The 105,345-nt window shown below is 73.7% G+C and carries 100 protein-coding genes, 1 pseudogene and 1 riboswitch (1 of these 102 running past the window's edge); of the genes and pseudogenes, 48 read left to right on the top strand and 53 right to left on the bottom strand.

What is annotated here, in order from left to right:
• Positions 1-280 precede the first annotated feature (280 nt).
• Positions 281-943: a DNA-3-methyladenine glycosylase gene (locus ACIP5O_RS17595; protein WP_401294158.1), complete on the bottom strand. Its 663-nt coding sequence runs from the start codon at positions 941-943 to the stop codon at positions 281-283.
• An 86-nt stretch (positions 944-1,029) separates the two neighbouring features.
• On the opposite strand from ACIP5O_RS17595, the gene ACIP5O_RS17590 reads away from it, so the two are divergent.
• From ACIP5O_RS17590 to ACIP5O_RS17580, 3 genes are all read left to right on the top strand, one after another.
• Positions 1,030-1,812, top strand: a complete 783-nt coding sequence (locus ACIP5O_RS17590; protein WP_401294155.1) for a sporulation protein — start codon at positions 1,030-1,032, stop codon at positions 1,810-1,812.
• Between the two features lie 67 nt (positions 1,813-1,879).
• On the top strand, positions 1,880-2,419 hold the full coding sequence (locus ACIP5O_RS17585) for a YbhB/YbcL family Raf kinase inhibitor-like protein (RefSeq protein WP_401294152.1): 540 nt from the start codon (positions 1,880-1,882) through the stop codon (positions 2,417-2,419).
• 154 nt (positions 2,420-2,573) lie between these two features.
• Positions 2,574-3,080: an HNH endonuclease gene (locus ACIP5O_RS17580; protein ID WP_125667855.1), complete on the top strand. Its 507-nt coding sequence runs from the start codon at positions 2,574-2,576 to the stop codon at positions 3,078-3,080.
• A gap of 77 nt (positions 3,081-3,157) precedes the next feature.
• Here ACIP5O_RS17580 and ACIP5O_RS17575 read toward each other — a convergent pair whose 3' ends face one another.
• The 4 genes from ACIP5O_RS17575 to ACIP5O_RS17560 all read right to left on the bottom strand — a co-directional run bounded on the left by ACIP5O_RS17575 (position 3,158) and on the right by ACIP5O_RS17560 (position 6,356).
• Positions 3,158-3,931 (bottom strand): sulfite exporter TauE/SafE family protein, encoded by a 774-nt coding sequence (locus ACIP5O_RS17575; protein WP_401294149.1) that lies wholly within the window; start codon positions 3,929-3,931, stop codon positions 3,158-3,160.
• A gap of 92 nt (positions 3,932-4,023) precedes the next feature.
• Positions 4,024-4,962 carry an SPFH domain-containing protein gene (locus ACIP5O_RS17570; RefSeq protein ID WP_053642153.1) on the bottom strand — a complete coding sequence of 313 codons (939 nt, stop codon included), beginning with the start codon at positions 4,960-4,962 and terminating at the stop codon, positions 4,024-4,026.
• 93 nt (positions 4,963-5,055) lie between these two features.
• The gene (locus ACIP5O_RS17565) at positions 5,056-5,487 is read right to left on the bottom strand and encodes an NfeD family protein (protein WP_401294145.1); all 432 of its coding nucleotides are present in this window, start codon (positions 5,485-5,487) and stop codon (positions 5,056-5,058) included.
• A gap of 71 nt (positions 5,488-5,558) precedes the next feature.
• Positions 5,559-6,356 (bottom strand): ABC transporter ATP-binding protein, encoded by a 798-nt coding sequence (locus ACIP5O_RS17560; RefSeq protein WP_401294143.1) that lies wholly within the window; start codon positions 6,354-6,356, stop codon positions 5,559-5,561.
• 136 nt (positions 6,357-6,492) lie between these two features.
• On the opposite strand from ACIP5O_RS17560, the gene ACIP5O_RS17555 reads away from it, so the two are divergent.
• Together ACIP5O_RS17555 and ACIP5O_RS17550 are read left to right on the top strand one after the other, a co-directional pair.
• Positions 6,493-7,284 carry a hypothetical protein gene (locus ACIP5O_RS17555; RefSeq protein WP_356546540.1) on the top strand — a complete coding sequence of 264 codons (792 nt, stop codon included), beginning with the start codon at positions 6,493-6,495 and terminating at the stop codon, positions 7,282-7,284.
• Positions 7,285-7,342: 58 nt separating this feature from the next.
• Positions 7,343-7,495, top strand: a complete 153-nt coding sequence (locus ACIP5O_RS17550; RefSeq protein WP_401294140.1) for a hypothetical protein — start codon at positions 7,343-7,345, stop codon at positions 7,493-7,495.
• An 83-nt stretch (positions 7,496-7,578) separates the two neighbouring features.
• Here the strand turns inward: ACIP5O_RS17550 and ACIP5O_RS17545 are convergent, their stop codons facing one another.
• From ACIP5O_RS17545 to ACIP5O_RS17535, 3 genes are all read right to left on the bottom strand, one after another.
• On the bottom strand, positions 7,579-7,818 hold the full coding sequence (locus ACIP5O_RS17545) for a chaplin (protein WP_125658124.1): 240 nt from the start codon (positions 7,816-7,818) through the stop codon (positions 7,579-7,581).
• Positions 7,819-7,971: 153 nt separating this feature from the next.
• Positions 7,972-8,616, bottom strand: a complete 645-nt coding sequence (locus tag ACIP5O_RS17540) for a response regulator (RefSeq protein ID WP_401294136.1) — start codon at positions 8,614-8,616, stop codon at positions 7,972-7,974.
• Positions 8,609-9,754: a GAF domain-containing sensor histidine kinase gene (locus ACIP5O_RS17535; protein ID WP_401294133.1), complete on the bottom strand. Its 1,146-nt coding sequence runs from the start codon at positions 9,752-9,754 to the stop codon at positions 8,609-8,611. Before ACIP5O_RS17535 ends, ACIP5O_RS17540 begins: the two co-directional genes overlap by 8 nt.
• 498 nt (positions 9,755-10,252) lie before the next feature.
• Between ACIP5O_RS17535 and ACIP5O_RS17530 the strand changes: the two genes are divergently transcribed.
• Positions 10,253-11,026 (top strand): transglycosylase SLT domain-containing protein, encoded by a 774-nt coding sequence (locus ACIP5O_RS17530; RefSeq protein WP_356546535.1) that lies wholly within the window; start codon positions 10,253-10,255, stop codon positions 11,024-11,026.
• 69 nt (positions 11,027-11,095) lie between these two features.
• On the opposite strand, the gene ACIP5O_RS17525 is transcribed toward ACIP5O_RS17530, so the two are convergent.
• The gene (locus ACIP5O_RS17525) at positions 11,096-13,687 is read right to left on the bottom strand and encodes an FHA domain-containing protein (RefSeq protein WP_401294130.1); all 2,592 of its coding nucleotides are present in this window, start codon (positions 13,685-13,687) and stop codon (positions 11,096-11,098) included.
• 208 nt (positions 13,688-13,895) lie between these two features.
• On the opposite strand from ACIP5O_RS17525, the gene serB reads away from it, so the two are divergent.
• Positions 13,896-15,125, top strand: coding sequence for a phosphoserine phosphatase SerB (gene serB / locus ACIP5O_RS17520; protein ID WP_125658140.1), 1,230 nt, complete (start codon positions 13,896-13,898; stop codon positions 15,123-15,125).
• Between the two features lie 87 nt (positions 15,126-15,212).
• Here the strand turns inward: serB and ACIP5O_RS17515 are convergent, their stop codons facing one another.
• From ACIP5O_RS17515 to ACIP5O_RS17500, 4 genes are all read right to left on the bottom strand, one after another.
• Positions 15,213-15,731 carry a histidine phosphatase family protein gene (locus ACIP5O_RS17515; RefSeq protein ID WP_356546530.1) on the bottom strand — a complete coding sequence of 173 codons (519 nt, stop codon included), beginning with the start codon at positions 15,729-15,731 and terminating at the stop codon, positions 15,213-15,215.
• Between the two features lie 35 nt (positions 15,732-15,766).
• Positions 15,767-15,970, bottom strand: a complete 204-nt coding sequence (locus tag ACIP5O_RS17510; protein WP_401294125.1) for a hypothetical protein — start codon at positions 15,968-15,970, stop codon at positions 15,767-15,769.
• A 164-nt stretch (positions 15,971-16,134) separates the two neighbouring features.
• On the bottom strand, positions 16,135-16,251 hold the full coding sequence (locus ACIP5O_RS17505) for an SGM_5486 family transporter-associated protein (RefSeq protein ID WP_260606496.1): 117 nt from the start codon (positions 16,249-16,251) through the stop codon (positions 16,135-16,137).
• 17 nt (positions 16,252-16,268) lie between these two features.
• Positions 16,269-17,645 (bottom strand): CynX/NimT family MFS transporter, encoded by a 1,377-nt coding sequence (locus ACIP5O_RS17500; RefSeq protein WP_401294123.1) that lies wholly within the window; start codon positions 17,643-17,645, stop codon positions 16,269-16,271.
• Positions 17,646-17,709: 64 nt separating this feature from the next.
• Here ACIP5O_RS17500 and ACIP5O_RS17495 point away from each other — a divergent pair, with 64 nt between their 5' ends.
• Positions 17,710-18,399 (top strand): FadR/GntR family transcriptional regulator, encoded by a 690-nt coding sequence (locus ACIP5O_RS17495; protein ID WP_401294121.1) that lies wholly within the window; start codon positions 17,710-17,712, stop codon positions 18,397-18,399.
• Here the strand turns inward: ACIP5O_RS17495 and ACIP5O_RS17490 are convergent.
• The 3 genes from ACIP5O_RS17490 to fabG form a co-directional block, all read right to left on the bottom strand.
• Positions 18,388-18,795: a hypothetical protein gene (locus ACIP5O_RS17490; protein WP_401294118.1), complete on the bottom strand. Its 408-nt coding sequence runs from the start codon at positions 18,793-18,795 to the stop codon at positions 18,388-18,390. The genes ACIP5O_RS17495 and ACIP5O_RS17490 overlap by 12 nt on opposite strands.
• Before the next feature lie 199 nt (positions 18,796-18,994).
• Positions 18,995-19,771, bottom strand: coding sequence for an enoyl-ACP reductase FabI (gene fabI, locus ACIP5O_RS17485; protein ID WP_125658155.1), 777 nt, complete (start codon positions 19,769-19,771; stop codon positions 18,995-18,997).
• Positions 19,772-19,776: 5 nt separating this feature from the next.
• Complete coding sequence (fabG, locus tag ACIP5O_RS17480; protein WP_401294114.1) at positions 19,777-20,496, bottom strand: 3-oxoacyl-[acyl-carrier-protein] reductase; 720 nt, start codon at positions 20,494-20,496, stop codon at positions 19,777-19,779.
• A 445-nt stretch (positions 20,497-20,941) separates the two neighbouring features.
• Here fabG and ACIP5O_RS17475 point away from each other — a divergent pair, with 445 nt between their 5' ends.
• Genes ACIP5O_RS17475 through tyrS form a run of 3 tightly spaced genes read left to right on the top strand, consistent with a single transcriptional unit; the run spans position 20,942 to position 25,176 of the window.
• Entirely contained in the window at positions 20,942-22,465 is a 1,524-nt protein-coding gene (locus tag ACIP5O_RS17475; protein WP_401294111.1) for a TldD/PmbA family protein, read from the top strand.
• Positions 22,462-23,853, top strand: a complete 1,392-nt coding sequence (locus tag ACIP5O_RS17470) for a metallopeptidase TldD-related protein (protein ID WP_401294108.1) — start codon at positions 22,462-22,464, stop codon at positions 23,851-23,853. Before ACIP5O_RS17475 ends, ACIP5O_RS17470 begins: the two co-directional genes overlap by 4 nt.
• 54 nt (positions 23,854-23,907) lie before the next feature.
• Complete coding sequence (tyrS, locus tag ACIP5O_RS17465) at positions 23,908-25,176, top strand: tyrosine--tRNA ligase (RefSeq protein ID WP_401294105.1); 1,269 nt, start codon at positions 23,908-23,910, stop codon at positions 25,174-25,176.
• 118 nt (positions 25,177-25,294) lie between these two features.
• On the opposite strand, the gene ACIP5O_RS17460 is transcribed toward tyrS, so the two are convergent.
• Positions 25,295-25,570, bottom strand: a complete 276-nt coding sequence (locus ACIP5O_RS17460; RefSeq protein ID WP_383442768.1) for a GlsB/YeaQ/YmgE family stress response membrane protein — start codon at positions 25,568-25,570, stop codon at positions 25,295-25,297.
• 169 nt (positions 25,571-25,739) lie between these two features.
• On the opposite strand from ACIP5O_RS17460, the gene ACIP5O_RS17455 reads away from it, so the two are divergent.
• Entirely contained in the window at positions 25,740-26,117 is a 378-nt protein-coding gene (locus tag ACIP5O_RS17455) for a DUF3099 domain-containing protein (RefSeq protein WP_401294102.1), read from the top strand.
• Positions 26,118-26,305: 188 nt separating this feature from the next.
• Complete coding sequence (locus tag ACIP5O_RS17450; protein WP_401294099.1) at positions 26,306-26,530, top strand: hypothetical protein; 225 nt, start codon at positions 26,306-26,308, stop codon at positions 26,528-26,530.
• 9 nt (positions 26,531-26,539) lie between these two features.
• Here ACIP5O_RS17450 and moaA read toward each other — a convergent pair whose 3' ends face one another.
• The 3 genes from moaA to ACIP5O_RS17435 form a co-directional block, all read right to left on the bottom strand.
• Positions 26,540-27,529 (bottom strand): GTP 3',8-cyclase MoaA, encoded by a 990-nt coding sequence (gene moaA / locus ACIP5O_RS17445; RefSeq protein ID WP_356546505.1) that lies wholly within the window; start codon positions 27,527-27,529, stop codon positions 26,540-26,542.
• Positions 27,530-27,691: 162 nt separating this feature from the next.
• On the bottom strand, positions 27,692-29,317 hold the full coding sequence (locus ACIP5O_RS17440; RefSeq protein ID WP_401294095.1) for a cation acetate symporter: 1,626 nt from the start codon (positions 29,315-29,317) through the stop codon (positions 27,692-27,694).
• Positions 29,314-29,688, bottom strand: a complete 375-nt coding sequence (locus tag ACIP5O_RS17435; protein ID WP_401294092.1) for a DUF485 domain-containing protein — start codon at positions 29,686-29,688, stop codon at positions 29,314-29,316. The genes ACIP5O_RS17440 and ACIP5O_RS17435 overlap by 4 nt, the downstream gene beginning before the upstream one ends.
• Before the next feature lie 273 nt (positions 29,689-29,961).
• On the opposite strand from ACIP5O_RS17435, the gene ACIP5O_RS17430 reads away from it, so the two are divergent.
• Both ACIP5O_RS17430 and ACIP5O_RS17425 read left to right on the top strand, forming a co-directional pair.
• Positions 29,962-31,497: a S8 family peptidase gene (locus ACIP5O_RS17430; protein ID WP_401294089.1), complete on the top strand. Its 1,536-nt coding sequence runs from the start codon at positions 29,962-29,964 to the stop codon at positions 31,495-31,497.
• Between the two features lie 87 nt (positions 31,498-31,584).
• Positions 31,585-32,901 carry a CoA transferase gene (locus tag ACIP5O_RS17425; RefSeq protein ID WP_401294086.1) on the top strand — a complete coding sequence of 439 codons (1,317 nt, stop codon included), beginning with the start codon at positions 31,585-31,587 and terminating at the stop codon, positions 32,899-32,901.
• 21 nt (positions 32,902-32,922) lie between these two features.
• Here the strand turns inward: ACIP5O_RS17425 and ACIP5O_RS17420 are convergent, their stop codons facing one another.
• The 4 genes from ACIP5O_RS17420 to ACIP5O_RS17405 form a co-directional block, all read right to left on the bottom strand.
• Positions 32,923-33,966, bottom strand: coding sequence for a zinc-dependent alcohol dehydrogenase family protein (locus ACIP5O_RS17420; protein ID WP_401294083.1), 1,044 nt, complete (start codon positions 33,964-33,966; stop codon positions 32,923-32,925).
• An 18-nt stretch (positions 33,967-33,984) separates the two neighbouring features.
• Positions 33,985-34,650 carry a lysoplasmalogenase gene (locus tag ACIP5O_RS17415; RefSeq protein ID WP_401294080.1) on the bottom strand — a complete coding sequence of 222 codons (666 nt, stop codon included), beginning with the start codon at positions 34,648-34,650 and terminating at the stop codon, positions 33,985-33,987.
• Positions 34,647-35,540 carry a sterol desaturase family protein gene (locus tag ACIP5O_RS17410; RefSeq protein ID WP_401294077.1) on the bottom strand — a complete coding sequence of 298 codons (894 nt, stop codon included), beginning with the start codon at positions 35,538-35,540 and terminating at the stop codon, positions 34,647-34,649. The genes ACIP5O_RS17415 and ACIP5O_RS17410 overlap by 4 nt, the downstream gene beginning before the upstream one ends.
• 111 nt (positions 35,541-35,651) lie before the next feature.
• Positions 35,652-36,392 carry a VIT family protein gene (locus tag ACIP5O_RS17405; RefSeq protein WP_401294074.1) on the bottom strand — a complete coding sequence of 247 codons (741 nt, stop codon included), beginning with the start codon at positions 36,390-36,392 and terminating at the stop codon, positions 35,652-35,654.
• A 242-nt stretch (positions 36,393-36,634) separates the two neighbouring features.
• Between ACIP5O_RS17405 and ACIP5O_RS17400 the strand changes: the two genes are divergently transcribed.
• The 5 genes from ACIP5O_RS17400 to ACIP5O_RS17380 all read left to right on the top strand — a co-directional run bounded on the left by ACIP5O_RS17400 (position 36,635) and on the right by ACIP5O_RS17380 (position 41,404).
• A complete protein-coding gene (locus tag ACIP5O_RS17400) occupies positions 36,635-37,612 on the top strand; it encodes a DEDDh family exonuclease (protein WP_401294071.1) in 978 nt (325 codons plus the stop codon).
• 64 nt (positions 37,613-37,676) lie between these two features.
• Positions 37,677-37,910 (top strand): hypothetical protein, encoded by a 234-nt coding sequence (locus ACIP5O_RS17395; protein WP_078968305.1) that lies wholly within the window; start codon positions 37,677-37,679, stop codon positions 37,908-37,910.
• Positions 37,911-38,004: 94 nt separating this feature from the next.
• A complete protein-coding gene (locus ACIP5O_RS17390) occupies positions 38,005-38,820 on the top strand; it encodes an SURF1 family protein (RefSeq protein WP_401294067.1) in 816 nt (271 codons plus the stop codon).
• Between the two features lie 33 nt (positions 38,821-38,853).
• Entirely contained in the window at positions 38,854-40,644 is a 1,791-nt protein-coding gene (locus ACIP5O_RS17385; protein ID WP_401294064.1) for a glycoside hydrolase family 15 protein, read from the top strand.
• Positions 40,645-40,648: 4 nt separating this feature from the next.
• Positions 40,649-41,404: an SDR family oxidoreductase gene (locus ACIP5O_RS17380; protein WP_401294061.1), complete on the top strand. Its 756-nt coding sequence runs from the start codon at positions 40,649-40,651 to the stop codon at positions 41,402-41,404.
• 59 nt (positions 41,405-41,463) lie between these two features.
• Here ACIP5O_RS17380 and amaP read toward each other — a convergent pair whose 3' ends face one another.
• The 5 genes from amaP to ACIP5O_RS17355 all read right to left on the bottom strand — a co-directional run bounded on the left by amaP (position 41,464) and on the right by ACIP5O_RS17355 (position 43,853).
• Positions 41,464-42,051, bottom strand: coding sequence for an alkaline shock response membrane anchor protein AmaP (amaP, locus tag ACIP5O_RS17375; RefSeq protein WP_401294058.1), 588 nt, complete (start codon positions 42,049-42,051; stop codon positions 41,464-41,466).
• A 73-nt stretch (positions 42,052-42,124) separates the two neighbouring features.
• Positions 42,125-42,742, bottom strand: a complete 618-nt coding sequence (locus tag ACIP5O_RS17370; protein ID WP_401294055.1) for a DUF6286 domain-containing protein — start codon at positions 42,740-42,742, stop codon at positions 42,125-42,127.
• The gene (locus tag ACIP5O_RS17365; RefSeq protein WP_401294052.1) at positions 42,739-43,119 is read right to left on the bottom strand and encodes an Asp23/Gls24 family envelope stress response protein; all 381 of its coding nucleotides are present in this window, start codon (positions 43,117-43,119) and stop codon (positions 42,739-42,741) included. Before ACIP5O_RS17365 ends, ACIP5O_RS17370 begins: the two co-directional genes overlap by 4 nt.
• 6 nt (positions 43,120-43,125) lie before the next feature.
• A complete protein-coding gene (locus ACIP5O_RS17360) occupies positions 43,126-43,317 on the bottom strand; it encodes a hypothetical protein (protein WP_365550133.1) in 192 nt (63 codons plus the stop codon).
• A 53-nt stretch (positions 43,318-43,370) separates the two neighbouring features.
• Positions 43,371-43,853, bottom strand: coding sequence for an Asp23/Gls24 family envelope stress response protein (locus tag ACIP5O_RS17355; RefSeq protein ID WP_365550130.1), 483 nt, complete (start codon positions 43,851-43,853; stop codon positions 43,371-43,373).
• 92 nt (positions 43,854-43,945) lie between these two features.
• Between ACIP5O_RS17355 and ACIP5O_RS17350 the strand changes: the two genes are divergently transcribed.
• Positions 43,946-44,617: a hypothetical protein gene (locus ACIP5O_RS17350; RefSeq protein ID WP_401294047.1), complete on the top strand. Its 672-nt coding sequence runs from the start codon at positions 43,946-43,948 to the stop codon at positions 44,615-44,617.
• A 35-nt stretch (positions 44,618-44,652) separates the two neighbouring features.
• Here ACIP5O_RS17350 and ACIP5O_RS17345 read toward each other — a convergent pair whose 3' ends face one another.
• The 3 genes from ACIP5O_RS17345 to ACIP5O_RS17335 form a co-directional block, all read right to left on the bottom strand.
• A complete protein-coding gene (locus ACIP5O_RS17345) occupies positions 44,653-45,453 on the bottom strand; it encodes an enoyl-CoA hydratase/isomerase family protein (RefSeq protein ID WP_356546477.1) in 801 nt (266 codons plus the stop codon).
• A gap of 127 nt (positions 45,454-45,580) precedes the next feature.
• Positions 45,581-45,802: a helix-turn-helix domain-containing protein gene (locus ACIP5O_RS17340; RefSeq protein WP_006123601.1), complete on the bottom strand. Its 222-nt coding sequence runs from the start codon at positions 45,800-45,802 to the stop codon at positions 45,581-45,583.
• A 355-nt stretch (positions 45,803-46,157) separates the two neighbouring features.
• Positions 46,158-47,756 carry an ABC-F family ATP-binding cassette domain-containing protein gene (locus ACIP5O_RS17335; RefSeq protein WP_401294043.1) on the bottom strand — a complete coding sequence of 533 codons (1,599 nt, stop codon included), beginning with the start codon at positions 47,754-47,756 and terminating at the stop codon, positions 46,158-46,160.
• A 281-nt stretch (positions 47,757-48,037) separates the two neighbouring features.
• Here ACIP5O_RS17335 and ACIP5O_RS17330 point away from each other — a divergent pair, with 281 nt between their 5' ends.
• Positions 48,038-48,928, top strand: coding sequence for a neutral zinc metallopeptidase (locus tag ACIP5O_RS17330; RefSeq protein ID WP_401294040.1), 891 nt, complete (start codon positions 48,038-48,040; stop codon positions 48,926-48,928).
• A 66-nt stretch (positions 48,929-48,994) separates the two neighbouring features.
• On the opposite strand, the gene ACIP5O_RS17325 is transcribed toward ACIP5O_RS17330, so the two are convergent.
• Both ACIP5O_RS17325 and ACIP5O_RS17320 read right to left on the bottom strand, forming a co-directional pair.
• On the bottom strand, positions 48,995-50,437 hold the full coding sequence (locus tag ACIP5O_RS17325; RefSeq protein ID WP_401294037.1) for a hypothetical protein: 1,443 nt from the start codon (positions 50,435-50,437) through the stop codon (positions 48,995-48,997).
• 287 nt (positions 50,438-50,724) lie between these two features.
• Positions 50,725-51,852, bottom strand: coding sequence for an alpha/beta hydrolase (locus tag ACIP5O_RS17320; RefSeq protein ID WP_401294034.1), 1,128 nt, complete (start codon positions 51,850-51,852; stop codon positions 50,725-50,727).
• A 409-nt stretch (positions 51,853-52,261) separates the two neighbouring features.
• Here ACIP5O_RS17320 and ACIP5O_RS17315 point away from each other — a divergent pair, with 409 nt between their 5' ends.
• The 7 genes from ACIP5O_RS17315 (at position 52,262) to ACIP5O_RS17285 (ending at position 60,918) form a co-directional block, all read left to right on the top strand.
• Positions 52,262-53,536 carry an anion permease gene (locus ACIP5O_RS17315; protein ID WP_401294031.1) on the top strand — a complete coding sequence of 425 codons (1,275 nt, stop codon included), beginning with the start codon at positions 52,262-52,264 and terminating at the stop codon, positions 53,534-53,536.
• Positions 53,537-53,548: 12 nt separating this feature from the next.
• Positions 53,549-53,770 (top strand): hypothetical protein, encoded by a 222-nt coding sequence (locus ACIP5O_RS17310; RefSeq protein ID WP_125667372.1) that lies wholly within the window; start codon positions 53,549-53,551, stop codon positions 53,768-53,770.
• Positions 53,771-53,889: 119 nt separating this feature from the next.
• Positions 53,890-54,021, top strand: a riboswitch (cobalamin riboswitch).
• Positions 54,022-54,053: 32 nt separating this feature from the next.
• Entirely contained in the window at positions 54,054-55,025 is a 972-nt protein-coding gene (locus ACIP5O_RS17305; protein ID WP_401294028.1) for a cobalamin biosynthesis protein, read from the top strand.
• On the top strand, positions 55,022-56,539 hold the full coding sequence (locus ACIP5O_RS17300) for a cobyric acid synthase (protein ID WP_401294027.1): 1,518 nt from the start codon (positions 55,022-55,024) through the stop codon (positions 56,537-56,539). The genes ACIP5O_RS17305 and ACIP5O_RS17300 overlap by 4 nt, the downstream gene beginning before the upstream one ends.
• A 265-nt stretch (positions 56,540-56,804) precedes the next feature.
• Positions 56,805-58,895: a putative cobaltochelatase gene (locus ACIP5O_RS17295; RefSeq protein WP_401294025.1), complete on the top strand. Its 2,091-nt coding sequence runs from the start codon at positions 56,805-56,807 to the stop codon at positions 58,893-58,895.
• Positions 58,895-59,503, top strand: a complete 609-nt coding sequence (gene cobO, locus ACIP5O_RS17290) for a cob(I)yrinic acid a,c-diamide adenosyltransferase (RefSeq protein ID WP_125667376.1) — start codon at positions 58,895-58,897, stop codon at positions 59,501-59,503. Before ACIP5O_RS17295 ends, cobO begins: the two co-directional genes overlap by 1 nt.
• Positions 59,497-60,918 (top strand): cobyrinate a,c-diamide synthase, encoded by a 1,422-nt coding sequence (locus ACIP5O_RS17285; protein ID WP_401294022.1) that lies wholly within the window; start codon positions 59,497-59,499, stop codon positions 60,916-60,918. Before cobO ends, ACIP5O_RS17285 begins: the two co-directional genes overlap by 7 nt.
• A gap of 2 nt (positions 60,919-60,920) precedes the next feature.
• On the opposite strand, the gene ACIP5O_RS17280 is transcribed toward ACIP5O_RS17285, so the two are convergent.
• A complete protein-coding gene (locus ACIP5O_RS17280) occupies positions 60,921-61,649 on the bottom strand; it encodes a ZIP family metal transporter (RefSeq protein WP_401294019.1) in 729 nt (242 codons plus the stop codon).
• 6 nt (positions 61,650-61,655) lie between these two features.
• Here ACIP5O_RS17280 and cobC point away from each other — a divergent pair, with 6 nt between their 5' ends.
• Positions 61,656-63,341, top strand: a complete 1,686-nt coding sequence (gene cobC, locus ACIP5O_RS17275; RefSeq protein WP_401294017.1) for an Rv2231c family pyridoxal phosphate-dependent protein CobC — start codon at positions 61,656-61,658, stop codon at positions 63,339-63,341.
• 197 nt (positions 63,342-63,538) lie between these two features.
• On the opposite strand, the gene ACIP5O_RS17270 is transcribed toward cobC, so the two are convergent.
• The 3 genes from ACIP5O_RS17270 to ACIP5O_RS17260 form a co-directional block, all read right to left on the bottom strand.
• A complete protein-coding gene (locus ACIP5O_RS17270) occupies positions 63,539-64,525 on the bottom strand; it encodes an SCO1860 family LAETG-anchored protein (RefSeq protein ID WP_401294014.1) in 987 nt (328 codons plus the stop codon).
• 319 nt (positions 64,526-64,844) lie between these two features.
• The gene (locus ACIP5O_RS17265; protein ID WP_401294012.1) at positions 64,845-65,564 is read right to left on the bottom strand and encodes a siderophore-interacting protein; all 720 of its coding nucleotides are present in this window, start codon (positions 65,562-65,564) and stop codon (positions 64,845-64,847) included.
• Between the two features lie 99 nt (positions 65,565-65,663).
• Entirely contained in the window at positions 65,664-66,749 is a 1,086-nt protein-coding gene (locus ACIP5O_RS17260) for an amidohydrolase family protein (protein ID WP_401294009.1), read from the bottom strand.
• An 86-nt stretch (positions 66,750-66,835) separates the two neighbouring features.
• Between ACIP5O_RS17260 and ACIP5O_RS17255 the strand changes: the two genes are divergently transcribed.
• Positions 66,836-67,936: a pyridoxal-phosphate-dependent aminotransferase family protein gene (locus ACIP5O_RS17255; RefSeq protein WP_401294198.1), complete on the top strand. Its 1,101-nt coding sequence runs from the start codon at positions 66,836-66,838 to the stop codon at positions 67,934-67,936.
• A gap of 78 nt (positions 67,937-68,014) precedes the next feature.
• On the opposite strand, the gene ACIP5O_RS17250 is transcribed toward ACIP5O_RS17255, so the two are convergent.
• Positions 68,015-69,082, bottom strand: a complete 1,068-nt coding sequence (locus ACIP5O_RS17250; RefSeq protein WP_401294006.1) for an alkene reductase — start codon at positions 69,080-69,082, stop codon at positions 68,015-68,017.
• Between the two features lie 141 nt (positions 69,083-69,223).
• Between ACIP5O_RS17250 and ACIP5O_RS17245 the strand changes: the two genes are divergently transcribed.
• The gene (locus ACIP5O_RS17245; protein WP_401294003.1) at positions 69,224-69,733 is read left to right on the top strand and encodes a MarR family winged helix-turn-helix transcriptional regulator; all 510 of its coding nucleotides are present in this window, start codon (positions 69,224-69,226) and stop codon (positions 69,731-69,733) included.
• Between the two features lie 82 nt (positions 69,734-69,815).
• Here ACIP5O_RS17245 and ACIP5O_RS17240 read toward each other — a convergent pair whose 3' ends face one another.
• The 3 genes from ACIP5O_RS17240 to ACIP5O_RS17230 all read right to left on the bottom strand — a co-directional run bounded on the left by ACIP5O_RS17240 (position 69,816) and on the right by ACIP5O_RS17230 (position 72,989).
• On the bottom strand, positions 69,816-70,874 hold the full coding sequence (locus ACIP5O_RS17240; protein WP_401294000.1) for an aminotransferase class V-fold PLP-dependent enzyme: 1,059 nt from the start codon (positions 70,872-70,874) through the stop codon (positions 69,816-69,818).
• Positions 70,875-71,009: 135 nt separating this feature from the next.
• Positions 71,010-71,726, bottom strand: a complete 717-nt coding sequence (locus tag ACIP5O_RS17235) for a DsbA family oxidoreductase (RefSeq protein ID WP_401293997.1) — start codon at positions 71,724-71,726, stop codon at positions 71,010-71,012.
• Positions 71,727-71,912: 186 nt separating this feature from the next.
• The gene (locus ACIP5O_RS17230) at positions 71,913-72,989 is read right to left on the bottom strand and encodes a tetratricopeptide repeat protein (protein WP_401293994.1); all 1,077 of its coding nucleotides are present in this window, start codon (positions 72,987-72,989) and stop codon (positions 71,913-71,915) included.
• A gap of 280 nt (positions 72,990-73,269) precedes the next feature.
• On the opposite strand from ACIP5O_RS17230, the gene ACIP5O_RS17225 reads away from it, so the two are divergent.
• The 3 genes from ACIP5O_RS17225 (at position 73,270) to ACIP5O_RS17215 (ending at position 75,677) form a co-directional block, all read left to right on the top strand.
• A complete protein-coding gene (locus tag ACIP5O_RS17225) occupies positions 73,270-74,127 on the top strand; it encodes a phosphotransferase (protein WP_401294195.1) in 858 nt (285 codons plus the stop codon).
• 322 nt (positions 74,128-74,449) lie between these two features.
• Positions 74,450-74,650, top strand: coding sequence for a hypothetical protein (locus ACIP5O_RS17220; RefSeq protein WP_389485142.1), 201 nt, complete (start codon positions 74,450-74,452; stop codon positions 74,648-74,650).
• 199 nt (positions 74,651-74,849) lie between these two features.
• Complete coding sequence (locus ACIP5O_RS17215) at positions 74,850-75,677, top strand: NAD-dependent epimerase/dehydratase family protein (protein ID WP_401293991.1); 828 nt, start codon at positions 74,850-74,852, stop codon at positions 75,675-75,677.
• On the opposite strand, the gene ACIP5O_RS17210 is transcribed toward ACIP5O_RS17215, so the two are convergent.
• Positions 75,652-76,707, bottom strand: a complete 1,056-nt coding sequence (locus tag ACIP5O_RS17210; protein WP_401293989.1) for a GlxA family transcriptional regulator — start codon at positions 76,705-76,707, stop codon at positions 75,652-75,654. The genes ACIP5O_RS17215 and ACIP5O_RS17210 overlap by 26 nt on opposite strands.
• A 70-nt stretch (positions 76,708-76,777) precedes the next feature.
• On the opposite strand from ACIP5O_RS17210, the gene ACIP5O_RS17205 reads away from it, so the two are divergent.
• Positions 76,778-78,190, top strand: coding sequence for an MFS transporter (locus tag ACIP5O_RS17205; RefSeq protein ID WP_401293986.1), 1,413 nt, complete (start codon positions 76,778-76,780; stop codon positions 78,188-78,190).
• A 151-nt stretch (positions 78,191-78,341) separates the two neighbouring features.
• Positions 78,342-80,576 carry an RNA polymerase recycling motor ATPase HelR gene (helR, locus tag ACIP5O_RS17200; RefSeq protein WP_401293983.1) on the top strand — a complete coding sequence of 745 codons (2,235 nt, stop codon included), beginning with the start codon at positions 78,342-78,344 and terminating at the stop codon, positions 80,574-80,576.
• A gap of 32 nt (positions 80,577-80,608) precedes the next feature.
• Here helR and ACIP5O_RS17195 read toward each other — a convergent pair whose 3' ends face one another.
• Positions 80,609-81,523: an AraC family transcriptional regulator gene (locus ACIP5O_RS17195; protein ID WP_401293980.1), complete on the bottom strand. Its 915-nt coding sequence runs from the start codon at positions 81,521-81,523 to the stop codon at positions 80,609-80,611.
• Positions 81,524-81,714: 191 nt separating this feature from the next.
• Here ACIP5O_RS17195 and ACIP5O_RS17190 point away from each other — a divergent pair, with 191 nt between their 5' ends.
• Positions 81,715-82,737, top strand: coding sequence for a zinc-dependent alcohol dehydrogenase family protein (locus tag ACIP5O_RS17190; RefSeq protein ID WP_401294192.1), 1,023 nt, complete (start codon positions 81,715-81,717; stop codon positions 82,735-82,737).
• 15 nt (positions 82,738-82,752) lie between these two features.
• Here ACIP5O_RS17190 and ACIP5O_RS17185 read toward each other — a convergent pair whose 3' ends face one another.
• The gene (locus ACIP5O_RS17185) at positions 82,753-84,252 is read right to left on the bottom strand and encodes an aldehyde dehydrogenase (NADP(+)) (protein WP_401293977.1); all 1,500 of its coding nucleotides are present in this window, start codon (positions 84,250-84,252) and stop codon (positions 82,753-82,755) included.
• 155 nt (positions 84,253-84,407) lie between these two features.
• Here ACIP5O_RS17185 and ACIP5O_RS17180 point away from each other — a divergent pair, with 155 nt between their 5' ends.
• Both ACIP5O_RS17180 and ACIP5O_RS17175 read left to right on the top strand, forming a co-directional pair.
• A complete protein-coding gene (locus ACIP5O_RS17180) occupies positions 84,408-85,178 on the top strand; it encodes an IclR family transcriptional regulator (protein WP_401293973.1) in 771 nt (256 codons plus the stop codon).
• Positions 85,179-85,239: 61 nt separating this feature from the next.
• Positions 85,240-85,440, top strand: a pseudogene (locus ACIP5O_RS17175) (response regulator transcription factor); the annotation flags it as partial.
• A gap of 28 nt (positions 85,441-85,468) precedes the next feature.
• On the opposite strand, the gene ACIP5O_RS17170 reads toward ACIP5O_RS17175, so the two are convergent.
• On the bottom strand, positions 85,469-86,527 hold the full coding sequence (locus ACIP5O_RS17170) for a hypothetical protein (protein ID WP_401294189.1): 1,059 nt from the start codon (positions 86,525-86,527) through the stop codon (positions 85,469-85,471).
• A 184-nt stretch (positions 86,528-86,711) separates the two neighbouring features.
• Here ACIP5O_RS17170 and ACIP5O_RS17165 point away from each other — a divergent pair, with 184 nt between their 5' ends.
• The 4 genes from ACIP5O_RS17165 (at position 86,712) to ACIP5O_RS17150 (ending at position 93,899) form a co-directional block, all read left to right on the top strand.
• Positions 86,712-88,160: a peptidoglycan D,D-transpeptidase FtsI family protein gene (locus ACIP5O_RS17165; protein WP_401293970.1), complete on the top strand. Its 1,449-nt coding sequence runs from the start codon at positions 86,712-86,714 to the stop codon at positions 88,158-88,160.
• Positions 88,161-88,361: 201 nt separating this feature from the next.
• Positions 88,362-88,748: a hypothetical protein gene (locus tag ACIP5O_RS17160; protein WP_401294186.1), complete on the top strand. Its 387-nt coding sequence runs from the start codon at positions 88,362-88,364 to the stop codon at positions 88,746-88,748.
• 262 nt (positions 88,749-89,010) lie between these two features.
• Positions 89,011-91,080 carry a SpoIIE family protein phosphatase gene (locus ACIP5O_RS17155; protein ID WP_401293968.1) on the top strand — a complete coding sequence of 690 codons (2,070 nt, stop codon included), beginning with the start codon at positions 89,011-89,013 and terminating at the stop codon, positions 91,078-91,080.
• Complete coding sequence (locus tag ACIP5O_RS17150) at positions 91,077-93,899, top strand: SpoIIE family protein phosphatase (protein ID WP_401293966.1); 2,823 nt, start codon at positions 91,077-91,079, stop codon at positions 93,897-93,899. Before ACIP5O_RS17155 ends, ACIP5O_RS17150 begins: the two co-directional genes overlap by 4 nt.
• Positions 93,900-94,339: 440 nt before the next feature.
• Here ACIP5O_RS17150 and ACIP5O_RS17145 read toward each other — a convergent pair whose 3' ends face one another.
• Positions 94,340-95,308 carry an AraC family transcriptional regulator gene (locus ACIP5O_RS17145; RefSeq protein ID WP_401293963.1) on the bottom strand — a complete coding sequence of 323 codons (969 nt, stop codon included), beginning with the start codon at positions 95,306-95,308 and terminating at the stop codon, positions 94,340-94,342.
• Positions 95,309-95,474: 166 nt separating this feature from the next.
• On the opposite strand from ACIP5O_RS17145, the gene ACIP5O_RS17140 reads away from it, so the two are divergent.
• Both ACIP5O_RS17140 and ACIP5O_RS17135 read left to right on the top strand, forming a co-directional pair.
• Complete coding sequence (locus ACIP5O_RS17140; protein WP_401294183.1) at positions 95,475-95,714, top strand: hypothetical protein; 240 nt, start codon at positions 95,475-95,477, stop codon at positions 95,712-95,714.
• 36 nt (positions 95,715-95,750) lie between these two features.
• Positions 95,751-96,980, top strand: coding sequence for a TerD family protein (locus tag ACIP5O_RS17135; RefSeq protein WP_401293960.1), 1,230 nt, complete (start codon positions 95,751-95,753; stop codon positions 96,978-96,980).
• A 66-nt stretch (positions 96,981-97,046) separates the two neighbouring features.
• On the opposite strand, the gene ACIP5O_RS17130 is transcribed toward ACIP5O_RS17135, so the two are convergent.
• Positions 97,047-98,513, bottom strand: coding sequence for an alkaline phosphatase PhoX (locus ACIP5O_RS17130; protein WP_401293957.1), 1,467 nt, complete (start codon positions 98,511-98,513; stop codon positions 97,047-97,049).
• Positions 98,514-98,664: 151 nt separating this feature from the next.
• Positions 98,665-100,125: a hypothetical protein gene (locus ACIP5O_RS17125; protein ID WP_401293955.1), complete on the bottom strand. Its 1,461-nt coding sequence runs from the start codon at positions 100,123-100,125 to the stop codon at positions 98,665-98,667.
• 238 nt (positions 100,126-100,363) lie between these two features.
• Here ACIP5O_RS17125 and ACIP5O_RS17120 point away from each other — a divergent pair, with 238 nt between their 5' ends.
• The gene (locus ACIP5O_RS17120; RefSeq protein WP_401293952.1) at positions 100,364-102,199 is read left to right on the top strand and encodes an endonuclease/exonuclease/phosphatase family protein; all 1,836 of its coding nucleotides are present in this window, start codon (positions 100,364-100,366) and stop codon (positions 102,197-102,199) included.
• Between the two features lie 18 nt (positions 102,200-102,217).
• Here the strand turns inward: ACIP5O_RS17120 and ACIP5O_RS17115 are convergent, their stop codons facing one another.
• Positions 102,218-102,790 carry an antibiotic biosynthesis monooxygenase gene (locus ACIP5O_RS17115; RefSeq protein ID WP_401293949.1) on the bottom strand — a complete coding sequence of 191 codons (573 nt, stop codon included), beginning with the start codon at positions 102,788-102,790 and terminating at the stop codon, positions 102,218-102,220.
• A 177-nt stretch (positions 102,791-102,967) separates the two neighbouring features.
• Between ACIP5O_RS17115 and dapA the strand changes: the two genes are divergently transcribed.
• Positions 102,968-103,861 carry a 4-hydroxy-tetrahydrodipicolinate synthase gene (dapA, locus tag ACIP5O_RS17110; protein ID WP_401293947.1) on the top strand — a complete coding sequence of 298 codons (894 nt, stop codon included), beginning with the start codon at positions 102,968-102,970 and terminating at the stop codon, positions 103,859-103,861.
• Here the strand turns inward: dapA and ACIP5O_RS17105 are convergent.
• The 3 genes from ACIP5O_RS17105 to ACIP5O_RS17095 all read right to left on the bottom strand — a co-directional run.
• On the bottom strand, positions 103,840-104,049 hold the full coding sequence (locus ACIP5O_RS17105) for a hypothetical protein (RefSeq protein WP_401293945.1): 210 nt from the start codon (positions 104,047-104,049) through the stop codon (positions 103,840-103,842). The two genes, dapA and ACIP5O_RS17105, sit on opposite strands and share 22 nt — an antisense overlap.
• A 165-nt stretch (positions 104,050-104,214) precedes the next feature.
• Positions 104,215-105,198: a 2,3,4,5-tetrahydropyridine-2,6-dicarboxylate N-succinyltransferase gene (gene dapD, locus ACIP5O_RS17100; RefSeq protein ID WP_401293943.1), complete on the bottom strand. Its 984-nt coding sequence runs from the start codon at positions 105,196-105,198 to the stop codon at positions 104,215-104,217.
• A 44-nt stretch (positions 105,199-105,242) separates the two neighbouring features.
• On the bottom strand, positions 105,243-105,345 hold the 3' end of the coding sequence (locus ACIP5O_RS17095) for a TetR/AcrR family transcriptional regulator (protein WP_401293941.1). It continues 515 nt past the right edge of the window; 103 of the gene's 618 nt are visible here — the last part of the coding sequence; the start codon falls outside the window, past its right edge; it ends in the stop codon at positions 105,243-105,245.

Genomic DNA, 105,345 nt, shown 5'->3' with positions numbered 1-105,345 from the left:
TTTCCTCCGGGCTTTTCCCTTCGGTCTTGCGTTTCCGACTCTATCAGATCTTTCCGATCCGATTTCCTCGGTGCTTTCCGGTCCCTTTCGCTTTCGCTTCGGACCCTTCCGGCGTGTTCACTACTTTAGCGGATTTCCCCGGTGACTCATAATCGAGCCATTCGAAACGCATTACGGCATGCCGGAATACGCCCTCGCCGAGGGAATCTTCTTGAGTAGTGGATGGCCACTGCAGGGGGTGCTTGAACAAGCAGGCCCTGATCCAGCGGCTCGGGCCACATTACGCACTTCGTCGCCCCGAGTCAAGGCCCCTCTTGCGAGGAGTGTGGGCGCGGTACGGGCTCACCGTCGGGTCGCCCTCGATCCAGAAGCGCCAGGGGTGCGGGGCGCCCTCGCCGCCGACGCCCGTGCGGGGGCCGCTGCGGACGAGGGCCGGGGCCGGCGGGGTGCCGGTGAGGACGGCGAGCGGGGCGTCCGGGTCGCCGCACGCGTCCTCCCCGTTCAGGGAGAGCGCGACGTCGAGGGCGGTGGCCAGGCGCGCCGGGCCCTTGGCCAGTTCCTCGTCCTTGCGGGCCGAGCGGCGGCGGGGGCGGGCCTGCTCGGCGCCGCTCACGATCTCCCCCGCGCGCAGCAGGACCCCGCTCGCGCTGCCCTCGGGGCCGCACACCAGGTTGAGGCAGTGCCACATGCCGTAGGTGAAGTACACGTACGCGTGTCCGGGCGGGCCGAACATGACGGCGTTGCGGGCCGTCTGCCCCCGGAAGGCGTGCGAGCCGGGGTCGATCGCGCCGGCGTACGCCTCCACCTCCGTGAGGCGCAGCTCGATCCGTCCTTCCTCCGTGGTGCGGACGAGGGTGCGCCCGAGGAGGTCGGGGGCCACCTCCAGGACGGGGCGGTCGAAGAAGGACCGCGGGAGCGGCGTACGGTCGGGGCTCTCGTTCATGGCGTCCGAGCGTAGTGGGGACCGGACCGGAACCGGTTACCGTCTTCGCGCGTATGTAGGGGTCAGGACCAGAAGGAGTGAAAACCATGGGATTCAAGAAGCTGCTCGCGAGCCTGGGTGCCGGCGGTGCCACCGTGGAGACGGTGCTCACCGAGGAGAACGTCGTCCCGGGCGGGGTCGTCCAGGGTGAGGTGCGGATCCAGGGCGGCAACGTCGACCAGCAGATCGAGGGGCTGTCCGTCGGGCTCCAGGCGCGCGTCGAGGTCGAGGGGGGCGAGCAGGAGCACAAGCAGGACATCGAGTTCGTGAAGGTGCGCCTCGGCGGGGCCTTCCAGGTGCAGGCCGGCGCGGTGCACGTGGTGCCGTTCGGTCTGGAGATCCCGTGGGAGACGCCGATCACCGCCGTGTCGGGGCAGCAGCTGCGCGGCATGCACATCGGCGTGACCACGGAGCTGGAGATCGCGCGCGCCGTGGACTCCGGTGACCTGGACCCGGTCAACGTGCACCCGCTGCCGGCGCAGCAGGCGATCCTGGACGCCTTCCTCCAGCTGGGCTTCCGCTTCAAGAGCGCGGACATGGAGCGGGGGCACATCCGGGGGACGCGGCAGAAGCTGCCGTTCTACCAGGAGATCGAGTTCTTCGCGCCGCAGCAGTACCGCGGCCTGAACCAGGTCGAGGTCAGCTTCGTCGCCGACGACCGCGAGATGGACGTCGTCCTGGAGATGGACAAGAAGCCGGGTCTGTTCACCGAGGGCAGCGACTCCTTCCGTTCCTTCAAGGTGGGTCTGCACGACTTCCACACCACCGATTGGGCGGCTTACCTGAACCAGTGGCTCGCCGAGGTCGGCGGCCGTCGCAACTGGCTCTAGGCTCGGGTCCGCAAGGCCGCCGCGGCAGGCCGCCGGGGCGGCGACGGGCGATACGGAGGGTTTCTACGTGTCCGAGGGCAAGAGGGCGCCGCTCCCCCACGACTTCCATCCGCCGGTGCCGGCGTTCACCGTGGTGAGCGACGACATCGCGCCGGGCGGGGTCCTGAAGGACGCTCAGGTGTACGCGGAGGGGAACACCTCGCCGCAGTTGCGCTGGGAGGGCTTCCCGGCGGAGACCAAGAGCTTCGCCGTCACCTGCTTCGACCCGGACGCCCCGACGGGCAGCGGGTTCTGGCACTGGGTGCTGTTCGACATCCCGGCGTCGGTGACGGAGCTGTCGGCCGGTGCCGGGTCGGGTGCGTTCGAGGGGCTGCCGGCCGGTGCCGTGCACGTCCGGAACGACTACGGCGCGAAGGAGTTCGGCGGCGCCGCTCCCCCGGCCGGGGACCCGGCGCACCGCTACGTCTTCACGGTGTACGCGGTGGACGGCGAGAAGCTCGGGCCGGACGCCGACGCCTCGCCGGCGGTGGTCGGGTTCAACCTGCGGTTCCACACGCTGGGCCGCGCGCAGTTGATCGGTGAGTACGCGGCTCCCGCGGCAGGCTGATCGTTCGTTTGTTGTTTGCCCGCTTCTGGTCTTGGAGAGATCAGAAGCGGGCACCTTTTGTTTCGCGAGAAATTGCGTTGTCCGACCCGGCCGGCCCGGCCATCGTTGATCCAAGCCCGCCAGGGGGCGGGCCGGTACACGGGAGGTGGGCAACATGCGGGACACGCTGGTACTCAACGCGAGCTTCGAGCCGCTGTCGACGGTCACTCTGAACCGTGCGGTGGTGCTCGTGCTGCAGGCCAAGGCCGTCGTCGAGCAGGCCCATCCCGAGCTGCGGGTGCGCGGTGCCGCCGTCGACCTGCCGGTGCCCCGGGTGATCAGGCTCTGCCGGTACGTCCGGGTGCCCTTCCGAAGACAGGCCCCGTGGTCGAGACGGGGGGTCCTGGTACGGGACCAGCACCGCTGTGCGTACTGCGGGAGACGGGCGACGACGGTCGACCACGTCGTGCCGCGGGCCCAGGGGGGCCGGGACACCTGGCTGAACACGGTGGCGTCCTGCGCCGAGGACAACCACCGCAAGGCCGACCGGACGCCGGAGCAGGCGGGGATGCCGCTGCTGCACCAGCCGTTCGAGCCGACCCCGGCGGACGCGATGCTGCTCGCGCTGCGGGCGAGCGAGCGGTCCGCGCTGCCGGAGTGGCTGGCCCACTCCGCCGCGTAGACGCCTACCCGCTGATTCCCCGCGTATGCCGCGCATGCGAGGGCCCGTCTCCCCGGTGGGAGGCGGGCCCTTCCGCGTCACCTGAGGGTCAGTTGGAGGATGGCGACGACGCCGACGGCGATGATCACTCCGCGCAGGACGGCGGGCGAGAGCCTGCGGCCGACCTTGGCGCCGAGTTGGCCGCCGATCGTGGAGCCGACGGCGATGAGCAGGACGGCCGTCCAGTCGAAGTCGGCGACGAAGAGGAAGAAGACGGCGGCGACGCCGTTGACGAGGGCTCCGAGGATGTTCTTGACGGCGTTGACGCGCTGGAGGTCGTCGTGGAGCAGCAGGCCCATGAGGGAGAGGTAGAGCACGCCCTGGGCGGCGCCGAAGTACCCGCCGTACATGCTGGCGAGGAGGAGGCCGACGAGGAGGGCGGGGCCGCCGTCGGGGTGCGCCTCGGTGCCGGCCCGTTCGCGCCGGCGCTTCACGGCGGCCGCGATGCGGGGCTGGAGGAGGACCAGGACGAGGGCGAGTCCGATGAGGACGGGGACGATCGCGTCGAAGGCGTCGGACGGGAGGGCGAGGAGCAGGATCGCGCCGACGAGTCCGCCGACGAGGGCGGCGGCGCCGAGGCGCAGGACGCGCTTCTTCTGGCCCTTGAGTTCGCGGCGGTAGCCGATGGCGCCGCTGACGGAGCCGGGGACGAGGCCGAGGGCGTTGGAGACGTTGGCGGTGATCGGTGGCAGTCCGGTCGCGAGGAGGACCGGGAACGTGATCAGCGTTCCCGATCCCACGATGGTGTTGATGGTGCCGGCGCCGATGCCGGCGGCGAAGACCGCCAGGGCTTCCCAGATGGACAACGCCATCTCCTTACAGGATCGGTGGGTCGCCTCCCCGCTCCGAGGGCGTCGGGGTCGAGGGGCTCGCACCGATCATGCACGAGGATTACGTGTACGTGTCAGTCAACCGGCGGTTCGTCTCGCCTTTCGGGCGCGCCGGTCCTGGTGTTGAAGCCGGGGGCGCCGCCGCCGATGTTGCCGAAGGCGCCGGAGAGGCCCTTGAGGGCGTCGCCGATCTCGCTGGGCACGATCCAGAGCTTGTTGGCGTCGCCCTCGGCGATCTTCGGGAGCATCTGGAGGTACTGGTAGGAGAGGAGCTTCTGGTCGGGGTCGCCGGCGTGGATGGCCTCGAAGACCGTGCGGACGGCCTGGGCCTCGCCCTCGGCGCGCAGTGCGGCGGCCTTGGCCTCGCCCTCGGCGCGGAGGATCTGCGACTGCTTCTCGCCCTCGGCGGTGAGGATCGCGGACTGGCGGGTGCCCTCGGCGGTGAGGATGGCGGCGCGCTTGTCGCGCTCGGCGCGCATCTGCTTCTCCATCGAGTCCTGGATGGAGGTCGGGGGCTCGATGGCCTTGAGCTCGACGCGGTTGACGCGGATGCCCCACTTGCCGGTGGCCTCGTCGAGGACGCCGCGCAGGGCCGCGTTGATCTCCTCGCGGGAGGTGAGGGTCCGCTCCAGGTCCATGCCGCCGATGATGTTGCGGAGGGTGGTGACGGTGAGCTGTTCGATGGCCTGGATGTAGCTGGCGACCTCGTAGGTGGCGGCCCGGGCGTCGGTGACCTGGTAGTAGATGACCGTGTCGATGTTCACGACCAGGTTGTCCTGGGTGATCACCGGCTGCGGCGGGAAGGGGACGACCTGTTCGCGCAGGTCGATCCGGTTGCGGATCGAGTCGATGAACGGGACGACGATGTTCAGTCCGGCGTTGAGCGTGCGGGTGTAGCGGCCGAAGCGCTCGACGATCGCCGCGCTCGCCTGCGGGATGACCTGGATCGTCTTGATCAGGGCGATGAAGACGAGCACCACCAGAATGATCAGGACGATGATGACTGCTGACATCGTGTTCCCCGTGCCCTTCGCTGCCGGTTGACTGCCGGTTTGCTTTCGATGATCGAGTCTCGCAGACGCCGGAACGTCATGGGCGGGGTTCGGTCACATGACCACGGCGGTAGCGCCGTCGATCTCGACGACGTCGACCTGTTCGCCCGGTTCGAAGGTCTGTCCGGCGTCGAGCGCGCGGGCGGACCAGACCTCTCCGGCGAGTTTGACGCGGCCCCCGCCACTGCCGTCGATCCGTTCCAGGACGACGGCCTGACGTCCCCTCAGGGCGTCGACCCCGCTGGAGAGTCCGGGTCCGTCGCCCCGGTGGCGGGCGGCGAGTGGGCGCACCACCGCGACGAGCGCCACGGAGACGACGACGAAGACGAGTACCTGGGGGACGATGCCGAAGCCGAGGGCGGCGGTCACCGCTCCCGCGACCGCTCCGACGGAGAACATGCCGAATTCGGGCATCGCGGTGAGGACCAGGGGAATGCCGAGCCCCACCGCGACGATCAGCCACCACACCCACGCGTCGATGTCCACGTGGTCATGGTAGGGCGGTGGGGTGCTTCCGGGACAGGGCGCGGTGCTGTGCGGTCACGGCGCCCGGCCGGTCACTTCAGCGGCAGGCCGCGGGCGGTCCAGCGGTCCTCCAGGCGCTCGACGACGAGCGGGAGGCCGAAGCAGAGGGAGAGGTTGCGGGAGGTGAGCTCGGTCTCGACGGGGCCGGCGGCGAGGACCCTGCCCTGACGGATCATCAGGACATGGGTGAAGCCGGGGGCGATCTCCTCGACGTGGTGGGTGACCATGATCATGGAGGGGGCGTACGGGTCGCGGGCGAGGCGGCCGAGGCGGCGGACCAGGTCCTCGCGGCCGCCGAGGTCGAGGCCGGCGGCGGGCTCGTCGAGGAGGAGGAGCTCGGGGTCGGTCATCATCGCGCGGGCGATCAGGGTGCGCTTGCGCTCGCCCTCTGAGAGGGTGCCGAACCTGCGGTCCAGGTAGTCGTTCATGCCGAGGCGGTCGAGGAAGGCCTTGGCGCGGTCCTCGTCGACCGGGTCGTAGTCCTCGTTCCAGGTGGCCGTCATGCCGTACGCGGCGGTGAGGACGGTCTGGAGGACGGTCTGGCGCTTGGGCAGCTTCTCCGCCATGGCGATGCCGGCCATGCCGATGCGGGGGCGGAGTTCGAAGACGTCGGTGCCGACGCCGCCGAGCTGCTCGCCCAGGATGCGGGCGGTGCCCCCGGTGGGGAAGAGGTAGCTGGAGGCGACGTTCAGGAGGGTGGTCTTGCCGGCGCCGTTGGGGCCGAGGATCACCCAGCGTTCGCCCTCCTTGACCGACCAGGAGACGTCGTCCACCAGAGCCCGTCCGTCGCGGACCACGGATACGTCCACCAGCTCCAGTACATCGCTCATGAGCGCGTTGTCTCCCCTTGCGGTCGAGTGTCGTCGCCTTGCGCCGGCGGGCGCGGCGTCCAGGGGAAAACCTACGTTATCGCCGGAGCGGGCCGGACAGGCCCTGGTGTTTCCCCCGAGTCCCTAGTCTGGGGGGATGCTTTCGGAACCACGCTCAGGACGCCTGGCCGCATGGGGCAATGCCCTGCTGGCCGGAGCGGTGTCGCCGGACGAGGCGGCGCTGGCCATTGTCGGGGAGGACGCGGTGCACCGCGTGGAGGGGCTGCCGGGTGAGGCGGGGCCGGTGGGCCTGACGCTGGCCCTGGGGCGGCTGCGGCGGCTCGGGGTGACCGGGTGGCGGGTGGCGCTGCCCGCGCCGGGGCACCCGCTGGGGCTGAGCGGGCCGCCGGACTTCAACGCGCGCGCGTTGGAGGCGGAGGAGGCCGTGGTGGGGTTCGGCGCTCCCTACGGTCTCGTGCCGGAGGTCACGGAGGCGGGCCCCGAGGGGGACGTGCACGCGGCGGTGGTGTGGCGGTGTCTCGCGGTGCGGGAGGCGCCGCCGGCGGACGTGCCGTCGCTCGGCGAGGCGGAGCGGGAGCTGGCGGAGGCGCTGCGGGACGCGACGGCGGTGCTGACCCGGCTGGACGTGGCGGCCTCGGGCCCGGCGGCGGACGCGGCGCGGGAGGCGTACCGGGCGCGGTCGGAGGCGGGCCGCGAGGTCCTGGCCCCGGGCTATCCGCCGCGCGCGGTCCGGGTCCTGGAGCTGGCCCAGCGGATCGGTCTGCTGGTGGACCTGGCGTACGACCACGGCCACGGGGGCGCGGTGAGCGCTTCGGAAATGGCGGCGCGGGGGGAGGCGCTGCGGCCGGTGGAGCGGGTGGCCCGGCGGGCGCAGGTCGCCGCGTACAACGCGTACGTGGAGGAGAGGGAGCGGGAGCGGGGGTTCTGAGGGCCGGGGCACGGTACGGGGTTCGGCGGACGGAGTCCGACGCAGCGGGCCGAAGCCCGTGAGGCGCCCCGGCGCCGAGCGTCGCGAGGAACGCGAAGAGGAGGGGCTGGCGGCGCGGGGGGAGGCGCTGCGGCCGGTGGAGCGGGTGGCCCGGCGGGCGCAGGTCGCCGCGTACAACGCGTACGTGGAGGAGAGGGAGCGGGGGTTCTGAGGGCCGGGGCGGAGCGTGCGGGAAAGGGGGAACCCCCCGGCCTCCGGGGGGATCGTCCGGGGGGCGGGGGGTTCGGTGGCGGGTCAGTCGTTGACGGCGCCGTTGCCGAAGGCCGGGTTGAGCAGGCCGATCACGTTGACCGTGTTGCCCGAGACGTTCACGGGAACGTGGACCGGGACCTGCACCGCGTTGCCGGAGGCGACACCCGGGGACTGGACGGCCGCGGCCTCGGCACCGGCGTCGGCGGAGGCGACGCCCGCGCCGGCGGCGACGATGCCGCCGGCGACCATGGTGAGGGCGGCGGCCTTCTTGAACTTGTTCACTTGGTGATTCCTCCTGGTCGTCGCTGCGGCCGGTCCGCCGCAGCACGCCATGGAGAACGCCCCGCCTCCCGGGAGGTTGCGCCGAACGGGGGACGTACACACGACGGTATGAAGGGGTGAACGGTCGTGCGCCCGGCGCGCGGCGGGGGCGCGTCAGCGGGTGAGGCCGTGGCGCACCGCCCAGAGGGCCGCCTGGGTGCGGTCCGCGAGGTCGAGCTTCATCAGGATGTTCGAGACGTGCGTCTTGACCGTCTTCTCGGAGAGGACGAGGGCGCGCGCGATCTCGCGGTTGGAGCGCCCGTCCGCGATCAGGCCGAGGACCTCCCGCTCCCGTTCCGTGAGGGACGGGCCCCGTCCCGTACCGCCGTGGGGGTCGTCCTGGGAGAGGAGCGCGCCGGCGACCTCGGGCTGGAGCAGGACGTGCCCGGCGTGGACGGAGCGGATCGCGCCGGCCAGGGCGTCGGGGTCGATGTCCTTGTAGACGTACCCGGAGGCGCCGGCGCGGAGCGCGGGGACGACCGTGCGCTGCTCGGTGAAGCTGGTGACGATCAGGACCCTGGCGGGGTTGGCGAGCTCGCGGAGCCGCTTCAGGGCCTCGATCCCGTCCGTACCGGGCATCTTCACGTCCATGAGGACCACGTCGGGGCGGAGCTCCTCGGCCCGGGCGACGCCCTCGTCGCCGTCGGAGGCCTCGCCCACGACCTCTATGTCGTCCTGCACCTCCAGGAAGGTGCGCAGGCCTCGGCGGACGACCTGGTGGTCGTCGACCAGCAGGACGCGGATCGGCTTGTCAGCCACCGGGAACCTCCATCTCGATCGTGGTGCCCCCGCCCGGGGCCGAGGTCACGGTGAGCCGTCCGCCGACGCCGCCCGCCCGGTCCCGCATGGAGACCAGGCCGAGGTGGCGTCCGGCGCTGCGGACCGTACGCGGGTCGAACCCCTTGCCGTCGTCGGTGACGGTGAGGCGGGCGCCCTGGCCGCTGCGGGTGAGGGAGACCCGGACCCGCTCGGCGTCCGCGTGCCGCAGGGCGTTGTGCAGGGCTTCCTGGGCGACCCGGAGGACGGCCTCCTCCTGGGCGGCCGGCAGGGCGCGGGTGCCCGGGCTCTCGAAGGTGACCCGGGCGGAGTGGGCCCGGTCCAGGACCTGGATCTGGGTGCGGAGGGTGTGGACGAGGCCGTCCTCGTCGAGGGCGGCGGGGCGCAGCTCGACGACGGCGGCGCGCAGCTCGTCGGCGGCCTCGGCGGCGAGCGCGGCGACCTGCTGGAGCTCGCCCTTGGCGCGGGCCGGGTCGCGGTCGACGAGGGCGGCGGCGGCCTGGGCGGTCAGCCGGAGCGAGAACAGCTTCTGACTGACGGCGTCGTGCAGCTCGTGGGCGAGGCGGGAGCGCTCCTCGACGATGGTGAGCTCGCGGCTGCGCTCGTACAGGCGCGCGTTGGTGAGGGCGATGGCCGCGTGCTGGGCGAGGGTCGAGAGCAGTTCCTCGTCCTCGGCGGTGAAGCCGCAGCGGCCGTCCTCCTTGGGGCAGCGCTTGTTGGCGAGGAAGAGGGCGCCGAGGATCTCGTCGCCGTCCCTGACGGGCAGGCCGAGGAAGTCGGACATCTCGGGGTGGGCGTCGGGCCAGCCGCCGAAGCGGGGGTCCTCGCGGACGTCGGCGAGCCGCTCGGGCTCGGCCTTGTGGAGCATCGAGGCGAGGACGCCGTGCTGGCGGGGCAGCGGGCCGATCGCCCGCCACTGCTCGTCGCTGACGCCGTCGACCACGAACTGGGCGAAGCCGCCGTGGTCGTCGGGGACACCCAGGGCCGCGTACTCGGCGTCGAGGAGCTCGCGGGCCGAGGCCACGATCGTCTTGAGGACGTCGCGGACCTCCAGGTGGCGGCTCATCGCCAGGATCGCGGTGCTGACGGCGGCGAGGCCGGAGCTCGGTCGATGGCTCATGTGTTCACCGTACCGGCGGGGTGTGACCGTCCGTATCCGTCCGGGGACGAGGCCGGGCGGGTCCCGGGACCTAGGTCGGAGGTCCCGCTCCGGCGGGCGGTGCGGGGCCCGTACGCCGTGGTGGTGAGGGGGCCCCGCCTCTCGCAGGAGTTCGCAGCGACCCCTCTCCCCCTCCCGGAGGAGGCCGCTCACCGTGTGCGTTGCTGTAGCAACGCGGGGTGAGTTCGGGGCCCCTCCCATGTGAGGCGCCGCATAGGACCCACGTCACTTACGAAGCTCCTTAGTGGAGACCTCAAGGTCGGATAAGGACGGAGAAAAACGGGCACACGGGACGTCTTGCGGGCCTCCCCCAGCCCCCCGATCCACTACCCGGCTTCGTACGTCACACCTTTGCCAGGGCATTTTGCCGCCGCTAAGAATTGCATCTGTCGCCGCCGAGTGAGGCGTGTGCCGCCCCCGGCCGGAGCGACCCCCAGCGATTCGAAGAGGTAGTCCTGCATGTCTGCGAACACCCCTGGCCACAGTCGTCGTGGTCTGAAGAAGACCCACAAGGCCACGATCGCCGGCGTCGCCGCTCTGGGCGCCGCGGCTCTCACGCTCTCCCTGGTTCCCGGTAACGGTTCCACCGAGACCGAGCCCCAGGCTCTCTCCACCAGCACGCACAAGGTCGCGTGGTCCTACGACGCGAGCAGCACCCAGGCCAAGGCGCTGGCCGCCAGCCTCAACGAGCAGCAGACCGCCCTCGGCCTGAAGGCTCAGCAGGAGGCCAAGGCGAAGGCGAACCTCGCCGCCCAGGCGAAGGCCGCCGCCGAGGCCAAGGCCGCGAAGGCCAAGGCCGTCGCCCAGGCCCAGGCGCAGGCCGCCGCCAAGGCGAAGGCCCAGGCCGCCGCCAAGAAGCGCGCCGCCGAGAAGGCCGCCGCCAACCGCTCCGTCACCCGCGCTCCGATCTTCGCGAACAACCTCGACGGCTGGATCCGCGAGGCGCTGTTCATCATGGACAAGCACGACATCCCGGGCACCTACGCGGGCATCCACCGCAACATCATGCGAGAGTCCAGCGGCAACCCCCGCGCCATCAACAACTGGGACATCAACGCCATCAACGGCATCCCCTCGAAGGGTCTGCTCCAGGTCATCCAGCCGACCTTCGAGCGGTACCACGTCAAGGGCACCAAGTTCGACCTGTACGACCCGGTCGCCAACATCGTCGCGGCCTGCAACTACGCCGCCGACCGTTACGGCTCGATGGACAACGTCAACAGCGCGTACTGATCGCGCGCCGGTACGCCGAAGGGCGGCACCCCGTGCGGGTGCCGCCCTCGGGCGTCGTCGTGCGGGTGCCTACTTGCGCATGACCTCGGGCTCGTGGCGGCGCAGCAGCCGCGCCACGACCACGCAGCAGACGACCGCCATCAGGAGCTGGACGCCGAGGTCCATGCCCCACTGGCCGGCCGTGTGCTCCCACAGCGGGTCGGTGTCCGTGGGGTTCTTCGGGTCCCACGGCGGCATGAGCCGGCCCAGGTCGAGGGTGGTGCCGGCGCCGGCGATGCCCCAGCGCGACGGCATCAGCCAGGCGAACTGCTCCAGGCCGGGCGAGCCGTACACCTGGAACAGGATGCCGGTGAAGACGACCTGGACGATCGCGAACATCACCAGGAGCGGCATGGTCTTCTCGGCGGTCTTCACGAGCGCGGAGATCACCAGGCCGAACATCATCGAGGTGAGGCCCAGGGCGATGACCTGGACGCACAGCTCGACGGCCGGCGGCATGAAGAGGCCCTCCTCGGGCAGCGCCCGGGTGGAGAAGCCGATGCCGCAGATGATGACGCCCTGGAAGGCCGTGATCAGGCCGAGGACGATGACCTTGGACATCAGGTACGCGGAGCGGGAGAGGCCGGTGGCGCGCTCCCGTTCGTAGATGACCCGTTCCTTGATCAGCTCGCGGACCGAGTTGGCGGCGCCGCTGAAGCACATGCCGACCGCGAGGATCAGCATGATCGTGCCCGCGTCGCCGTTGAAGCGGGACGGCGGGGTCGGCGAGCCGAGGCCGAAGTCGGCCGGGATGACGACCGAGACCGCGCCGAGGACGGCCGGCAGGATCACCATCAGGCCCAGGAAGCCCTTGTCGGACGCGATCACCGAGACGTAGCGGCGGATCAGCGTCCAGAGCTGGGAGCCCCAGCCCTGCGGCTTCGGCGGACGGGACATCGCCTGCTGCGGCACCTGGACGGGCTGGGCGGCGACGGCGTCGATGTCCGCGGCGTACATCTGGTAGTGCTGCGAGCCCTTCCAGCGGCCCGCCCAGTCGTAGTCGCGGTAGTTCTCGAAGGCGGAGAAGACGTCGGCCCAGGTGGAGTAGCCGAAGAAGTTCAGCGCCTCCTCCGGCGGGCCGAAGTACGCCACCGAGCCGCCGGGCGCCATCACGAGGAGCTTGTCGCACAGGCCCAGCTCGGCCACCGAGTGGGTGACGACGAGGACCGTGCGGCCGTCGTCCGCGAGGCCGCGCAGCAGCTGCATGACGTCGCGGTCCATGCCCGGGTCGAGGCCGGAGGTCGGCTCGTCCAGGAAGATCAGCGAGGGCTTGGTGAGGAGCTCCAGGGCGACGGAGACGCGCTTGCGCTGGCCACCGGAGAGGGAGGTGACCTTCTTCTCCTTGTGGATGTCGAGCTTGAGCTCGCGCAGCACCTCGTCGATGCGGGCCTCGCGCTCGGCGGTCGCGGTGTCGCCGGGGAAGCGGAGCTTGGCCGCGTAACGCAGCGCCTTCTGGACGGTCAGCTCCTTGTGCAGGATGTCGTCCTGCGGGACCAGGCCGATGCGCTGGCGCAGCTCGGCGAACTGCTTGTAGAGGCTGCGGTTGTCGTAGAGGACGTCGCCCTCGTTGGCCGGGCGGTAGCCGGTGAGCGCCTTGAGGAGCGTGGACTTGCCGGAGCCGGACGGGCCGATGACGCCGATCAGCGACTTCTCCGGGACGCCGAAGGTGACGTCCTTGAGGATCTGCTTGCCGCCGTCGACCGTGACCGTGAGGTGGCGGGCCGAGAAGGAGACCGAGCCGGTGTCGACGAACTCTTCCAGCTGGCCGCCGACGATGCGGAAGGTCGAGTGGCCGACGCCGACGATGTCCTGCGGGCCGAGGAGGGCCGTGCCGCCCTTGGGGATCGGCTGGCCGTTGACGTACGTGCCGTTGTGCGAGCCGAGGTCGCGGATCTCGAAGCGCCCGTCGGGCGTCGCGTGGAACTCGGCGTGGTTCCGCGAGACCTGGAGGTCGGAGACGACGAGTTCGTTCTCCAGGGCGCGGCCGATGCGCATGACGCGGCCGAGCGACAGCTCGTGGAACGTGGTGGGGCTGCGGTCGGAGTAGGCCGACGACGCCCCCGCGGCGCCGCCGGGGTGACCGTGCCCGGGCCCCTGCTGGTGCGGGACCTGCGGCTGCGCGGGCTGCTGCTGCCAGTTCGGCTGCTGCGGCGGGGCCTGGTGCGGCGGCTGGTGCTGCGGTGCCCGGTGCGGCGGCGCCTGGTGCGTGACCCACTCGGCCTGCTCCGCGGCCTGGTGCGCCGGAACGGACTGGGCCACCGGCGGCTGCTGTACGGGCTGCTGCTGCGCGGGCTGCTGGGGCTGGTGCCCGGCCTGGGCCCCGGCGGCGAGATTCAGCCGCGGGCCGTCGTTCGCGTTGCCCAGGTGGACGGCCGAGCCGGGGCCGATCTCCATCTGGTGGATCCGCTGCCCCCGGACGAACGTGCCGTTCGTGGAGCCGTGGTCCTCGATGACCCAGCTCCGGCCGCCCCAGCTGATCGTGGCGTGCCGCCACGAGACCCTGGCGTCGTCGATGACCAGGTCCCCCTGCGGGTCCCGGCCCACGGTGTACGACCTGGACGGATCGAGGGTCCAGGTCCTTCCATTCAATTCCAGTACGAGTTCTGGCACTCCATGCCCCACTACTTGTCCCCCGATGTACCCCCGTCGCGGGGAGTCCAGGGATGGCGAACATCCGGGGGGAACTATTTCAGGCCCGGTCCCCTCTCCGAAAGTCGGGGCGCGGGCGGGGCGCGGACGGAACGCCGGAGGGCCGCCCGGGTGTCCGGGTGTCCGGTACGCGGGACGGGAGGTCGGGGGGCGCGCGGTGCCCGATACGGTGGGAAGCACCATGAGCGCATCGCAGACCTCAGACGTTTCCCCCGCTGACGTTCCCACCCTTCTCGTCAAGATCTTCGGGAAGGACCGTCCCGGGATCACCGCGGGACTCTTCGACACCCTCGCCGCCTACTCGGTCGACGTCGTGGACATCGAGCAGGTCGTCTCGCGCGGCCGCCTCGTCCTGTGCGCGCTCGTCACCGAACCGACCGTCGCGTCGCAGGGCGAGCTCCGGGCGACCGTGCACAGCTGGGCCGAGTCGCTGAAGCTCCAGGCCGAGATCATCTCCGGCACGGGCGACAACCGCCCCCGGGGCGAGGGGCGCTCGCACGTCACCGTGCTCGGCAACCCCCTCACGGCGGAGCAGACGGCGGCCATAGCGGCCAGGATCGCGGAGGCCGGCGGCAACATCGACCGGGTCTTCCGCCTCGCGAAGTACCCGGTGACGGCGGTCGAGTTCGCGGTCTCGGGCTGTGAGACCGAGCCGCTGCGGACCGCGCTCGCCGTCGAGGCGCACACCATCGGGGTCGACGTGGCCGTGGTCTCCGCCGGTCTGCACCGGCGCGCCCAGCGGCTCGTCGTCATGGACGTGGACTCGACCCTGATCCAGGACGAGGTGATCGAGCTCTTCGCGGCGCACGCGGGCTGCGAGGACAAGGTCGCCGAGGTGACGGAGGCCGCGATGCGCGGCGAGCTGGACTTCGAGCAGTCCCTGCACGCGCGGGTGGCGCTGCTCGCCGGCCTCGACGCCTCGGTGGTGGACAAGGTGCGCACCGAGGTGCGGCTGACGCCCGGGGCCCGGACCCTGATCCGTACGCTCAAGCGGCTCGGCTACCAGGTGGGGGTGGTCTCCGGCGGGTTCACCCAGGTCACCGACGATCTGAAGGAGCGCCTGGGGCTGGACTTCGCCTCGGCCAACACCCTGGAGATCGTGGACGGGAAGCTCACCGGGCGGGTCACCGGGGAGATCGTGGACCGGGCGGGCAAGGCGCGGCTGCTGCGCCGGTTCGCCGCGGAGGCGGGGGTGCCGCTGGCGCAGACGGTGGCGATCGGCGACGGGGCCAACGACCTGGACATGCTGAACGCGGCCGGGCTCGGGGTGGCGTTCAACGCCAAGCCGGTGGTGCGCAGGGCCGCCGACACGGCGGTGAACGTGCCGTTCCTGGACACCGTGCTCTATCTGCTCGGGATCACGCGCGAGGAGGTCGAGGCCGCGGACGGCGGCGAGGACCTGCTGCACTGAGCCGGGGGCGCGTCCTCACGGCGAGGAGGGCCCGGTCGTCCTGGGGACGGCCGGGCCCTCGTGCGTACGGGAGTGGGGCGGCCCTCGTCAGTCGTGCGGGGTCCAGAAGTCGACGAGGGTGCCGACGCCGTGCTCGACCGACTTCCAGGAGCCGTCGAAGGTGAGGACGGCGAAGGCGGAGGTCGGGAAGCCGCTGCGGTTCATGCGGGCCGCGGCGTCGCCCTCGACCCGGCCCGCGAGGGCGTCGGCCAGGGCGTGCATGCCGGGGTTGTGACCGATGACCAGGAGGTCGGAGACCTCGTCCGGGACGTCGTTGAGCAGGGCGATGAGCTCGCCGAGCGAGGCCTCGTACAGCCGGTCCTCGTACACGGTCCTGGGGCGCTCCGGCAGTTCCTGCACGGCGAGCTTCCAGGTCTCGCGGGTTCTGACGGCGGTCGAGCAGAGGGCCAGGTCGAAGCCGATGCCGGTCTCGGCGAGCCTGCGGCCCGCGACGGGGGCGTCCGAGCGGCCTCGTTCGGCGAGGGGCCGCTCGTGGTCGGACACCTGGGGCCAGTCTGCCTTCGCGTGCCGGAGCACCACGATCCTGCGGGGTGTATCGACGCTCATGGTCCACAGCTTCGCACGAAACGGGCCGCTCCGACTCAGAGAGGGAGTGTTTGCCGGACCTGCTCCAGGAGCCGTCCGACCGCCGGGTCTCCCCCGGTCGCGCGGGCCTCTCCCGGGCGGGTCATGAGCAGCAGGAGGGCGACGAACGCGGCCGCCGGGAGGGCGAGGGCCCACCAGGACAGCCGGGTGTCGACGCCGGTCGCCGTGGTGCTGGTGCCGCTGCGCGTACGGACCGACATGGCCGCCTCCGTGGATGGGTCTCCGCTTTCGCCGTCGTCCTCCAACGTACGGAGCGCGGGGGCGGCGGCCCATCCGGTGATCCACCCACTCGACCCTGAGACCCGCCCCCTAGGGGATGCGGGGGTTACCCCCCTGGCGGAGGGTCACAGGCCGGCGGGGGGACTCACGGGGCGGCGATGGAGGCGATGATTCCGATGACGACGGTGATGGCGATCATCGCGCCGAACACGGCGAGCAGCTTCTTCTGGCCGTTCGGCGGATGGGGTTCGAGGACGGGCATGGGAACAGTCTCGCACCTCAGCATTCGTCCTCGACCGTCCGGTCCCTGCCCGCCAGGATTCCGACGATCATCTGAGGCACCATCAGGCCGCCCATGAGGGCGATGGGCAGTCCCCAGCCGCCGCTGTGCTGGTAGAGCACGCCGACGAGGAGGGGGCCGGGGATCGAGATGAGGTAGCCGACGCTCTGGGCGAAGGCGGAGAGGCGGACGACGCCGGTGCCGGTGCGCGAGCGCATGCCGATCATGGTGAGGGCGAGCGGGAAGGCGCAGTTGGAGACGCCGAGCAGCACCGCCCAGACCCAGGCTCCGGCGGCCGGGGCGAGGAAGAGGCCGGTGTAGCCGCCGAGGCCGCACAGGGCGAGGGCGACGACGATCGGGCCCTGGGTCTTCATGCGGGTGGCGAGCCGGGGGATGACGAAGGCGAGCGGGACGCCCATGACCATGGTGACGGCGAGGAGCACGCCCGCGGTGGAGGCGGGGACGCCGGCGTCGCGGAAGATCTGCGGCATCCAGCCCATGGTGATGTAGGCGCCGGTGGCCTGGAGGCCGAAGAAGGCGCCGAGGGCCCAGGCGGTGCGGCTGCGGGTGACGCGGGGCGCGGCCTGGAGCGGGGCTTCGGCGGGGGTCGCGGCCCCCGCCTCCGTACGGGAGGTGCGGGGGCCGTTGGAGACGCCGTCCCGGTCGCGCAGGAGCGGGAGCCAGGGCAGGACGGCGAGGGCGGCGAGGGCCGCCCAGACGCCGAGGCCGAGGCGCCAGTCCCCGCCGAGGGCGTCGGTCAGGGGGACGGTCGCGGCGGCGGCGACGGAGGTGCCGAGGGCGAGCGCCATGGAGTAGAGGCCGGTCATGGTGCCGACGCGGTCGGGGAAGTACCGCTTGACGATGACGGGCATCAGGACGTTGCTGACGGCGATGCCCATGAGGGCGAGGGCGCTGGCGGCGAGGAAGGCCGCGGTGCCGCCGGCGAGGGGCCGCAGGACGAGTCCGGTGAAGATCGCGGCCATGCCCGCGCAGACGACGGCGGCGGGGCCGAAGCGGCGGGCGAGGCGCGGGGCGGTGATGCCGAAGACCGCGAAGCAGAGCGGCGGCACGGAGGTGAGGACGCCGGCGACGGTGCCGCTCATGTGGAGGCCTTCGCTGACCTCTTCGAGGAGGGCGCCGAGGCTGGTGATGGCGGGGCGCAGGTTGAGCGCGGCCAGGACGAGTCCGACGGTGACCGGGACGAGGAGCCGGCGGGCCGGAAGGGTCCGGGCGGCCTGGGACGCCGGGGACGCCTGGGCAACCGGGGACGCCTGGGGCGTCGTACCGGCGGGGCGGGCGCGGTCCGGTGCGGGAGAATCCCCGGCGGTGGCGGCCGGTCGGGCGGCGGGGTCGAGGGTCTTCGGCTCGTCAGGCATGAGGCCATCATAGAATCATGGGATGATTGGTTGTCCAATCTCGAACGAATGGGAAGGTGACTCCATGGCCCTCGGCCATCCCCGGCGCGCAGGTCTCTCCGACCAGGTGATCGCCGAGCTGCGGAACCAGATCACCTCCGGCGAGTGGCCGGTGGGCTCGCGCATCCCGACCGAGCCCGAGCTGGTCGAGCAGCTGGGCGTGGCCCGCAACACGGTGCGCGAGGCGGTCCGCGCGCTCGCGCACAACGGGCTGCTCGACATCCGGCAGGGTTCCGGCACGTACGTGGCCGCCACCAGCGAGCTGGCGGGCGTCATGCACCGGCGTTTCGCGGGCTCCGACCCCCGGCACGTCGCCGAGCTGCGCTCGACCCTGGAGTCCGCCGCCGCGCGGTTCGCGGCGGAGCGGCGCACGGAGCGGGACCTCAAGCAGCTCGACGCCCTGCTCGTACGGCGCGAGGAGGCGTGGGGGACGGGGGACGCGGAGCGGTTCGTGACCGCCGACGCGGCCTTCCACCACGCGGTCGTCGCCGCCTCGGGCAACGAGGTCCTCACGGAGCTGTACGCGGACCTGGGCGATCTGCTGCGGCAGTGGCTGCGGGACGACGTGGGGCGGGAGCTGCGGCCGGAGAACCACATGGACCACGCGCGCCTGGTGGACGCGATCCGGGAGGGCGACGCGGAGCGGGCGGGCACGGAGGCGGCCGGCTACCCGTTCATGTGCCTGCGGAGCGCCGTACCGGATTCACGGTCCTGAGGAGCCCGGCGCCGGCGCCGGATCCGGGTCCGCCGGCTGGTGCGTGATCCAGGCGGACCGGACCTCCTTCCAGCAGCGGCCGGTGAGCTGGGCGTAGTCGGCGGGGCCGACGTCCACGGGGGCGCTGTCGGTGTCGACGTCCCACCACTGCTCGCACTCGACGTGGAGGCGGACCCGGTCGGTGCGCGGGTACGGGTTCTGGCAGTGGGCGGTGACGCGGGAGCCCTCGACGTCGGTACGGCAGGAGGCGCCGAAGTTCTCCGGTTCCTCCGCGGCCGGGGCGGGGTGCTCTCCGGCCGGGGCGGGTGCCGCGCGCACCTCGGCGGCGAGGGCGACCCCGGTCAGCAGCACGGCGACCGAGGCGAACGCCCCGAATCCGTGACGTATCGCGCGCATGCCCGTACCTCCTCCCCGTCAGCAGCAGACCTTCACGCTCTGCACCAGTCTGGGGTCATTCGGGCTACTTTTCGAGTCGAGTGTTCGATTCCGGCGTTCGGGTCGAGCGGGCGGGAGGGCCGGGGCCGGGAAACGGCGAGGGCCGTGCGCACCGCCCCGAGGGGCGGGCACACGGCCCTTCTCGTCCGTACGGGAGGCGTCAGGCGCCGATCGCGTGCAGACCGCCGTCGACGTGGACGATCTCGCCCGTCGTCTTCGGGAACCAGTCGGAGAGCAGCGCGACGACGCCGCGGCCGGCCGGCTCCGGGTCGGTGAGGTCCCACTCCAGCGGGGAGCGGCTGTCCCAGACGGAGGCCAGCTCGCCGAAGCCCGGGATGGACTTGGCGGCCATGGAGCCGAGCGGGCCCGCCGAGACCAGGTTGCAGCGGATGTTCTGCTTGCCCAGGTCACGGGCGATGTAGCGGCTGGTGGCCTCCAGGGCGGCCTTGGCCGGGCCCATCCAGTCGTACTGCGGCCAGGCGAACTTCGCGTCGAAGGTGAGGCCGACGACGGAGCCGCCCTCGCTCATCAGCGGCAGCAGCGCCATCGTCAGGGACTTCAGGGAGAAGGCCGAGACGTGCATGGCGGTGGCGACGGACTCGAACGGCGTGTTGAGGAAGTTGCCGCCGAGCGCGTCCTGCGGGGCGAAGCCGATCGAGTGCACGACGCCGTCGAGGCGGTCGCCGAGGTGCTCGCGGACCTGGCCCTCCAGGCGCGCGAGGTGCTCGTCGTTGGAGACGTCGAGCTCCAGGACCTTGACGTTCTCGGGCCGGGGCAGCTTCTTGGCGATGCGCTCGGTCAGCGTCGGCCGGGGCCAGGCGGTGAGGATGATCTCCGCGCCCTGCTCCTGGGCCAGCTTCGCGGTGTGGAAGGCGATGGAGGACTCCATCAGCACACCGGTGATGAGGATGCGCTTGCCCTCGAGGATTCCACTCATGGTGATCAGTGACCCATGCCCAATCCGCCGTCAACCGGGATGACGGCTCCAGTGATGTACGCGGCGTCGTCGGAGGCGAGGAACCGCACCGCGGCGGCGATCTCCTCGGGCCGCGCGTAGCGGCCCAGCGGCACCTGCGACACGATGCCCGCGCGCTGCTCGTCGGTGAGCACCGCGGTCATGTCGGTGTCGACGAAGCCGGGGGCGACGACGTTGAAGGTGATGTTGCGGGAGCCCAGCTCACGCGCGAGGGAGCGGGCGAAGCCGACCAGACCGGCCTTGGAGGCCGCGTAGTTGGCCTGACCCGCGGAGCCGAGGAGGCCGACGACCGAGGAGATCAGGACGACGCGGCCCTTCTTGGCGCGCAGCATCCCGCGGTTGGCCCGCTTGACGACCCGGAAGGTGCCGGTCAGGTTGGTGTCGACGACGGAGGTGAAGTCCTCCTCGGACATGCGCATGAGGAGCTGGTCCTTCGTCACGCCGGCGTTGGCCACGAGGACCTCCACCGGACCGTGCTTCTCCTCGATCTCCTTGTACGCCTGCTCCACCTGCTCACCGTCGGTGATGTCGCACTTCACGGCCAGGCAGCCCAGCTCGGCCAGGGCGGCCGGCGGCTCGCCGGAGCGGTACGTGAACGCGACCTTGTCGCCGGCCTCGGCGAACGCGCGGGCGATGGCGAGGCCGATGCCCCGGTTTCCTCCGGTGACGAGAACCGAGCGGCTCAACGGATCACCCTTTCGATAGCGGTCTGGTAGCCGAAAACCTATCTGCATCGCTCCCGACATGAGGAATCGACCTCCGACAGTGGCGTACGGGCCGCACTGTCGGGTCCCTACAGCTCAGGGATGCCGGAGGGGGGCCGTCCGGCGACCCGCGACCGGGCCCGCGCGGGGTGGGGTCCGGGGGTGCGAGAGGTGTGGTCCGGGGCGGGGGACCCCGCCTTCCGGCCACCGGGCCGCCGGCCGGGGAGCGCGGCCCGGTGCGCGGCCGGGCCGCCCGGCGGGCACCGGAGCGCCTTGTGCCGTTGCCCCAATGCCCGCCGCGCGGTGGCCGGTTGGATGCGGTTCCGCCGAGGGCGCACGGCAATGCGCCACCCCGACCGCCCCTCCCGTGATTGACTTCCCGGGCAGTTCCGTGACCGTCTTCCGATCACCGAGAGCGAGGCCGCTCGTGGTCCATCAGATCGACCCTTCGTTCGTCGCGCTGCCCCTCCGGGCACTCGCCGACGCGGCGCTCGCCCGAGCGCGCGCGCTGGGTGCCGAGCACGCCGACTTCCGCCTGGAGCGGGTGCGCAGCGCCTCGTGGCGCCTGCGCGACGCCAAACCGTCCGGTTCCTCCGACACCACGGACCTCGGTTACGCGGTGCGGGTGGTGCACGGCGGGGCCTGGGGGTTCGCCTCCGGGGTCGACCTGACCATGGACGGGGCGGCCCGGGTCGCCTCGCAGGCGGTCGCCATGGCCAAGCTGTCGGCGAAGGTGATCGCGGCGGCCGGCTCCGAGGAGCGCGTGGAGCTGGCGGCGGAGCCGGTGCACGAGGACAAGGTGTGGATCTCCTCGTACGAGATCGACCCCTTCTCCGTGCCCTCCGAGGAGAAGAGCGCCCTGCTCGCCGACTGGAGCGCGCGGCTGCTGCGCGCGGAGGGCGTGGCGCACGTGGACGCGTCGCTGCTCACCATCCACGAGAACAAGTTCTACGCGGACACGGCCGGGACCGTGACCACCCAGCAGCGCGTGCGGCTGCACCCGCAGCTCACGGCGGTGGCCGTGGACGGGACGACCGGCGAGTTCGACTCGATGCGGACGATCGCGCCGCCGGTCGGACGCGGCTGGGAGTACCTGACCGGCACGGGCTGGGACTGGGACAAGGAGCTGGACGAGATCCCGGCGCTGCTCGCCGAGAAGATGCGGGCGCCGAGCGTCGAGGCGGGACGGTACGACCTGGTCGTGGACCCGTCGAACCTGTGGCTGACCATCCACGAGTCGATCGGGCACGCCACCGAGCTGGACCGGGCCCTGGGCTACGAGGCGGCCTACGCGGGCACCTCCTTCGCCACCTTCGAGCAGCTGAACAAGCTGACGTACGGCTCCTCGATCATGAACGTGACGGGCGACCGGACCGCCGAGCACGGGCTCGCGACCATCGGCTACGACGACGAGGGCGTCGAGGCGCAGTCCTGGGACCTGGTGAAGGACGGCACGCTCGTCGGCTACCAGCTCGACCGGCGGATCGCGAAGCTCACCGGCCTCGGCCGGTCGAACGGCTGCGCCTTCGCGGACTCCCCCGGGCACGTGCCGGTGCAGCGGATGGCGAACGTCTCCCTCCGGCCGGACCCGGGCGGCCTGGCGACGGAGGACCTGATCGGGGGCGTGGAGCGGGGCATCTACGTGGTCGGCGACCGGTCCTGGTCGATCGACATGCAGCGGTACAACTTCCAGTTCACCGGGCAGCGCTTCTTCCGCATCGAGAACGGGCGGCTCGCCGGGCAGCTGCGGGACGTCGCGTACCAGGCGACGACCACGGACTTCTGGGGCTCGATGGAGCAGGTCGGCGGCCCGCAGACGTACGTCCTCGGCGGCGCCTTCAACTGCGGCAAGGCCCAGCCGGGCCAGGTCGCCGCCGTCTCCCACGGCTGCCCCTCCGCCCTCTTCCGGGGCGTCAACATTCTGAACACGACGCAGGAGGCCGGACGATGAGCCGCGTCAGCAAGCCGTACGAGATCGTCGAGCGGGCCCTGGAGCTGTCGCGGGCCGACGGATGCGTCGTCATCGCGGACGAGGAGTCCTCGGCCAATCTGCGCTGGGCCGGGAACGCGCTCACGACGAACGGCGTGACCCGGGGCCGCACGCTCACGGTGATCGCGACCGTCGACGGCGCGCAGGGAACCGCCTCCGGCGTCGTCTCCCGGTCCGCCGTGACCGTCGACGACCTGGAGCCCCTGGTGCGGGCCGCCGAGGCCGCCGCCCGATCCGCCGGGCCCGCCGAGGACGCGCAGCCGCTGGTGGAGGGCGTGCCCGCCTCCCCCGACTTCACGGACGCCCCGGCGGAGACCTCCTCCGCCGTCTTCGGGGACTTCGCGCCCGCCCTCGGCGAGGCCTTCGCCCGGGCCCGGGCCGGCGGCCGCGAGCTGTACGGCTTCGCGAACCACGAGCTGACCTCCACCTACCTGGGCACGTCGACGGGGCTGCGGCTCCGCCACGACCAGCCGAACGGGACCCTGGAGCTGAACGCCAAGTCCCCCGACCGCACGCGCTCGGCCTGGGCCGGGCGGGCGACGCGGGACTTCAAGGACGTCGACCCGGCGGCGCTGGACGCCGACCTCGCGGTCCGGCTCGGCTGGGCGGAGCGGCGGATCGAGCTGCCCGCCGGACGGTACGAGACGCTGCTGCCGCCGACCGCCGTGGCCGACCTGCTGATCTACCAGCAGTGGAACGCCGCGGCCCGGGACGCGGTGGAGGGCCGTACGGTCTTCTCCAAGCCCGGCGGTGGCACCCGGCTCGGCGAGACGCTCGCGCAGCTCCCGCTGACGCTGCGCAGCGACCCGAACGAGCCGGGCCTGGAGTCCGCGCCGTTCGTGATCGCGCACTCCTCCGGCGACGACTCGTCCGTCTTCGACAACGGCCTGCCGGTGGCGCCCGTCGACTGGGTGCGGGACGGGAAGCTGGAGCGGCTCGTCACCACCCGGCACTCGGCGGGTCTTACTCGGTTGCCCGTGGCCACCGGAGCGGGGAACCTGATCCTGGACGGCGGCGGGGAGCGCTCCCTGGAGGAGATGGTGGCCTCCACCGAGCGCGGTCTGCTGCTGACCTGCCTCTGGTACATCCGCGAGGTCGACCCGGCGACGCTGCTGCTCACCGGGCTGACCCGGGACGGCGTCTACCTCGTCGAGAACGGCGAGGTGGTCGGCGAGGTGAACAACTTCCGGTTCAACGAGTCGCCGGTGGACCTGCTGTCGCGGGCCTCCGAGGCGGGCCGTACGGAGAAGACGCTGCCGCGCGAGTGGAGCGACTGGTTCACCCGGGCCGCGATGCCCGCCCTGCGGGTGCCGGACTTCAACATGAGCTCGGTCAGCAAGGGGGTCTGACCCACCTAGACTGGGCCCCGGCACCACCCCGATCAATCAAGGAGACGGACGACCGTGACGGACATCGTCGACGAGCTGAAGTGGCGCGGGCTCTTCGCCCAGTCCACCGATGAGGACGCACTGCGCAAGGCTCTCGCGGACGGTCCCGTCACGTTCTATTGCGGTTTCGACCCGACCGCGGCCAGTCTCCACGTCGGTCACCTGGTCCAGGTCCTCACCGTCCGCCGGCTCCAGCGGGCCGGGCACCGGCCGCTGGCGCTGGTCGGCGGGGCCACCGGGCAGATCGGCGACCCGCGGCCGACGGCCGAGCGCACCCTGAACGACCCCGAGACGGTCGCGAACTGGGTGAACCGGCTGCGGACCCAGATCGAGCCGTTCCTCTCCTTCGAGGGGGAGAACGCCGCGGTCATGGTGAACAACCTGGACTGGACCGCCGGCCTCTCGGCGATCGAGTTCCTGCGGGACATCGGCAAGCACTTCCGGGTCAACAAGATGCTGACCAAGGACTCCGTGGCCCGGCGCCTGGAGTCCGAGCAGGGCATCAGCTACACCGAGTTCAGCTACCAGCTCCTCCAGGGCATGGACTTCCTGGAGCTGTACCGCCGCTACGGCTGCACGCTCCAGCAGGGCGGCTCGGACCAGTGGGGCAACCTGGTGGCCGGGCTCGACCTGATCCACCGCCTGGAGCCGGGGGCCGAGGTCCACGCGCTCGCGACCCCGCTGATGGTCAAGGCGGACGGCACCAAGTTCGGCAAGACCGAGGGCGGGGCCGTCTGGCTGGACCCGGAGATGACCACGCCGTACGCGTTCTACCAGTTCTGGCTGAACGTGGACGACCGCGACATCTCCACGTACCTGCGGATCCTCTCCTTCCGCTCCCGCGAGGAGCTGGAGGAGCTGGAGGCGCAGACCGCCGAGCGGCCACAGGCCCGGGCGGCCCAGCGGGCGCTGGCCGAGGAGCTGACCACGCTGGTGCACGGCGCCGAGCAGTGCGCGGCCGTCATCGCCGCGTCCAAGGCGCTGTTCGGCCAGGGCGACCTGGCCGAGCTGGACGGCGCGACGCTCGCCGCGGCCCTGTCCGAGCTGCCGCACGCGCGCGTGTCGGACCTTGGGCAGGTCGTGGACCTGTTCGCCGAGGTCGGTCTGGTGGCGAGCAAGTCGGCGGCGCGCCGCACGGTGAAGGAGGGCGGGGCGTACGTGAACAACGCGAAGGTCACCGCCGAGGACGCCGAGGTGTCGGCGGACGACCTGCTGCACGGGCGCTGGCTGGTGCTGCGGCGCGGCAAGAAGAACCTGGCGGCGATCGAGTTCACCGGCGCCTGACGGATCCGCCCCGGCGGGCCGGGTCCGGCGGGTCCGCCCGTACGCACACGACCGGGAGGCCCGGTACGGCACACCGCGTGCCGTACCGGGCCTCCCGGTCTTTCGGGCGTCCGCAGGCTCAGGCCCGCCGCCTGTTGCCCTTCATCGAGGCCCAGAGCATGTCGCCCAGGCCGACGACGACGACCGCGCCGATCAGCTGGAGCAGATGGCGGATCCAGTCGATGCCCTTGGTGTCGTTCACCCCGATCCAGGTCGCGACCGCGTTTCCGAGGACGCTGCCGAGGATGCCGAACACCACCGTCAGCCAGAGCGGGATCTGCTGCTTGCCCGGCAGGATCGCCTTCGCGATCAGACCGAGGACGAGACCCACGATGATCGCCCACAACCAACCCATTGTCGCCTCCTTGTACGCATGTGGGCCCAGTCTCGGCCTTCCCGTCATGCGTCGCATGTCGGACAGCGCCATACGTGCCCCGGTCTCGTCCGCGCCGGAGGGCGGGCGTACGGTGGAAAGAGGTCCGGACCGGGGTGGGTCCGGCGCGAACGGCGGGTGGTGAGCGGTGATGCCGAAGCGTGGCGGAACCGAGGTCTTCCGGATCACGGGGGCCCGGCAGGGGCTCGCCGAGGACGTCCGGGGGCGGCAGCGGAGGTACGTCATCTCGATGACGGTCCGGACGCTCTCCGTGATCGCCGCCGCGGTGCTGTGGAACGTCGAGCGGCACGTGGCGGTCGTGGCGCTCGCCCTCGGCATCCTCCTGCCCTACGTCGCCGTGGTGATCGCCAACGCGGGGCGCGAGTCGGCCCCGTCCCTTCCCTCCACGTTCGTACCGCCTCCGGTGCGGCCCGCGCTCGACGCGGAGGAGTCGACGGCAGGTCCGGCGGCCCCGGAGGCGGACTCGGGGGCGGACTCGGGGGCGGACCGCTCGTACGGCCGGAACTGATCACCGAGCGTGGCCGGAAACCTCAAGAAAAGCTCAGATCAATCATGAAGTTCCAGTGCACCGCACCCCATGTGCCGTGACATACTGCCTACGCGCTCCGCATCCCCCGTCGGAGCGACGGACCGATGCCGGGCAGCTCCCCCCGTGGCTGCCCGGCATCGCCCTTGCTGGACAATGATCGGGTGATCATGGGTCCAGTGAGCGAAGAGAAGCCGATCTGTTCCGCCAAGGGCTGCCGCGCCGACGCCGTCTGGGTGCTCGCGTGGAACAACCCCAAGCTGCACGCGCCGGAGCGGCGCAAGACCTGGCTCGCGTGCGAGGAGCACCGCGAACACCTCTCGCAGTTCCTGGGCGTACGGGGCTTCCTCAAGGACGTCGTGCCGCTGGCCGACTGGGAGTCGGCCGCCCCGTAGAGCGGGCCGTCAGCCTCCGATCGCCGACATCGGGCGGTCGGGCTGGAGGAAGCTCGGGTCGTCGAGGCCGGAGCCGGCCTTCTTGCCCCACATGGCCTTCTTCCAGATCTCCGCGACCTCGGCGTCCCCCGCGTCCGAGCGGAGCGCGGCCCGCAGGTCGGTCTCCTCGGTGGCGAAGAGGCAGGTGCGGACCTGTCCGTCGGCGGTGAGCCGGGTGCGGTCGCAGGCCCGGCAGAACGGGCGGGTGACGGAGGCGATGACGCCGACCGTGTGCGGTCCGCCGTCGACGACCCAGCGCTCGGCGGGGGCGGAGCCGCGCTCCTCGGCGCCCTCCGGGGTCAGGGTGAAGCGGGTGCGCAGGGACTCCAGGATGTCCCCTGCGGTGATCATGCCGTCGCGCTTCCAGCCGTGCTGGGCGTCGAGCGGCATCTGCTCGATGAAGCGGAGCTCGTACCCCTCCTCGATCGCCCAGGCCAGCAGGTCGGGGGCCTCGTCGTCGTTGAGCCCGGGCATCAGGACGGCGTTGACCTTGACCGGGACGAGGCCGGCGTCGCGGGCGGCGGCCATGCCGTCGAGGACGTCCCGGTGCCGGTCGCGGCGGGTGAGGGTCTTGAAGACGTCGGGGCGCAGGGTGTCGAGGGAGACGTTGACTCGGTCCAGGCCGGCGGCCTTCAGCGCGGTCGCGGTGCGCTTGAGTCCGATGCCGTTGGTGGTGAGGGACATCCGGGGGCGGGGCTCCAGGGCCGCGCAGCGCTCGACGATCCCGACGAGGCCGGGGCGGAGCAGGGGCTCGCCGCCGGTGAAGCGGACCTCGGTGACGCCGAGGTCGGTGACGGCGATGCGGATGAGGCGGACGATCTCGTCGTCCGTCAGGAGGTCCGGCTTGGCGAGCCACTGGAGGCCCTCTTCCGGCATGCAGTAGGTGCAGCGCAGGTTGCACCGGTCCGTGAGCGAGACGCGCAGGTCGGTGGCGACCCGGCCGAAGGTGTCGATGAGCACGGTGGGCCCCCTCCCCGTCTGTGATCGGTTCGTTTCGATCGCCTGTTCCGAGCCTACGCGAGCGGTCCGACATCGAGCAGGGCAGATTGTCACGAGGACGGACGCGGCCGCGTCGTAGAACTCTACGACGCGGCCGTCCGCCGGGGGCGGAACGTGTGCGGGTCAGTGCGCTCCGACACCGGTGAGGGACTTGACCTCCAGCTCCGCGTACTTGCCCTTGTCCGGCTCCTCCTTGGAGAGGACCGAGCCGAGCCAGCCGAGCAGGAAGCCGAGCGGGATGGAGACGAGCCCGGGGTTCTCCAGCGGGAACCAGTAGAAGTCGACGCCCTTGAACATCGAGGTCGGCTTGCCGGAGACGACCGGCGAGAACAGCACCAGGACGACGGCGGAGACCAGACCGCCGTAGATCGACCACAGGGCGCCCCGCGTGGTGAACCGCTTCCAGAAGAGGGAGTACAGGATCGTCGGCAGGTTGGCGGAGGCAGCGACCGCGAAGGCGAGGGCGACCAGGCCGGCGACGTTGAGGTCGCGGGCGAGGGCGCCGAGCGCGATGGAGACGACGCCGATGAGGACGGTCGCCCAGCGGGCGGCCCGCACCTCCTCCTTCTCGGTGGCCTTTCCGCGCCGGATGACGTTGGCGTAGATGTCGTGCGCGAAGGACGACGAGGAGGCCAGGGTCAGGCCGGCGACGACGGCGAGGATGGTCGCGAAGGCGACGGCCGAGATGACGGCGAGGAGGATCGCCCCGCCGGTGGAGCCGGCTCCGCCGCCGATCTCCAGGGCCGCGAGCGGGGCCGCGGTGTTGCCGGCCTTGTTGGAGGCGACGATGTCGGCGTTCTTGAGCAGGGCGGCGGCGCCGAAGCCGAGGACGATCGTCATCAGGTAGAAGGCGCCGATGATGCCGATGGCCCAGTTGACCGACTTCCGGGCGGCCTTGGCGCTCGGGACCGTGTAGAAGCGGATCAGGATGTGGGGCAGTCCTGCCGTGCCCAGGACGAGCGCGATGCCGAGCGAGAGGAAGTCCAGCTTCGAGGTCGCGGTGGCGCCGTACTTGAGACCGGGCTCCAGGAACGCCTGGCCCTTGCCGCTGTTGGTGGCGGCCGCGCCGAGCAGCTCCGACAGGTTGAAGTGGAACTTCAGCAGGATGAGGAAGGTGATCAGGAGCGTGCCCGCGATGAGGAGCACGGCCTTGACCATCTGCACCCAGGTGGTGCCCTTCATGCCGCCGATGGTCACGTACACGATCATCAGGACGCCGACGAGGGCGACGATCGCGACCTTGCCGCCGTCGCTGGTGATGCCGAGGAGCAGTGAGACGAGGACGCCGGCCCCGGCCATCTGCGCGAGCAGGTAGAAGATCGAGACGACGATGGTGGAGGTGCCGGCGGCGGTGCGGACCGGGCGCTGGCGCATCCGGTAGGCGAGGACGTCGCCCATGGTGAAGCGGCCGGAGTTGCGCAGCGGTTCGGCGACCAGGAGGAGGGCGACGAGCCAGGCGACGAGGAAGCCGATCGAGTAGAGGAAGCCGTCGTAGCCGAAGAGGGCGATGGCGCCGGCGATGCCGAGGAAGGACGCGGCGGACATGTAGTCGCCGGAGATCGCCAGGCCGTTCTGGAAGCCGGTGAACTGGCGTCCGCCGGCGTAGAAGTCGGCGGCGCTGCGGGTCTGCCGGCCGGCCCACACGGTGATGACGAGGGTGGCGATCACGAAGGCGCCGAACAGGGCGATGATCAGGGGCCGGTGCTCGCTGGTGGCGTTGCCCGCCGCGAGCAGGACGGGGGTGCTCATGCGTCGCCCTCCATACGGGACTTGATGGCCTCGGCCTTGGGGTCGAGCCGGTTCGCCGCGTGCCGCGAGTAGAGCCAGGCGATGAGGAAGGTGGTGAGGAACTGGCCGAGGCCCAGGACCAGCGCCACGTTGACGTTGCCGAAGACCCTGGTCCCCATGAAGCCGCCCGCGTAGTTGGAGAGCAGCACGTACAGCAGGTACCAGGCGATGAAGGCGAGGGTGAGGGGGAAGGCGAACGAGCGGTGGGCGCGGCGCAGTTCGCCGAACTCCCCGCTCTCCTGCACCTCGACGAACTGCTCCGTGGTGGGTGACGCGGGACCCCGATCGGTCTCCGTGCCGTTTCGGGCTGGCGGCGGTGCTTCGGTAGCCACGGACTCTCCTCGTGACGCGCGGGCGGACGGCTGGGTCGCAGGGGGTCTCACCGGGTGTGCGGGAGCCGGGGCGCCGGGTGGAGCCCTCCCCTGCACAACGGCACGGAGGAGGAAGCGAAGCGGTTCACCCCGAGGATTTTCTCGGGCAGATCTTCATGAAGTCTTCTCAACTCATTGATGGGACGGGAAGATCAGCGATAGCTTCACTCGTCATGCACCTGCCCGTGCGCAAACCCGCGCGCGAGCAGTACATACGGATGATGTGGAGAACCCATGGCTCATCTGGGATCGAGGCGCGGCCGAGCTCTCGCTCTGCCGGTCGGCCTCGCGCTCACGGCCTCGCTCGGCTTCCTTCCCTCCGGCGCCTCGGCCGCGGAGCTGAGCGACGCTCCGGCCGCCGCCGTGGCGACGGACGGGCCGAAGCTGTCGTACGTCGTGAACGTCGACGGGGGCCGTTCGACCGCCAAGTCGGTGAAGAAGGCGATAGCCGCCGCCGGCGGCACGGTCGTCGTCTCGTACGACCAGATAGGCGTGGTCGTCGTCCACTCGCAGAACCCGGACTTCGCGAAGCAGGTCCGCAAGGCGCGCGGCGTGGTGTCGGCCGGCGCGACCCGTACCGCCCCGCTCTCCGTGCAGACCGACGACTCGATCGGCGGCGGCACGCAGGTCCTGACCGAGGCCGAGGCCAAGGCCGCCGCGGCCCGCGCGACGGACGAGCAGGACGCGCTCGAGCCCCTGCAGTGGGACCTCCCGGCGATCAAGGCCGACAAGGCGCACCAGCGGACGCTCGGCAGCAAGCGCGTGACCGTCGGCGTTATCGACACGGGCGTGGACGACACCCACCCGGACCTGGCGCCGAACTTCAGCGCCGCGAAGTCCGCCAACTGCGTGTCCGGCAAGGCCGACACCACCGCCGGCTCGTGGCGGCCGAACCCGGGCGAGAGCGACCACGGCACGCACGTCGCCGGTACGATCGCCGCCGCCAAGAACGGGATCGGCGTCACCGGTGTCGCGCCGGGCGTGAAGCTCGCCGGCATCAAGGTGTCCACCCCGGACGGCTTCTTCTACACGGAGGCCGTGGTCTGCGGCTTCGTGTGGGCGGCCGAGCACGGCATCGACATCACGAACAACAGCTACTACACCGACCCGTGGATGTTCGCGTGCAAGAACGACGCGGACCAGAAGGCCCTCATCGAGGCCGTCACCCGCGCCACCCGCTACGCGGAGCGCAGGGGCACGGTCAACGTGGCGGCGGCCGGCAACTCCGCGTTCGACCTGGCGGCCGACTCGATCGTCGACGACAGCAGCCCGAACGACTCCACGCCGGGCGGCCGGACCATCGACCCGAAGAAGTGCCTGGACTACCCGGCGATGCTCCCGGGCGTCGTCACGGTCTCCGCGACCGGCGCCAAGGACCTGAAGGCGTCGTACTCCAACTACGGCCTCGGCGTGATCGACATCGCCGCGCCCGGCGGCGACCGCACCGCGTACCAGACGCCGGACGCCCCGGCGGTGAACGGCCTGATCCTGTCGACCACGGTCAACGGCGGCTACAACTACAAGGGCGGCACGTCGATGGCCTCGCCGCACGCGGCGGGCGTCCTGGCGCTCATCAAGTCGACGCACCCGCACGCGGGCCCGGCGGCGCTGAAGGCCCTGCTGTACGCGCAGGCCGACCGGCACGCCTGCACCGACCCGTACGACATCGACGCCGACGGCAAGGTCGACGCGGTCTGCGAGGGCGGCAAGAACAAGAACGGCTTCTACGGGGCCGGGATCGTCGACGCGCTCGACGCGGTCCGCTGGTAACCAGCGATTCTCGGGGCCCCGGCGCGGTGTGCCGCACCGGGGCCCTTTCGCGTGGCGCCGGGGGCCGCGCGGAGGATCATGAGGCCCATGGACCACACGGTGCGCACGGGTACGGAGTTGTTGTGGGCGGCCCTCGGCGGTGATCCCGCCCTGGTCGACCGGGTGGCGTTCACGGGGCCCTCGGGGCTGTTGCCGGCCCGGCTGCCGGTGATGGACCTGGCGCGGGCCTCGGTCGCCGCGGCGGGGCTCGCGGCGGTCGAGCGGGCGGGGCTCCCGGGGCCCGTGCGGGTGGACGACGGGGCCGTGGCCACCGCCTTCACGAGCGAGCGGCACCTGCGGGTCGACGGGCGGGCGCCGGTGAGCTTCGCGCCGCTCTCCCGGTTCTGGCGGGCGGCGGACGGCCGGGTCCGCACCCACGCGAACTATCCGCACCACCGGGCGGCGCTGCTCGCCGCCCTCGGCGTGCCGTCCGGGACGCCGGAGGACGGGGCGGTGGAGGCCGTGGCGGCGGCGATCGGGGAGCGGAGTGCCGTCGAGGTCGAGACGGCGGTGTACGGGGCCGGGGGCCTGGCGGTCGCCCTGCGCACGCCCGGGGAGTGGGCGGCGCACCCGCAGGGCCGGGAGGTGGCGGCGCGGCCGCTGCTGACCCGGGAGCGGCTCGACGGGGCGCCGCCCCGGCCGCGTTCGGGGCCGCCGCGGGTCCTGGACCTGACCCGGGTGCTCGCGGGGCCGGTGGCGACCCGGACGCTCGCGCTGCTCGGCGCGGACGTGCTGCGGATCGACCCGCCGGGCAATCCGGAGCTGCCGGACCAGCACGCGGACACGAACGTGGGGAAGCGGACGTCCTTCCTCGACCTGGAGCGGCCGTCGGACCGGCGCACCTTCGACGGACTCCTCGACGCGGCCGACGTGTTGGTGACCGGCTACCGGCCGGGCGCGCTCGACCGCTTCGACCTCCACCGCCCGGGGCTCGTCACGGCCCGGGTCTCGGCCTGGGGCGACTACGGGCCGTGGGGCGGTCGGCGCGGCTTCGACTCCCTGGTGCAGGCGGCGACCGGGATCGCCGTCGTGGAGGGCTCCGCGGAGGAGCCGGGGGTGCTGCCCGCGCAGGCCCTGGACCACGCCACGGGCTATCTGCTCGCGGCGGCGGTCCTGCGGTCGCTGACCGAGCGGGACCGGGACGGCGGCACCCGGCTGGTCCGGCTCGCCCTCGCGCAGACGGGCCACTGGCTGACGCACGCGCTGCCCGCGTACGAGCCCGGGCGGCACCTCGCCGAGTCGGAGGGCCCGCTCGGGCGGCTGCGGCACGCGCTGTCGCCGGTCGCGTACGAGGGCGGCCCGGCGGGCTGGACGCGGCCGCCGGGGCTGCCGGGCGGGGACGCGCCGGTGTGGGCGGGTCCCTGATCCGCCGTCCGCCGGTGAGTCCTACGGCTTGACGAGGACCTTGAGGGCGGTGCGCTCGTCCATCGCCCGGTAGCCGCCGGGGACGCCGTCGAGGCCGACGGTCAGGTCGAAGACCGGGGACGGGTCGATCGTGCCGTCGAGGACGTCCGGGAGGAGCTCCGGGATGTACGCGCGCACGGGGGCGACGCCGCCGCGCAGCGCGATGTTCCGGTCGAACATGACGGACAGGTCGAGGCCGGTGCCGCTGCCGTGCGGGACGCCGACGTAGCCGATGGACCCGCCGTCGCGGGCGACGGCGACGGCGGTGCGCATGGACTGCTCGGTGCCGACGGCCTCGATGACGCCGTGCGCGCCCTGGCCGCCGGTGAGTTCGCGGACGGCGGCCTCGGCGGCCTCCCCGCGCTCGGCGACGACGTCGGTGGCGCCGAAGGCGCGGGCGATGTCGGTGCGGGCGGTGTGCCGGCCGAGCGCGATGATCCGCTCGGCGCCGAGCCGCTTGGCGGCGAGGACGCCGCAGAGGCCGACGGCCCCGTCGCCGACGACGGCGACGGTGGAGCCGGGCCGCACGCCGGCGCCGAGGGCGGCGTGGTGGCCGGTGCCCAGGACGTCGGAGAGGGCGAGCAGCGCGGTCAGGAGCCGGTCGTCGGAGGCCGCCTCGGCGGGCAGCTTGACGAGGGTGCCGTCGGCGAACGGGACGCGGACGGCCTCGCCCTGGCCGCCGTCGGAGCCGACGGAGCCCCAGAAGCCGCCGCTCGGGCAGGAGGTCTGGAGGCCTTCGGAGCAGTACGCGCAGGTGCCGTCGGACCAGACGAAGGGGGCGACGACGAGGTCGCCCTTCCGGAAGCCGCGGACCCCGGGCCCCGCCTCCTCGACGACGCCGAGGAACTCGTGGCCGATGCGCTGGCCCGGCTGCCGGGCGGACTCGCCGCGGTAGGCCCACAGGTCGCTGCCGCAGATGCAGGCGCGCAGGACCCGCAGGACGACGTCCGTGGGGTCCTGGACCACCGGGTCGGGCACGTCCTCCACGCGCATGTCGAACGGGGCGTGGATGGTGGTGGCGCGCATGGCGGTCGGTCCTCGCTGTCAGACGTTTGTACGACTTTCACCGTACATCGCCCGCAGGGCTCCGGTCGTCAGCAGGTACTGCGCCGCGGTGTAGGTCAGCATGACCCAGAAGTCGGGCGCGGGCGGCCGGGGCCACGCGGCGACGCCGGTGGCGATGAGGGTGTCGGACAGCAGGAAGAGGGCGCCGCCGAGACCGGCGAGGAGCCCGAGGGAACCGGCCCGGTAGGCCATGGCGGTGAGCAGCAGCGCGTACCCGGCGACCGGGATCCGCAGCTCGGCGGGGAGGTCGGGCCACAGGAGCACGACGGTGCCGGCGAGGGCGGCCGCGTACAGGGCGCCGAGCGCCGGGGACGTGCGCCGGCGGCCGAAGAGTGCCAGGTAGCAGACGTGTCCGACGGCGAAGGAGCCCATGCCGAGGAGGAAGGCCGGGTCCGCGTCGGAGAGCAGGAGGACGTCGCCGCCCCAGCCGAACAGGAGCGCGGCGACCAGGAGCTTGGGAGCGCCCCGGCTCACGGCGTACGCGGCGAGCAGGGGCATCAGGAGCGGCTTGGCGATCCGGTGGCCGGGCTCCGCGCCGGCGAGCAGGGAGACCAGGTCGACGGCGGTCGCGAGCCCGAAGGCGGCGAGCAGCGCGCGGGAGACGGGGGCGGCGCGCACGGCGGACGGCGCGGTGGGGGCGCTCACGCGGCGGGCTCGGTTCCGACGGGGCCGGTCGTGGCGGGACCGGTCCCCGGCGCCGGGGGCGGTCCGGGCTGCCAGCCGGGCCCGCGGAAGACCCGCCCGGCCCGCTCGCGCCAGCCGTTCGCGGCCCGCAGGTCGCGGGCGATGGCGGCGTACTCGTGGGTGGCGACCCGGAGCGGGTTGTAGGTCTCGATGTTCTTGGTGAGGCCGTAGACGGGCCGCTCGGTCTCGCCGACCCAGGAGCCGAACACCCGGTCCCAGACGATGAGGACGCCGCCGAAGTTCCGGTCCAGGTAGCCGCCCTGGGAGGCGTGGTGGACGCGGTGGTGGGAGGGGGTGTTGAAGAGGTACTCGAAGGGGCGCGGCAGCCTGTCGACGCGCTCGGTGTGGATCCAGAACTGGTAGACCAGGTTGACCGAGGAGCAGAAGGCCACGGCCGCCGGGTGCACGCCGAGGGCGATCATCGGCAGGTAGAACGGCCAGGAGGTCGCGCCGGTCCACGGCTGGCGCAGGGCGGTGGTGAGGTTGAACCTGCGGCTGCTGTGGTGGACGACGTGGCAGGCCCACAGGAGGCGGACGACGTGGTGTCCGCGGTGCTGCCAGTAGTAGAGGAAGTCCTGGGCGAGCAGCATCAGCGGGACCGTCCACCACAGGACGGGCACGCGGAGCGGGGTCAGCTCGTACACGGCGGTGTAGATCGCCACCACGGGGATCTTCCACAGCGCGTCGAAGGCCAGGCTCCCCAGGCCCATGCCGAGGCTGGTGGCGGCGTCCTCGGCCTCGTACCCGGCGGCGTCCTCGTCGGGGTGGATCCGGTAGCTGACCATCTCCAGGACGGTGAGCAGGACGAACGCCGGTATGGACCAGAGCACGACATCGGGCGGGTTCGGCATGCCGTCGACGGTAGGGGCGGGGGCCGGGGCGCGACTAGACGCCGTTACCGACAAGTATGCGAGACGGGTTGTCAGCGGGCTTTGGAACCTTCCGACAAGACAAGGGCGTCCTCAGACCCCCGCCGCTCCGAGCAGCGACCCCGCCCCGTACGTCACCGCCATCGCCAGGGCCCCGCCCGCGACGTTGCGGAGGACCGCGCGGCCGGCGGGGGCGGCGCCGAGGCGGGCGCTGGACCAGCCGGTGAGGGCGAGGGCCGCGAGGACCGAGAGGACGGTGATCCAGAGGCGGGCGGCGGGCGGGGGCAGGACGATCGCGAGGAGCGGGAGCAGGGCCCCGGCGGTGAAGGCGAGGAAGCTGGCGCCGGCCGCGTGCCAGGGGTTGGTGAGGGCGTCCGGGTCGATGCCCAGCTCCACGCGCGCGTGGGCGCGCAGGGCGTCGCGGGCCGTGAGCTGTTCGGCGGCCTCGCGGGCGACGTCCGGGGAGAGGCCCCGGGCGGCCAGGAGGGCGGCGAGTTCGTCGAGCTCGGCCGCGGGCCGTTCGCGCAGTTCGCGCCGCTCCTGGGCGAGCGCGGCCTTCTCGGAGTCGCGCTGGGTGGAGACCGAGACGTACTCCCCCGCCGCCATCGACATCGAGCCGGCGAGGAGCCCGGAGAGACCGGCCGTGAGCAGCGCGGACCCGGATTCCGTGGCCCCGGCGACGCCGACCACGAGGCCCGCCGTGGAGACGACGCCGTCGTTGGCGCCGAGGACCGCGGCCCGGAGCCAGTTGAGGCGGGAGCCGAGGCCGCCGCCGTGGGCCTCGTCGTGCGCGGCGGGCGCGGAGGACGCGGGAGGCGCGGGGGGTTCGGTCACGTGAGGAGGGTCGCACCCGGCGGGGCACCGCCCCCGGAACGACCCGCCCGGAGCCGGGGGACGGGGCGGGCCCCGGTCCCGGGCGAGCTCCGGCCCCGAGTGAGCCCCGGCCCGGTGGCTCCCGGCCCCGGACGGCTCCCGGGCCCGAGCGGGCCCGGCCCCGGCAGCGCCTCCCGGTCGCCCGGCGGGCGGGGGTGCCGGAGCACCGAGGAGGGGATTGTCGGTCGCGGCCCGTATCCTCATTGACCATGCTCGACGACCGCACGACCGCAGCAGCGTGGCCGACCGCCTACCCGCAGGGGTACGCGGTCGTCGACGTGGAGACCACCGGCCTCGCCCGCGACGACCGGATCGTGTCCGCCGCCGTCTACCGGCTGGACGCCCAGGGGAACGTCGAGGACCACTGGTACACCCTGGTCAACCCCGAGCGCGACCCCGGCCCGGTGTGGATCCACGGGCTGACCAGCGACGCCCTGGAGGGCGCGCCGCTCTTCCCGGAGATCGCGGCCGAGTTCGCGGCCCGGCTCGACGGACGGGTCCTCGTCGCGCACAACGCGATCTTCGACTGGCAGATGATCGCCCGGGAGTACGCGCGCGCCGAGTCCACCGCGCCCGTGCGCCAGCGCCTGTGCACGATCGCGCTCGCCAAGCAGCTGTCGCTGCCGCTGCCCAATCACAAGCTGGAGTCGCTCGCCGCGCACTTCGGCGTCGAGCAGCGCCAGGCGCACAACGCGCTGGACGACGCGCGGGTGCTCGCCGAGGCGTTCCGGCCGAGCCTGCACGCGGCGGCCGAGCAGGGCGTGCGGCTGCCGCTCCTGGAGTGCCGGCCGCTGACCGAGTGGGCCGCCTCCCCGGCCGCGTCCCCCTCCCCGTACCCCTCCTCCTCGTACCGGGCGAACAGCTGGCGCCCCTCGCGGAAGCGGCCCGCCTGCCCGTACCCCAATCCCGGCCGTTACGAGGTCGGCGAGCCGCTCAAGCAGGGGATGCGGGTGGCGTTCTCCGGGGACACCTCCATCGACCGCGAGCTCCTGGAGGACCGCACCGTCGAGGCCGGTCTGCACGTGGCCGGCAGCGTGTCGCGGCTGACGAGCCTGCTCGTCACCAACGACCCGGACGCGGCCACCTCCAAGACCCTCAAGGCCCGGTCCTTCGGCACGCCCGTCGTCGACGAGGCCGCCTACACCCAGCTCCTGCGGGACGTGGCCCCGGCAGACGGGTGACACCCCCCGGCCCTCCGGGCGTGCCGGACCGCGCGCGCCCGCGGGGAGCCCCACCCTGTGGCGCATGGCACGTTGTGAGGTCTGCGGAAACGATTACGGCATGTCGTTCGAGGTGCACGCGCAGGGCGCGGTGCACGTCTTCGACTGCTTCGCCTGCGCCATCCACCGCATGGCGCCCATCTGCGAGCACTGCCGGGTCCAGATCATCGGCCAGGGCGTCGAGGTCGGGGGCAGTTGGTACTGCGGCGGCCACTGCGCCCGCGCGGAGGGGAAGGTGGGCATCGTCGACAAGGTGTGAGGACGCGAACCGAAGAAACGATTCCGGACGGCGGCCCGCAAACCCGCCGAACCCCCCTGCGTGCACCCCGTGGCCCCCGCTGTACGGTCATGGGGTGTACCGCTTCCTGTTGTCCCGGCAGTGGGTGATCCTCACCCTGATCGCCCTCGTCCTCGTCCCGACGATGATCGAGCTGGGCTTCTGGCAGTTCCACCGGCACGAGCGCCGGGTCGCCCAGAACGCCCTGATCGCGGACAGCGTCGCGGCGGAGCCGGTCCCGGTCGAGGAGCTCACCTCCCCCGGCCACACCGTCCCGCGCGCCAACTACTGGCGCCCGGTCACCGCCACCGGCACCTTCGACACCGCCCACGAGGTGGTCGTCCGCCGCCGCACCTCCTCCGACGACCGGGTCGGCGTGCACGTCCTGACCCCGCTGGTCCTGCGGGACGGGAAGGTCCTGCTGGTCAACCGGGGCTGGGTACCGGCCGCCGCCGACCAGCACTCCTACCCGGCGGTGCCGCCCGTCCCGAGGGGCGAGGTCACGATCACCGGCCGCCTCAAGGCCGACGAGACGACCGGCGCCAGCGGCATCAAGGACCTCAAGGGGCTGCCCGACCGCCAGGTCATGCTGATCAACAGCCGCCAGCAGGCCGGGCTCATCGGCCGCGAGGTCCTCGGCGGCTACGTCGAGCAGACCGCGCCCGAACCGGCCGACGGCACCATCGAGCAGATCCCCGAGCCCGACCACGACTCGATCGGCGCCCACATGGCGTACGCCGTGCAGTGGTGGCTCTTCGCGGCCGGCGTGCCCGTCGGCTGGGTGGTCCTGGTGCGCCGCGAGAAGCGCGACCGGGAGGCCGCGGCCGCCCCGGACTCCTCCGGAGCGCCGGAACCGGACGCCGCCGAGACCCTGGCCACACCGTCCCGCTGATTGACCTGCGCCGCTTCCGGGAACAGCCCGAGCGTGACGCAACACATCGACGACTACGCCATGATCGGCGATCTCCAGACCGCCGCGCTCGTCGGCCGTGACGGATCGGTCGACTGGCTGTGTCTGCCCCGGTTCGACTCGGCCGCCTGCTTCGCCGCCATCCTGGGCGACGAGGAGAACGGGCACTGGCGGATCGCCCCCAAGGGCGCCACGACCTGCACCTCCCGCCGCTACGCCGAGGACTCCCTCGTCCTGGAGACCTACTGGGAGACCCGTACCGGCGCCGTCAAGGTCATCGACTTCATGCCGCAGCGGGACGCCTACCCCGACGTGATGCGGATCGTCGAGGGGGTCAGCGGCAGCGTCGAGATGGGCTCCGTCCTGCGGCTGCGCTTCGACTACGGCTCGATCGTGCCCTGGATGCGCCGGGCCGACGGGCACCGGGTGGCGGTCGCCGGTCCCGACGCGGTCTGGCTGCGCAGCGAGCCGCACGTGAAGACCTGGGGCCAGCAGTTCTCCACCTGCTCCGCCTTCACCGTCACCGCCGGCGAGAAGGTGGCCTTCGTGCTGACCTGGCACCCCTCGCACGAGCCGCGCCCCGACCTGATCGACCCCTTCGAGGCCCTGGAGCAGTCCCTCGCGGACTGGCGGGAGTGGGCGGCCCGCTGCACCTACCGGGGACCCCACCGCGAGGCGGTGCTGCGCTCCCTGATCACCCTGAAGGCGCTCACGTACGCCCCCACCGGCGGGATCGTCGCCGCCCCCACCACCTCCCTGCCGGAGGAGGTCGGCGGCGTGCGGAACTGGGACTACCGCTCCTGCTGGCTGCGCGACTCCTCCCTCACCCTCGGCGCGCTGCTCGCCGCCGGATACGTGGAGGAGGCCGCCGCCTGGCGGGACTGGCTGCTGCGCTCGGTCGCGGGCGACCCCGCCGACCTCCAGATCATGTACGGCCCGGCCGGGGAGCGCCGGCTGCCCGAGACGACCCTGCCGTGGCTGCGGGGGTACGCAGACTCGGCGCCGGTGCGGACCGGGAACGCGGCCGTGGACCAGTTCCAGCTCGACGTGTACGGCGAGGTCATGGACTCGCTCAACCGGGCGCGGGAGGCCGGGATCCCGGCGGAGCGGCACGCCTGGAACCTCCAGCTGAGCCTGCTGGGCTTCCTGGAGTCGACCTGGCGGGAGCCCGACGAGGGGCTGTGGGAGGTGCGCGGGCCGCGCCGCCACTTCACCCACTCGAAGGTGATGGCCTGGGTGGCCGCCGACCGGGCCGTGCGCACCCTGGAGTCCGATCCGTCGCTGCCGGGGGACGCGGCCCGCTGGCGGGCCATGCGGGACGACATCCACGCCCAGGTGTGCGACAGGGCGTACGACCCCGTGCGGAACACCTTCACCCAGTCGTACGGCTCGCGGGAGCTGGACGCCGCCACCCTGCTCATCCCCCAGGTGGGCTTCCTGCCGCCGGACGACCCCCGGGTGGTGGGGACGGTGGACGCGGTCATGGCGGAGCTGACGCACGACGGCTACGTGCGCCGCTACAGCGCCGACTCGACGGCGGTGGACGGCCTGCCGGGGCAGGAGGGGACCTTCCTGGTCTGCTCGTTCTGGCTGGCGGACGCCCTGCGGCTGACGGGGCGGCCCGAGGAGGCGCGGGTGCTCTTCGAGCGGCTCGTCGCGCTCGTCAACGACGTGGGGCTCCTCGCGGAGGAGTACGACCCGGCGACCGGGCGCCAACTGGGCAACTTCCCGCAGGCCTTCAGCCACATCGGTCTGGTCGGCACGGCGCTCGCGCTGGCAGCGGAGGAGCCCGACCCGGCAGGATAGGGCCATGGATCTTGGACTGAAGGACCGTGTGTACGTGGTGACCGGCGCGACGCGGGGGCTCGGCCGGGCCTCGGCGGAGGCGCTGCTCGCGGAGGGCGCCGAGGTGCTGGTGACCGGGCGCGAGGAGAAGACGGTCGCCGAGGCCGTGGAGGCGCTGGGTCCGGGCGCGGCCGGGATCGCGGCCGACAACACCGACCCGGAGACCCCGGCCCGGCTGATCGCGGAGGCGCGGTCCCGGTTCGGCGGCTTCGACGGAGTCCTGATCAGCGTCGGCGGCCCTGCGCCCGGTTTCGCGGCGGACAACACCGACGAGCAGTGGGCCGCCGCCTTCGACACCGTCTTCCTGGGGGCGGTGCGGCTGGCCCGCGCGGCGGCCGAGGCCCTCGGGGAGGGCGGGGTGATCGGCTTCGTCCTGTCCGGCTCGGTCCACGAGCCGATCCCGGGCCTGACGATCTCCAACGGGCTGCGCCCGGGGCTCGCCGGCTTCGCCAAGTCCCTCGCCAACGACCTGGGGCCGCGCGGGGTGCGGGTCGTCGGGCTCCTGCCGAGCCGGATCGACACGGACCGGGTCCGCTCCCTGGACGCGCTCTCCGGGGACGCGGACGCGGCCCGCGCGGCGAACGAGGCCGCGATCCCGCTGCGCCGGTACGGCACGCCGGAGGAGTTCGGGCGGACGGCGGCCTTCCTGCTCTCGCCGGCCGCCTCGTACCTGACCGGTCTGATGCTGCCGGTGGACGGCGGGGCCCGCAGCGGCTTCTGAGCCGCCGTCGCGCGAAAGCGCCCGCCGGGTCGCTCCCGGCGGGCGCTTTCGCACTTCCGTCAGGTGACCCGGCGGGCGCCGTGCTTCACCGCGCGCAGGCGCGCCTCGGTGGGCAGGGACGACAGGCCCGTCGCGGTGCGGGCGTGGGCGAGGGTCCGGCCGCTGAGGGTGGTGAGGGCGTCGGCCGGGGAGGCGTGCGGCTCCAACTGGAACCTCACCCGGGCGCGGGGGGCGGCGCGGCGGCCGGTGAGGGAGACCCGGGCCTGGGCCACGCCGTCCTGTGCGGCGGCGTCCGCCTCCAGGACGTCCTCCAGGGCACGCCCGTGCAGGACCGCCTCCTCGCCGTCGCCGGTGTCGACGACGACCTCGGCGAGCCTGGCCCGCCGGAACTGGGCGAACAGCCACCAGAGGGCGAGCAGGACGATCACGCCGAGGACGGCGATGACCACGGGCCACCACCAGCCCTCGTCCCGCCAGCGCTGCCGGTCGGCGGTGGTGAGCAGGACGTCGGAGGGGCCCGACCAGGGCCACCAGGACGGTACGGAGAGGCCGGCCGCGGCGGCGAGGACGGAGCCGCCGAGGACGACGAGGACCAGCCCCGCCAGGGCGAGCAGGACGCGGTTGACGCGGCGGAGGACGGCGGTCACCTGCGGGCTCCTTCCGGGGGCGCCGGGATCTTCGCGCGGGGCGGGGTCTTCTCGGGGGGTGCCATCGGCTCGCTCATCCCTTCCGGGGCGGCCGGGCCACCCGTACCTTCGGCGCGGGCGGACGGGCGAGGCCGAGTTCGTCGATGCCGGTGGTGACCGCCCGCTCCAGGTCGGTGCGGACCTCGTCGAGGTCGCGGAAGTGCGAGACCGCCCGGACGGCGGCCCTGGAGCGGCGGACGCGCACCTTCGCGGACTGCACGCCGGAGACCTCCATGGCGCGGTCCCGCAGGATGAGGGCCGCGGCCTTGCGGTCGAGTCCGGCCCGTACGTCGGGGTGGTCCCGGCGCATGGGGAGGACGGAGCGCAGTCCGGGGGTGAGGGCGAGGAACAGGAGCCAGAGGCCGAGGAGCGCCGCGAGGGACGCGCCGGCGAGGACCCAGGTGGAGTCGAGCGGCCGGGTCGCGAGGCCGTCGGCGACCTCCTTGCGCCAGGCCATGGCCGACTGGTCGGCCCGTACGGCCGCCACGTCGTAGAGGAGCAGTCCGGCTCCGCCGAGGACGACGGCCGCGAGCAGGGCCGCCGGGACGCGCCGTACCGACCAGAAGCGGCGGGCCCGGGCCGCGGGAGCGGGCGGGGGGCCGGGCTCGTCCTCCGGGGCGGAGGGCGGAGCCTGTTCCGGGGTGGTGGTCATGAGAGGCGGCCCCTCGGTGTGTCGTCGCGGGTGAGCGCGGAGTGGAGGCGCTCCACGTGGACGGACACCTCGTGGACCTCCAGGCCCACGAGGTGTTCCACCCGGTTGCGGACCCGGCTCCGGACGGCGCCGCACTGGCGGCCGATGTCGGAGGGGTAGTCGAGTTCGAGGCTCACCGAGACCCGGGCGGCGTCCCTGTGGACGTCGACCGAGGCATGGGGCTTCGATCCGCCCTTCGGGACACCGTCCAGCGCCTCCCTGGCCGCCTGGGCGGCGATCTTCGCGACGACCCGGTCGGCGATGTCGGTCGCTCCCCGGTCACGTACCGGGTCCCGTGCCGTGTCCGCCGCCGGGGTCACTGCAAGGTCCGTCGCCACCCCGGGTCACCGCCGCCGATCGCCGCGTTCGCGTCCCCGGAACAGATCGCGGGGTTCGAGGTCTCCTTCGAGGAAACGACCGGCCACGAAGCCGACCACCCCGAGAGCCGCGATCAACAGGAACGCCCCGAAGCCGCCGAAGTATCCGGCGAAGCCGAGAGCCATGCCGGCCAGCAGGCCGACCACCGCCATGCTCATACGAGTACCTTTCCTGGCCTTGTCACCGGCTCCGGACGCCGGAGTTCCGGCGTCTACTGGAGACGGCGCTGGTCGTCGTCGTTGTCGTCGTCGTCCTCCTCGTCGGGCAGCTTCACGTCGCTGACCGCGATGTTGACCTCCACGACCTCGAGGCCGGTCATCCGCTCCACGGCGGAGATGACGTTCTCCCTGACGTCGCCCGTGACCTCGGAGATGGGATAGCCGTACTCGATGACGATCTCCAGGTCGAGCGCGGTCTGCACCTCGCCGACCTCGGCCTTCACCCCTCGGGTGACGTTCGACTTGCTGCTGCCCCCGGGGACCCGGTCGCGTACGGCGCCGAAGGTGCGGGAGAGGCCGCTGCCCATGTCGTGGACGCCGTCGACGTCACGCGTGGCAAGGCCGGCGATCTTCTCCACGACGCCGTCGGCGATGGTCGTCTTGCCCCGGGTGGCGGCGGAGCCGCTCCGCTTGGTCAAAGGAGAGCGACGTGACTCGTCGGTCGGGGAGCCGCCGGAGTGAGTGGTGTCCGTCATCTGTTTCGCCCCTTCTGGGTTATTTCGGGGTTCTCCGCTCAGATTAAGGGCGTTTCCCGCAATCTGCTCCACCAATGCGGCAGTCTGGGGGAATGACGACGACTGAGGGTTGGACGGCGGCGGTCCGCGACCGCCTCGCACCGGGCAGACTGCTGCCGCTGGGAACGGCGGAGGACGGCGCCTGGATCACGGAACGGGCGGTACGGCAGGCCCTCGACCGGACCGCCACGGCGGTACGGGGAGTGGTGCCGGGCAGGCTCCGGGTCGGGCTGGATCCCGACGGGGAGCAGGGTCCGGAGCCGCTGCCGGTGCCGCCGGGCGGCCTGCCGCCGGGACCGCTGCGGATCACCGCGGACTTCCGGGCGGTGGCGGGCCGACCGCTGCCGGAACTGACCGAGGAACTGCGGACGGCCCTGCTCGGGGCGGCGGACGGGCTCGGGCTCACGGTGACCGGCGTGGACCTGCGGGTGACGGAGCTGCTCGACGCGGCGCCGGAGGAGGAGCCGGCCGCTCCCCCGCCGGGGCGGCCCTCCCCCGCGACGGACGACCCGGTGGCCCTGGCGGTGCTGCGGGTCGAGGGGGTGGCGGGCGTGACGGACGCGCTGGGGCCGCCCGTGCGCCGCAGCGGGGACGCGCTGCGGGTCGAGCTGGCCGTGACGGCGGGCCGCCGCCCGCTCGACGTGGCGCGCGCCGCCCGGAGCGCCGCGACCGCGGCCGCCGGTGGGGCGGCCGCGGTCACGGTCCTGGTGTCGGAGCTGCGCTGAGGGCGGGCCGGAGCCGCGCCCCGAGCGGTGGTGTGTCAGTCGCCGAGGCCCGCGAGGTCGCGCAGGCGGCGCCCCTGGGCGGCGCGCTCGGCGACGCGCTGCTCCTCGTAGGAGCGGCCGGAGACGCCCTGGAGGAGCGCCTTGGTCTCGTTGACCGCGTCGCGGGGCGCCGCGAGCAGGGCGGCGGCGAGGTCCCGTACGGCCGCGTCGAGCTGGTCGGCGGGCACGGCGAGGTTGGCGAGGCCGACGCGCTCGGCCTCGTCGGCGTGCACGAAGCGCCCGGTGGCGCAGATCTCCAGGGCGCGGGCGTAGCCCACGAGGGAGACGAGGGGGTGCGTGCCGGTGAGGTCCGGGACGAGGCCCAGGCTGGTCTCGCGCATGGCGAACTGCACGTCCTCGGCGACGACCCGCAGATCGCAGGCGAGGGCGAGCTGGAAGCCCGCGCCGATGGCGTGCCCCTGGACGGCCGCGATCGACACGAGGTCGCCGCGGCGCCACCAGGTGAACGCCTCCTGGTACTCGGCGATGACGGCGTCGAGCTCCTCGTCGGAGCCCCGCGCCATGTCGAGGAAGGAAGGCTCGCCGTCGAAGCCCTCGGGCGTGAACGCCTGCCGGTCGAGTCCGGCGGAGAAGGACTTGCCCTCACCGCGCAGGACCACGACCCGCACGCTGCCCGGCAACGACCGCCCGGCTTCCGTCAACGCCCGCCACAGAGCGGGAGACTGGGCGTTGCGCTTCGCCGGATTGGTCAAGGTCACCGTGGCGACGGCGTCCTCGACGGTGAGCCGTACACCGTCCTTGTCGAATACGAGCTCGGGGTCGTCGAGCGTGGTCATGGGGCGCCTCCGGTTCCGGTGCAGCACTGCGTCCATTGCTAAGTGACTGCACAGTAACCACCCGGTCCGCTCCGGGGCGGACCGGGTGGCCACCGAGAGACCCGGTGGCCCGGTCGGGCCGCCCCTGTCAGGCCGAGGCCGCCTTCTTGCCCCGTGTCGCTCCGCCGCGTCCACGCAGCGTGACTCCGGACTCGCTGAGCATCCGGTGGACGAATCCGTAGGAGCGGCCGGTTTCCTCGGCCAGCGCCCGGATGCTCGCACCGGAGTCGTACTTCTTCTTCAGGTCTGCCGCGAGCTTGTCGCGCGCGGCGCCGGTCACCCGGCTGCCCTTCTTCAGAGTCTCGGCCACCCGTGCCTCCTCATGGGAAGTGCGCTCTGGACTTCTCATGATCACCCCTCCTGTCCGTCCTGGCCACCCATTCGACAAGGTCCGTGCCGCTTCCTTGGTGGACGGGTACCCCGTCGTCACGACCGGAACCCTGTGTTCCGATCTTCGGGAAGGACGCCGCCGCGCCGGTCGGGACGGGAAGTGCCAGGTCAGCGGGGCTCCGGGGAGACACGTGCGGCGCGGGTCCGCCGGAAGGATTCAGCAGAGCACCGCGCCGACGGGTACGAGACGTCCTCACTCAGATGAAGGATCACCCATGAGCCGAATGATCCAGCCCGGGGTGATCGTCCGGGGCCCCGGAAAGCCCCTCCGGCGGTCAGGCCAGGGCCACCAGGTCCGCGTAGTCCGCGCCCCACAGGTCCTCGACGCCGTCCGGGAGCAGGATGATCCGCTCCGGGTCGAGCGCCTCCACGGCCCCCTCGTCGTGGGTGACGAGGACGACGGCGCCCTTGTACGTGCGCAGCGCGCCGAGGATCTCCTCGCGGCTGGCCGGGTCCAGGTTGTTGGTGGGCTCGTCGAGGAGCAGCACGTTCGCCGAGGAGACGACCAGGGTCGCCAGGGCGAGCCGGGTCTTCTCGCCGCCGGAGAGCACCCCGGCCGGCTTGTCGACGTCGTCGCCGGAGAAGAGGAACGAGCCCAGCGTCTTGCGCACGTCGACGAGGTCGAGGTCGGGCGCGGCCGAGCGCATGTTCTCCAGGACGGTCCGGTCGGGGTCGAGGGTCTCGTGCTCCTGGGCGTAGTAGCCGAGCTTGAGGCCGTGGCCCGGGGTGACCTCGCCGGTGTCGGGCTTCTCGACCCCGCCGAGCAGGCGCAGCAGGGTCGTCTTGCCGGCGCCGTTGAGGCCGAGGATGACGACGCGCGAGCCCTTGTCGATGGCGAGGCTCACGTCGGTGAAGATCTCCAGGGAGCCGTACGACTTGGAGAGCCCCTCGGCCGTCAGCGGGGTCCGGCCGCAGGGCGCGGGCTCGGGGAAGCGCAGTTTGGCGACCTTGTCGGAGGCGCGCACCGCCTCCAGGCCGGAGAGCAGCCGCTCGGCGCGCTTGGCCATGTTCTGCGCGGCGACGGTCTTGGTGGCCTTGGCGCGCATCTTGTCGGCCTGCGAGTTGAGCGCGGCGGCCTTCTTCTCGGCGTTCTGGCGCTCGCGCTTGCGGCGCTTCTCGTCGGCCTCGCGCTGCTGCTGGTAGAGCTTCCAGCCCATGTTGTAGACGTCGATCACGGAGCGGTTGGCGTCCAGGTAGAAGACCTTGTTGACCACGGTCTCGACCAGGTCGACGTCGTGGGAGATGACGATGAAGCCGCCGCGGTAGGTCTTCAGGTAGTCGCGCAGCCAGACGATCGAGTCGGCGTCGAGGTGGTTCGTGGGCTCGTCGAGGAGGAGCGTGTCGGCGTCCGAGAAGAGGATCCGGGCGAGCTCGACGCGGCGGCGCTGACCGCCGGAGAGGGTGTGCAGCGGCTGGCCCATGACCCGGTCGGGCAGGCCGAGGGCGGCGGCGATGGTGGAGGCCTCGGCCTCGGCCGCGTACCCGCCCTTGGTGAGGAACTCGGTCTCCTGGCGCTCGTACTGGCGCAGGGCCTTGTCGCGGGTGGCGCCGCTGCCGGTGGCGATGCGCTCCTCGTTCGTCCGCATCTTCTTGAGGAGGGTGTCGAGGCCCCGGGCGGAGAGGATGCGGTCGCGGGCCAGGACGTCGAGGTCGCCGGTGCGCGGGTCCTGCGGGAGGTAGCCGACCTCGCCGGAGCGCGTGATGGTGCCGCCGGCGGGCTGGCCCTCGCCGGCCAGGCACTTGGTGAGGGTGGTCTTGCCCGCTCCGTTGCGGCCGACCAGGCCGATGCGGTCGCCCTTGGCGACGCGGAAGGAAGCGGACTCGATGAGGACACGGGCGCCGGCGCGCAGCTCGATGCCGGAAGCGGTGATCACGGACAGACTCCAGGGCGGTGGGGATACGGCGGAAGGACGGGGTGGAGGGCTTCGACGCCGCTAATGCACGGGGAGAATGGCCATACGGCCAGTCTAACGGGCCCCTGCAACTGGTTTTCGGCCATGCGGGGCGCGGACCGCCGCCGTCCGCACCTCCCGCGCCCTCCGTCCGGCCGCTGTTCCCACCGACGCTTCGCAAAAGAAGCGGCGGGTACACGGCCGTCCGATACTCGGCGCAGGGCGGCGGTCACTGCCCGGCGGACAGCGGAGGGTGGTGGACCGTGCAGTTCGACGACAACGCCGATCTGGACACCTCGGAGGTCAGTGACTCCCGGGGAAGTCGGATCCCGGGCGGTGGGGCGACGATCGGCGGCGGGATCATCGGTTTCGTCGCACTGGTCCTGGGACTGTTCTTCGGGGTGGGACCCGATCAGCTGGGGCTCTCGGAGGGCGGCGACCAGCCGGCCGCGACCTCGTCCTCGGCGACCCAGGTGGACCAGGTCTGCAAGAAGGGCTCGGACGCCAACACGCGCGAGGACTGCCGGATCGTCGCGGTCGTCAACAGCGTGCAGGACTACTGGCGGGGCGAGTACGAGCGCCGGGGCGGGACCTACACCAACGCCACCACCAAGCTCTTCACCCAGCGGGTCGGGACCGCGTGCGGCACGGCGACCTCGGCGGTGGGGCCGTTCTACTGCCCCGGCGACCGGCAGGTCTACCTGGACCTGGACTTCTTCGACGAGCTGCGCACCAAGTTCGGGGCGAGCGGGGGGCCCTTCGCCCAGGCGTACGTGGTGGCGCACGAGTACGGCCACCACGTCCAGAACCTGACGGGGACCCTGGAGCGCGCCCAGGACGGCCGGACCGGCGCGGACTCCAACTCGGTGCGGGTCGAACTCCAGGCCGACTGCTACGCGGGCGTGTGGGCGCGGCACGCGACGACCACGCCCGACGAGAAGACGGGCCGGAAGCTGCTGACGCAGCTCACCGACCAGGACATCCAGGACGGCCTGAACGCCGCGGCGGCGGTGGGGGACGACCGGATCCAGGAGAAGTTCCAGGGCCGGGTGACGCCGGAGAGCTGGACCCACGGCTCGGCGGCGCAGCGGCAGAAGTGGTTCTACGAGGGCTACGAGACCGGCGACATGGCCCGCTGCGACACCTTCCGCTGAGTGCCTTCCGCCGGCTGAGCCGTCGTCCCCGGCGCCACGGGTGCTCCGCGGCGCCGGGGACGTGCGTCACGCTCCCCCGGTGTGGACCTGGAAGGCGGCCCTGCGGACCGCCTTGGCCAGGGCCGGGTCCGGATGGGCGGCGGCGAGGGCGACCAGGACCTGGACGGTGCGGGGGTGGCCGACGGCCCGGACCTCGTCGAGCAGCGCGGGGACGGTGCCCTGCACGGCGGAGTCGAGGTGGCGGACGAGCAGCGCGCTCTCGCCGTGGTCGGCGACGGCCGCGGCGGTGTCCACCCAGAGCCAGGTGGCCTCCTCCCGGGTGAGCACCTCCTGGGCGTCGTCGGGGTCGGCGCCCTCGTACTCCGCGAGCCAGAGCAGCGCGTACGGGCGCAGCGAGGGCTCGGTGACGGTGGCCCGGACCTCGGCCTCGGCGGGGGCGCCGACGACCCGGAGCGCCTCGAAGGCGAGGCCGCGCAGCAGGGCGTCCTCGCCCCGGGCGACGGCGAGGAGCTCGGCCACCGCGCTGGAGAGGGTGCGGGCCGCGAGCCAGGCGCGGTACTCGTCGCGGGCCGGGCCCGGGGTGAGCCGGGCGCAGCCGCGGAGCATGTCCTCGGCGGACTGCTCGATGTTGCCGGCGGGGCTCTGCGCGGCGACGCAGATCTGCTCCAGCTTGACCCACACCGCCCAGTTGCCGAGCGGGGTGAGGGTGGCGTGCCGCTCGCCGGCGTCGGAGCCGGGGCCGGAGGCGGGGTCGGAGTCCAGGGTGAGCGCGCCGACGGCGGCCAGGCCCTCCAGGGCCCAGTCCAGGAGGGCGGGCAGCCCGGCGGTGCCGGCCTCGGCCGGTGTCTCGGGGGCCTCCGGGGTCTGTTCGGGCGCGGGGACCTCGCAGCGCTCCTCGCGGAGCTCCTCGACCCGCTGGCCGAGGAGGTCGAGGAGGGCCGGGACGAGGACCGGGCCCTGGGAGAGCTGGAGCAGCGAGAGCACCTGCGGGACGGCCTCGACGACCTCGGCGACGGCGCTCGGGGCGACCCCCTCGGGGGCCGGGTGCACCAGGGACCAGGCGTCGAAGAGGGCGACCCAGCCGCGCAGCACGGCGGAGTCGTCGCGGTCCCAGGCGTGCAGCCGCCAGCCGGGGCGGGCGGTGTCGCCGTGGAGCTCGACGAGCCCGGCGAGCCGGGCGCGGTCCCAGCCGGCCCGGACCTGGCCGGGCGTCAGGTCGAGGGCCGCGGCGGCCCGTTCCTGCGGGGGGAAGGCGCCGGGGCCGGTGCGGGGGGCCGTCCGGGCCCCGCCCTCGACGGCGGCCCAGCGGGCGATCCGTACGGCGTCGGCGAGGACGTGCCGGGCCTGGCGGGCGAGTTCCGCGCGGGGCGGAGTGCCCTCGGGCGGCCGCGGCGCCGGCCGGGTGCGCCGGGTCGTCACGGCCCGTCGGGCGGTGGCCAGCGACCGTGGGCGGACGAGTCGGAGTCTGGAGTTGCGCGCCAATGGTTCATCGGGCTTTCGAGACGTCACGGGGGCAGTCTTCCCGCTGACGGCCCGAAAGCCCAATCGGAACCGGCCGCGCCGTCGGAACGGGCCCCGCGGGGGCCCGGCGGAGGTCCCGCGAAGACCGTACGGAGGTACTGCGGAGGCTTCGGGCGGGCTCCCCCGGCCGGTGCGGGCTCCTGGGCCGGTGCGGGCCCCCGGCCGGTGCGGGCTCCCCCGGCCGGTGCGGCCCCCCGGCCGGTGCGGGCTCACGGGCCGGTGCGGGCTCACGGGCCGGTGCGGGGAAGGTCGCGAAAGCGGTCGCGCGGGAGGTCTCAGAGCAGCGGGACGAGGAAGCGGCGCAGGGACTCCTCGTAGCGGACCGGGTCGGGGTTCCACATCGCCGCGTGCGGGGCGTCCCGGACGGTCTTCGGACTGATCAGGTCGGGGCGGCGGGCGGCGAGTTCGACGGAGGGCTCCCAGGGGGCGATCGCGTCCTCGGGGCCGTGGAAGAGGAGGACCGGGGCGCGCAGGGCGCCGGGGGCCGAGGCGAGCTGGAGGAGGTCGCCGTGCGGGCCCGTCCTGCCCCGGGCGGCGCGGACGGCGAGCGGCATCAGGAACCCGGGGACGTGCCGGGCCGACGCGAGGTTGCGGAGGGTGACCTCCCAGTCCAGGACCGGGGAGTCGAGGACGAGGCCGGCGATCCGGTCGCGCACCCCCGAGTCGGCGGCGGCGCGCAGGGCCATCGACGCCCCGGGCCCCCAGCCGTGCAGGACGACCTTCTGGGCGCCCCGGCGGACGGCGTAGCGGAGGGCGGCGTCGACGTCGCGCCACTCGGAGTCACCGAGGTGGGCGAGGCCGTCCGGGGAGGGGGGAGCGCCCTCGTCGCCCCGGTAGGCGGGGACGAGGACGGGGATCCGGTGCCGGTGGTAGAAGGGGACGACGTTCAGCGGGTGTTCGCGGGTGGCGCCGAGGCCGTGCAGGGCGATCACCCAGGTGGTGCGCGGGGCGGGCACGAGCCAGGCGGGCAGGGGGCCGAGTTCGCCGGGGATCTCCACGTCCTCGTGGTCGATCCCGAGGGCGCTCGTGGGCGTGCCCCGGTGGAGCGCGGGGGTGAGCCGGACGCGGGCGCCGGGCCCGGGGGCGCCGAGCTCGATCCGCTCCAGGCGCCGGACGACGGTGTCGGCGGTGTGCGGGGCCCGGTCGAGGACGGGGCCGAGGACGGCGTGCAGACCGGGCCCCTCCATGCCGTACGTGCCGGGGCGCAGCGAGGCGAGGCTGCGGGTGAGGGTGATCCGGTCGGGGCCCGTGGCGTGCACGGTCAGCCGGGGATCGCCGGGCAGGGGGCGTACGGACGACGCCTTGAGGGCGAGGTCGCTGGCGTACCGGCCGGCCGCGACCGCGGCCGCGCCGACACCGAACAGGGTGGTGACGGCCGCTGCCGTCGCTGTAGCCGGGCGCACACCCCCAGTGTCCGCAGGACGGGGCCGGGATGCCACCGGAAGGGGCGGAGTCGTTACCGAAGGACCCGAGGGAGCGGAGTCGCCCCCGAAGAAGCGGAGGTCGCCACTCCGGGGAGTGACGCGGGTCTCCTCGGCGGGGTCCCCCGGTCGGGTGGTCCGGTCCGGGGAGCGGAACGGGGCGGCACGGGAGGAACCGGGGCAGGCCGCCGAGGCCTTGCGGGGCCCGGATTACCCGGGGTCGCAGGGCGCCCGCATCGTGGACGCCCCTCCCCCGGACCCTCCCCCGGGGACCAAGCGGAATCTCTTGGCACCGGTTAGGGACACCACGCCGCCCGCCCCAGTTCATCTTCCGTTCACCCAGGTTGCTTACGTTCGACCAGCCACTGACGTCAAACGATTGCCTGGGTAAATGGAACACATCACGCTGCTGCTCGCCATTGTGGTCGTGACAGCTCTCGTGTTCGATTTCACGAACGGTTTCCACGACACCGCGAACGCGATGGCCACGACCATCTCGACCGGTGCGCTCAAGCCCAAGACGGCGGTGGCCATGTCCGCCGTGCTCAACCTCGTCGGCGCGTTCCTGTCCGTGGAGGTCGCCAAGACGATCTCCGGCGGGATCATCAACGAAGAGGGCATCCGCACAGAGGTGATCTTCGCCGCGCTGGTCGGCGCCATCCTGTGGAACCTGCTGACCTGGCTGCTCGGACTCCCGTCCAGCTCCTCCCACGCGCTCTTCGGCGGTCTCATCGGCGCCGCGGTCATGTCGGCCGGCTGGTCGGCCGTGAACGGCTCCACGATCGTCACCAAGGTCCTCATCCCGGCCGTCGCCGCGCCGGTCGTCGCCGGCCTCGCCGCGATGGCCGCCACCAAGCTGACGTACAAGATCAAGGCCAACCCCGAGGCGAAGGCCACGGCCAAGGGCTACCGGGCCGGCCAGATCGCCTCCGCCGGTCTCGTCTCCCTCGCCCACGGCACCAACGACGCCCAGAAGACGATGGGCATCATCACCCTCGCCCTGGTCACCCAGGGTGTCGTCGCCCCCGGCTCGAACCCGCCCCTGTGGGTCGTCGTCTCCGCCGGCGTCGCCATCGCGCTCGGCACCTACCTCGGCGGCTGGCGCATCATCCGCACCATGGGCAAGGGCCTCACCGACCTCCAGCCGCAGCAGGGCTTCGCCGCCCAGACCAGCGCCGCGACGGTCATCCTGGCCTCCTCGCACCTCGGCTTCTCCCTCTCCACCACCCAGTCCTGCTCGGGTGCCGTGATGGGCGCGGGCCTCGGCCGCAAGGGCGGTGTCGTCCGCTGGTCGACCGCGACCCGGATGTTCGTCGCCTGGGGCCTGACCCTGCCCGCCGCGGGCCTGGTCGGCGCCGGCGCCGAGTTCCTCACCAAGCAGGGCACCTGGGGCATCGCCGCCGTCGCGGTCCTGCTCGTGGCCGGCTCGGCCGTCATCTGGTCGCTGTCCCGCCGCAAGCCGGTCGACCGGCACAACGTCACGGCCGACGACCTCGACGCCTCCGACGCCGAGCCCGCGGGCGTGGTGACCACCGCCATCGCGGCCGTCACCCCGCCGCCGGCCGGCTCCGTCGCCGCCGTCACCGACGAGGACCTCAAGGCGACCATCCCCGCCCCGGCCCCCACCGACCCGACCGCTCCCCCGGCCCCGGCCGCGAAGGTCTAAGGAAAGCACCGCATGAAGATCGACTGGGCAGCCCTCGGCTCCGTCTTCGGAGTCAGCCTCGTGGCGACCGTCGCCCTGGTGGGCCTCTTCTCCCTCGGCATCGTCGGCCTCACCAAGCAGGAGGAGGCCACCGCCCGGGGCGGCTCCGCCGCCCTGGCCCGCACCGGCGCCTACGCCTGCTTCGGACTGTGCCTCGCGGCCGTGGCGTACGGCATCTACCTGATCGTCGTCTGACGGCCCCGCTCCACCGGCCGGGCGGTCCGCACCTTCGGGTGCGGGCCGCCCGGCCGCTTCTCTGTGGTGCTCCGCACAGTGCGCCGCCGCAGGTCAAAGCTGGGTTGACGCCCGTTCTCGGCGCGTGGTGGACTGCCGAGGCCATTACGGCGGCAGCAGAGGAAGTCCGGTGCGAATCCGGCGCGGTCCCGCCACTGTGACCGGATCCGAGGGTCCGGGAGTCAGGAACTCTCGCCGCCGGTCACGTCGATCCAGGGCGCGGACCCTGAGTGAGGACACAGCCATGCCCGGGCGCCCCAGAGCCACCGGTGTCTTCGCGTACGGCGCGGCCGCGGGCCTCGCCGTCGACCTGCTCCTCGGCGATCCCCGCCGGGGCCACCCCGTCGCCGCGTTCGGCCGGACCGCCGCCGCCGTCGAAGGGCGCCTCCACCGCGACCACCGCGGCTGGGGCGCCCTGCACGCGGCCGTCTGCGCCGGTTCCACCGTCGCCCTCGGCGCCCTCGCCGCCCGGGCCGTACGGAACCGGCCGGCCGCCGCCGTCGCGCTGACCGCCGCCTCCGTGTGGGCCGTCGTCGGCGGGACGACCCTGGGCCGGGAGGCCCGTGCGATCGGCGGGGCGCTGGCCGCCGGGGACCTGGAGGTGGCCCGGGAGCGGCTTCCGCACCTGTGCGGGCGCGACCCGCGGTCCCTGGACGGTCCCGCGATGGCCCGCGCGGTCGTCGAGTCGGTCGCCGAGAACACCTCGGACGCCGTGGTCGGCGCCCTGTTCTGGGGCGCGGTCGCGGGCGTGCCGGGGCTCGTCGGCTTCCGGGCCGTCAACACCCTGGACGCGATGGTCGGCCACAGGTCCCCCCGGTACCGCCGCTTCGGCTGGGCCTCGGCCCGCCTCGACGACCTGGCCGGCTGGCCGGGCGCGCGCCTGACGGCCGCGCTCGCGACCGTCGCCGGCGGGAATCCGCGCGGGGCCGCCCGGGCCTGGCGGGCGGACGCGTCGAAGCACCCGAGCCCCAACGCGGGCCCGGTCGAGGCCTCCTTCGCGGGCGCGTTGGGCGTACGGCTCGGGGGCACCCTCTCGTACGGCGGGCGCGTCGAGCACCGGCCGGTGCTGAACGGGGAGGGGCGGGCCGTCGAGGTGGCGGACGTCGAACGGGCGGTGGCGCTCTCGCGCCGGGTGACCGCGCTGACCCTGGCCGCCTGTGTGGGCGGCCGTCTGATCGCCGACGCCGTGCGGCGCGGGAAGCGGAGGACTTCATGAGGGGCGGGAGGGGCGGGGGGCTGCTGGTCGCCGGGACCACGTCCGACGCGGGCAAGAGCGTCGTGACGGCCGGGATCTGCCGCTGGCTGGTCCGCAAGGGCCTGAAGGTGGCGCCGTTCAAGGGGCAGAACATGTCCCTCAACTCCTTCGTCACGCGCGAGGGCGCCGAGATAGGCCGGGCCCAGGCCATGCAGGCGCAGGCCGCCCGGGTCGAGCCGACCGCGCTGATGAACCCGGTGCTGCTCAAGCCGGGCGGCGACCGCTCCAGCCAGGTCGTCCTGATGGGGAAGCCGGTGGGCGAGCTGAGTGCGCGCGGCTACCACGGGGGCAGGCAGAAGGAGCTGTTCGAGCCGGTCATGGCGTGCCTGGAGGAGCTGCGGAGCACGTACGACGCGGTGATCTGCGAGGGCGCCGGCAGCCCGGCCGAGATCAACCTGCGGCGCACCGACATCGTGAACATGGGCGTGGCGCGGGCCGCGCGGCTGCCCGTGGTGGTGGTCGGGGACATCGACCGGGGCGGGGTCTTCGCCCAGTTCTTCGGCACGACGGCGCTGCTGTCCCCCGAGGACCAGTCGCTCGTCGCCGGGTACCTGGTGAACAAGTTCCGGGGCGACGTGAGCCTCCTCGAACCCGGGCTCGACATGCTGTACGGCCTGACCGGGCGCCGGACCTTCGGCGTCCTGCCGTACGCGCACGGGCTCGGGATCGACGAGGAGGACGGCCTGAGGGTTTCCTTGCGGGGCGCGGTCCGCGAGTCGGTCGTGGCGCCGCCGGTCGGCGCGGACGTGCTGCGGGTCGCCGTGTGCGCCGTCCCCCTGATGTCCAACTTCACGGACGTGGACGCGCTGGCGGCCGAACCGGGCGTGGTCGTCCGGTTCGTGGACCGGCCCGAGGAACTGGTCGACGCGGACCTGGTGGTCGTGCCGGGCACGCGCGGCACGGTGAAGGCGCTCGCCTGGCTGCGGGAGCGAGGCCTCGCGGACGCCCTGGCCCGGCGCGCGGCCGAGGGCCGCCCGGTGCTCGGCATCTGCGGCGGCTTCCAGGTCCTGGGCGAGCGGATCGAGGACGAGGTCGAGTCGAGGGCCGGTGTGGTCGACGGGCTCGGACTCCTTCCCGTACGGGTGCGGTTCGGGGTCGAGAAGACCCTGGCCCGGCCGGTCGGCGAGGCGCTCGGCGAGCGGGTGGAGGGGTACGAGATCCACCACGGCGTCGCGGACGTGCGGGGCGGGGAGCCCTTCTTGGACGGGTGCCGGGTCGGCTCCGTGTGGGGCACCCACTGGCACGGCTCCCTGGAGGGCGACGGCTTCCGGCGGGCGTTCCTGCGAGAGGTCGCGGCGGCGGCCGGACGCCGGTTCGTCCCGGCCCCGGACACGTCGTTCGGCGCCCTGCGCGAGGAACAGCTCGACCGGCTCGGCGACCTGATCGAGGAGCACGCGGACACGGACGCGCTGCTGCGCCTCATCGAGGAGGGCGCCCCGGCGGGGCTGCCGTTCGTGCCGCCGGGGGCGCCGTGAGCACGGGGGCGCGGCCCGGGGCCGCGGTGGGCGGGGGCGGCGCGAGGACGCGCGGGCGCCGCATGGAGGAGGCGCCGGACCCGGGATGGCACCGCGCGGAACACGCACCCGATCCGGGATGGTCGCGCGCACGACACGCACCCGACCCGGGATGGTCGCGCGTCCAGGAGACGCCGGGTCTGCGGCGGGGCCGCGCGACGGAGGCGTCGGGCCTGCGGCCGGACCGTTCACGTCGGCACAACGAATCCGAGGAGAGGACCACCCGATGAGCACCCGGTACCCGTTCACCGCCGTCGTCGGCATGGACGACCTGCGGCTCGCGCTGCTCCTGAACGCCGTCAGCCCCGCCGTGGGCGGCGTGCTCGTCCGGGGTGAGAAGGGCACCGCCAAGTCCACCGCCGTGCGCGCGCTCGCGGAGCTGCTGCCCGCCGTGCCGGTGGTCGCGGGCTGCCGGTTCAGCTGCGACCCGGCCGCGCCGGACCCGGGCTGCCCGGACGGGCCGCACGAGGCGGGCACGGGGACCGAGCGGCCCGCGCGGATGGTCGAGCTGCCCGTCGGCGCCTCCGAGGACCGGCTCGTCGGCTCGCTCGACATCGAGAAGGCGCTCGCGGAGGGCGTGAAGGCCTTCGAGCCGGGGCTGCTCGCCGACGCCCACCGGGGCATCCTGTACGTCGACGAGGTCAACCTCCTGAGCGACCATCTGATCGACCACCTCCTCGACGCCGCCGCCATGGGCTCCTCCTACGTCGAGCGCGAGGGCGTCTCCGTGCGCCACGCCGCCCGGTTCCTGCTCGTCGGGACCATGAACCCCGAGGAGGGCGAGCTGCGGCCGCAGCTCCTCGACCGGTTCGGGCTCACCGTCGAGGTCGCCGCCTCCCGCGAGCCCGAGCAGCGGGTGGAGGTCGTGCGGCGGCGGCTCGCCTTCGAGGACGACCCGGCCGCGTTCGCCGCGCGCTGGACCGGCGAGGAGAGCGCGCTGCGCGAGCGGATCGTCGCCGCCCGCGCCCTGCTCCCGCAGGTGGTCCTCGGGGACGCCGTCCTGCTCCAGATCGCCGCGACCTGCGCCGCGTTCGAGGTGGACGGCATGCGCGCCGACATCGTCATGGCCCGCACGGCCACCGCGCTCGCCGCCTGGGCCGGGCGGACCGAAGTGTCCTCCGAGGACGTGCGGCAGGCCGCGCTCCTGGCCCTCCCCCACCGCCGCCGGCGCTCGCCCTTCGACGCGCCCGGACTCGACGAGGACAAGCTCGACGAGACCCTGGAGCGGTTCAAGGGCGAGGACCCGGACCCCGACCCGGAGCCGGACGGCCCGGGGGACGGCGGCCCGGACGACGGCGGCCCGGGTGACGGCGGGGGCGGTCCGGACGGTGGCGGCGTCCCGCCGCAGGGCGACGGGCCCGCGCCCGAGGACGTACCGGCGCCGGAGGAGGCTCCCGTACCGGAGCAGGCGCCCGCCCCGCAGCAGGCCGGTGCCGGTTCCGGCGAGCGGGCCGCCGTCAAGGCCGCCGAGCCCTTCCGTACGAAGGTGCTCAGCGTGCCCGGTCTCGGCGAGGGCGCGGCCGGGCGCCGCTCCCGGGCCCGCACCGAGCACGGCCGTACGACCGGCTCCACCCGGCCCCGGGGCGCGCTGACCAAGCTGCACCTGGCGGCGACCGTGCAGGCCGCCGCCCCGCACCAGAAGGCGCGCGGGCGGACCGGGCCGGGGCTCGTGGTCCGGCGCGACGACCTGCGGCAGGCGACCCGGGAGGGCCGCGAGGGCAATCTCGTGCTCTTCGCGGTCGACGCCTCGGGCTCGATGGCGGCCCGGCAGCGGATGAGCGCGGTCAAGGGAGCGGTGCTCTCACTGCTCCTCGACGCCTACCAGCGGCGCGACAAGGTCGGCCTGGTCACCTTCCGGGGCCGGGACGCCGAGGTGGCGCTGCCGCCGACCTCGTCCGTGGACGCGGCCGCCGCCCGGCTCGAACAGCTTCCGACGGGCGGGCGCACGCCCCTCTCGGCCGGGCTGCTCAAGGCCCACGACGTGCTGCGGGTCGAGCGGCTGCGGGACCCCTCGCGCCGCCCGCTGCTCGTCGTGGTGACGGACGGGCGGGCGACCGGGGGGCGCGCGGCCGGTGACCCGGTGGCGCTCGCCGCCCGCGCGGCGCGGCTGCACGCCGCCGAGGGCACGGCGTCGGTCGTCGTGGACTGCGAGACCGGCCCGGTGCGGCTGGGGCTCGCGGGGCAGCTCGCGCGTGAACTCGGCGGCACGGCCGTGACCCTGGACGAGCTGCGCGCCGACTCGATCGCCGGCCTCGTCAGGGACGTACAGGCAGGACAGACAGGACACGCAGCACAGGCATCCAGGAGGGCCGCTTAATGCCGCAGGGACAGCCGACCGTCGTTCCCGACGACGGTCTGACCACCCGCCAGCGCCGCAACCGCGCGCTGGTGATGGTGCACACGGGCGTCGGCAAGGGGAAGTCGACCGCCGCCTTCGGCATGGCGCTGCGCGCCTGGAACCAGGGCTGGCCGATCGGGGTGTTCCAGTTCGTGAAGTCCGCCAAGTGGAAGGTCGGCGAGGAGAACGCCCTCAAGGCGCTCGGCGAGACCGGCAAGGGCGGCACGGTCACCTGGAACAAGATGGGCGAGGGCTGGTCCTGGATCCAGCGCGAGGTCGCCGAGGGCGAGCAGTCGCACGAGGACAAGGCGCGCGAGGGCTGGGAGCAGGTCAAGCGGGACCTCGCGGAGGAGAGGTACAAGTTCTACGTCCTCGACGAGTTCGCCTACCTCCTCCACTGGGGCTGGATCGACGTGAACGAGGTCGTGGAGGTGCTGCGGGGGCGGCCCGGTCAGCAGCACGTCGTCATCACCGGACGCAACGCGCCGCGGGAGCTGGTGGACTTCGCGGACCTCGTCACCGACATGTCCAAGGTCAAGCACCCGATGGACGCCGGTCAGAAGGGCCAGCGGGGCATCGAGTGGTAGCACGTCTCGTCATCGCCGCGCCCTCCTCGGGCGCGGGCAAGACCACGGTCGCGACCGGCCTGATGGCCGCGTTCGCGGGCCGCGGCCTGGCCGTCTCCCCGCACAAGGTCGGCCCGGACTACATCGACCCCGGGTACCACGCGCTCGCGACGGGCCGCCCGGGGCGCAACCTCGACGCGTACATGTGCGGCACGGGGCTCGTGGCGCCGCTCTTCCTGCACGGGTCGCGCGGCTGCGACCTGGCCGTGGTCGAGGGGGTCATGGGGCTGTACGACGGGGCCGCCGACCAGGGCGAGCTGGCGTCCACCGCGCAGGTGGCGAAGCTCCTGAAGGCGCCGGTGGTCCTGGTCGTGGACGCGTCGTCGCAGTCGCGGTCGGTGGCGGCGCTCGTGCACGGGTTCGCGTCCTGGGACCCGGAGGTGCGGATCGGGGGCGTGATCCTCAACAAGGTCGCGACCGACCGGCACGAGCACCTGCTGCGGGAGGCGCTCGGGGAGTCCGGGGTGCCGGTCCTCGGCGTGCTGCGGCGGGCGCCCGCCGTGGCGACGCCGTCGCGGCACCTGGGGCTCGTGCCGGTGGCCGAGCGGCAGGCGGCCGCCGTGGAGGCGGTGGCGGCGCAGGCCGAACAGGTCCTGGCCGGGTGCGACATGGAGGCGCTGCTCGCGCTCGCGCGGTCGGCTCCGGAGCTGTCGGCGGAGGCGTGGTCGCCGGAGGTCGTGGGGCGCGCGGTCGCGGGCCGGCCCCGGATCGCGGTGGCCGGCGGGGCGGCGTTCACGTTCTCGTACGCCGAGCACACCGAGCTGCTGACCGCCGCCGGCGCCGAGGTCGTCGCCTTCGACCCGCTGCGGGACGAGTCCCTGCCCGAGGGGACCTCCGGGCTCGTGATCGGGGGCGGCTTCCCCGAGGTGTACGGGGGCGAGCTGTCCGCCAACGAGCCGCTGCGGAAGGCGGTGGCCGAACTCGCCGCCTCGGGGGCGCCGGTCGCGGCCGAGTGCGCCGGGCTGCTCTACCTGGCGCGGTCGCTGGACGGCGCGCCCATGTGCGGGGTGCTCGACGCGGACGCGCGCATGTCGGAGCGGCTCACGCTCGGGTACCGGGACGCGGTCGCCGTCAGCGACAGCGTGCTGGCGCCGGCCGGGGCGCGGATGCGGGGGCACGAGTTCCACCGGACCGTGATCGAGCCGGGCGCCGGGGAGCGGGCCGCGTGGGGGCTGCGGCAGCCCGAGCGCCGCGTGGAGGGGTTCGTACGGGGCGGGGTGCACGCCAGTTACGTGCACACGCACTGGGCGGGCGCGCCCGGGGCGGCGGCGCGGTTCGTGGAGCGGTGCGCGGGTGCGGGCGGTTCGGTCGCCGGCGGTCCGGTCACGGGTGGTCCGGTCGCAGACGGTTCGGCCGCGGAGGGCCCGGTCGCGTGAGGTCAGCCGTTGGAGGCCCCCACCACGAGCCAGATGAAGCCGACGCCCGCCACCGTGCACAGCAGGGTGGAGCGGGCGGGGTGGTCGTGGTGGGCCTCCGGCAGGATCTCGGCGGCGGCGAGGTAGAGCAGGGCGCCGCCGAAGAAGCCGAGATAGCCGCCGAGAAGTTCCTCCGGAAGGGTGAACAGCAGGGTGGAGGCGGCGCCGAGGACCGGGGCGACGGCGTCCGCGACGAGCATCGCGAGGGCCTTGCGGCGCGCGTTCCCGTAGAGGCTCGTGATCGTGTACGTGTTGAAGCCGTCGGCGAAGTCGTGGGTGATGACGGCGAGGGCGACGGTGGCGCCCATGCCGCCGCCGACCTGGAAGGCGGCGCCGAGCGCGACGCCGTCCATGAGGCTGTGGCCGACCATCGCGGCGGCGGCCGTGAGGCCGACCTGGGGGACCCTCTCGTCGGCCGCGACGCCGTGCGCGGCCTGGCGCACGGCGAGCAGGCGCTCGACGACGTGGGCGAGGAGGAAGCCGCCGACGAAGAGCAGCAGGGCCTCCGGGACGCCGAAGACCTCGTGCCCGGCGGCCTCCAGGGCCTCGGGCAGGAGGTCGAGTCCGACGACGCCGAGCATGAGCCCGCCGGCGAGTCCGAGGACGAGGTGACGCCGGTCGGTGACGCGCCCGGCGACCCATCCTCCGAAGAGCGTCATGAGGAACGCGCCGAGCGCGACGACCACAGCCATGGGGTCTTGCTACCGGATCGGGAGGCGTCCGCGCACCTCGGTGTGGGCGCGCGGTCGGGCGTCCCGGCGGACGAGGTGCTGGCCCTCGTGGACGCGGTCCTGCGGGAGGCGGGGCTGTCCCGTACGGCCGTGCGGTCCCTGGCCACGCTCGACGCGCGGGCGGCGGAGCCGGGGATCGCCGGGGCCGCGGCGGCGCTGGGCGTGCCCGTGCGGGGTTTCGCGGCCGAGGAGTTGGCGGCCGTGTCCGTACCGCACCCGTCGGTGCTGCCGCTGACGGCGACGGGCACGGCCTCGGTCGCGGAGGCGGCGGCCTTGCTGGCGGCGGGCGGGGGCACGGGTGGGGACGCAGGCGTGCGTACGGGTGCGGAGACGGGCCCTGAGCCGGGCTCGGGTACGGAGACGGAGGTGCCCGCGGCTCCGGGCGGGGCGGCGGCGCCCGTGGCGCGTGCGCGGATCGTGCTGCTCGTGCCGAAGCGGAAAACCCGGCGCACAACGTGCGCTCTCGCCGCTTCCGTCCCGGTTCGGTCGCACGAAGGCGCCCCGGGCGTACGGTTGTTGCCCCCGTCACACGGGTACATCGCTGGCGAGCCTGGCTCACCCCCCACCATCCCCACCCCCCACACGACGGCGGCCATGGACATGCACACGCATACCGACGCCCACGACCTTCGCCACCACGGTGACGCCGAGGTCAGGGACGAGAAGCTCATCGACCTGGCGGTCAACGTCCGGACGGACACCCCTCCGGACTGGCTCCGCAGACGCATCGCCGACTCCCTGACCGGCCTCGCCGCCTACCCCGACGGCCGGGCCGCGCGGGCCGCGGTCGCCGAGCGGCACGACCTGCCCCCGAACCGGGTGCTGCTCACGGCCGGCGCGGCGGAGGCCTTCGTGCTGCTCGCGCGGGCGCTGCCGGCGCGGCGGCCGGTGGTGGTGCACCCGCAGTTCACCGAGCCGGAGGCGGCGCTGCGCGACGCCGGGCACGAGGTGGAGCGGGTGCTGCTGCGCGAGGAGGACGGCTTCCGGCTTGATCCGGCGGCGGTCCCGGAGGAGGCGGACCTGGTGGTGGTCGGGAACCCCACGAACCCGACCTCCGTGCTGCACCCCGCCGCCTCGATCGCCGCGCTCGCCCGGCCGGGGCGGACCCTGGTGGTGGACGAGGCCTTCATGGACGCGGTGCCGGGCGAGCGGGAGTCGCTCGCCGGGCGGACGGACGTGCCGGGGCTCGTGGTGCTGCGGAGCCTCACCAAGACCTGGGGCCTGGCGGGGCTGCGGATCGGGTACGTGCTCGCCGCGCCCGGGACGATCGCGGACCTGGAGCGGGCGCAGCCGCTGTGGCCGGTGTCGACGCCCGCGCTGGTGGCGGCGGAGGCCTGCATGTCGCGGGCGGCGCTCGCGGAGGCCGAGCACGCGGCGCACCGGATCGGGATGGAGCGGGCCCATCTGCTCGCGGGGCTCGCGGAGTTCGACGAGGTGCGGACGGTGGCGGGGGCCGAGGGCCCGTTCGTGCTCGTCCGGATCGACGGGGCGGACGCGGTGCGGGAGCGGCTGCGGTCGCTGGGCTTCGCGGCCCGCCGGGGCGACACGTTCCCGGGGCTCGACCGGAACTGGCTGCGGCTCGCGGTCCGGGACCGGGCGACGACGAACCGCTTCCTCCAGGCCCTGGACCAGGCGCTGTTGATGGGCGGCTGAGACGGGTCGCCTTCCACGGGCGGACTTCCACGGGCCGGGGCCCGGGGTTTCCCGTAACGAACCGGGACCGGGGCTTCCCGGGACCGGGGCTTCCCGGGACCGGGCGGGGCCCGGGGAGGGCGGTGTCGTCACCACCGCCCTCCCCGGGCCCCGCCGTTCTCCTTCCCCGCGCCCCCCGGCGCCTCCCTCTCGGACCGTCAGCCGCGCGAGCGGGCGCGCGAACGGGTCAGCGCGAGCGCGCCGCCGCCCGCCACGACGAGGGCGAGCGCCCCGGCCGCGATGTACGGGGTGGTGGAGCTGCCGCCGGTCTCGGCGAGGTTCTGGGTCGGGGTGCTGCCGCCGTTGTTGGTCGTGATGCCCCCGCCGTCGCTCGGCTCGGCGGAGGGCTCCTGGGCCGGCCGCTCCGAGGGCCGCTCGGTCGGCTTCCCGGTCGGCTTCTCCGTGGGCTTCTCGGTCGGCTTCGTGCCCTCGGGCGTCTCGCAGGTCGCCCCGGCGAGGGTCACGGTGCCGTCGACCTTGGCGACGCCCAGCTCCAGCGGGTTGACCTTCACCTTGAGTTCGAGGGCGGTCGCCGCGGCGGTGCGGGAGGTCGTGGAGGTGCGGGAGAGGTCCAGGGTGACCTCGCCGACGCCCGGCACGGTGACCTGGGTCCGGCCGCCCGCGGAGAGGGTGGTCTTCTTGCCGAGGACGGTCACGTGGCCGAGGACGTCGGACTCGGCGACCGGCTTCTCCCCCACCTCGCACAGCGCCTTGGAGGTGACCTTCTCGACCTCGACGAGGGAGAGCAGCGGCAGGCCGGGGACGTGCACGCGCGCCTTGACGAGGTTCACGTGCCCCTCGGCCTTCTCCTCGTCCACGGTGGCCTCGGAGGTGGCGACGTCGGCCTTGAGGACGTCGACCGGCTCGCCGTTCTCGGCCCCCTGCACCTTCACGGAGAGCGCGGTCTCGTTCTCGCTCTCCGGAGCCCGGACCTCGTTGAGGGAGGCCCGGACCGGCACGTTCACCGTCTTGCCGAGGAGGGAGACGTCGAGGCCGGTCCGCAGGACGACGGCGGTGGCGCGCCCTTCGCCGCCCGTGGCGTGCGCCGCGGGGGCCGCGAGGAGCACCGGGCCGACGGCCAGGGCGGCGACGGTGGCGGCGGCCGCGGAACGGCGTACGGGCATGCGGAAGGTGTTGCTGTTCAAGGTGGTGGAACCCCCACAGGAGACATGGCGCCGCCGGCCGCTCACCACGGGGACGGTGGTTCGGCGCGGTCCCGGCGACTTGGGACACCGGAATCTTTACGCACGGAGAGTGAACCGGCGGTCACCTGGCGCCAGTTCACCCCAAAGGGGGGTTTCCGCGTTCATTTTCGATTCTTTTCGCCACAACCGTTCCCGCCCGTCCCGCGTCTTTCGCACGAAGCGCCGGACGCGGGCCCGGAAGGGAACGGAGAGCGCGGGGCGGGCAGGGGTGAGAACGACCGTTTCCGCGTCGGGGTAACGGATCGTCAACCCGGTGCGTTCAGCTGTCGCGCCAGTACCCGAGGGCGTGGACGCGCTCCTTGGGCAGCGCGAGCTCCTTGCGCGCGTACCCGCCGAGGGCGCGGGTGGTCGAGGTGTCGCAGGCGATCCAGACGTACGAGGCGGGGTCGGCGAGCGCGGGCAGCTCGGCCTTCACGCGGGCGACCAGTGCGGCGCCGCCCTTCTCGCGCGGCACCCGGCGCAGGTCGTGCCGCTCGGGGTCGACGCGGAACGGCAGCGCGTCGTCGGAGGCGTGCTGCGTCTCGAACCAGACGGTGGCCGGGAGGCCGGGGAAGGCGTCGAGCAGGGAGTTGATCGCGGGCAGGGAAGCCGCGTCGCCGACCACGAGCAGCCGCCCGGGCAGCGGGTCGGGGGCCTCGAAGCCGGTGCCCTGGAGGGTCGCCTCCACGGTGTCGCCGACGGCGCAGTCCCGGGCCCAGCGGCTCGCGACCCCGTCGTGCAGGGCGAACTCCAGGCCGAAGGTGCCGGCCGCCGCGTCCGGGTCGACGAGGGTGTAGGCGCGCTGGTGCGGCTTGCCGCCGTCGTCGAACCAGACGCGGACCCACATCGTCGGGTGGACCCCGGCGGCGGCGAGGAGGCCGCCGTCCGTGAAGCGCACCCGGCGGTAGTCGTCGGTGACCCGCTCGACCCCCGTCACGGTGAACGTGAAGTCCTTGCCGCGCATCAGCTTGAGGACGGCGCCCTGCCAGCCGTGACCCACCGTGATCCCCCCTCGGTTACCGTGGATTAATTTAGGTCAGCCTAACCTAAGTCCATGAGGGTGTCCCACGTCCTCGGCCCGTCGGCCACGATCCGCCCGTCAGCCCACGATCCGCCCGTTGACGACGATCCGCCGCGGCGCCGCCAGGACGCGGACGTCCGCGCGCGGGTCCTCGCCGTAGACGACCAGGTCGGCGGGGGCGCCCTCCTCCAGGGCGGGGCGGCCCAGCCAGGCCCTGGCCCCCCAGGTGGTGGCCGAGAGGGCGTCGATCGGCGGGATGCCGGCCCGGGTCAGCTCCTCGACCTCCTCCGCGACCAGGCCGTGGGCGAGGGAGCCGCCCGCGTCGGTGCCGACGAAGACCGGGACGCCCGCGTCGAAGGCGGCGCGGACCGTGTCGTACCGCCGCTCGTGCAGCCGTCGCATGTGGGCCGACCAGCGGGGGAACTTCTCCTGGCCGCCGTCCGCGAGGTGCGGGAAGGTCGCGATGTTGACCAGGGTCGGGACGATGGCGACGCCCCGCTCCGCGAAGAGCGGAATGGTGTCCTCGGTGAGCCCGGTGGCGTGCTCGACGCAGTCGATGCCCGCCTCGACGAGGTCGCGGAGGGAGTCCTCGGCGAAGCAGTGGGCGGTGACCCGGGCGCCGAGCCGGTGCGCCTCCGCGATGGCCGCCTCCACCTCGGGGCGCGGCCAGCAGGCGGTGAGGTCGCCGGCCTCGCGGTCGATCCAGTCGCCGACGAGCTTGACCCAGCCGTCGCTCCGGCGGGCCTCCCGGCCGACGTACGCGACGAGGTCGGCGGGCTCGATCTCGTGGGCGTAGTTGCGGATGTAGCGGCGGGTGCGGGCGATGTGCCGCCCCGCGCGGATGATCTTCGGCAGGTCCTCGCGGTCGTCGATCCAGCGGGTGTCGGAGGGCGAACCGGCGTCCCTGATGAGCAGGGTCCCGGCGTCCCGGTCGGTGAGGGCCTGCTTCTCGGCGGTGTCGGCGTCGACGGGCCCGTGCCGGTCGAGGCCGACGTGGCAGTGGGCGTCGACGAGTCCGGGCAGGACCCAGCCCGTCACCGCCAGGGCCTCCCCCGGGGGCCGTTCGAAGGTGATCCGCCCGTCCACGCACCAGAGTTCGTCCCGTACGTCCTCCGGGCCGACGAGCACCCGCCCCCGCACGTGCAACACCTCGTGATCGCTCATGCCTGCACTGTACGAGGGCCCGCGGGAGCGGTGGGCGTACGCTGGCCACGCCCGTACCGCCGACCCGAGAAGGCACCACCGTGACCGTGACGCACCCGCTCCTGGACCTGGCCCCGCTGACCGCCGCGCACTTCGCGTCGATCGAGCGGCGGGTGGCCGCGCTGCTCTCCACGGAGCAGGACGTGGTGATCACCCAGGGCGAGGCCCTGCTGCCGCTCGAAGGGTGCATCCGGAGCGGGGCGCGGGCCGGTTCGACCGCGCTGAACGTGGTCACCGGCCCGTACGGGCAGACCTTCGGGAACTGGCTGCGGGACTGCGGCGCGACCGTGGTCGACCTGGAGGTGCCCTTCCACGCGGCGGTGACGGCGGAGCAGGTGGAGCGGGCGCTCGCCGAGCACCCGGAGATCGACTTCGTGTCCCTGGTGCACGCGGAGGCGGCGACGGGCAACACCAACCCGGTCGCGGAGATCGGCGAGGTCGTCCGGGCCCACGGCGCGCTGTTCTACCTGGACGCGGTGGCGTCGATCGGCGCGGAGCCGGTGCTGCCGGACGCGTGGGGCGTGGACATGTGCATCATCGGCGCGCAGAAGGCGATGGGCGGCCCCGCGGGCGTGTCCGCGGTGTCGGTGAGCGCGCGGGCCTGGGAGCGGTTCGCCGCCAACCCGGCCGCGCCGCGCCGCTCGTACCTCTCGCTCCTGGACTGGAAGGAGCGCTGGATCGACGGCGGCCGCAAGACGCTGCTGCACGCCCCGGCGCAGCTGGAGATGCTGGCCCTGGAGGCCTGTGTGGAGCGGATCGAGGCGGAGGGCCTGGACGCCCTGATGGCGCGGCACGCCTCGGCGGCGACCGCGACCCGCGCGGGCGCGCTCGCGCTGGGCGGCGGTCTGGAGCCGTACGTGTACGAGGCGAAGGACGCGGCCCCGGTGGCGACGACGCTGCGCACGCCGGAGGGCGTGAACGCCGCCGAGCTGGTGGCGAAGGCGCTCGCGGCCGATCCGTCGCTGCCGCTGATCGCGGGCGGCGGCGCGCTGTCCGGGGAGATGATCCGGGTCAACCACTACGGGGTGGACGCGACCCCGGGCGCCGTCCAGTCCTCGCTCGCGGCGCTCGGCGCGGCGCTCGGCGAGACGGGCCGCGCGGTGGACCTGGAGGGCGCGCGCCGGGCGGTGACGGAGGCCTGGGCGTAGCCCGTGGGGGCTCTCGTACGCGGGAGGGGGCGGGGTTCCGGTGCCGGGACCCCGCCCCCTCCGCGTACGCCCGGGGGGTTACAGCGCCGGGTAGTCCGTGTAGCCGCGGTGGTCGCCGCCGAAGAAGGTGGCGGGGTCCGGGGTGTTGTACGGGCCGCCGGCCCGCAGGCGGGCGGGCAGGTCGGGGTTGGCGATGAAGAGCGCGCCGTAGGCGACGAGGTCGGTGGTGCCGTCCTCGATCAGGGCGAGGGCGTCGGGGCCGGTCGGGCCCTCGGTGGCCGGGTTGAGGACGAAGGTGCCGGAGAACGCCTTGCGCAGGGCGAGGGTCAGCTCGCGCACCTCGGGGCTGGCCTCCGTGACGTGCAGGTACGCGATGCCGACCGGGTCGATCGCGGCGACGAGGGCCGGGTAGACCGCGTCGGTGTCGGTCTCGGTGATGTCGTTGTAGGTGTTGGCCGGGGAGATGCGCAGGCCGGTGCGCTCGGGGCCGATCGCGGCGGCGACGGCCTTGACGACCTCGACGGCGAAGCGGATGCGGTTCTCGACCGGGCCGCCCCACTCGTCGGTGCGGTGGTTGGAGCCGGTGGCGAGGAACTGCTGGATCAGGTAGCCGTTGGCTCCGTGGATCTCGACGCCGTCGAAGCCGGCCTCGACGGCGTTGCGGGCGGCGGTGGCGAAGCCGGCGATCGTCTCCGCTATCCCGTCGGCGGTGAGCTCGCGCGGGGCGACGAAGTCGATGAGGCCGGTGCCGGCGAAGAGCTGCCCGGCCGGGGCGACGGCGGAGGGGCCGACGGGGTGGAGGCCGCCGCCGAGGACCTCGGGGTGGCTGATCCGGCCGGCGTGCATGAGCTGGGCGAAGATCCGGCCGCCCTTCGCGTGGACGGCGTCGGTGACCTCGCGCCAGGCGGCGATCTGCTCGGCGGTGTGCAGGCCGGGGGTGTTGGGGTAGCCCTGGCCGATGGCGGTGGGCTGGACGCCTTCGGTGATGATGAGGCCGGTGGAGGCGCGCTGGGCGTAGTACTCCGCGACGAGCGCGGTGGGGGTGCGGCTCTCGCCCTCGGCCCGGCTGCGGGTCATGGGGGCCATGGCGATGCGGTTGGCGAGCCGGGTGCCGGCGAGGTCGATCGGGTCGAAGGCGGTGGTCATGGCGGTCCCTTCCCACAAAGTGTGTGGTCGACCAAGTATCGGGTTTATGTGGTCGGCCAAATATCTGGTCCGGACGCCACTGTAACCCATTCCTTGGCCGACCAAGGTAATCTTGGGGTGACGACGTCCCGAGGAGCTCCCGTGTCCGGAACCGACCCTGTCTGTACCGAGCCGCCGCTCGCCGCCACGCGCTGCGGGCCCGTCGGCCACGCCCTGGCGCGGGTCGCGCGGATGCACCGGATCGCCATGGGGCGGCGGCTGCGGGAGCTCGGGCTCTATCCGGGCCAGGAGCTGATGATGATGCGTCTGTGGGACTGCGGGCCGGTCCGGCAGTCGGAGCTGATCCAGTCCCTGGGCCTGGACCCGTCGACGGTGACGAAGATGCTCCAGCGGCTCGAACAGTCCGGGCACGTGCGGCGCGGCCCGGACCCGGCGGACCGGCGCGCGGTCCTGGTCGAGGCGACGGAGAAGGGCCAGGCGCTGCGCGCGGGCGTCGAGGACGCCTGGCGGGACCTGGAGGCGCGCTCCCTCGACGGGCTCTCCGCGGCCGACGGGGCGGAGCTGTCCCGGCTGCTCGGCCTCGTCGCGGAGAACCTGCGCGGGGAGGCGGAGGGAGCGGGCGACTGTTCGGCGGGGGCGCAGGTCTGCTGAGACGGGCGGGGCCGGACGCCGGACCCCTGACGCGGGGCCCCGGGTCCCAGCCCCTGCAGGCCCTCACCACCGGGCCCCGGCCTCAGCCGCCCAGGACGTCCAGGGCGCGGTCCACGTCCGCCGTCGTGTTGTACAGGTGGAAGGAGGCCCGCAGGTTGCCTGCGCGGGCCGAGAGCAGGACGCCGGCCCTCTCCAGGGCGTCCGCGCGGTCCCCGAGGCCCGGGACGGCGACGACCGTCGAGTCGTCCTCGACCGGCGCGTGCCCGAGGGAGCGGAGCCCGGCGCGGAAGCGGGCCGCGAGCCCCTTGTCGTGGAGCTCGATCCGCTCGATGCCGACCTCTTCGAGGAGGGCGAGCGAGCGGGCCGCCCCGTGGTACGAGAGGAAGGCCATCGGCTCGTCGAACCGGCGCGCGGAGCGGGCGAGTTCGCGGACCGGGCCGTAGCTGTTGACCCACCGGTCCTCGCCGGTGACCCAGTTGGCGTGGATGGCCAGGAGCGAGTCCTGCGCCTCCTCGGTGACGGTGAGGAAGGACGCGCCGCGCGGACAGAGCAGGTACTTGTAGCCTCCGGCGACCGTGTAGTCCCACTCCCCCGCGCGCAGCGGCAGCCAGCCGGCCGCCTGGGTGGCGTCCAGGAGGGTGCGGGCGCCGTGGGCGGCCGCGGCCTCCCGTACCGCCGCGAGGTCGGCCGTCCGGCCGTCCGCCGACTGCACGGCGGAGAAGGCGACGAGGTCGGTCTCCGGCCGGACGGACGCGGCGAGCCGGTCGAGGGGCGCGAAGCGGACCTTGAGGTCGCCGCGGATCGTGAAGGGGGTGATGACGGAGGAGAAGTCGCCCTCGGGGAAGAGGACCTCGGCTCCGGGGGGCAGCGACTGGGCGATCATCCCGCAGTGCACGGCGACCGAGCTGCCGACGGCGACGCGCTCGGGGGCGACCCCGACGAGCCGGGCGAAGGTCGCCCGGGCCTCGTCGACGATCTCGAAGCTCCCGGACCCGCCGGGACGCCCGTCCGCGGTCTCCCGGGCGAGGAGCGTGACGGCCTCGACGGTCCGGCGGGGCATCAGCCCGCAGGTGGAGGTGTTGAGATAGGTCTTCTTGGGCGCGAACTCGGCGCCGCCGAGGGGCTGGTCGAGGGAATCCATGCCCCCACCCTGGATTCCCGGCGATCACCCGTCAATCGCGCCCCCACCTGGGGGACCTTCCAAGCGCGGCTTATCGTCGCAGGTCAGCGGGGGTGAGGGGCCCCGGCCCGGGGACGGCGGGCGCCGAAATCCGGATCAGGCGCCGGGGACCTCGCAGCCGTCCGGGCCGCAGACGTCGGCGTCCGCGCCGGTGCCGGTGCCGAGCGGCTGGAGGGCTCGGCCCCGCCAGGCCTGTTCGAGGGCCTGGGTGAAGACCTCGGCGGGCTGGCCGCCGGAGACGCCGTAGCGGCGGTCGAGGACGAAGAACGGCACGCCATTGGCCCCGAGTTCGGCGGCCTCGCGCTCGTCCTGCCGTACGTCGTCGGCGTAGGCGGCCTCGTCGGCGAGGACGGCCCGGACCTCGGTCTCGTCGAGGCCGGCCTCCACGCCGAGCGCCACCAGGGTGTCGGCGTCGAAGACGGAGCGCTCCTCGGCGAAGTTGGCCCGGTAGGCCAGGTCCAGGAGCTCGCCCTGCCGGCCGCGCGCCTTGGCGAGGTGGAGCAGCCGGTGGATGTCGAAGGTGTTGCCGTGGTCGCGGCCCTCGGTGCGGTAGCCGAGCCCCTCGGAGTGCGCGTTGGAGGCGACGTGCGCCTCCATGGCCCGGGCCTCGTCGGGGGTGCGGCCGTACTTCTTCGCCAGCATCTCCAGGACGGGGGCCGTGTCGCCCTTGGCACGGCCGGGGTCGAGCTCGAAGGAACGGTGCACCACCTCGACGTCGTCCCGGTGCGCGAAGGCCGCGAGCCCCTTCTCGAAGCGCGCCTTTCCTATGTAGCACCAGGGACAGGCGATGTCGCTCCAGATCTCGACGCGCATGGGGGTTCTCTCCGGGGGTGACGGGGGTGACGGGGGATGAAGACGGGGTGTTCCGTGCGGGGAACGCTCCCACCTGCCCGTTTCATTCCCTGTACCGGGACGATGTGAGGCGGGTCATCACCGCAGCCGTCCTCGCCCTGGAGCGTCAACGCCGAAAAGGGTCAGAAAGAGATAGCCGCGCTATCGTCACACGGCGATCAGTTCGGGTCGGACGACTTCACGAGCACGCTCGTACAGCGCTTGGGCCGCATGGTTTCCGATGTGGGGGCGGATCAGCTTGAACATGTCCGTCATGCGCTTGTCGATACGCCCCGAGTCGACCAGGGGACAGTCGTCCAGTGCGAGCCCCCACGTCTGACAGGCGGCTTCCAGATGCCCGACGGCCGGTTGCCTTTCGGCGAGGATCGCCCGTTCCTTGACACGCGTACGCCGGTAGACGCCGTATCGGAGCCGGTCCGATTCCTGCATGGCCGCCACCGCCCCGCGCACGTCACCCATTTCGAAGCGCACCTGACTGGTGTGGTAATCGAGCGACGCCGGGTCGTACGAGCCGAAGGCCCTCCCTTCGGCTTCTGCTTTGCCCATGGCCGTCTCGGCTTCCTGCAGGTACATGAGCGCAGATCGCCGGTCCCCGGTCTGCGAGGCCGCGGACATCATCGCTTTGCGCACGCCCTCGGGGCCGTCCGTCCTCAGGAACGGAGCGACCGTGTTCACGAGGAAGGTCGCGGCAAGGGGGCGGGCGGCGCGTCCGCCGAATCGGTCGTCCATGGACGAGAGCTGTTCCGTCATGGCAGATACCGTGTGCACATCCGACACGCCGATGCGCGTCCGTGTGCCTCGCTGGGCAGTCTCCATGCGTCCCACCACGTCAGGCCACTCCGGGACTGTCAGCGCGACGGAGAACAGGGCGACGCTCAGCACGCTCCGGCGGGACGGATCCATGTCTTGCCTCCCCGGGTCCAACAGCCCCTCCACCGTACTGGGGTGATCAGGCTGCCGACCTGCGGAAGCGGTGGGGAAGCCGGCCTCGTTGTACGTCACGGGGCGCCGCAGCCTGCGCGCGAGCGCTTCCAGGACCAGTGGGCGCACGTTCTCCTTCGGCAGGTGCCCCTTGAGCCACTGGTGCACCGATGGCTCTCGGTACCGGAGGGGCGTCCCGCGCTCCATCCCCAGGCGGTTGACCTCCTGCGCGAACTGCCGCAGCGTCCAACCGGTTTCCCGGTACAGCAGCTCGATCCCCTCGTTCGGTTCCGGATCGGCCACCGGCCTCCAACTCCCTTCACTTCGAAGCCGCTTAAAGCTCTTGAACCCTCTCGCCGTTGCAGCGGTACCGCTGTGTGTAGCGACACGGTTGCCCAGTGCGAGCGGGGATCACCACAAGGGGCGACGTCACGGCGTTCGACAGAGACGAGTTCAACCCCCGATCCGGGCAAGGAACGGACAGCGCCGCCCGGAGCGGGTCGCAAGATCCACCAAGTACCCCCGACAGGAGGCAAGTTGTGAAGCCGTGGATTCCGGGAGAGTGCGACCACGAGTGGGGACCATGGAAGATCGCGTGGACTGGGAACAGCTTCCGGCAGAACCGCGGAACGAAGCAGAGGGGCGTACCGGAAAGGTGCGCACTGCGGAGCGGGTAAGCACCGGACTCAACAACCCGGCGGCATTCGTCATCACAACGGCCCGTAACGGGCGTCTGTTCTTCAAGGGCGTCCGCCTTGACGATCCGGACAGCGCGGAAGCGATGCGTACGGAAGAGGGCATCAACGCGACGGTTGCCGGAGTGAGCCCCACCATCCGTCACAGCTTCAAAGCGGCGGGATGGCACTGCCTGGCGTTCGTCCACATCGACGGGAGGCACATCGATCTCTCGCCGGGGACGAAGGACCTGGGCGCGCCGGCCTTCGTCCTGAACCGAATGCAGCACTTCACGGGTGACGACAAGAACCTCAGGAACGCCAACCTGGCGATCCCCCGACTTGTCGACCGCTTCACCGGGTTCCTGAACGACGGTGACGCCGATCTCCTCGGCGGGTCGTCCCTCCTGCACACGGACACCAACCCGCACAACACCATGATCGGCACCCCTGGAGGAGACGCGTACGTGGTCGACTGGGCCATGCCCGCTCTCGGCCCGGCCTGGGTGGACATGGCGAACACGGCCGTACGGCTCATGGAAGAAGGCCGGTCGACCGACGACGCCGTCGCGTGGCTGAACGCCTTCCCCGCGTGGCAGGCCGCCGACCCGAAGGCCGTCGAGGCGTACGTGGGCGCGACATGCCGGCAGTGGACGGCGCGGATCGGTGAGAAGGGCGCCAAGCCCAGCAACGACCGGTTCCGCCAGTCGCTCCCCGCGTCGCGGGTTGTTCAGGATCCCGGCAGGGGCGGGGAACACCCCCGATAGCCTGTCGGCATGTCGGAGATCACCCAGAAGCCCCCTGTCCGTTGCGTGAAGTGCAGCGGAACGGGAGTCATCCTTTCCAGGCCGGCGGATACGACCACGGGGCTGCCTCGCTGGCGGTACCGGTGTCTCGACTGCGCGATCGCCTGGTGGGTTGACGAGCATGGACATTGGCAGGAATACCCGCCCGAAAGGTAGGAGAAATGTTCCTTTCCGTACGAAAGCTCGTCCAGCGGCTCGCAGAGCTGTGCAACTGCCCGTACTGCGGCAGTGCGTCGTACCACCACAACGGAAAGAACAACGTCTGCATGGATTGTCAGGGCACGTGGTGACCGAGGAGCGAGGACTTACACCGGACGAGACCTTTGCGGCGCTCTACAGGCTCGCCCTGGACGTCGCGGAGGAACGCGGAGCGCAGATCACGGAGGGTGCCCGCGGGTCGGGTGCGTACGCCTTCATGGCGGAAGCCCGGAGGCTGTACCCCGGTTTGAAGATCGCGTGGGATGGAGGGGCGGCCCCTTCCTGACCCTCTGAACGGCCCCTTCCGTGCGTCTCCCCCGTGGCGTGCGGGCGAGGCTTTCTGCGCCTCAACCACTCTGACCACGAGGACGGTTGGCGCAACGCCTCCACATGGTTGTCGCGACCGGCGGGGAGAGGGAGAATCGCCGTTCGCCCGGAGCACGGCCCTCGGACTCGGGCTCGGACTCGGACAGGGGAGGCGCGCGGTGGGATTGGGGACAGTGGTGGTCACCGGGGCGGCGGGAACCATCGGCTCGGTCGTGCGCAGGGCGCTGCGCGGCGAAGTGGACCGCTTGGCCCTGCTCGACCGCGTTCCGCTCCGGGCCGAGGCCGCGAACGAGGAGGTCCACACCGTGGACCTCCGGGACGCGGCCGCCGTCGAGACCGCGCTCGCGGGCGCGGACGCCGTACTCCACCTGGGCGGCCTGCCGGACGAGGCACCGCTCGAACACCTCTTGGAAGCCAACGTGCTGGGCACCCATCACGTCCTGGAGGCCGCCCGTCGCGCGGCGGTCCCCCGGGTCGTCCTGGCCAGCAGCAACCGTGTGACCGGCTTCTACCCCGTGACCCACCGCACCGGCCCCCGGGAGCCGGTGCGCCCGGACGGCCTGTACGGGGTGAGCAAGGCGGCCGTCGAAGCCCTGGGGCGTTTGTACGCCGACAAGTTCGGGATTTCCGTGATCTGCCTGCGCATCGGCAGCTTCGAGGAGGCGCCCGCGGAACCGCGCCACCTGGCGACCTGGCTCAGCCCCCGCGACGCCGTCGGCTTCTGCCGGGCCGCGCTCGCCGCCCCGCTCTCCACGTGTTTCGCCACGGTGTACGCCGTCTCGGGCAATACCCGGCGCTTCTGGGAACTCCCCGCGGAATCCGAACTCGCCTATACGCCCCTCGACAACGCCGAAGCCCACGCGTCGCACATCGCGGACACCGATCCCCATGCCGATTCCGGCGTTGATTCCGGCGCCGGTCCCGAGGCTCCGCAGGGCGGCCCGTACGCCCTGCCCGAGTTCACGTTGAAGCACCTCCGGCCGTGAACGATCGGGAGGCACGGACCAGGAGGGCGGTTCCGGGCCCTCCGCTACCCGGTCCCCCCGCCCCGCTCCCCGTCAGGCGGCTGAACGTGGCGCGGTAGGCGCTCGGGGTGAGGCCGGTGCGGCGCAGGAGGTGGCCGCGCAGGGAGTCCGCCGTGCCGAGGCCGCAGGCGCGGGCCAGCGCGTCCATGGGGAGGGTGGTGGTCTCCAGGAGCTCCTTCGCCCGTTCGACGCGCTGGTGGAGCAGCCACTGGAGCGGGCTGACCCCGGTCTCGGCGTGGAAGCGGCGCGAGAGGGTGCGGACGGAGACACCCGCGTGCCGGGCGAGGTCGGTGAGGCCGAGCGGCTCGTCGAGGTGTTCCATCGCCCACGCGCGCGTGTCGGCGAAGGAGACACCGCGCTCGGGCGGCAGCGGGGTCTGGGTGAACTGGGCCTGGCCACCGGGCCGTACGGGCGCGACGAGGGCGAGCCGCGCGACGGTGTTGGCGACGGCGGCGCCGTGGTCGGTGCGGATGACGTGCAGGCAGAGGTCGATGCCCGCCGCGTATCCGGAGGAGGTGAGGACGGGGCCGTCCTGCACGTAGAGGACGTCGTCCTGGAGGTCGACGGCCGGGTGCCGGGCGGCGAGCAGCGGCCGGTACGCCCAGTACGTCGTGGCCGCGCGGCCGTCGAGCAGCCCGGCCTCGGCGAGCGCGAAGGCGCCGGTGCAGATGGAGGCGATCCGCTTGCCCGCGCCTGCGGCGGCGCGCAGTGCGTCGAGGATGCGCGGGTCGGGGTCGGTGTACGAGCCGCTGCCCGCGAGGATCACCGTGTCGGCGCCGGCCACCGCGTCGAGCCCGCGCGGGACCGTCAGGTCGAGGCCGCCGGTGGTGGTGACGGGCCCGGGGTCGGGGGCGCAGATGACCGTCTCGTACCCCGGTCCGCCGTCGACCTCGACCTTGCCGAACAGCATCTCCGGGATGGCGAGGTTGAACATCGAGACGGGCGGGGCGGCGATCACGGCGACGCGGCGGACGCGGGACGCGGTCGTCATGGCCAGAACCTCCGGTCGTATGGCATTCGGGCCACTACTGTACGGACCCGCAGGTCACGAAGCTGGGGGCATGTCCTCAACGGTTCGCAGCCAAGCCCCTGTTGGTCCCGGAACTCCTCCTGTTCCCGAGACCCCTCCTGTCCCCGGGACCCCTGGTGTCCCCGAGGCCCCTTTCTCGCCCGGTCCGGCCCTCGCCGCCGCGATGCTCGGTTTCGCCCTCATCACCCTCGACACCTCGGTCGTCAACGTCGCCCTGCCCGCCGTCGGCGCCGACCTGCGGACCGGCATGACCGGCCTCCAGTGGGTGGTCGACTCGTACACGCTGCTCCTCGCCGCGCTGCTGCTGTCCAGCGGGGCGCTCGCGGACCGGATCGGGGCGAGCCGGGCGTACGGCGCCGGGGTCGTCGTCTTCACGCTCGCCTCGGCCGCCTGCGGTCTCGCCCCCGGCCTCCCGGCGCTGCTCGCGGCCCGGGCGGTGCAGGGCGCGGCGGCGGCCGTGATGCTGCCGGCCTCCCTCGCGCTCGTCCGGGAGGCGTACGGCGATCCGGGGCGGCGGGCCCGCGCGGTGTCGCTGTGGGCGGCGGGCGGGACGGTCGCGGTGGCGCTCGGCCCGGTCGCGGGCGGGGCGCTGACGACGGCCTGGAGCTGGCGCGGCGTCTTCTTCGTCAACCTGCCGCTCGGTCTCGCCGCGCTCGTCCTGCTCGCCCGGGTGGCGCGCTCGGCCCGCCGGCCCGCGCCGCTGGACCTGCCGGGGCAGCTGGCGGCGACGGCGGCGCTCGGGGCCCTGACCTTCGCCGCCATCGAGGGCGGCACGGAGGGGTGGTGGGCGCTGGGGGTCGCGGTGGCCGCCTTCGCCGCGTTCCTGGCGGTCGAGGCCCGGCGGCGTGACCCGGTGGTGCCGCTCGGGCTCTTCCGGGACACGACGGTGGCGGTGACGGTGGCGGCGGGCGCGGCGAACAGCGTGGCCTTCTACGGCACGGTCTTCGTGTTCGGCCTCTTCTTCCAGCAGGTCCTCGGGCTCTCGGCGCTCGGCGCGGGGCTGATGTTCCTGCCGATGACGGGGCTGCTCGCCGGGGTGAACGTGCTGTCGGCGAAGGTGGCGGCGCGGTACGGGGCGCGGCTGCCGATCGTCGTGGGCCAGGTGGTCGGGGTGGCCGGGCTCCTCGGGCTGCTCGTCGTGGACGCGGGGACCCCGCTGCCGGTGCAGGCCCTGCTCCTGGTGCCGCCGGCGCTCGGGGCGGGCTTCTCGCTGCCGCCGCTGATCGCCGCGATGATGGAGGCCGTTCCGGCCGAGCGGGCGGGGACGGCGGCGGGGCTCCTGAACGCGGTCCGGCAGACGGCGGGCGCGCTGGCGATCGCGGTCTTCGGTTCGCTGGCGGGCCGGTCCGTGGAGTCGGCGCTGGGCACGAGTCTGCTGATCAGCGCCGGATTCCTGGGGATCACGGCGGTGGCCTCGCTGCGGCTGCCGCGCCGCCGGGCCTGAAGGGGTGGCGCGCGGAAGTGGACCCTCCCCTCGCCACTCTCAAGGTATAGCGCACAGGGGGGCTTGCGGCAAGGCCCCCTCCGTACCGCAGAATCGCCGACCTGGCCCGAAAAGGCCCAGGTCAGATACCGCGAAACGGGAGACCCACCACGTGCCCACCTCTTCGTCCGCCCCTCTTGGCCCCACCGTCGCGGCCCATGCGTTCGACCTTCCCGAGCGGCTCTCCGCCAAGGCCGACCCGGCGCTGATCGCCGCCGACGAGCGGCACTTCGCCGCCGTCGCGGAGAGCCTGGGGCGGTCCGTCGCCGAACTGTCCGGGCGGCTCGACGTCCTGCGGAAGGCGCCCGGCGGCATCGGGCGCGAGGCGATGGAGCGGGACGCCGAGATCCACCGGCTGACCGCGCGCCTGCGGACCCTGCGCCGCTTCGGCCTCGACCTGTGCCTCGGCCGGATGGTCGGGGCGGACGGGGCGGACGGCACGGACGGGGCGGACGGGGCGGACGGGGCGGACGGGGCGGACGGCTCCGGGCCGGTGTACGTCGGGCGGCTCGGGCTCACCGACGACACCGGGCGCCGGCTCCTCGTCGACTGGCGCTCCCCGGCGGCCGAGCCGTTCTTCGCGGCGACCCACGCCGACCCGATGGGGCTCGCCAGCCGGCGCCGGTACCGCTGGACCGGCGGCCGGGTCACCGACTACTGGGACGAGGTGTTCACCGCCGAGGGGCTCGAAGGACACGCGGCGCTCGACGACCAGTCGGCGTTTGTCGCGAGCCTGGGCGGCGAGCGCTCGCCCCGGATGCGCGACGTCCTCGGCACCATCCAGGCCGACCAGAACGCCGTCGTCCGGGCGGATTCCAAGGGCGCGCTCGTCGTCGACGGCGGCCCGGGCACGGGGAAGACGGTCGTCGCCCTGCACCGCTCCGCCTACCTCCTCCACGCGGACCCGCGCCTCGGGCGGCGCGGGGGCGGCGTGCTGTTCGTCGGACCGCACCGGCCCTATCTGGACTACGTCTCCGACGTCCTGCCCGGTCTCGGCGAGGACGGGGTGCGGACCTGCACGCTGCGGGACCTCGTCGCCGAGGGGGCGGAGGCGGCGGCCGAGGCCGACCCGGAGGTGGCCGCCCTGAAGTCCTCGGTGGACATGGTGGAGGCGATCGAGGCGGCCGTCCGGTTCTACGAGACGCCCCCGGACGCGGGGATGACGGTCACGACCCCGTGGGACGAGGTCCGGCTGACCGCCCGCGACTGGGCGCGGGCGTTCGAGGCGCCGGAGCCGGGGACCCCGCACAACGAGGCGCGCGAGCAGATCTGGGAGGAGCTGGCCGGGATCCTGCGGGAGAAGCACGCCGAGGAGGTCCCGGAGGACGAGTTCCGGGCGTCGCTGCGCCGGGACCGGGAGCTGACGGACGCCCTGCACGGCGCGTGGCCGCTGATCGAGGCGGCCGACCTCGTCGGGGACCTGTGGACGGTCCCCGCCTATCTGCGTCTGTGCGCGCCCCGGCTCGGCCCGGAGGAGGTGCGGCGGCTGCGGCGTACGGACGCGCACGCGTGGACGTTGTCCGACCTGCCGCTCCTGGACGCGGCCCGTCGGCGCCTCGGCGACCCGGAGGCGTCGCGGCGCGGGCGCCGGCGCGAGGCCGCCGTCGCGGCCGAGCGCGCCCGCCGGGCCGAGGTCACCGCGAGCCTGCTGCAGAACATGGTGATCGACGAGAGCGAGGGCGCCATGGGGATGCTGCGCGGGCGGGACCTCCAGGAGAGCCTGATCGACGAGGCCGCGCTGCCCGTCGCCGAACCCGACCTGCTCGCCGGTCCGTTCGCGCACGTCGTCGTGGACGAGGCGCAGGAGCTGACCGACGCGGAGTGGCGGATGCTGATCGCGCGCTGCCCGTCCCGGAGCTTCACGATCGTCGGGGACCGCGCCCAGGCCCGGCACGGCTTCACGGAGTCGTGGCGGGAGCGCCTGGAGCGGGTCGGGCTCGACCGGATCGAGGTGGCCTCCCTGAGCATCAACTACCGGACGCCGGAGGAGATCATGACGGAGGCGGAACCGGTGATCCGGGCCGCGCTCCCGGACGCCAACGTGCCGACGTCCGTCCGCGGCACCGGGATCCCCGTCGCGTACGGGTCGGCCGGGGACCGGGACGCGGTCCTGGACGACTGGCTCGCGGAGCACGCGGAGGGGACCGCCTGCGTCATCGGCGACCCCGCGTTCCGCGAGCGGCCCCGCGTCCGCTCCCTGACCCCGTCCCTCGCGAAGGGTCTGGAGTTCGACCTGGTCGTCCTGGTCGACCCGGACGCGTTCGGCGGGGGCGTCGCGGGGGCGGTGGACCGGTACGTCGCGATGACGCGGGCGACGCGGCGGCTCGTGGTCCTGGGGAGCGCCTGACGCGGGGCGCACCGGACCTGCCCGGCGGCCCGCTAGGCGGTCTTGCGGTACTGCCCCGGAGCCACCCCGTACTCCCGCTTGAAGGCCTTGGCGAAGGCGAACTCGGAGGAGTAGCCGAAGCGCTGGGCGACCGCGCGGAGCGGGAGGTCGTCGGAGCGCAGCAGGCGGCCCGCCGCGGTCATCCGCCACCAGGTGAGGTACGCGAGGGGCGAGCGGCCGACGAGGGCGGTGAACCGGCGGGCGAACGCGGCGCGGGAGAGACCGCCGAGCGCGCCGAGCTCCTCGACCGTCCACGCCCTGGCGGGGTCCCGGTGGAGGGCGCGCAGGGCGCCGGCGACCACCGGGTCCGCGAGGGCGGCGGACCAGCCGGTGGACCGGTCGGCGCGCTCGGTGAGCCACCAGGTGCGCAGCAGGTAGAGCAGGAGGGTGTCGAGGAGGGCGGGCACGACGGCGTCGGAGCCCGGCTGGGGTTCGGCGAGCTCGGCGCCGAGCAGGTCGACGGCGGCGCGCAGCCGGGGATGCGCGCCGACCCGGGCGGGGAGGTGCACGTACGGGGGCAGTTCGGTGAGGAGCGGGTGGGCGCGGGCCCGGCTGAGCTGGTAGGCGCCGCACAGCAGCAGGGTCTCCCCGGCACCGGCGGGCCCCCGGTCGGGCGGGGTGGGCCAGGAGCCGTCGGGGGCGGGCAGGGTGTCGACGAGCGGGGTGTCGGGCCGGTCGGCGATGCCGTGGCCGGCGCCGTGGGCGAGGAGGACGACGTCGCCGGGGCCGAGCCGGACGGGGGCGCCGCCGCCCGGGGGCAGGAGCCAGGCGGTGCCCTGGAGGACGACGTGGAACCCGGCGCCCTCGCTCGCGGGGAAGCGGATCCCCCAGGGGGCGAGGCGGACCGCGCGGGAGGAGTGGGGGCGGCCGGTGCGCATGGCGGCGACGGCGTCGCTCAGTACGTCCATCGCGGCACCGTACCGCGCGGACGCGGGGGCGGGACGATCGGACATCGTCGGGAGCCGGAGGGACATGGATCGTCTCACCGGGTCCTCCTACGGTCGGACCCATGACGACGACAGACGTGACGGACACGACGACGAACACGGCGGCGGACACGACGATGGGCACGACGGCGGGCACGACGGTGGGCACGACGATGGGCACGGCGGCGGACACAACGGCGGACACGACCACCAGGGCCGTTCTCTTCCACGAGCTGGGCGGGCCCGAGGTGCTGACGGTGGAGGAGGTGCCGCTGCCGGCCCCCGGGCCCGGCGAGGTCCTCGTACGGGTCGAGGCGATCGGCATCAACCGCGCCGAGGCGCTGTTCCGCGCGGGCGCCTACTACTACCCGCCGACGCTGCCGGGTTCGCGGCTCGGCTACGAGGCGGCGGGGATCGTCGAGGCGGTGGGCGCGGGGGTCACCGCGTACGCCCCGGGCGATCCGGTGATGGCGGCGGCCAACTTCGACTTCGGGACGCACGGGGTGTACGCGGAGCGGGTGGTGCTGCCGGAGGAGTACGTGGTGGCCCGGCCCGCGGGGGTGGACGCGGTGACGGCGGCGGCGGTCTGGCTGACGTACTTCACCGCGTACGGCGGGATGGTGCTGACCGGCGGTCTGCGCCCCGGCGACCACGTGGTCGTGACCGGGGCGTCGAGCGGGGTGGGGACGGCGGCGCTCCAGACGGCGCTGCGGGTGGGGGCGGTGCCGATCGCCACCACGCGGAGCGGGGCCAAGCGCGAACGGCTCCTGGAGCTGGGGGCCGCGCACGTGGTCGTCACGGAGCGGGACGACCTGGTCGAGGAGGTGCGCCGGGTCACCGGGGGCGCGGGCGCGGACCTGGCCTTCGACGCGATCGGCGGCCCCGGGTTCGCCCGGCTCGGGGACGCGCTGCGGCCCGGCGGCACCGCCGTGCTGTACGGCTGGCTGGACCCCCGGCCGGTCGAGCTGTCCCTGAACTGGCCGCTGACCACGCACGGGTACGCCAACGGGGCGCTCGCCAGGACCGAGGAGGGGCGCCGCCTGGCGGCCGGGTTCATCGGCTCGGGGCTGCGCGACGGCTCCCTCGCGCCGGTGGTCGCCGAGGTCTTCGACGGTCTGGAGCGGATCGCCGACGCCCACCGGCTGATGGAGTCCGACGCGCACACCGGGAAGATCGTGGTGCGCGTGCGTCACTAGGGCCTGTCCGGCGGATCAGCGCCTCGGCAGCCCCAGCGGGTTGCCGTCGCGGAGTTCCGGTGGGAGGAGGCGGTCGGGGGTCGACTGGTAGGTGACCGGGCGGAGCCAGCGCTCGATCGCGGTCGCGCCGACCGAGGTGGAGGTGGAGGTGGTGGCCGGGTAGGGGCCGCCGTGGTGCTGGGCGGCGGCGACGGCGACGCCGGTGGGCCAGCCGTTGACGAGGACGCGGCCGGCCAGCGGGGTGAGGGCGGCGAGCAGCGGGGCCGCGTCGGGGTCCTCGGCCGTCCCGGTGGTGTGCAGGGTGGCCGTGAGGTTGCCCGGCAGCAGGCCGAGGACGGCGGCGGCCTCCTCGCGGGTGGTGTAGCGGGCGACGACGGTGACCGGGCCGAAGCACTCCTCCAGGAGGAGGTGGTGGCCGCCCGCGAGGAGCCGCTCGGCGTCGACGGCGAGGACGCCGGCACTGACGGTGTGCGCGCCGCCCGCGCCCGGGGCGACGGGGGCGCCGACCCCGGGGAGCGCGGCGCGCTCGGCGACCCCGGCGACGAAGGCGTCCCGCATCCGGTGGTCGAGCATGACGGACGGCTCGGTGGCGCCGACGCCGGCGGCGAGGGCGTCGAGGAAGCGGTCGCCCGCCTCGCCCCGGGGGGCCAGGACGAAGCCGGGCTTGGTGCAGAACTGGCCCGCGCCCAGGGTCATGGAGCCGGCGAGCCCGGCGCCGATCCCGGCGGCCCGTTCCTCCGCGGCGGCGGGGGTGATCACGACCGGGTTGAGGGAGCCGAGTTCGCCGTGGAAGGGGATCGGCACGGGCCGGGCGGCGGCCGCGTCGAAGAGCGCCCGGCCGCCGCGCACAGAGCCGGTGAAGCCGGCCGCCGCGACGAGCGGGTGGCGTACGAGGGCGACGCCCGCGTCGAAGCCGTGGACGAGGACGACGACGTCCTCGGGGAGCCCGGCCTTGACGGCGGCCCGGCGCAGGAGGGAGGCGCAGAGTTCGGAGGTGGCCGGGTGGTCGGGGTGGCCCTTGACCACCACGGGGCAGCCGGCCGCCAGGGCGCTGGCGGTGTCGCCGCCGGGTACGGAGAAGGCGAGCGGGAAGTTGCTGGCGGCGTAGACGGCGACGACGCCGAGCGGGACCTTCCAGCGGCGCAGGTCGGGCCGGGGCGGGACGGCCCCGGGGTCGGGGAGGTCGATCCGGACGTCGAGGAAGGAGCCCTCCTCGACGACGTCGGCGAAGGACCGCAACTGGGCGGTGGTGCGGGCGAGTTCGCCGGTGAGCCGGACGGGCCCGAGGGCCGTCTCGGCGTCGGCGGCCGCCACGACGTGGTCGCGGGACTCGTCGAGGAGGTCGGCGGCGGTCCGCAGGAGGGCGGCCCGCACGGTCCGGTCGGCGAGGGCCCCGAGGGTGCCGTGCGCGGCCCGGACGGCCCGGTCGACCTCCTCCGCCGTGGCCTCCACCGCGACCCGCTCGCGCGGCTTCCCCGTCCGGGGGTCCACGCTCCACACTGGTTCTGCCGCCACCGCCACGCCCCTGTTCGCTAATCTGACCGCGGTTCCCGCAGATGAACACGGATCCGGTGGACTCTATTGACGGCCCGGCCGTCTCCACAAGGGGTCCCGCCCGGCCGGGGGCGACCGGGAGGGGCGGGCGGACGACGGAAAGAGGGGCGAGGGCCATGGCGGGTGCCGACGCGGGCGGGGCGCAGGTGAAGTCCGCGGTGCGGACCGTGGAGCTGCTCGAGTACTTCGCCGGGCGCCCCGGGATGCATTCGCTGGCCACCGTCCAGGAGGCCGTCGGCTATCCCAAGTCCAGTCTGTACATGCTGCTTCGCACCCTGGTGAAGCTGGGCTGGGTGGAGACGGACGCGACCGGGACCCGGTACGGCATCGGGGTGCGGGCGCTGCTCGTCGGCACCGCGTACGTCGACGGCGACGAGGTGGTGGCCGCCTCCCGGACCGTCCTGGACCGGCTCGCGGACGAGACCACCGAGACGGTCGACCTGGCGCGGCTCGACGGCACCGACGTGGTCTGTCTGGCGACCCGCCGGTCCCCGCACCACCTGCGGCCGTTCACCCGGGTCGGGCGGCGGCTGCCCGCGCACTCGACCGCGCTCGGCAAGGCGCTGCTCGCCACCCACGACGACGAGCAGGTGCGCAAGCTCCTCCCGGAGACCCTGCCGGCGCTGACCGCGCACACGACCACCGACCGCGAGGAGCTGATCGAGGAGCTGCGGGCCGTCCGCGAGCGGGGCTTCTCGGTGGACCGCGAGGAGAACACGCTGGGACTGCGCTGCTTCGGCGTCGCGATTCCCTACCGGACCCCGGCGCGGGACGCGATCAGCTGCTCGGTGCCGGTGGCGCGGCTCACCCCGGACCGCGAGCGGTCGATCGAGGACGCGCTCCTCGACGCGCGGGACCGGCTGGCCCTGATGACCCGCCGCCTTTGAGCCCCGTGCGAGTCCCGAACGGGCCGGGCCCGTACGGGAGGAGGGCGTCTTCCCCGTGCGGCGGGGGCGGCTCACCGAGCGGGAGGCGGAGGTGCTGCGCCTGGTGGCGAAGGGCCTGACGAACGCGGAGATCGCCGCCCGGATGGGCGTCGGCCCGGCCACGGTCAAGACGCACGTGGCGGCGGTCCTGGCGAAACTGGGCGCCCGCGACCGCACGCGGGCGGTGATCCTGGCGTACGAGTCGGGGTTCGTGGGGACGGGGTGGGGCCCGGGGGTCCGGGCGCGCCCCGCTACGACCGCGTGGCCGTCCCGCAGCCCTCCCGGCTCCGGTCCTCGCCCAGCGGCTCCGTGCGGGCGTAGGGGTCGATCGTGCGGCCGTCCGTGGCCGTGTCCGGCGCGCCCCCGCCGAACTGCGGCCGGAAGTAGCCGGTGGTCTCGCCACAGCCGCCGTTGGTCAGGTGGAGCTTGTACGACAGGAGGGTGAAGGTGCCCTCCTTCGTGGCCGTCTTCGCCGGGTCGTCCCAGCTCACCACGGTCTCCCGCCGCGCGATCACGCGCACGACCTCGTCGCCGCCGCCGGCCGGGGCGGCCGGGTAGACGTAGGTGACGTCGGCGGTCACCTCCAGGGCCCCGAGCCTTCCCTCCCGGTAGGAGAGCCGGCCCCGGGTCCTGACCTCGTCCCCGACGAGGCGGGCCTGCGCCGGGTCGAAGCGGCTGAAGAGCAGCAGCGGGTCGTGGTCCTCGCCGGGGGTGCTCAGTGCGGTCGAGACGAAGGTCCTGACGTCCTCCTGGCGCGGGTTCATCAGGGCGATCGCCTTCTCCGGGCGGGCGCCCCGCAGCACCGCCGGGTCCAGGCCGGACGCGGCGAGGAAGTCACGCGTGCGCGTGAGGGCCCGCGCCACCTCCGCCTTCGTCAGCCGGCCGGTGGCCTCGGCGGCGGGCACGGTGATGCCGGCCGTGCCGCTCTTCCAGCGCGCGGCCGGGGAGCCGCGGAACGGGTCGGCGAGCGTGGCCCGCCCGTCCGGCCCGGCGGGCGGCGCCTCCTCCGGCCGGGCGGTCTCCGGCGCGAGGGGCGCCCCGGCCCGGTCCCCGTGGCCGGACCAGCCGACGACGCCTCCCGGGTCCACCGCCACGAACAGCAGGGCGAGGGCGGCCACGAAGCCCGCCACGTACCAGCCCCTCCTGCTCCGGGGGCGTACGGACGCGGACGCGCGCCACGGCACGGGCTCCGCGGGCGCCGCCCGCAGCCGGGCCGCCTCCTCACGCGCGCGTGCGGACGGCTCCTTCGGCGCGTCCCCCGTCCCGTCGGCCGAGGTCCGGAGGAACTCCTCCCACACCTCGTCCGGCACCGACGAACCGTCCCGTTCCCCGCCCACGCCCGGCCCCTCTCCGTTCCCCACCGTTCTCCGGCCCCCTCCCGGGGGCTCCCGCATGATCGCACGGCCGACCGCACGGATCCGGACATGAAGGTTCGCTGAGAAACGGGACACATCCGGAACGTCCGCCGCCGGTCCGTTCGTCCCGACAAGTGCGATGAACAAGACGATCAGGCACACCTCGGTCTTCGTGCTGCTCCTCGTGCTCGCCCTCCTGGGCCGGGCCACGTGGGTGCAGGCGTACGAGGCCAAGGCGCTCGCGGACGACCAGAAGAACCGGCGGAACACGATCGCGCAGTACGCGCAGCCGCTCGGGAACATCGTCGTGGCCGGCTCCCCGGTCACCGGCTCGAAGAGAACGGAGGGGACGGACCTGGCGTACCGGCGGACCTACACGGACGGCGAGCTGTACGCGGCCGTCACCGGCTACAGCTCGCAGGCGTACGGCGCCACCCAGCTGGAGGGCATCTACGCCGACGTCCTCGACGGCACCGACGACCGGCTGAAGAACCCGCTGGACGCGGTGACCCGCGAGCAGCAGGAACCGGGCACGGTCGTCACCACGATCGACCCCGCCGTGCAGAGGGCCGCCTACCGGGCGCTCGGGAACAAGAAGGGCGCGGCCGTCGCCGTCGACCCGGTGAGCGGCCGGATCCTCGCCCTGGCCTCCACGCCGTCCTACGACCCGTCGAGGATCTCCGGGACGAACGACGGGGCCGCCTGGAAGGAGCTGACCGGCGACGAGGACAAGCCGCTGGTCAACCGGGCGCTGCGGCAGCCGCTGCCGCCCGGCTCCACCTTCAAGCTGGTCGTCGCGGCGGCGGCCCTGGAGGACGGCCTCTACCGCTCGGTGGACACGGCGACGGAGAGCCCCGACCCGTACACGCTGCCGCACACCCGGACCGTGCTGAGGAACGAGAACGCCTCCGCGCCCTGCGAGAACGCCACGATCCGCACCGCGCTGCGGTACTCCTGCAACAACGTCTTCGGCAAGATGGCCGCCGACCTGGGGCAGGACAAGGTGCGCGCGATGGCCCAGAAGTTCGGCTTCAACGACGCCGGGCTGGACGTCCCGGTCCGGGCGTACGCCAGCGTGTACCCGTCGGCGATGGACCCGGCGCAGACGGCGCTCAGCGGCATCGGCCAGTTCGACGTGACGGCCACCCCGCTCCAGATGGCCATGGTGTCGGCGGCGATCGCCCACGACGGCCTCCTCGCGGCCCCGCACGTGGTGTCGCGGGTCGAGGACTCCGACGGCGACGCGCTCGCCTCGTTCGGGGACGGGGACGCCCGGCGGATCCTCTCCTCCTCGACGGCCGAACAGCTGCGCAGCGCGATGGTGACCGTGGTGGAGGAGGGCACCGGCACCAACGCGGCGGTCGCCGGGGCGGAGGTCGGCGGCAAGACGGGCACCGCGCAGCACGGCGAGAACAACAGCAAGACGCCGTACGCCTGGTTCACCTCGTACGCGAAGGACCCCTCGACCGGGAAGCAGGTCGCCGTCGCGGTGATGATCGAGGACTCGGGCGCGGCCCGCTCCGAGGTCAGCGGCAACGGCCTGGCGGCGCCGGTGGCACAGAAGATGATGGCGGCGGCGCTGAAGTGACGCCGGTGCGCCGGTGACGACGGTGGCGCCGAAGTGACGGTGGGCGGGGCCCGATTGGCCGTCGGGCCCCGTCACGCGGTATGCAGGGGCGCGCTCACATCCGAGCACGCATTCGATCCCGTACCCCCTGTTCGCCCTCGCCTCGCTCTCACCTCGCGGAGGACCGCCGTGCGTCTGCCCCGTTCCCTGTCCGGCTGGACCATGGCGGTCTTCGGCGTGCTCGCCGCCGCGCTCGGCGTGGTGGGCCTGGTCGCCCCGGACGCCCTGCTCACGGTCATGGGCTTCGAGCCGGTGCCCGACGGCGGGCGGGCGGACGGCGACCACACCCTGGTCTTCCTGACGGCCTCCTCGATGGCCGCGCTCAACATGGGCGTCTACTACGTCCTGGCCGCGCTCGCCGACTGGAAGCCGTTCTTCCGCTGGACGGTCCCCTTCCGCCTCCTCACCTGCGCGGTCTTCACCCTCGCCGTCGTCACCGGCCGCGCCCCGTCCGGCTTCCTGGGCGTGGGCCTGTGGGAGGGGCTCGGCGCGCTCGTGACGGGGGCGGCGCTGCGGTACGAGAAGCGGAGGGCCGTGGACGCCTCCTAGGGCCTGTCCGGCGGATCAGGGTCGGGTAGGCCGCGGCGTCTGGTGCATGGGGTCTCCCCAGGCCCTCAAGGGCCTAGGGGAAGCATCGCAAGGCGCCGGAGCGGCTCGATAGCGGAGCTATCGGGACGTTTCGGCAACGCGGCGAGGTACCGTGCCAGGCGTCGCGGCCCCGGCCATGATCCGCCGGACAGGCCCTAGGTGCGGGGCGGCCTCCTGGCGGGGAGCATGGAGGAAAAGCACGGGCGCGGCGGGAGGAGGCAGGGTGACGGCCGGTTCCTTCCCTGGGACGGCGGGGCGGGTCGGCGTGCCCCTGGACGGCAAGGGGCTGCTCGACGTGCTCGGGGTCGCGGCCGTCGTCGTGGACGCGCGCGGCCGGATCGTGCTGTGGAGCCCGCAGGCGGAGGCCCTCTTCGGCTTCCGCGCCGAGGAGGCCCTCGGCCAGTACGTGGCCCGGCTGATCGTCGGCGAGGACCACCGCGAGGAGGCGATGCGCCTCTTCGGGGAGGTGCTCGCCGCCGGCACGACCTGGTCGGGCACCTTCCCCGTGCGGCACAAGGACGGCTCCACCCGGCAGGTGGAGTTCCGCAACATGCGGCTCACCGACGACCTGGGCGGGCTCTACGCCCTGGGGATCGCCGCCGACCGGACCGTCGTCGAGCGGGTCGAGGCCGAGCTGGCCCTCTCCGACCGGCTCGTCTCCCAGTCCCCGATCGGCCTCGCCGTCTTCGACACCGCGCTGCGCTTCGTCCTGGTGAACCCGGCGCTGGAGCGGATCAACGGCATCCCGGCCGCCCTGCACACCGGACGGCGGATCTCCGACATGCTGCCGGCGATCGACGCGCCGGGGGTGGAGGAGGTGCTGCGGACGGTCCTGGAGTCGGGCGAGCCGGTGCTCGACCACTCCACGGTGGGCCGCACCCCCGCCGATCCGGACCGCGACCACGTCTGGTCGGTGTCCTTCTACCGCCTCGAAGGGGGCGAGGGCCGGGTCCTGGGCGTGGCGGCCTCGGTGATCGACGTGACCGAGCGGCACCGGGCGGACGCGGAGGCGGACCGGTCCCGGCGGCGGCTCGCGCTCATCGCGGACGCCTCGGCCCGGGTCGGCACCACCCTGGAGGTGGAGCGGACCGCCGACGAGCTGGCCTCGGTCGTGGTGCCGGCGCTCGCGGACGTCGCGGCCGTCGACGTCCTGGACTCCGTCCTGTCGCTGCGCAGGCCGGGGGCGCCGGAGGAGGAGGGCCCGGCGCTGTTCCGCGCGCTCGCGGTGAAGGCGTCGGGGCCCACGGAGGCGCTGCCGGCCGCCGACCCGCCGGGGTCGGTCGCGATGTACGGGGCGGACCGGCTGGTCACCCGGTGCGTGCACACCGGTCTGCCGGTCCTGGTGGAGCGGGTCGGGCCCGGGGACCTGTCGCGGATCGCGCGGAGCCCGGAGGCGGCCGGGATGCTGGCCAGGGCCGGGGTCCACTCGTACCTCGCGGTGCCGCTGATCGCGCGCGGCGAGGTGCTCGGCGCGCTCGACCTCAAGCGGGACCGCAACGCGCTGCCGTTCGACGGGGACGACGTGCTGCTCGCGACGGAGCTGGCGGCCCGGGCGGCGGTGAGCATCGACAACGCGCGCTGGTACCAGAGCGTGCGGAACTCGGCGGTGACGCTCCAGCGCAGCCTGCTGCCGGGGGCGCCGCCCGCGCGGGCGGGCCTGGAGGTCGCGGCCCGCTACCAGCCGGCGCAGGCGTCGAGCGAGGTCGGCGGGGACTGGTACGACGTGATCCCGCTGCCCGACGACAAGACGGCGCTCGTCGTCGGGGACGTGATGGGCAGCGGGATCGACGCGGCGGCGACGATGGGCCGGCTGCGGACGGCGACCTGCGCGTTCGCGGACCTCGACCTGTCCCCGGCGCAGGTCCTGCGACACCTGGACCGGATCACGGAGGGCCTGGAGCACTACATCGCGACCTGTCTCTTCGCCGTGCACGACCCGGCCAGGGAGCGGTGCCGGATCGCGAACGCGGGCCACCTGCCGCCCGTGCGGGTCCCGGCGGACGGCCCGGCCGAGCTGGTGCGGCTCTCGACCGGGGTGCCGCTGGGGGTGGGCGGCGGCACCTTCCGCACGGCCCGGGTGCCGTTCCGGCCCGGGGACCGCCTGGTGCTCTACACGGACGGGCTGATCGAGACCCGCGACGAGGCGATCGACGAGCGGCTCGCGCTGCTCGTGGGCCTGCTCGACGAGGCGCGCGGGCCCCTGGAGGAGACCTGCGACCTGCTGCTGCGGGCGCTGCGCCGGCCGGGCGCGCCGGACGACGTGGCGCTCCTGATCGCCCGGAGCACGGGATGACCCCGCGGAGGCGGCGGGACGGCCCGGGCCCCGGCACCGGCCGGGACCGGGCGCGGGACCGGGCAGGGCGGGGCAGGGGGAAGCGGCGCGGGACCGGGCTGCGGAGCGTCGCCGGGCAGGTCTTCGCCCTGGAGGCGCTGATCGCGCTCCTGGTGATCGTGGTGGCGGTGTTCGTGACCTTCCAGCAGGAGCGGCGGGACACCGAGCGGGACGCCCGGGCCCGCTCGCTCGCGGTCGCGGAGGCGCTGGCGAACGCCCCGGGCATCGACGCGGCGCTGGCCTCCCCCGATCCGACGGCGCGGCTCCAGGACCAGGCGGAGGCGATCCGGCGGGCCACGCGGCTCGACTTCATCGCGATCCTGGGCCCGGACGGGATGCGGTACACCGACTCGCAGCCGGACCTGATCGGCCGCAGGGCGGTCGGCGACCTCTCCCGGGCGACGGTGGACGGCGAGTCGTACACGGAGATCTTCGAGGGCGCGCCGAACGACGCGGTGCGGGCCGTGGTCCCGGTGGTGGACGACCGGGGCAGGATCGTCGGCCTGGTGACCAGCGGCATCGAGGTGGAGAACATCGCGCACTCCGTCCGGGACCGGCTGCCGCTGCTCGCCGGGGCGGCGGGCGGCGCGCTCGTGGTGGCGGTGGGCGGGGCGGCCCTGGTGAGCCGGCGGCTGCGGCGGCAGACGCACGGCCTGGGGCCGGCGGAGATGACCCGGATGAAGGAGCACCACGAGGCGGTGCTGCACGCCGTGCGGGAGGGGGTCCTGATCATCGACTCCGACCACCGGCTGCTGCTCGCCAACGACGAGGCGCGCCGGCTGCTCGGCCTGGGGCCGGAGGCCGAGCGGCGGCACGTCTCGGAGCTGGGTCTGGACCCGCGTACGGTCGAGCTCCTGGAGTCGGGGGAGGCGGCGACCGACGAGGTGCACCGAGCGGGCGACCGGCTGCTCGCGGTGAGCGTGCGGCCCACGCTGCCGCACGGCTCCGAGTCCGGCTGCGTGATGACGATGCGGGACACCACCGAGCTGGCCGCGCTGTCCGGCCGGGCGGCGGTGGCCCGGGGCCGGCTCCAGCTCCTCTACGAGGCGGGGGTCCGGATCGGGACGACCCTGGAGGTCGTGCGGACGGCGGAGGAGCTGGCGGAGGTGGCGGTGCCCCGGTTCGCGGACTTCGCCACGGTGGAGCTCCTGGAACCGGTGCTGCGCGGGGAGGAGCCCTCCGAGATCGTGGAGACGGCGGCCGCGTCGACGGAGATGCGGCGGACGGCGCTGAGCGGGCTGCGGCCGGACCGGCCGCTCCAGCCGGTCGGGGACACCGTCCGCTTCGACGTGCCCAGCACCCCGATGGCCATGGCCCTGGCCTCGGGGCACGCGGTGGTGCAGCCGGAGCTGGCCGAGGCGGAGGGCTGGCGGGCGCAGGACCCGGAGGGGGCGGCGCACGCCCTCGCGTACGGGATGCACTCGCTGCTCACGGTGCCGCTGCTGGCCCGGGGGGTGGTCCTCGGGATGGCGAACTTCTGGCGGGCGGACACGCAGGAGCCGTTCGGGGAGGAGGACCTGTCGTTCGCGGAGGAGCTGGCGGCGCGGGCGGCGGTCGCGATCGACAACGCGCGCCGGTTCACCCGGGAGCACGCGATGGCGGTGTCGCTCCAGCGGAGCCTGCTGCCCCGGGTGCTGCCGGAGCAGAGCGCGGTGGAGGTCGCGCACCGCTACCTCCCGGCGAAGGCGGGGGCGGGCGGCGACTGGTTCGACGTGATCCCGCTGCCGGGGGCGCGGGTGGCGCTCGTGGTGGGGGACGTGGTGGGGCACGGGCTGCACGCGGCGGCGGCCATGGGGCGGCTGCGCACGGCGGTGCACAACTTCTCGACCCTGGACGTGCCGCCGGACGAACTCCTCGGCCACCTGGACGAGTTGACGGGCCGGATCGACTCCCGGGAGACGGAGGGGACGGACGGGGAGGGGCGGCGGCGCGACGAGGGCATCACCGGCGCGACCTGTCTGTACGCGATCTACGATCCGGCCTCCGGCGTGTGCACGGTGGCGAGCGCGGGCCATCCCGGGCCCGCGCTCGTGGCGCCCGACGGACGGGTGGAGTTCCCCGAGCTGTCGCCGGGGCTGCCGCTCGGGCTCGGTCTGGGCGAGGCGCCGTTCGCGTCGACGGAGCTGCTGCTGCCGGAGGGGAGCAAGCTGGTGCTCTTCACCGACGGTCTCGTGGAGGACCACGGGCGGGACTTCGACGCGGGGCTCGGGCTGCTGCGGTCCGCGCTCGCCCGCCCGGACCGGAGCCCGGAGCAGACCTGCGCGGACGTCTTCGCGACGCTCCTGTCGCCCGCGCCGCGCGACGACATCGCGCTCCTCGTGGCGCGGACCCGGCTCCTCGACCGGGAGCGGATCGCCGAGTGGGAGGTGGCGCGGGACCCGTCGGCGGTGTCGCCGGTGCGGAACGCGGCGGCGGCGAAGCTGTCGGAGTGGGGGCTCGACGGACTCGCGTTCTCGGCGGAGCTGATCCTCAGCGAGCTGATCACGAACGCGGTGCGGTACGGCGCGGACCCGGTGCGCGTGCGGCTGCTCCACGACCGGACGCTGATCTGCGAGGTCTCGGACGGCAGCAGCACCTCACCGCACCTGCGGCACGCGGCGGCGACGGACGAGGGCGGGCGCGGGCTCTACCTGGTCGCGCAGTACGCGGAGCGCTGGGGCACGCGGTACGGCCGGCGCGGCAAGACGATCTGGGCCGAACTGCGGGCGGGCACGGGCACCCCCGAACCGGCGGAGGCGGCGATGCCGGACCTGGACGCGCTGGAGGACCTGGCGTGGTGAGGGACGGGACCGGCCGGGTCCGGAGGGGATCGGGGTCGGGCGGGACCGGGCCCGGCGTCGCCGTCTCCCCCGCGCGGGAGCGCTTCCACCCCACCCGCCGGCCCTCCTGCGACCTGCGCGTGGACGGAAGTACCGCGCGGACGTACGCAGGACCCGGCCGGACTGATACGGGGGAGCCGGCCGGGTCCGGGTCACCGTCCGCGTGGGCGGACCGGACCCGCTCACCGTAGGCCCGCATGAAGATCGTCGCGAGCCGCGGAACGCGGGACCTGTCCGGAATGCGCGACGGATCGGAGCGGCGGAAGCACGCCCCGGCCGGGGAACGCGCCCCGGGCGGCCCGGACCCGGCCGACGGCTTTGGCGCGATACCGCCGCCGGTCCCCCGCCCGGCGCCCCTCAGAGCCCCGCCCGACGTCCCCCAAAGCCCCGTCGGCGCCCCCTCAGCGCCCCGCCCGCAGCGTCCGGGAGGGGGACTCGCCGTACCTCTCCCGGTAGCGCGCCGCGAACCGGCCCTGGTGGCCGAAGCCCCAGCGCCAGGCCACCTCGCTCACGCTCACCTCGTCCGGCGCGGCCGTCCGCAGCTCCTCGCGGACCCGGTCGAGGCGGACCTCCCGTACGTACGCCATCGGGGACATCCCCACGTACTCCCGGAAGGACTCCTGGAGGCGGCGCACGCTCACCCGGGCCAGGGCGGCGAGTTCGGTGGTGGTGAACGGGTGCTCGGGGCGCTCCCGCACCGCGTCCATCGCCCGTTTGACCGGGGCCGGCCGCCGGGTCTCCCCCGGCCGGTCGAGCGCCTCGCGCCAGGGGTGCTCGGCGGCCAGGAGCAGGCCGTTGAGCAGCGCCTCCTGGAGGGGCCGGGCCACCAGTTCGTGGCGGGCCAGGCCCTCCCCGGTCAGCGCCTCGTACGCGACCCGGCGGGCGAGGCGCACCCAGCTCAGGCCGGGGCCGCGCGTGACGTCGAGCCGGGGTTCGAAGGCGAGCGGACCGCGCGGCGGCCGGCCCATCAGCTGTTCGAGGCGCTCGCGCAGCGCGGCCGCCCCGATCTTCACGGCCAGGGTCCGGCAGTCGCCGCTCCAGCGGTCCAGGAAGGTGTCCCCCGCCGGGTCGAGCAGCAGCGCCTCGGCGGCCGTCGCGACGAGGGCAGGACCGCCGCCCTGGCGCAGCTCCATCGTGCCGGTGAGCGGGGCGTTCAGGTGGTAGGCGCCCAGCTCCCCGAAGCTCATCCGGACGTCGGCCCCGCAGCTCAGGTCGCCGATGACCAGCGGCCCGAGGACGACGGTGTCGAACCGCGCCGCGAAGGGGCGCGCCCGGCGCTCGACGAGCTCCATGCGGCTCGTGTAGTACCGCGCGTCCAGCTCCTCGCGCGCCTCGTCCACGTCCTCCGTCCGGAACGAGCTCCCGTCCACCGGTCCTCCCGGCCCCCCGGATCCCGCCGTCCCCACCGCCCCAGCCGTCCCCACCGACCCCGCCCGCCCCACAGCGCCCACCGTCGTTCCCCCGGCCCCCACAGCACCCATGGGTCGAAAGAATATTCATATGACGGATCTGACCGGGAACGGCAGGATGCCCGTCATGCCACGACCTCATGGATTCACGTACGAGCGGCGGGGCGACGGCTCCGTCGTCCTCACCCACCAGGGCCGCGCCGCGGGCGTGCTGCGCGGCGGGCGCGCCGAGAAGTTCCTGGCGGAGGTGGAGTCGGGGGACGCCCAGCTCGTCATGGCCCGCTGGACGGGCTCGTACCGCTTCGGCAACGAGCGGCAGGCCAGGAACCACCCGCGTAACCAGGGTGGCCGAACCGGACGAAGGTAAGGGAACGGCAAAGGGGCCCGGATCGTTAGCCCTGGCATGACCGCTATGACCCCCGGCTCGAACATCCCTCTCACCGCCACGCGCGTGGCGGTGGACGTCGCCGCCCCGGTGCGGCTCGACGTCTCGGGCCTGCTGCTCGGCGCCAACGGCAAGGTGCGCTCGGACGACGACTTCATCTTCTACAACCAGCCGGCCGGGCCCGGTGTCACCTACCGCTCCGGCGGCGGGACCGCGCCCGACGCGATCCTGGTCGACACCGGCGCCCTGCCGGCCGGCGTCGAGAGGATCGTCGTCACGGCGAGCCCGGACGCCGCGGGCCGGACCTTCCAGGGCGTCGAGCCCACGGCGACGATCCGGAACGCGGACGACGGCAGCCCCCTCGCCACCTTCACGCCGCCGCGGCTCGCCACGGAGACGGCGCTCGTGGTCGTCGAGATCTACCTGCGCAACGGCGCGTGGAAGGCCCGCGCCGTGGGCCAGGGCTACGCCAACGGGCTCGCCGGCATCGCGACCGACTTCGGCGTCTCGGTGGACGAGGAGCCGGCCGCGCCCCCGGCCCCCGCCGCACAGGCCGCGCCCCCGGCGCCCCCCGCTCCCCCGGCCCCGCCCGCGCCGCCCGTCGCCCCGGTGGACCCCCGGGTCGCACCCCCGGCCCCGCCCGCTCCCCCGGCCGCCCCCGTGTCCACCGGGAAGATCAACCTCGACAAGGGCCGGGTCAGCCTCCAGAAGAACCAGACGGTGTCCCTGGTCAAGGGCGGCCGTCCGCTGCTCTCCCAGGTCAAGATGGGCCTCGGCTGGGAGCCCGCCTACCGGGGCAAGGACATCGACCTGGACGCGTCCGTCATCGCGTACGGACCCCAGCGCAACCACCTGGACAGCTGCTACTTCGGCAAGCTGGCCATCCTCAACGGCTCGGTCAAGCACTCCGGCGACAACCTCACCGGCGAGGGCGCGGGCGACGACGAGGTGATCGTCGTCGACCTGGGCCGGCTGCCCGCCGACGTCTCCGGCCTCGTCTTCACGGTCAACTCCTTCTCCGGCCAGAAGTTCACCGAGGTCGCCAAGGCGTACTGCCGGCTGATCGACGCGGCGACGGGCGAGGAGCTGGTCCGCTTCGACCTGACCACCGCCGAGCCGCAGACCGGCGTGATGATGGCGAAGCTGATCAAGCAGTTCTCCGGCGAGTGGGAGATGACGGCGATGGGCGAGTTCGTGAAGTCGCGGACCGTCCGGGGCATGGTGAAGCCGGCCGCCCAGGCGCTCTGAGCGACCGGCCCGAGGGGGTTCCCGGGGATTCCCGGGGACCCCTTCTCCGTGTCTCCGTATCGGCCCTCAGCGGCGGGGCTGGCGGCGCCAGGGACCGGTGATCGCGAGCATGATGCCCGGGTCCTGGATGTTGGCGAACAGCGTGTCGCCGTCGGGCGAGAAGACGACGCCGGTGAACTCGCTGCCGTTGAGGTCGTTGCGGGCGATCGGGTACGTGCGGCCGGAGTCGGTGGCGCCGAAGAGGTGCTGGACCCCTTCGCCGTCCTCGGCGATGACGAGCCCGCCGTACGGCGAGACGGTGATGTTGTCGGGGCCGTCGTAGGCGCCGTCCGCGTCGGGGTTCGCGTTCACGCCGAGCAGCACCTTGAGGGTGAGGGTGCGGCGCTTCGGGTCGTAGAACCAGACCTGGCCGTCGTGCGCGGCGCCCGGGCTCTCGGCGCGCGCGTAGGAGGAGACGACGTAGGCGCCGCCGTCGGCCCACCACATGCCCTCCAGCTTGCGGGCGCGGGTGACCTGCCCGGCCGCGAACTGCTTGCGGACGGGGGTGGTGCGGGCGTCGCGGTCGGGGACGTCGACCCAGTCCACGCCGTAGACGGTGCCGATCCGGGTGGCGCGGGAGAGGTCGTCGACGAAACGGCCCCCGGAGTCGACGCACTTGAAGGCCTGGAGCACACCGGCGTCGTCGGCGAGGGTGCGGAGCCTGCCGCGCCCGTGCTCGAAGCCCTTCGGCGGCACCCAGCGGAAGAGGAGCCCGTTGGGGCCCGACGCGTCCTCGGTCAGGTAGGCGTGGCCGCGCCGGGGGTCGACGACGACGGCCTCGTGCTCGTAGCGGCCGAAGGCCTTGATCGGCTTCGGGGCGCGGTTGGCGCGGCGGTCGCGCGGGTCGACCTCGAAGACGTACCCGTGGTCCTTGGTCATGCCGTTGGTCCCGGCGCGGTCGGCGTTCTCCTCGCCGGTCAGCCAGGTGCCCCAGTCGGTGCGGCCGCCCGCGCAGTTGGTGGAGGTGCCGGCGATGCCGACCCACTCGGCCACCGTGCCGTCGCGGTGCACCTCGACGACGGTGCAGCCGCCGGCCGCGGCCGGGTCGTAGACGAGGTCATCGGCGAGCGGGACGGGGTGGGTCCAGTTGGCGCGGGGGCCCTTGAGCTCGTGGTTGTTGACCAGGTACGTGGTGCCGCGCGGGCCCGCGAAGGCGGCGGTGCCGTCGTGGTTGGAGGGGGTGAACTCGCCCGACTCCAGACGGGTCACGCCGCTGTGGGTGACGACGCGGTAGGAGAACCCGGCGGGCAGGGCGAGCATCCCCTCCGGGTCGGCGACCAGCGGCCCGTACCCGAGCGCGTGGCCGTGCCCGTGCCCGTGGTCATGTCCGTGGTCATGCCCGTGTCCGCGGTCGTGGCCGGCCCCGTACGCCTGCGGCTCGTCGGACGCGAGCGCCTCGGGGGCGGTGGCGAGAGCCCCGACGACACCGGTGAGGGCGAGCCCGGCACCGGCGGCGGTGGACTGCTTGGTGAACTCTCTGCGGTTGAGCGGCATGGCGGCGGGTTCTCCCTGTGGTGGCCGGACGTCGCGGGCCACCCTCCCGCGCCTCCGCGAACACCGGCTGAACGCCACCGGAACACCGCCGGGCGCCCGGGGACACCGGGCGCCCGGCGGCTCCCCACACCCGGCGGAAAGGGACGTGCGGTCAGGCCCCGGACCGCGACCGGGCCTTGAAGGCGGCCTTGCGGGCCTCCTTCGCCGTGCCCTTGTCCCGGTGCAGCCGGCCCATCGCCTCCAGGACCTCCGCCGTCGCCGGGTGCTCCACCCGCCAGGCCGCCTCGAAGAAGCCGCCGTGGCGCCCGGTGAGGCCCTCGATCAGCTCCTGGAGCTCCTCCAGGTCGCCCTCCGCGTCGAGCTGGGCCGCGATCGTGTCGATCGCCAGCCAGAAGATCATCGACTCCGGCGGCGCGGGCACGTCCGCCGCACCCCGCTCCGCGAGCCAGACCCGGGCCAGGCCGCCGAGCTCCGCGTCGTCCAGGACCTCCCGCACGGCGGGCTCCGCCTCCGGGCCCACCAGGGAGAGCGTCTGCTGGCAGTGGAGGCGGCGGAGCGGGGAGCCCGCGTCGGAGCCGCGGGCGGCGTGCAGCAGCTCGCGGGCCGCGCCGAGGGCGTCGCGGCCGGCCAGCCAGGCGGCGGTCTCCTCGCGGGCCGCGGCCTCCGGGTAGCCGGCGATGCCGTCGAGGAGGGCGTCGGCGCCCTTGTCTGCCAGGTCGCCGACGGCGGGCGCGTCGACGCCGGCCTCCAGCATCCGGGCCCGGACGCCGTAGAGGCCGAGCGGGGTGAGCCGGACCATGCCGTAGCGGGTGACGTCCTCGTCGTCGACGGAGACGGCGGGCTCCTCGCCCTCCTCGACCATCAGGGCCTCGTCGAGGGGCTGGTACTCGACGAGCCCGATCGGTTCGAGCAGCCGGAACTGCTCGTCGAGCCGCATCATCGCGTCGGAGACCTGCTCCAGGACGTCGTCGGTGGGCTCGCCCATGTCGTCGGGGACGACCATCGACGCGGCGAGCGCGGGCAGCGGCACCGGGCCCTCACCGGCCCCGCCCTCGCTGACGGTCAGCAGGTAGAGGTTGCCGAGCACGCCCTCCAGGAACTCGGCCTCGGCCTCGGGGTCCCAGTCGAGGGCGTCGACGTCGATCTCGCCGTCCTCCCCGATCAGGTCGTCGAGGTCGTCGAGGACGGGCGCGACGGCGTCCGCGAAGACGGTGTCGAAGCCGTCCAGCCAGAGCGCGAGGACGTCCCGGGGCGAACCGCCGGTGAGGAGCGCCAGGTTCTCGCCGGGTCCGGCCCGCCCGGGGACGTCCTCCCCGTCCCCGTCGGCCGCCTCGCCGTCCTCGACCTCCACGAGGCCGGTGTCGACCGCGAGCCGCCAGGCGTCGCCCGCCCGGAGCTCGCCCTCCTCGTCGGCGGACAGGCCCAGGGCCCCGGCCGCCACCGGGAGCTGCTCGTCGACGAGTTCGCCGCCCGCGTCCACCCGGGTGTCCGGCCCGGCCCAGCGGGCGAGCCGTGCCGCGTCGGCGAGGAGGGGGGCGGCCAGGGCGTCCCGCGCCAGCTCCGCGTCCGCACGCAGCCGAACGGGGGGAAGGGTGGGGTGGTCCGCTGACATCTGCTGGGGTCTCCTCGGCGCGTACGGGGGCGGGCGGGTGGAAGGGGCTCGGAGGGCGGTCGCGAGGAGCCGCCCCGGAGAGCCGTCCCAGCGTAGACGCATCCGGGGGGACGTCCGCCGGTTCACGGATCCGTCAGCCTTCGTACACCCGTCGACCCTTGACAAGTGGGGGCTCCTGCAAAGAGATTGACGCGCGTAGATCCATCTGCCGTTCCTCCAAGCACCCTCGGAGTCCCTGATGTCTTCCTCCATACCGAGAAGCGCGGCCGTCGCCGCCGTCGTGTCCGCCGCCCTGGCCGCCGGCCTGCTCGCCGGTTCGGCGAGCGCGTCCGCCGAGGACGGCGCCGGTGTCCGCGTCCACGACATCCAGGGCACGACCCGCGTCTCGCCCCTGGTCGGGCAGCAGGTCACCGGTGTCACGGGCATCGTGACCGGCGTCCGCACCTACGGCTCGCGCGGCTTCTGGATCCAGGACCCCACCCCCGACGCGAACCCGGCCACCAGCGAGGGCCTGTTCGTCTTCACCAGCTCCGTCCCGACCGTCGCCGTCGGCGACGCGGTGAGCGTGAACGGCACGGTCACCGAGTACGTCCCCGGCGGCCTCGCCTCCGGCAACCAGTCGCTGACGCAGCTCTCCAAGCCCGTCGTCACCGTCGTCTCGCAGGGCAACCCGGTGCCGGCCCCGGTGACGCTCTCGTCCCGGTCCGTCCCCGACGCGTACGCGCCGGAGGGCGACCCGGCCGCGGGCGGCTCGATCAACGGCCTGACCCTGAAGCCCCGGACGTACGCCCTGGACTACTACGAGTCCCTGGAGGGCACGAACGTCCGGATCGGCTCCTCGCGCGTGGTCGGCGCCACCGACCCGTACTCCGAGCTGTGGGTCACGGTGAAGCCGCGGGAGAACGACAACCGGCGCGGCGGCACGGTCTACGGCTCGTACGAGGACCAGAACACCGGCCGCCTCCAGGTCCAGTCGCTGGTCCCGACCGCCCAGCAGCCGTTCCCGAAGGCGAACGTGGGCGACGTGCTCTCCGGCGTCACCGAGGGCCCGCTCGACTTCAACCAGTACGGCGGCTACACCCTGACGGCCCGCACCCTCGGCACGGTCGTGGACCGGGGCCTGGAGCGCGAGACCACGGACCGGCAGCACCGGAACGAGCTGGCCGTGGCCACGTACAACGTCGAGAACCTCGACCCGACCGACCCGCAGGAGAAGTTCGACGCGCTCGCGAAGGCGGTCGTGGAGAACCTCGCCTCGCCCGACATCGTCGCCCTGGAGGAGATCCAGGACGACAACGGCGCCAAGAACGACGGCACGGTGAGCGCCGGTCAGACGGTGAAGAAGTTCACCGACGCGATCGTGGCGGCCGGCGGCCCGGCGTACGAGTGGCGCTCGGTCGACCCGCAGAACAACGAGGACGGCGGCGAGCCCGGCGGCAACATCCGTCAGGTCTTCCTCTTCAACCCGGCCCGGGTCTCCTTCACCGACCGCTCGGGCGGCGACGCCACCACCGCGACCGGAGTCACCGGCCGCAAGGGGCACGCGGCGCTGACCGTCTCCCCCGGCCGGATCGACCCGGCGAACGCGGCCTGGGAGGACAGCCGCAAGCCGCTGGCGGGCGAGTTCGTCTTCCGGGGCCGCACGGTCTTCGTGATCGCCAACCACTTCGGTTCGAAGGGCGGGGACGAGTCGATCGTCTCCCACCACCAGCCGCCGAACCGTTCCTCCGAGGCGAAGCGCCTGCTCCAGGGCCAGGCCGTCAACGGCTTCGTGAAGCAGCTCCTCGCGGTCGAGAAGCAGGCCGACGTGCTGGTGGTCGGCGACATCAACGACTTCGAGTTCTCCGGCACCACGAAGGCGCTGACGGCCGGCGGCGCGCTGTACCCGGCGGTGAAGTCGCTGCCGCGCAGCGAGCGCTACTCGTACGTGTACCAGGGCAACAGCCAGGTCCTCGACCAGATCCTGACCAGCCCGGGGATCCGCCACTTCGACTACGACAGCGTCCACATCAACGCGGAGTTCGCCGACCAGGACAGCGACCACGACCCGCAGGTCCTGCGCTTCCGCCCGTAAGCGCCTCCGCAGGTCCCCCTACACGCCCGCGCCGAGGCTCAGCGCGGGCGTGTACCACCGGGCGCCGGCGGGCCCGGCGGGCGGGACGTCCTCCCACTCGGTGAGGGCGAGCACGCGGGTGCCGTCGATGGACCGGTGCACATGGGTGCCGATCCCGCCGGCGGCGACCGCGTCCCCGCCCCCGGCCCCGGTCTCCACGACCGAGACGGCCCCGGGCAGGGCGTCCGCGCCGCTCCCGTCGACCGGCCGGGGCGGCGCGTAGCGGTGCAGGACGACCCGCTCGATGCCGGGCACGGCCGCGTCGATCTCGGCGTTCCGGCCGTCGCGGTGGGTGCGGACGAAGTCCTCGTAGACCTCCTCCCCCGTCCACTGCGAGTAGTGCAGCAGCGCGTCCCCGTCCGTCCCGGCGTAGATGCTGTACGAGAGCAGTCCCGGGTCGGGCCACTCCCGGCCCTCCCAGGCCTTGCGGACGGCCTCGACGGCGGCCCGCTGCCGCTCGGGCGTGCCGACCCGCCAGGTGCTGACGAGGACGGCGCCGACTCCGGGGCGGTAGAGGTCGGGGCGGGCGTGGGGGTGCGCGACGGCGTGCATGGAAGGGTCTCCCGTTCGTGGAACTCCGTGTCGTGCGGACGACTCCACCGTCTTCCCTCAACCATGCTTGAGGTCAAGGGCATCCGGGCACGAGGGCGCACCCTTCAACAACCCTTACCTTTCCGCCCAAGAAGATCTAAGTGGACCTTCACCGTCCGCCGCGCCCAGACTTCCGGCATGACCACCGCACCTCCTTTCGGCCGCGCGCTCTGCGCGATGATCACCCCGTTCACCCCCGCAGGCGCGCTCGACCTCGACGCGGCGGGCGCCCTCGCCGTCCGGCTCGTGGCGGAGGGCTGCGACGGGCTCGTCCTCAACGGGACCACCGGCGAGTCCCCGACCACCACCGACGCCGAGAAGACCGCGCTCGTCCGCGCCGTCCGGGAGGCCGTCGGCCCAGGCCCCTCGGTCCTCGCGGGCGTCGGCAGCGCCGACACCGCGCACACCGCCGGGCTCGCCCGCGCGGCCGAGGAGGCGGGCGCGGACGGGCTGCTCGTCGTCACCCCGTACTACAGCCGCCCCCCGCAGGCGGCCGTCGAGGCGCACTTCCTGAAGGCGGCGGACGCGACCGGCCTGCCGGTGATGGTCTACGACATCCCCGGCCGCACCGGGACCCGCGTCGAGCCCGCGACGATGCGGCGGCTCGCCGCGCACCCGCGGATCGTCGCGGTGAAGGACTGCGCGTACGACCTGCTCGCCTCGGCCCGCCTGATCGCGGAGACCGGCCTCGCGTACTACTCGGGCTGCGAGGAACTGAACCTGCCGCTGTACGCGGTGGGCGGCGCGGGATACGTCAGTACGGTGGCGAACGTGGCGCCCCGGCAGCTGCGGGAGGTCCTCGACGCCTTCGACGCGGACGACACCGCCGGGGCGGCCCGGCTCAACGCCCGGCTGCTGCCGCTCGCCGAGCGGATGATGGCCTCGGGCCTGCCGGGCACCGTGACCGTCAAGGCCCTCCTCGGCGGCCCCCTGCGGGAGCCGCTGCTGCCCGCCGACCGGGAGACGGCCGACGGGCTGCGCGCGCTCCACCGGGCGCTGCTGCGACCGGCTCAGGCGGAGTCGGCGCTGTAGGTCCTCCCGAGGATCGCCGCGTGCTCCAGGACGTCCTCCAGGGGGTCGTCGATCTGGCCCGTGGAGACGAGCGAGACGTGCGGACCGTTGTGCGAGTGGACGTGCGTCTCGTCCGCCGCCGCCGTCCCGGCGGCCAGCAGGACCGCCGTCGCCGCGAACACCCCGGTGGCCATGGCCCTCGTCCTCATGTCGGCTCCTCGCCTCGTCCGCGTACGGGGCCCTGCGCCCCGCCCTGATAACGCAGCGTCACCGGATCGGTTGCCGTGCGCGTCGCGCGGCCCTCCGCGGAGACGACCGACCGCCCTGCCGGCCGTCCGGTGACGGGGCGAGGGCGGTCAGTGGTGCGCGGGGCCTCAGTTGTGGCTGTGCAGGATCTCGTTGAGGCCGCCCCAGACCGCGTTGTTCGGGCGGGCCTCGACGGCGCCGGTGACCGAGTTGCGGCGGAAGAGGATGTTCGAGGCGCCGGAGAGGTCGCGGGCCTTGACGATCTCGCCGTCGGGCATCGTGACCCGGGTGCCGGCGGTGACGTACAGGCCGGCCTCGACGACGCACTCGTCGCCGAGCGCGATGCCGACGCCCGCCTCGGCGCCGACCAGGCAGCGCTCGCCGATCGAGATGACGACGTTGCCGCCGCCGGAGAGGGTGCCCATGGTGGAGGCGCCGCCGCCGATGTCGGAGCCGTCGCCGACGACGACGCCGGCGGAGATGCGGCCCTCGACCATGGAGGTGCCGAGGGTGCCGGCGTTGAAGTTGACGAAGCCCTCGTGCATGACGGTGGTGCCGGCGGCGAGGTGGGCACCGAGGCGGACGCGGTCGGCGTCGGCGATCCGGACCCCGGCGGGCGCGACGTAGTCGGTCATGCGGGGGAACTTGTCGATCGAGGTCACCTGGAGGTGCAGGCCCTCGGCGCGCGCGTTGAGCCGGACCTTCTCGACGTCGTCGACGGCGACCGGGCCGAGCGAGGTCCAGGCGACGTTGGCGAGGAGGCCGAAGAGGCCGTCCAGGCTCTGGCCGTGCGGCTCGACCAGGCGGTGGCTGAGCAGGTGCAGGCGCAGGTACGCGTCGTGGGCGTCGAGCGGCTTCTCGTCGAGCGAGGCGATGACGGTGCGGACGGCGACCACCTCGACGCCCCGGCGGGCGTCCACGCCGAGGGCCTTGGCGGCGCCCTCGCCGAGGGCGTTGAGGGCCGCGTCGGGGGTGAGCCGCTCGGTGCCGGCGGGGCCGGGCGCGTCGGTCAGCTCGGGGGCGGGGAACCAGGTGTCGAGGACGGTGCCGTCGCCGGCGAGGGTGGCGAGGCCGGCGGCGACGGCGCCGGTGGTGCGAGGAGCAGTGGTCATGACGGAAAACCTAACCGGCGGGCCCCCGCCCGGGCCAACCGGTCTCAGGTGTCGGTCGGGCGCGCCGTCGGTTCGGACGAGCCCGGGACCGGCGGTTTCGGCGCTTCGTCCGGGGCCCCGGGGGCCAGGATCCGGCCCAGCATCGCG

Source organism: Streptomyces sp. NPDC088915 (assembly GCF_044749825.1).
Taxonomy (GTDB): Bacteria; Actinomycetota; Actinomycetes; order Streptomycetales; family Streptomycetaceae; genus Streptomyces.
This window is presented reverse-complemented; position numbering and strand designations above follow the sequence as displayed.

Coding starts and splice junctions, on each gene's coding strand:
- ACIP5O_RS17595 (WP_401294158.1), bottom strand. CDS start 943: ATGAACGAGAGCCCCGACCGTACGCCGCTCCCGCGGTCCTTCTTCGAC.
- ACIP5O_RS17590 (WP_401294155.1), top strand. CDS start 1,030: ATGGGATTCAAGAAGCTGCTCGCGAGCCTGGGTGCCGGCGGTGCCACC.
- ACIP5O_RS17580 (WP_125667855.1), top strand. CDS start 2,574: ATGCGGGACACGCTGGTACTCAACGCGAGCTTCGAGCCGCTGTCGACG.
- ACIP5O_RS17575 (WP_401294149.1), bottom strand. CDS start 3,931: ATGGCGTTGTCCATCTGGGAAGCCCTGGCGGTCTTCGCCGCCGGCATC.
- ACIP5O_RS17570 (WP_053642153.1), bottom strand. CDS start 4,962: ATGTCAGCAGTCATCATCGTCCTGATCATTCTGGTGGTGCTCGTCTTC.
- ACIP5O_RS17560 (WP_401294143.1), bottom strand. CDS start 6,356: ATGAGCGATGTACTGGAGCTGGTGGACGTATCCGTGGTCCGCGACGGA.
- ACIP5O_RS17555 (WP_356546540.1), top strand. CDS start 6,493: ATGCTTTCGGAACCACGCTCAGGACGCCTGGCCGCATGGGGCAATGCC.
- ACIP5O_RS17535 (WP_401294133.1), bottom strand. CDS start 9,754: ATGAGCCATCGACCGAGCTCCGGCCTCGCCGCCGTCAGCACCGCGATC.
- ACIP5O_RS17530 (WP_356546535.1), top strand. CDS start 10,253: ATGTCTGCGAACACCCCTGGCCACAGTCGTCGTGGTCTGAAGAAGACC.
- serB (WP_125658140.1), top strand. CDS start 13,896: ATGAGCGCATCGCAGACCTCAGACGTTTCCCCCGCTGACGTTCCCACC.
- ACIP5O_RS17515 (WP_356546530.1), bottom strand. CDS start 15,731: ATGAGCGTCGATACACCCCGCAGGATCGTGGTGCTCCGGCACGCGAAG.
- ACIP5O_RS17510 (WP_401294125.1), bottom strand. CDS start 15,970: ATGTCGGTCCGTACGCGCAGCGGCACCAGCACCACGGCGACCGGCGTC.
- ACIP5O_RS17505 (WP_260606496.1), bottom strand. CDS start 16,251: ATGCCCGTCCTCGAACCCCATCCGCCGAACGGCCAGAAGAAGCTGCTC.
- ACIP5O_RS17500 (WP_401294123.1), bottom strand. CDS start 17,645: ATGCCTGACGAGCCGAAGACCCTCGACCCCGCCGCCCGACCGGCCGCC.
- ACIP5O_RS17495 (WP_401294121.1), top strand. CDS start 17,710: ATGGCCCTCGGCCATCCCCGGCGCGCAGGTCTCTCCGACCAGGTGATC.
- ACIP5O_RS17490 (WP_401294118.1), bottom strand. CDS start 18,795: ATGCGCGCGATACGTCACGGATTCGGGGCGTTCGCCTCGGTCGCCGTG.
- fabI (WP_125658155.1), bottom strand. CDS start 19,771: ATGAGTGGAATCCTCGAGGGCAAGCGCATCCTCATCACCGGTGTGCTG.
- ACIP5O_RS17470 (WP_401294108.1), top strand. CDS start 22,462: ATGAGCCGCGTCAGCAAGCCGTACGAGATCGTCGAGCGGGCCCTGGAG.
- ACIP5O_RS17460 (WP_383442768.1), bottom strand. CDS start 25,570: ATGGGTTGGTTGTGGGCGATCATCGTGGGTCTCGTCCTCGGTCTGATC.
- ACIP5O_RS17455 (WP_401294102.1), top strand. CDS start 25,740: ATGCCGAAGCGTGGCGGAACCGAGGTCTTCCGGATCACGGGGGCCCGG.
- ACIP5O_RS17450 (WP_401294099.1), top strand. CDS start 26,306: ATGGGTCCAGTGAGCGAAGAGAAGCCGATCTGTTCCGCCAAGGGCTGC.
- ACIP5O_RS17440 (WP_401294095.1), bottom strand. CDS start 29,317: ATGAGCACCCCCGTCCTGCTCGCGGCGGGCAACGCCACCAGCGAGCAC.
- ACIP5O_RS17430 (WP_401294089.1), top strand. CDS start 29,962: ATGGCTCATCTGGGATCGAGGCGCGGCCGAGCTCTCGCTCTGCCGGTC.
- ACIP5O_RS17425 (WP_401294086.1), top strand. CDS start 31,585: ATGGACCACACGGTGCGCACGGGTACGGAGTTGTTGTGGGCGGCCCTC.
- ACIP5O_RS17420 (WP_401294083.1), bottom strand. CDS start 33,966: ATGCGCGCCACCACCATCCACGCCCCGTTCGACATGCGCGTGGAGGAC.
- ACIP5O_RS17410 (WP_401294077.1), bottom strand. CDS start 35,540: ATGCCGAACCCGCCCGATGTCGTGCTCTGGTCCATACCGGCGTTCGTC.
- ACIP5O_RS17395 (WP_078968305.1), top strand. CDS start 37,677: ATGGCACGTTGTGAGGTCTGCGGAAACGATTACGGCATGTCGTTCGAG.
- ACIP5O_RS17380 (WP_401294061.1), top strand. CDS start 40,649: ATGGATCTTGGACTGAAGGACCGTGTGTACGTGGTGACCGGCGCGACG.
- ACIP5O_RS17370 (WP_401294055.1), bottom strand. CDS start 42,742: ATGACCACCACCCCGGAACAGGCTCCGCCCTCCGCCCCGGAGGACGAG.
- ACIP5O_RS17360 (WP_365550133.1), bottom strand. CDS start 43,317: ATGAGCATGGCGGTGGTCGGCCTGCTGGCCGGCATGGCTCTCGGCTTC.
- ACIP5O_RS17355 (WP_365550130.1), bottom strand. CDS start 43,853: ATGACGGACACCACTCACTCCGGCGGCTCCCCGACCGACGAGTCACGT.
- ACIP5O_RS17350 (WP_401294047.1), top strand. CDS start 43,946: ATGACGACGACTGAGGGTTGGACGGCGGCGGTCCGCGACCGCCTCGCA.
- ACIP5O_RS17345 (WP_356546477.1), bottom strand. CDS start 45,453: ATGACCACGCTCGACGACCCCGAGCTCGTATTCGACAAGGACGGTGTA.
- ACIP5O_RS17315 (WP_401294031.1), top strand. CDS start 52,262: ATGGAACACATCACGCTGCTGCTCGCCATTGTGGTCGTGACAGCTCTC.
- ACIP5O_RS17310 (WP_125667372.1), top strand. CDS start 53,549: ATGAAGATCGACTGGGCAGCCCTCGGCTCCGTCTTCGGAGTCAGCCTC.
- ACIP5O_RS17305 (WP_401294028.1), top strand. CDS start 54,054: ATGCCCGGGCGCCCCAGAGCCACCGGTGTCTTCGCGTACGGCGCGGCC.
- ACIP5O_RS17300 (WP_401294027.1), top strand. CDS start 55,022: ATGAGGGGCGGGAGGGGCGGGGGGCTGCTGGTCGCCGGGACCACGTCC.
- ACIP5O_RS17295 (WP_401294025.1), top strand. CDS start 56,805: ATGAGCACCCGGTACCCGTTCACCGCCGTCGTCGGCATGGACGACCTG.
- cobO (WP_125667376.1), top strand. CDS start 58,895: ATGCCGCAGGGACAGCCGACCGTCGTTCCCGACGACGGTCTGACCACC.
- ACIP5O_RS17280 (WP_401294019.1), bottom strand. CDS start 61,649: ATGGCTGTGGTCGTCGCGCTCGGCGCGTTCCTCATGACGCTCTTCGGA.
- ACIP5O_RS17260 (WP_401294009.1), bottom strand. CDS start 66,749: ATGAGCGATCACGAGGTGTTGCACGTGCGGGGGCGGGTGCTCGTCGGC.
- ACIP5O_RS17250 (WP_401294006.1), bottom strand. CDS start 69,082: ATGACCACCGCCTTCGACCCGATCGACCTCGCCGGCACCCGGCTCGCC.
- ACIP5O_RS17240 (WP_401294000.1), bottom strand. CDS start 70,874: ATGGATTCCCTCGACCAGCCCCTCGGCGGCGCCGAGTTCGCGCCCAAG.
- ACIP5O_RS17235 (WP_401293997.1), bottom strand. CDS start 71,726: ATGCGCGTCGAGATCTGGAGCGACATCGCCTGTCCCTGGTGCTACATA.
- ACIP5O_RS17225 (WP_401294195.1), top strand. CDS start 73,270: ATGGAAGATCGCGTGGACTGGGAACAGCTTCCGGCAGAACCGCGGAAC.
- ACIP5O_RS17210 (WP_401293989.1), bottom strand. CDS start 76,707: ATGACGACCGCGTCCCGCGTCCGCCGCGTCGCCGTGATCGCCGCCCCG.
- ACIP5O_RS17205 (WP_401293986.1), top strand. CDS start 76,778: ATGTCCTCAACGGTTCGCAGCCAAGCCCCTGTTGGTCCCGGAACTCCT.
- ACIP5O_RS17195 (WP_401293980.1), bottom strand. CDS start 81,523: ATGGACGTACTGAGCGACGCCGTCGCCGCCATGCGCACCGGCCGCCCC.
- ACIP5O_RS17190 (WP_401294192.1), top strand. CDS start 81,715: ATGGGCACGGCGGCGGACACAACGGCGGACACGACCACCAGGGCCGTT.
- ACIP5O_RS17180 (WP_401293973.1), top strand. CDS start 84,408: ATGGCGGGTGCCGACGCGGGCGGGGCGCAGGTGAAGTCCGCGGTGCGG.
- ACIP5O_RS17165 (WP_401293970.1), top strand. CDS start 86,712: ATGAACAAGACGATCAGGCACACCTCGGTCTTCGTGCTGCTCCTCGTG.
- ACIP5O_RS17160 (WP_401294186.1), top strand. CDS start 88,362: ATGGCGGTCTTCGGCGTGCTCGCCGCCGCGCTCGGCGTGGTGGGCCTG.
- ACIP5O_RS17150 (WP_401293966.1), top strand. CDS start 91,077: ATGACCCCGCGGAGGCGGCGGGACGGCCCGGGCCCCGGCACCGGCCGG.
- ACIP5O_RS17140 (WP_401294183.1), top strand. CDS start 95,475: ATGCCACGACCTCATGGATTCACGTACGAGCGGCGGGGCGACGGCTCC.
- ACIP5O_RS17135 (WP_401293960.1), top strand. CDS start 95,751: ATGACCGCTATGACCCCCGGCTCGAACATCCCTCTCACCGCCACGCGC.
- ACIP5O_RS17130 (WP_401293957.1), bottom strand. CDS start 98,513: ATGCCGCTCAACCGCAGAGAGTTCACCAAGCAGTCCACCGCCGCCGGT.
- ACIP5O_RS17125 (WP_401293955.1), bottom strand. CDS start 100,125: ATGTCAGCGGACCACCCCACCCTTCCCCCCGTTCGGCTGCGTGCGGAC.
- ACIP5O_RS17120 (WP_401293952.1), top strand. CDS start 100,364: ATGTCTTCCTCCATACCGAGAAGCGCGGCCGTCGCCGCCGTCGTGTCC.
- ACIP5O_RS17115 (WP_401293949.1), bottom strand. CDS start 102,790: ATGCACGCCGTCGCGCACCCCCACGCCCGCCCCGACCTCTACCGCCCC.
- dapA (WP_401293947.1), top strand. CDS start 102,968: ATGACCACCGCACCTCCTTTCGGCCGCGCGCTCTGCGCGATGATCACC.
- ACIP5O_RS17105 (WP_401293945.1), bottom strand. CDS start 104,049: ATGAGGACGAGGGCCATGGCCACCGGGGTGTTCGCGGCGACGGCGGTC.
- dapD (WP_401293943.1), bottom strand. CDS start 105,198: ATGACCACTGCTCCTCGCACCACCGGCGCCGTCGCCGCCGGCCTCGCC.